Source organism: Vibrio paucivorans, assembly GCF_054053395.1.
The window spans coordinates 1324936-1440278 of record NZ_CM133231.1 but is presented as its reverse complement, the minus strand read 5'-3'; the positions used below and the strand labels follow the sequence as shown (position 1 = coordinate 1440278).

104 protein-coding genes and 1 pseudogene (2 of these 105 only partly in view) are annotated in these 115343 nt (G+C 45.1%); 49 read left to right on the top strand and 56 right to left on the bottom strand.

Features of this window, described 5'->3' with window-relative positions; translation table 11 throughout:
* From ACXABW_RS21920 to sstT, 6 genes are all read left to right on the top strand, one after another.
* Positions 1 to 13, top strand: the 3' portion of a protein-coding gene (locus ACXABW_RS21920; RefSeq protein WP_457525539.1) for a DUF368 domain-containing protein. The gene continues 908 nt to the left of window position 1, outside the view; 13 of the gene's 921 nt are visible here — the last part of the coding sequence; the start codon falls outside the window, past its left edge; it ends in the stop codon at positions 11 to 13.
* Between the two features lie 139 nt (positions 14 to 152).
* Entirely contained in the window at positions 153 to 581 is a 429-nt protein-coding gene (locus ACXABW_RS21915; RefSeq protein WP_457525538.1) for a hypothetical protein, read from the top strand.
* Positions 578 to 1192 carry an SCO family protein gene (locus tag ACXABW_RS21910; protein ID WP_252033028.1) on the top strand — a complete coding sequence of 205 codons (615 nt, stop codon included), beginning with the start codon at positions 578 to 580 and terminating at the stop codon, positions 1190 to 1192. Before ACXABW_RS21915 ends, ACXABW_RS21910 begins: the two co-directional genes overlap by 4 nt.
* Before the next feature lies 1 nt (position 1193).
* Positions 1194 to 1643 (top strand): copper chaperone PCu(A)C, encoded by a 450-nt coding sequence (locus tag ACXABW_RS21905; RefSeq protein WP_265687399.1) that lies wholly within the window; start codon positions 1194 to 1196, stop codon positions 1641 to 1643.
* A gap of 254 nt (positions 1644 to 1897) precedes the next feature.
* Entirely contained in the window at positions 1898 to 2953 is a 1056-nt protein-coding gene (rsgA, locus tag ACXABW_RS21900; protein ID WP_457525537.1) for a ribosome small subunit-dependent GTPase A, read from the top strand.
* Between the two features lie 269 nt (positions 2954 to 3222).
* The gene (gene sstT, locus ACXABW_RS21895; RefSeq protein ID WP_252033023.1) at positions 3223 to 4443 is read left to right on the top strand and encodes a serine/threonine transporter SstT; all 1221 of its coding nucleotides are present in this window, start codon (positions 3223 to 3225) and stop codon (positions 4441 to 4443) included.
* A gap of 48 nt (positions 4444 to 4491) precedes the next feature.
* On the opposite strand, the gene ACXABW_RS21890 is transcribed toward sstT, so the two are convergent.
* From ACXABW_RS21890 to ACXABW_RS21880, 3 genes are all read right to left on the bottom strand, one after another.
* Positions 4492 to 5634 (bottom strand): tetratricopeptide repeat protein, encoded by a 1143-nt coding sequence (locus tag ACXABW_RS21890; RefSeq protein WP_457525536.1) that lies wholly within the window; start codon positions 5632 to 5634, stop codon positions 4492 to 4494.
* A 199-nt stretch (positions 5635 to 5833) separates the two neighbouring features.
* Positions 5834 to 6235 carry a bactofilin family protein gene (locus tag ACXABW_RS21885; RefSeq protein WP_252033019.1) on the bottom strand — a complete coding sequence of 134 codons (402 nt, stop codon included), beginning with the start codon at positions 6233 to 6235 and terminating at the stop codon, positions 5834 to 5836.
* Positions 6139 to 7086, bottom strand: a complete 948-nt coding sequence (locus tag ACXABW_RS21880) for a peptidoglycan DD-metalloendopeptidase family protein (protein ID WP_252033016.1) — start codon at positions 7084 to 7086, stop codon at positions 6139 to 6141. Before ACXABW_RS21880 ends, ACXABW_RS21885 begins: the two co-directional genes overlap by 97 nt.
* Before the next feature lie 233 nt (positions 7087 to 7319).
* On the opposite strand from ACXABW_RS21880, the gene ACXABW_RS21875 reads away from it, so the two are divergent.
* Positions 7320 to 8024: a DUF445 domain-containing protein gene (locus ACXABW_RS21875; protein ID WP_457525535.1), complete on the top strand. Its 705-nt coding sequence runs from the start codon at positions 7320 to 7322 to the stop codon at positions 8022 to 8024.
* A gap of 70 nt (positions 8025 to 8094) precedes the next feature.
* Here ACXABW_RS21875 and ACXABW_RS21870 read toward each other — a convergent pair whose 3' ends face one another.
* The 5 genes from ACXABW_RS21870 to ACXABW_RS21850 form a co-directional block, all read right to left on the bottom strand.
* A complete protein-coding gene (locus ACXABW_RS21870; RefSeq protein WP_457525534.1) occupies positions 8095 to 8571 on the bottom strand; it encodes an Lrp/AsnC family transcriptional regulator in 477 nt (158 codons plus the stop codon).
* A 559-nt stretch (positions 8572 to 9130) separates the two neighbouring features.
* Positions 9131 to 10621, bottom strand: coding sequence for a sodium/proline symporter PutP (putP, locus tag ACXABW_RS21865; RefSeq protein WP_457525533.1), 1491 nt, complete (start codon positions 10619 to 10621; stop codon positions 9131 to 9133).
* Positions 10622 to 10690: 69 nt separating this feature from the next.
* Entirely contained in the window at positions 10691 to 11389 is a 699-nt protein-coding gene (locus tag ACXABW_RS21860) for a 1-pyrroline-5-carboxylate dehydrogenase (protein ID WP_265689160.1), read from the bottom strand.
* Positions 11390 to 11408: 19 nt separating this feature from the next.
* Positions 11409 to 14537: a bifunctional proline dehydrogenase/L-glutamate gamma-semialdehyde dehydrogenase PutA gene (gene putA, locus ACXABW_RS21855; RefSeq protein ID WP_457525532.1), complete on the bottom strand. Its 3129-nt coding sequence runs from the start codon at positions 14535 to 14537 to the stop codon at positions 11409 to 11411.
* A 577-nt stretch (positions 14538 to 15114) separates the two neighbouring features.
* Positions 15115 to 15954: a helix-turn-helix domain-containing protein gene (locus ACXABW_RS21850; protein WP_457525531.1), complete on the bottom strand. Its 840-nt coding sequence runs from the start codon at positions 15952 to 15954 to the stop codon at positions 15115 to 15117.
* Positions 15955 to 16387: 433 nt separating this feature from the next.
* Between ACXABW_RS21850 and ACXABW_RS21845 the strand changes: the two genes are divergently transcribed.
* The 3 genes from ACXABW_RS21845 to ACXABW_RS21835 all read left to right on the top strand — a co-directional run bounded on the left by ACXABW_RS21845 (position 16388) and on the right by ACXABW_RS21835 (position 20537).
* Positions 16388 to 17491 (top strand): PEGA domain-containing protein, encoded by a 1104-nt coding sequence (locus tag ACXABW_RS21845; RefSeq protein ID WP_457525530.1) that lies wholly within the window; start codon positions 16388 to 16390, stop codon positions 17489 to 17491.
* A 169-nt stretch (positions 17492 to 17660) separates the two neighbouring features.
* Positions 17661 to 19484, top strand: coding sequence for an SUMF1/EgtB/PvdO family nonheme iron enzyme (locus ACXABW_RS21840; protein ID WP_457525529.1), 1824 nt, complete (start codon positions 17661 to 17663; stop codon positions 19482 to 19484).
* A gap of 321 nt (positions 19485 to 19805) precedes the next feature.
* Positions 19806 to 20537, top strand: a complete 732-nt coding sequence (locus ACXABW_RS21835) for a helix-turn-helix transcriptional regulator (RefSeq protein ID WP_252033004.1) — start codon at positions 19806 to 19808, stop codon at positions 20535 to 20537.
* Between the two features lie 22 nt (positions 20538 to 20559).
* Here ACXABW_RS21835 and pdxH read toward each other — a convergent pair whose 3' ends face one another.
* Positions 20560 to 21195 carry a pyridoxamine 5'-phosphate oxidase gene (pdxH, locus tag ACXABW_RS21830; RefSeq protein ID WP_457525528.1) on the bottom strand — a complete coding sequence of 212 codons (636 nt, stop codon included), beginning with the start codon at positions 21193 to 21195 and terminating at the stop codon, positions 20560 to 20562.
* Positions 21196 to 21426: 231 nt separating this feature from the next.
* Between pdxH and ACXABW_RS21825 the strand changes: the two genes are divergently transcribed.
* Genes ACXABW_RS21825 through ACXABW_RS21810 form a run of 4 tightly spaced genes read left to right on the top strand, consistent with a single transcriptional unit; the run spans position 21427 to position 27596 of the window.
* Positions 21427 to 22818, top strand: coding sequence for an HlyD family type I secretion periplasmic adaptor subunit (locus ACXABW_RS21825; RefSeq protein WP_252033000.1), 1392 nt, complete (start codon positions 21427 to 21429; stop codon positions 22816 to 22818).
* 60 nt (positions 22819 to 22878) lie between these two features.
* The gene (locus ACXABW_RS21820; RefSeq protein ID WP_457525527.1) at positions 22879 to 23544 is read left to right on the top strand and encodes a transglutaminase-like cysteine peptidase; all 666 of its coding nucleotides are present in this window, start codon (positions 22879 to 22881) and stop codon (positions 23542 to 23544) included.
* Between the two features lie 5 nt (positions 23545 to 23549).
* Positions 23550 to 25460, top strand: coding sequence for a bifunctional diguanylate cyclase/phosphodiesterase (locus ACXABW_RS21815; protein ID WP_457525526.1), 1911 nt, complete (start codon positions 23550 to 23552; stop codon positions 25458 to 25460).
* A gap of 21 nt (positions 25461 to 25481) precedes the next feature.
* Positions 25482 to 27596, top strand: coding sequence for a type I secretion system permease/ATPase (locus ACXABW_RS21810; protein ID WP_252032995.1), 2115 nt, complete (start codon positions 25482 to 25484; stop codon positions 27594 to 27596).
* 87 nt (positions 27597 to 27683) lie between these two features.
* Here the strand turns inward: ACXABW_RS21810 and ACXABW_RS21805 are convergent, their stop codons facing one another.
* The 4 genes from ACXABW_RS21805 to ACXABW_RS21790 all read right to left on the bottom strand — a co-directional run bounded on the left by ACXABW_RS21805 (position 27684) and on the right by ACXABW_RS21790 (position 32435).
* Entirely contained in the window at positions 27684 to 28514 is an 831-nt protein-coding gene (locus ACXABW_RS21805; protein WP_265688921.1) for a hypothetical protein, read from the bottom strand.
* Positions 28514 to 29383, bottom strand: a complete 870-nt coding sequence (locus ACXABW_RS21800; RefSeq protein WP_457525525.1) for an ABC transporter ATP-binding protein — start codon at positions 29381 to 29383, stop codon at positions 28514 to 28516. The genes ACXABW_RS21805 and ACXABW_RS21800 overlap by 1 nt, the downstream gene beginning before the upstream one ends.
* Entirely contained in the window at positions 29380 to 29751 is a 372-nt protein-coding gene (locus tag ACXABW_RS21795) for a GntR family transcriptional regulator (RefSeq protein ID WP_457525524.1), read from the bottom strand. Before ACXABW_RS21795 ends, ACXABW_RS21800 begins: the two co-directional genes overlap by 4 nt.
* A gap of 140 nt (positions 29752 to 29891) precedes the next feature.
* Positions 29892 to 32435, bottom strand: coding sequence for a glycosyl hydrolase family 18 protein (locus ACXABW_RS21790; protein ID WP_457525523.1), 2544 nt, complete (start codon positions 32433 to 32435; stop codon positions 29892 to 29894).
* 430 nt (positions 32436 to 32865) lie between these two features.
* On the opposite strand from ACXABW_RS21790, the gene ACXABW_RS21785 reads away from it, so the two are divergent.
* The 3 genes from ACXABW_RS21785 to ACXABW_RS21775 all read left to right on the top strand — a co-directional run bounded on the left by ACXABW_RS21785 (position 32866) and on the right by ACXABW_RS21775 (position 35985).
* Positions 32866 to 34413 carry a methyl-accepting chemotaxis protein gene (locus tag ACXABW_RS21785; RefSeq protein WP_457525522.1) on the top strand — a complete coding sequence of 516 codons (1548 nt, stop codon included), beginning with the start codon at positions 32866 to 32868 and terminating at the stop codon, positions 34411 to 34413.
* Positions 34414 to 34434: 21 nt separating this feature from the next.
* Complete coding sequence (locus tag ACXABW_RS21780; RefSeq protein ID WP_252032984.1) at positions 34435 to 35163, top strand: transporter substrate-binding domain-containing protein; 729 nt, start codon at positions 34435 to 34437, stop codon at positions 35161 to 35163.
* A 165-nt stretch (positions 35164 to 35328) separates the two neighbouring features.
* Positions 35329 to 35985 (top strand): DUF2057 family protein, encoded by a 657-nt coding sequence (locus ACXABW_RS21775; RefSeq protein ID WP_252032983.1) that lies wholly within the window; start codon positions 35329 to 35331, stop codon positions 35983 to 35985.
* 47 nt (positions 35986 to 36032) lie between these two features.
* Here the strand turns inward: ACXABW_RS21775 and ACXABW_RS21770 are convergent, their stop codons facing one another.
* On the bottom strand, positions 36033 to 37322 hold the full coding sequence (locus tag ACXABW_RS21770) for an HD domain-containing phosphohydrolase (RefSeq protein ID WP_457525521.1): 1290 nt from the start codon (positions 37320 to 37322) through the stop codon (positions 36033 to 36035).
* Between the two features lie 237 nt (positions 37323 to 37559).
* Between ACXABW_RS21770 and ACXABW_RS21765 the strand changes: the two genes are divergently transcribed.
* The gene (locus ACXABW_RS21765; protein ID WP_457525520.1) at positions 37560 to 38090 is read left to right on the top strand and encodes a GNAT family N-acetyltransferase; all 531 of its coding nucleotides are present in this window, start codon (positions 37560 to 37562) and stop codon (positions 38088 to 38090) included.
* A gap of 55 nt (positions 38091 to 38145) precedes the next feature.
* Here the strand turns inward: ACXABW_RS21765 and ACXABW_RS21760 are convergent, their stop codons facing one another.
* The 3 genes from ACXABW_RS21760 to ACXABW_RS21750 all read right to left on the bottom strand — a co-directional run bounded on the left by ACXABW_RS21760 (position 38146) and on the right by ACXABW_RS21750 (position 41297).
* Positions 38146 to 39534 carry an SLC13 family permease gene (locus ACXABW_RS21760; protein ID WP_265687610.1) on the bottom strand — a complete coding sequence of 463 codons (1389 nt, stop codon included), beginning with the start codon at positions 39532 to 39534 and terminating at the stop codon, positions 38146 to 38148.
* A gap of 196 nt (positions 39535 to 39730) precedes the next feature.
* Positions 39731 to 40579, bottom strand: a complete 849-nt coding sequence (locus tag ACXABW_RS21755) for an alpha/beta hydrolase (protein WP_457525519.1) — start codon at positions 40577 to 40579, stop codon at positions 39731 to 39733.
* A 121-nt stretch (positions 40580 to 40700) separates the two neighbouring features.
* The gene (locus ACXABW_RS21750) at positions 40701 to 41297 is read right to left on the bottom strand and encodes a TetR/AcrR family transcriptional regulator (RefSeq protein ID WP_252032978.1); all 597 of its coding nucleotides are present in this window, start codon (positions 41295 to 41297) and stop codon (positions 40701 to 40703) included.
* 134 nt (positions 41298 to 41431) lie between these two features.
* On the opposite strand from ACXABW_RS21750, the gene ACXABW_RS21745 reads away from it, so the two are divergent.
* The 3 genes from ACXABW_RS21745 (at position 41432) to ACXABW_RS21735 (ending at position 44334) form a co-directional block, all read left to right on the top strand.
* Positions 41432 to 42388 (top strand): AEC family transporter, encoded by a 957-nt coding sequence (locus ACXABW_RS21745; protein ID WP_457525518.1) that lies wholly within the window; start codon positions 41432 to 41434, stop codon positions 42386 to 42388.
* 188 nt (positions 42389 to 42576) lie between these two features.
* The gene (locus tag ACXABW_RS21740) at positions 42577 to 43602 is read left to right on the top strand and encodes an acyltransferase (RefSeq protein WP_457525517.1); all 1026 of its coding nucleotides are present in this window, start codon (positions 42577 to 42579) and stop codon (positions 43600 to 43602) included.
* Positions 43603 to 43731: 129 nt separating this feature from the next.
* Entirely contained in the window at positions 43732 to 44334 is a 603-nt protein-coding gene (locus tag ACXABW_RS21735) for a hypothetical protein (protein ID WP_457525516.1), read from the top strand.
* Between the two features lie 20 nt (positions 44335 to 44354).
* On the opposite strand, the gene ACXABW_RS21730 is transcribed toward ACXABW_RS21735, so the two are convergent.
* From ACXABW_RS21730 to ACXABW_RS21705, 6 genes are all read right to left on the bottom strand, one after another.
* The gene (locus ACXABW_RS21730) at positions 44355 to 44876 is read right to left on the bottom strand and encodes a DNA mismatch repair protein (RefSeq protein WP_457525515.1); all 522 of its coding nucleotides are present in this window, start codon (positions 44874 to 44876) and stop codon (positions 44355 to 44357) included.
* Between the two features lie 6 nt (positions 44877 to 44882).
* On the bottom strand, positions 44883 to 45269 hold the full coding sequence (locus tag ACXABW_RS21725; RefSeq protein WP_457525514.1) for an MAPEG family protein: 387 nt from the start codon (positions 45267 to 45269) through the stop codon (positions 44883 to 44885).
* Between the two features lie 91 nt (positions 45270 to 45360).
* A complete protein-coding gene (locus ACXABW_RS21720; RefSeq protein WP_457525513.1) occupies positions 45361 to 46458 on the bottom strand; it encodes a hypothetical protein in 1098 nt (365 codons plus the stop codon).
* An 18-nt stretch (positions 46459 to 46476) separates the two neighbouring features.
* Positions 46477 to 49737, bottom strand: a complete 3261-nt coding sequence (locus ACXABW_RS21715; protein ID WP_457525512.1) for a toxin VasX — start codon at positions 49735 to 49737, stop codon at positions 46477 to 46479.
* Positions 49734 to 50621, bottom strand: a complete 888-nt coding sequence (locus ACXABW_RS21710; protein ID WP_457525511.1) for a DUF4123 domain-containing protein — start codon at positions 50619 to 50621, stop codon at positions 49734 to 49736. The genes ACXABW_RS21715 and ACXABW_RS21710 overlap by 4 nt, the downstream gene beginning before the upstream one ends.
* Positions 50614 to 52701, bottom strand: coding sequence for a type VI secretion system Vgr family protein (locus ACXABW_RS21705; protein ID WP_457525510.1), 2088 nt, complete (start codon positions 52699 to 52701; stop codon positions 50614 to 50616). The genes ACXABW_RS21710 and ACXABW_RS21705 overlap by 8 nt, the downstream gene beginning before the upstream one ends.
* Before the next feature lie 413 nt (positions 52702 to 53114).
* Here ACXABW_RS21705 and ACXABW_RS21700 point away from each other — a divergent pair, with 413 nt between their 5' ends.
* The 14 genes and pseudogenes from ACXABW_RS21700 (at position 53115) to ACXABW_RS21635 (ending at position 65097) form a co-directional block, all read left to right on the top strand.
* Positions 53115 to 53708, top strand: a complete 594-nt coding sequence (locus tag ACXABW_RS21700; protein ID WP_457525509.1) for an LON peptidase substrate-binding domain-containing protein — start codon at positions 53115 to 53117, stop codon at positions 53706 to 53708.
* 86 nt (positions 53709 to 53794) lie between these two features.
* Complete coding sequence (locus ACXABW_RS21695) at positions 53795 to 54430, top strand: sigma-70 family RNA polymerase sigma factor (protein ID WP_457527172.1); 636 nt, start codon at positions 53795 to 53797, stop codon at positions 54428 to 54430.
* Positions 54423 to 55097 (top strand): ChrR family anti-sigma-E factor, encoded by a 675-nt coding sequence (locus ACXABW_RS21690; RefSeq protein WP_252032958.1) that lies wholly within the window; start codon positions 54423 to 54425, stop codon positions 55095 to 55097. Before ACXABW_RS21695 ends, ACXABW_RS21690 begins: the two co-directional genes overlap by 8 nt.
* Before the next feature lie 43 nt (positions 55098 to 55140).
* Positions 55141 to 56088: a YbgA family protein gene (locus tag ACXABW_RS21685; protein ID WP_457525508.1), complete on the top strand. Its 948-nt coding sequence runs from the start codon at positions 55141 to 55143 to the stop codon at positions 56086 to 56088.
* Positions 56085 to 57542 carry a deoxyribodipyrimidine photo-lyase gene (gene phrB, locus ACXABW_RS21680; RefSeq protein WP_457525507.1) on the top strand — a complete coding sequence of 486 codons (1458 nt, stop codon included), beginning with the start codon at positions 56085 to 56087 and terminating at the stop codon, positions 57540 to 57542. Before ACXABW_RS21685 ends, phrB begins: the two co-directional genes overlap by 4 nt.
* Before the next feature lie 72 nt (positions 57543 to 57614).
* Positions 57615 to 58049 carry a nuclear transport factor 2 family protein gene (locus tag ACXABW_RS21675; protein ID WP_265687592.1) on the top strand — a complete coding sequence of 145 codons (435 nt, stop codon included), beginning with the start codon at positions 57615 to 57617 and terminating at the stop codon, positions 58047 to 58049.
* Positions 58046 to 58753 carry an SDR family NAD(P)-dependent oxidoreductase gene (locus tag ACXABW_RS21670; protein ID WP_252032950.1) on the top strand — a complete coding sequence of 236 codons (708 nt, stop codon included), beginning with the start codon at positions 58046 to 58048 and terminating at the stop codon, positions 58751 to 58753. The genes ACXABW_RS21675 and ACXABW_RS21670 overlap by 4 nt, the downstream gene beginning before the upstream one ends.
* 2 nt (positions 58754 to 58755) lie before the next feature.
* On the top strand, positions 58756 to 60009 hold the full coding sequence (locus tag ACXABW_RS21665) for an NAD(P)/FAD-dependent oxidoreductase (protein ID WP_457525506.1): 1254 nt from the start codon (positions 58756 to 58758) through the stop codon (positions 60007 to 60009).
* Positions 60006 to 60755, top strand: a pseudogene (locus tag ACXABW_RS21660) (DUF1365 domain-containing protein); the annotation flags it as partial. The gene ACXABW_RS21665 and the pseudogene ACXABW_RS21660, both read left to right, overlap by 4 nt.
* Before the next feature lie 151 nt (positions 60756 to 60906).
* On the top strand, positions 60907 to 62205 hold the full coding sequence (locus tag ACXABW_RS21655) for a class I SAM-dependent methyltransferase (RefSeq protein WP_457525505.1): 1299 nt from the start codon (positions 60907 to 60909) through the stop codon (positions 62203 to 62205).
* The gene (locus ACXABW_RS21650) at positions 62183 to 62707 is read left to right on the top strand and encodes a DUF2878 domain-containing protein (protein WP_457525504.1); all 525 of its coding nucleotides are present in this window, start codon (positions 62183 to 62185) and stop codon (positions 62705 to 62707) included. The genes ACXABW_RS21655 and ACXABW_RS21650 overlap by 23 nt, the downstream gene beginning before the upstream one ends.
* A gap of 24 nt (positions 62708 to 62731) precedes the next feature.
* On the top strand, positions 62732 to 63232 hold the full coding sequence (locus tag ACXABW_RS21645; RefSeq protein WP_252032944.1) for a chalcone isomerase family protein: 501 nt from the start codon (positions 62732 to 62734) through the stop codon (positions 63230 to 63232).
* Complete coding sequence (locus ACXABW_RS21640; RefSeq protein ID WP_457525503.1) at positions 63229 to 63759, top strand: DUF3833 domain-containing protein; 531 nt, start codon at positions 63229 to 63231, stop codon at positions 63757 to 63759. The genes ACXABW_RS21645 and ACXABW_RS21640 overlap by 4 nt, the downstream gene beginning before the upstream one ends.
* A 285-nt stretch (positions 63760 to 64044) precedes the next feature.
* Positions 64045 to 65097: a TRAP transporter substrate-binding protein gene (locus ACXABW_RS21635; RefSeq protein WP_390903587.1), complete on the top strand. Its 1053-nt coding sequence runs from the start codon at positions 64045 to 64047 to the stop codon at positions 65095 to 65097.
* A gap of 90 nt (positions 65098 to 65187) precedes the next feature.
* On the opposite strand, the gene ACXABW_RS21630 is transcribed toward ACXABW_RS21635, so the two are convergent.
* The 3 genes from ACXABW_RS21630 to ACXABW_RS21620 all read right to left on the bottom strand — a co-directional run bounded on the left by ACXABW_RS21630 (position 65188) and on the right by ACXABW_RS21620 (position 68664).
* On the bottom strand, positions 65188 to 65985 hold the full coding sequence (locus tag ACXABW_RS21630; RefSeq protein ID WP_457525502.1) for a hypothetical protein: 798 nt from the start codon (positions 65983 to 65985) through the stop codon (positions 65188 to 65190).
* Positions 65986 to 66252: 267 nt separating this feature from the next.
* Positions 66253 to 66405, bottom strand: a complete 153-nt coding sequence (locus tag ACXABW_RS21625; RefSeq protein WP_252032939.1) for a hypothetical protein — start codon at positions 66403 to 66405, stop codon at positions 66253 to 66255.
* 381 nt (positions 66406 to 66786) lie between these two features.
* On the bottom strand, positions 66787 to 68664 hold the full coding sequence (locus ACXABW_RS21620; RefSeq protein WP_457525501.1) for a PhoX family protein: 1878 nt from the start codon (positions 68662 to 68664) through the stop codon (positions 66787 to 66789).
* A 365-nt stretch (positions 68665 to 69029) separates the two neighbouring features.
* On the opposite strand from ACXABW_RS21620, the gene ACXABW_RS21615 reads away from it, so the two are divergent.
* On the top strand, positions 69030 to 69590 hold the full coding sequence (locus tag ACXABW_RS21615; protein WP_457527169.1) for a toxin-antitoxin system YwqK family antitoxin: 561 nt from the start codon (positions 69030 to 69032) through the stop codon (positions 69588 to 69590).
* A gap of 87 nt (positions 69591 to 69677) precedes the next feature.
* Here ACXABW_RS21615 and ACXABW_RS21610 read toward each other — a convergent pair whose 3' ends face one another.
* The gene (locus tag ACXABW_RS21610; protein WP_457525500.1) at positions 69678 to 70802 is read right to left on the bottom strand and encodes a DUF481 domain-containing protein; all 1125 of its coding nucleotides are present in this window, start codon (positions 70800 to 70802) and stop codon (positions 69678 to 69680) included.
* A gap of 377 nt (positions 70803 to 71179) precedes the next feature.
* Here ACXABW_RS21610 and ACXABW_RS21605 point away from each other — a divergent pair, with 377 nt between their 5' ends.
* Positions 71180 to 71740, top strand: coding sequence for a hypothetical protein (locus ACXABW_RS21605; protein WP_457525499.1), 561 nt, complete (start codon positions 71180 to 71182; stop codon positions 71738 to 71740).
* A gap of 3 nt (positions 71741 to 71743) precedes the next feature.
* On the opposite strand, the gene ACXABW_RS21600 is transcribed toward ACXABW_RS21605, so the two are convergent.
* Positions 71744 to 72214: an N-acetyltransferase family protein gene (locus ACXABW_RS21600; protein WP_457525498.1), complete on the bottom strand. Its 471-nt coding sequence runs from the start codon at positions 72212 to 72214 to the stop codon at positions 71744 to 71746.
* Between the two features lie 5 nt (positions 72215 to 72219).
* A complete protein-coding gene (locus ACXABW_RS21595; protein WP_457525497.1) occupies positions 72220 to 72792 on the bottom strand; it encodes a nucleotidyltransferase family protein in 573 nt (190 codons plus the stop codon).
* Between the two features lie 102 nt (positions 72793 to 72894).
* Between ACXABW_RS21595 and ACXABW_RS21590 the strand changes: the two genes are divergently transcribed.
* Together ACXABW_RS21590 and ACXABW_RS21585 are read left to right on the top strand one after the other, a co-directional pair.
* Positions 72895 to 75159: a multiheme c-type cytochrome gene (locus ACXABW_RS21590; protein ID WP_457525496.1), complete on the top strand. Its 2265-nt coding sequence runs from the start codon at positions 72895 to 72897 to the stop codon at positions 75157 to 75159.
* 71 nt (positions 75160 to 75230) lie between these two features.
* Entirely contained in the window at positions 75231 to 75800 is a 570-nt protein-coding gene (locus ACXABW_RS21585) for a TetR/AcrR family transcriptional regulator (RefSeq protein WP_457525495.1), read from the top strand.
* Between the two features lie 57 nt (positions 75801 to 75857).
* On the opposite strand, the gene ACXABW_RS21580 is transcribed toward ACXABW_RS21585, so the two are convergent.
* The 8 genes from ACXABW_RS21580 to ACXABW_RS21545 all read right to left on the bottom strand — a co-directional run bounded on the left by ACXABW_RS21580 (position 75858) and on the right by ACXABW_RS21545 (position 84756).
* Entirely contained in the window at positions 75858 to 77360 is a 1503-nt protein-coding gene (locus ACXABW_RS21580) for an arylsulfatase (protein WP_457525494.1), read from the bottom strand.
* Between the two features lie 9 nt (positions 77361 to 77369).
* Positions 77370 to 77759, bottom strand: coding sequence for a DUF4345 domain-containing protein (locus tag ACXABW_RS21575; RefSeq protein WP_457525493.1), 390 nt, complete (start codon positions 77757 to 77759; stop codon positions 77370 to 77372).
* Between the two features lie 78 nt (positions 77760 to 77837).
* Positions 77838 to 79067 carry an anaerobic sulfatase maturase gene (locus ACXABW_RS21570; protein ID WP_457525492.1) on the bottom strand — a complete coding sequence of 410 codons (1230 nt, stop codon included), beginning with the start codon at positions 79065 to 79067 and terminating at the stop codon, positions 77838 to 77840.
* An 86-nt stretch (positions 79068 to 79153) separates the two neighbouring features.
* Complete coding sequence (locus ACXABW_RS21565; protein WP_457525491.1) at positions 79154 to 80899, bottom strand: arylsulfatase; 1746 nt, start codon at positions 80897 to 80899, stop codon at positions 79154 to 79156.
* A 39-nt stretch (positions 80900 to 80938) separates the two neighbouring features.
* On the bottom strand, positions 80939 to 81358 hold the full coding sequence (locus ACXABW_RS21560; RefSeq protein WP_457525490.1) for a tetratricopeptide repeat protein: 420 nt from the start codon (positions 81356 to 81358) through the stop codon (positions 80939 to 80941).
* Positions 81359 to 81509: 151 nt separating this feature from the next.
* The gene (locus tag ACXABW_RS21555; protein ID WP_457525489.1) at positions 81510 to 82691 is read right to left on the bottom strand and encodes an iron-containing alcohol dehydrogenase; all 1182 of its coding nucleotides are present in this window, start codon (positions 82689 to 82691) and stop codon (positions 81510 to 81512) included.
* A gap of 171 nt (positions 82692 to 82862) precedes the next feature.
* Entirely contained in the window at positions 82863 to 83306 is a 444-nt protein-coding gene (locus ACXABW_RS21550) for a hypothetical protein (RefSeq protein ID WP_103197247.1), read from the bottom strand.
* 34 nt (positions 83307 to 83340) lie between these two features.
* Complete coding sequence (locus tag ACXABW_RS21545; RefSeq protein ID WP_457525488.1) at positions 83341 to 84756, bottom strand: coniferyl aldehyde dehydrogenase; 1416 nt, start codon at positions 84754 to 84756, stop codon at positions 83341 to 83343.
* 178 nt (positions 84757 to 84934) lie between these two features.
* Here ACXABW_RS21545 and ACXABW_RS21540 point away from each other — a divergent pair, with 178 nt between their 5' ends.
* Positions 84935 to 85705 (top strand): hypothetical protein, encoded by a 771-nt coding sequence (locus ACXABW_RS21540; RefSeq protein ID WP_457525487.1) that lies wholly within the window; start codon positions 84935 to 84937, stop codon positions 85703 to 85705.
* A gap of 33 nt (positions 85706 to 85738) precedes the next feature.
* Here ACXABW_RS21540 and ACXABW_RS21535 read toward each other — a convergent pair whose 3' ends face one another.
* Entirely contained in the window at positions 85739 to 86716 is a 978-nt protein-coding gene (locus ACXABW_RS21535) for an arginine deiminase-related protein (protein WP_457525486.1), read from the bottom strand.
* Between the two features lie 310 nt (positions 86717 to 87026).
* Here ACXABW_RS21535 and ACXABW_RS21530 point away from each other — a divergent pair, with 310 nt between their 5' ends.
* The gene (locus ACXABW_RS21530; RefSeq protein WP_457525485.1) at positions 87027 to 88877 is read left to right on the top strand and encodes an ABC transporter ATP-binding protein; all 1851 of its coding nucleotides are present in this window, start codon (positions 87027 to 87029) and stop codon (positions 88875 to 88877) included.
* 64 nt (positions 88878 to 88941) lie between these two features.
* Here the strand turns inward: ACXABW_RS21530 and ACXABW_RS21525 are convergent, their stop codons facing one another.
* Entirely contained in the window at positions 88942 to 89574 is a 633-nt protein-coding gene (locus tag ACXABW_RS21525; RefSeq protein WP_457525484.1) for an SDR family NAD(P)-dependent oxidoreductase, read from the bottom strand.
* A 295-nt stretch (positions 89575 to 89869) separates the two neighbouring features.
* Between ACXABW_RS21525 and ACXABW_RS21520 the strand changes: the two genes are divergently transcribed.
* The 4 genes from ACXABW_RS21520 to ACXABW_RS21505 all read left to right on the top strand — a co-directional run bounded on the left by ACXABW_RS21520 (position 89870) and on the right by ACXABW_RS21505 (position 91748).
* A complete protein-coding gene (locus tag ACXABW_RS21520; RefSeq protein ID WP_457525483.1) occupies positions 89870 to 90256 on the top strand; it encodes a hypothetical protein in 387 nt (128 codons plus the stop codon).
* Positions 90257 to 90492: 236 nt separating this feature from the next.
* A complete protein-coding gene (locus ACXABW_RS21515) occupies positions 90493 to 91026 on the top strand; it encodes a cytochrome b (protein ID WP_457525482.1) in 534 nt (177 codons plus the stop codon).
* A gap of 90 nt (positions 91027 to 91116) precedes the next feature.
* Positions 91117 to 91461 (top strand): VOC family protein, encoded by a 345-nt coding sequence (locus ACXABW_RS21510; RefSeq protein WP_457527168.1) that lies wholly within the window; start codon positions 91117 to 91119, stop codon positions 91459 to 91461.
* Positions 91462 to 91589: 128 nt separating this feature from the next.
* Positions 91590 to 91748 carry a hypothetical protein gene (locus ACXABW_RS21505; protein WP_252032903.1) on the top strand — a complete coding sequence of 53 codons (159 nt, stop codon included), beginning with the start codon at positions 91590 to 91592 and terminating at the stop codon, positions 91746 to 91748.
* A 448-nt stretch (positions 91749 to 92196) separates the two neighbouring features.
* On the opposite strand, the gene ACXABW_RS21500 is transcribed toward ACXABW_RS21505, so the two are convergent.
* The 6 genes from ACXABW_RS21500 to murQ form a co-directional block, all read right to left on the bottom strand.
* Positions 92197 to 93033, bottom strand: a complete 837-nt coding sequence (locus tag ACXABW_RS21500; RefSeq protein WP_457525481.1) for an arginase — start codon at positions 93031 to 93033, stop codon at positions 92197 to 92199.
* 5 nt (positions 93034 to 93038) lie between these two features.
* The gene (locus tag ACXABW_RS21495) at positions 93039 to 93773 is read right to left on the bottom strand and encodes an IclR family transcriptional regulator (protein ID WP_252032899.1); all 735 of its coding nucleotides are present in this window, start codon (positions 93771 to 93773) and stop codon (positions 93039 to 93041) included.
* 165 nt (positions 93774 to 93938) lie between these two features.
* Positions 93939 to 94931: an OmpG family monomeric porin gene (locus ACXABW_RS21490; protein WP_457525480.1), complete on the bottom strand. Its 993-nt coding sequence runs from the start codon at positions 94929 to 94931 to the stop codon at positions 93939 to 93941.
* 20 nt (positions 94932 to 94951) lie between these two features.
* Positions 94952 to 96847, bottom strand: a complete 1896-nt coding sequence (locus tag ACXABW_RS21485) for a glycoside hydrolase family 3 protein (RefSeq protein WP_457525479.1) — start codon at positions 96845 to 96847, stop codon at positions 94952 to 94954.
* Positions 96848 to 96858: 11 nt separating this feature from the next.
* Positions 96859 to 98310, bottom strand: coding sequence for a PTS N-acetylmuramic acid transporter subunit IIBC (murP, locus tag ACXABW_RS21480; protein ID WP_457525478.1), 1452 nt, complete (start codon positions 98308 to 98310; stop codon positions 96859 to 96861).
* A 25-nt stretch (positions 98311 to 98335) separates the two neighbouring features.
* Positions 98336 to 99238, bottom strand: coding sequence for an N-acetylmuramic acid 6-phosphate etherase (gene murQ, locus ACXABW_RS21475; RefSeq protein WP_457525477.1), 903 nt, complete (start codon positions 99236 to 99238; stop codon positions 98336 to 98338).
* Positions 99239 to 99478: 240 nt separating this feature from the next.
* Between murQ and ACXABW_RS21470 the strand changes: the two genes are divergently transcribed.
* A complete protein-coding gene (locus tag ACXABW_RS21470) occupies positions 99479 to 100330 on the top strand; it encodes an SIS domain-containing protein (protein ID WP_457525476.1) in 852 nt (283 codons plus the stop codon).
* A gap of 32 nt (positions 100331 to 100362) precedes the next feature.
* On the opposite strand, the gene ACXABW_RS21465 is transcribed toward ACXABW_RS21470, so the two are convergent.
* The 6 genes from ACXABW_RS21465 to ACXABW_RS21440 form a co-directional block, all read right to left on the bottom strand.
* Positions 100363 to 101754: a glycoside hydrolase family 1 protein gene (locus tag ACXABW_RS21465; protein WP_457525475.1), complete on the bottom strand. Its 1392-nt coding sequence runs from the start codon at positions 101752 to 101754 to the stop codon at positions 100363 to 100365.
* A gap of 139 nt (positions 101755 to 101893) precedes the next feature.
* The gene (locus ACXABW_RS21460) at positions 101894 to 103288 is read right to left on the bottom strand and encodes an O-antigen ligase family protein (protein ID WP_457525474.1); all 1395 of its coding nucleotides are present in this window, start codon (positions 103286 to 103288) and stop codon (positions 101894 to 101896) included.
* A gap of 141 nt (positions 103289 to 103429) precedes the next feature.
* Positions 103430 to 103900 carry a DsrE family protein gene (locus tag ACXABW_RS21455; protein WP_252032882.1) on the bottom strand — a complete coding sequence of 157 codons (471 nt, stop codon included), beginning with the start codon at positions 103898 to 103900 and terminating at the stop codon, positions 103430 to 103432.
* Between the two features lie 39 nt (positions 103901 to 103939).
* Complete coding sequence (locus ACXABW_RS21450; protein ID WP_457525473.1) at positions 103940 to 104656, bottom strand: DsbA family protein; 717 nt, start codon at positions 104654 to 104656, stop codon at positions 103940 to 103942.
* Between the two features lie 274 nt (positions 104657 to 104930).
* Complete coding sequence (locus tag ACXABW_RS21445; protein ID WP_457525472.1) at positions 104931 to 106334, bottom strand: sensor histidine kinase; 1404 nt, start codon at positions 106332 to 106334, stop codon at positions 104931 to 104933.
* Positions 106312 to 106992, bottom strand: coding sequence for a response regulator (locus ACXABW_RS21440; RefSeq protein WP_252032877.1), 681 nt, complete (start codon positions 106990 to 106992; stop codon positions 106312 to 106314). The genes ACXABW_RS21445 and ACXABW_RS21440 overlap by 23 nt, the downstream gene beginning before the upstream one ends.
* 158 nt (positions 106993 to 107150) lie before the next feature.
* On the opposite strand from ACXABW_RS21440, the gene ACXABW_RS21435 reads away from it, so the two are divergent.
* Entirely contained in the window at positions 107151 to 107651 is a 501-nt protein-coding gene (locus tag ACXABW_RS21435; protein ID WP_252032874.1) for a GlcG/HbpS family heme-binding protein, read from the top strand.
* A 90-nt stretch (positions 107652 to 107741) separates the two neighbouring features.
* Here the strand turns inward: ACXABW_RS21435 and ACXABW_RS21430 are convergent, their stop codons facing one another.
* Positions 107742 to 109418, bottom strand: coding sequence for a DUF342 domain-containing protein (locus ACXABW_RS21430; RefSeq protein WP_457525471.1), 1677 nt, complete (start codon positions 109416 to 109418; stop codon positions 107742 to 107744).
* Positions 109419 to 109729: 311 nt separating this feature from the next.
* Here ACXABW_RS21430 and ACXABW_RS21425 point away from each other — a divergent pair, with 311 nt between their 5' ends.
* Positions 109730 to 110167, top strand: a complete 438-nt coding sequence (locus ACXABW_RS21425) for a hypothetical protein (RefSeq protein ID WP_457525470.1) — start codon at positions 109730 to 109732, stop codon at positions 110165 to 110167.
* Positions 110167 to 111153 (top strand): efflux RND transporter periplasmic adaptor subunit, encoded by a 987-nt coding sequence (locus ACXABW_RS21420; RefSeq protein ID WP_457525469.1) that lies wholly within the window; start codon positions 110167 to 110169, stop codon positions 111151 to 111153. Before ACXABW_RS21425 ends, ACXABW_RS21420 begins: the two co-directional genes overlap by 1 nt.
* Before the next feature lie 167 nt (positions 111154 to 111320).
* On the opposite strand, the gene ACXABW_RS21415 is transcribed toward ACXABW_RS21420, so the two are convergent.
* The 4 genes in view from ACXABW_RS21415 to ACXABW_RS21400 are tightly spaced (at most 60 nt apart) and all read right to left on the bottom strand, a layout consistent with a single transcriptional unit that may run on beyond the window.
* Positions 111321 to 113486, bottom strand: coding sequence for a TonB-dependent receptor (locus tag ACXABW_RS21415; protein ID WP_457525468.1), 2166 nt, complete (start codon positions 113484 to 113486; stop codon positions 111321 to 111323).
* A gap of 60 nt (positions 113487 to 113546) precedes the next feature.
* Entirely contained in the window at positions 113547 to 114311 is a 765-nt protein-coding gene (gene fecE, locus ACXABW_RS21410) for a Fe(3+) dicitrate ABC transporter ATP-binding protein FecE (RefSeq protein WP_457525467.1), read from the bottom strand.
* Positions 114311 to 115282 (bottom strand): FecCD family ABC transporter permease, encoded by a 972-nt coding sequence (locus tag ACXABW_RS21405; RefSeq protein WP_457525466.1) that lies wholly within the window; start codon positions 115280 to 115282, stop codon positions 114311 to 114313. The genes fecE and ACXABW_RS21405 overlap by 1 nt, the downstream gene beginning before the upstream one ends.
* A protein-coding gene (locus tag ACXABW_RS21400) for a FecCD family ABC transporter permease (protein WP_457525465.1) crosses the window boundary here: on the bottom strand, positions 115279 to 115343 show its end. Its footprint extends 952 nt past the window's final position; 65 of the gene's 1017 nt are visible here — the last part of the coding sequence; its start codon lies off the right edge, out of view — the gene reads right to left on this strand; its stop codon occupies positions 115279 to 115281. Before ACXABW_RS21400 ends, ACXABW_RS21405 begins: the two co-directional genes overlap by 4 nt.

The window sequence follows — 115343 nt, the reverse complement described above, 5'->3', positions numbered from 1 at the left end:
GCGGAATCTGTAACACCTATTGACGAGATTAATACAACGGAGCCTTATGGCTCCGTTTTTGATTGCTGCCACAATTTTATCTTTACCCTCAAACACCTACCCAACCCTGTGCTAACATCGCCGCAATACTCACTTACGAGCAAATCTCTACCATGCACCTAGCCTTAAAAGCCTCTGCTGTTTGTGCTGCATTAGCCGTTGGTTTCTTTGCGTCTGATATTCTCAGCGTTTTCAATCAGCAGTCTGGCTCAAAACCTATCGACGACTACTGTGTTTTATCGACTGAAGGTTGTACTCAACAGAATGTCACCATGTCTCTTGATTCTGATGTCGCAAAGCCATTAGTCCCTATACAAGTCACTATCGAATGGCCGAATGCCCAGTCAGACGTATTGTCGTTGGATATGCAAGGGCATGAGATGGACATGGGTACAGCAAAGTATCGACTAACCCGTACTCAAGGCGATCAGTTCCAAGGTGAGATCATTTTACCCGTGTGTACTCAGGAACAAATGACATGGTTAGGTACTCTATCTGATGGCAACCAAGATGTTTTCCCAGCAATAAGGATGGAACAATGAGCAAAAACTGGTCTCTTATTTTAGTCGTCGCATTTGCACTTGGTTTTGGTGTCAAAGCGTATCTTGACTCCCAGTCTTCGTCTCCACAATCCAACTCAGAGGCTTCGGCTGAGTCGTCAAACCCAATATTGTTTGGCAAAGATAACCAAGCTGTAGATATATTTGACAGCAAAGACGAGCGTATTCGAATTGTTTATTTTGGCTTCACGCGCTGCCCTGATGTATGCCCAACATCCCTAGCTATGTTAGCAGGTGCGCTAAACGCGGTAGACGACAACCAAAAGTCTCATTTCAGGCCAATGTTTATCTCTCTAGACCCAGAAAGAGATGAAGCGAATGCATCTTATCAATATGCTCAATACTTCCACCCGATGATTGAGGGGCTGTCCGCTCCATTAGATGTGACGACACCACTGGCACATCGCTATGGCGTTATCTTTCGTAAAACCGAGCTTGAGGACTCAGAGCTCAAGTACACACTCGATCACAGCTCCTATTTTTACTTCTTAAAACCAGATGGCACATTGATCACCAAAGTGCCACATACGCTTTCACCCGCTCCTATCGTGGAAGCAATGAACACCATTACAAGCTCAATTAAAGGAAACTAACATGAAGTTCAAAGCGCTTTTAATGGCAAGCCTTGTGCTTAGCCCACTCGCTCACGCCAAAACTGATATCATGTTGCATGACCCATATGCACGCGCTACCCCGCCAAATGCAGCGACTAGCGCAGTGTTTGTGGAAATAATGAATCATACAGACGAAGCGAAGACCATTGTCTCAGCGTCCACTGATGCTGCTGGAAAAGTAGAACTTCATGATGTCATCAAAGATGGCGATGTTATGCAAATGCGCCAAGTTGATGGTATTGAGCTACCAGCAAACGGTACCGTAGAGTTAAAGCCTGGCAGCCTACATATCATGTTATTCGACCTGAAGAAACCACTGGTTGAAGGTGAGAAAATCGATATGCAAATCACGTTTAAAAACGGTGATGAAGTGACGTTTTCAGCACCCATCAAAAAAGTCATGAGTGGTATGCAGAAGCATCACCACTAATTGGCGAAGAAACAGGTGGCATTTTGCCACCTGTTTGCTAAGATCCGTACGTTTATCACACAAACCTTTGGAGGTACTGATGATTGTATTACACACCCACCCGGCAAACTTGGCGAAGACCGCTTAACTAAAACGCCTCTTCCCTCCTTTTGCCCGGTGCTCAATTTTACCGGGGTCCGCTACACATTTGTCCTGACCCTAGCTCTCTATTAATGACATAGACAGAGCCGACTCTGTATGTCTGGGGAAACAAGATGAATACACAAACACATTCAACCATTTCACTACATAACCTTGGTTGGAACATACATTTTCAGCAACAACTAACATTAGAAGAACTTGAGCAGTTTCAACCTGCTCGAATCATTGCTCACCATCGTAATGGCTATACACTCTTGTCTGAGCAAGGTGAAAGCACATTAGCAATGCATCATAACCTGCCCTCGATGACGGTAGGTGACTGGCTATTGGTAGATAACGACCAACAGTATGTCAGATTGCTCGACAGGCACTCTCTATTTAGCCGTAAAGCTGCTGGTAGCAAAGTGGCTGAACAATTGATCACCGCCAATATTGATACGGCGTTCATTGTCTGCTCACTCAACGACGACTTTAACTTAAGCCGAATTGAACGCTATTTGGCATTAGTGAACCAAGCTGGCGTTGAACCGGTCATCGTGCTGTCAAAGCAAGACTTATGTGCCAATGCTCAAGATAAAAGGCAGCAGGTTCAAGCGCTTGATCCAATGCTAATGATTGAAAGTGTCAACGGGTTAGATAGCGACAGCTGCCAAGGCATACTAAGCTGGTGTGGTAAGGGGAAAACCGTCGCTTTCATTGGCTCATCTGGCGTGGGTAAATCAACGTTAGTGAACACGCTCATGGGCGTTCAGGCTCAAGTCACGGGTTCGATTCGTGAAGATGACAGTAAAGGAAGACATACTACCACGTCTCGTTCGTTACACTTTATGCCTGCGGGAGCGATCTTAATTGATACACCCGGAATGAGAGAACTTCAGCTAGCCGATTGCGCTGACGGGGTCGCTGAAACCTTTTCAGACATCGAATCTTTAGCTGAGCAATGTCGATTCAGTGACTGCCAACACCAGCAGGAACCTGGCTGCGCGATTCAACTAGCCATTGAAAATGGCGACATTGAACAACGCAGGCTCACTAGTTACTTCAAGCTTCTCCGAGAGCAAGAACGTAATGGTGCCACACTGGCTCTGCAACGGTCCAAGTTCAAGCAACAAACCAAGATGTACCGTTCTGTACAATCACAAAGCCGACATAACAAAAAAGGCTATTAGTCGGTAAAGTCGCCTATCACGGCAAGAGTTTTCATCGTGATAGGCGACACCATTTGTGCTAATTCCTGAAAACTGAAGGCACTTCCAAGTCAATACATTTCAATAACATTAATCAATATATAATTTTACATTTCATTCTTATTGGCAATTTTTCATGTAAAAATTCAATTAATCCTAGACACATCCTCTGCAATGACTAGTATTGTCGTGATCAGTTCAATAACTGAAATCACTATAATTCTATAAAACTATTCATTGCAGGGATAACTATGCAACACAACAATGTATTTGCCCGATTTGCACGCGGAAACCTCGTTCTGCAGATCCTCGCCGGTATCGTTCTCGGCGTGGTACTTGCGACGATCTCTCCAGAGAGCGCACAAAGTGCAGGGTTACTTGGAAGCCTTTTTGTCGGGGCACTAAAAGCCGTCGCACCTATTCTAGTCTTTATTCTTGTCGCGGCATCTATCGCGAATCAGAAGAAAAACCAACACACGCACATGCGTCCAATTATTAGTTTATATTTAATTGGCACACTAGCCGCCGCGCTAACTGCTGTCGTGCTGAGCTTTCTATTCCCAACCACTTTGACTCTGGTTGCGGGCGCAGAAGGTACAACACCACCTCAAGGGATCGGTGAAGTTCTGCACACGTTACTATTTAAGCTGGTTGATAACCCAGTTAGCGCACTAATGAACGCTAATTACATTGGTATTCTGGCTTGGGCAATCGCACTGGGTTTAGCTCTTCACCACGCATCCGCAACGACCAAAGCAGTTTTTGAAGATCTGAGCCACGGCGTATCACAGATCGTACGATTTATTATTCGCCTTGCACCTTTCGGTATCTTTGGCCTAGTTTCAGCAACATTTGCGACTACTGGTTTCGAAGCATTAGCGGGATACGCTCAGCTTCTATTCGTTCTGTTGAGCGCTATGCTGTTCATCGCACTTGTTGTGAACCCAATTATTGTTTTCATCAAAACCGGTGAAAACCCGTACCCGCTGGTATTCCAATGTCTACGTGAAAGTGGTGTAACGGCTTTCTTCACTCGCTCAAGTGCAGCCAACATTCCTGTAAATATGGCTCTGTGTGAAAAGCTTAAGCTAGATGAAGATACTTACTCAGTCTCGATCCCACTTGGCGCAACGATCAACATGGCAGGTGCTGCGATTACCATTACAGTTCTTACCCTTGCAGCCGTGCACACGGTAGGTATCGAAGTGGATCTTCTTACCGCACTGTTACTGAGCGTTGTTGCGGCGGTATCAGCATGTGGCGCATCAGGCGTTGCAGGTGGCTCACTACTGCTTATCCCATTAGCGTGTGGTCTGTTCGGTATTCCAAATGAAGTTGCGATGCAGGTTGTTGCAGTTGGCTTCATTATTGGTGTGATTCAGGACTCAGCAGAAACTGCGCTGAACAGTTCTACCGACGTAGTATTCACTGCCGCAGTGTGTAAAGCAGAGCAAAAGAAAGCAAGCTACTAAGCTAAGCTTCCCCAAAAACAAAAAATCCCCAGCATGCTGGGGATTTTTTTATCCTTGAGGCTTATCCATCGTTGTCGATGAAAAGTCCATCCTCATTGAGTTCGGCGCTTTCTCGTTGTCTTTTCTGGCATCCTCATTACTGTCGGAATCCATAATAAAGTCATCAACTTGGGCTTCTTTTCGCTTCTTTGGCAACTCAATATTGCGCTTATACAGTTTGTTCAAAGCTCGAATGATGGAGTGCTTACTCACAGTACCGCTTGATATCTTTTTCAGTAACGGCTTAGCCAGAGACTGCAAACCAACAACTGAATCCACACCGATATCGCCACCTACCTTATCGCGCAAAGCTTTAGCTGGCTCGTAGCCAAAGTGAGCGGATAAAAACAGCCAGATATATGCAATAGCATTTCCACTTGGTTTTCTGTCTACCCAAGCTTCACCTGCATGGTACATCGCCTGTGCATGGCCTTTCTCAGCCGCGCACTCTAACCAATAGCAACCCTTATTGTGGCTTTTCTCAACACCAATACCTTTGAGATAATTCAAGCCAAGCTTCATCTTTCCTTCGGGGCTATTTAAGTCAGCTGCTTTTTTGTACCAAAATACCGAATCACCCGGTGTTGGGGATGGATTCTCGGGCGAAAAACACCAGTCGCCTAAGAACAAGATAGATGGGATATGGAGATCCGCCGCAGCTTGTTCCAGCACCTTCATCGCTTTCTCGTGGTTAACATCAGTACCTAGCCCTTTGAGCAGTGCCATCGCCAGCTCAAACTTAGACGCCGATTTTCCTTCATGAGCGGCAATGGATATTTGCCAGAATCGAGCTCGCTCTTTAAGCACCATGTCCTCTCTAGAACGCTCACTGATTCTAACTACGCCATACATACCATTGATACTGTCTAGTTGAGCTGCTTTCTCATACCAATACAGGGCTTCCTTGATGTTTTTTCGTTCGGCTTCTTTTGCTAAAAATAGAATGGTAGGAACGTGCCCTTCTTCCGCTTGGCGCAGACGTTCTTGATGTTCTTGCAGACGAGATTTTTCTAACGCTTTTCGGTAAGCAATTTCTGCCTCGCGCTTTTCCTGCTCTAATCTTTTCTTGCGAAGCGACAGTGACAACATCCACAGGAACACCAAAATCAGTGATAACCCCGTAGCCCCTATCGCTATACCTACTATACTCATGCGCTAAATTCTTATTGTAAGATGCTAACTTATCGGCCAAAGGCCACAAATATTGAGCTAAAATTCCGGTCAAAGATCGATAAACAACCCTATTTATAGTCTATCGAAGATTTGCCTAAAAGGTTATAAAAAAAGCCTTGCAACGTTGCAAGGCTCTATATCTAGATCATAGATTATGGATTTGCTATCGAAAGCTGGCTTACCCTTCCGCTTTCTTTTTCGCATCGCTAAGATCAACCACTTGCTGCTCTGGCTTTGAGTGAGTCACACCATTGAACTTGCCACCTGGCTCTATACTCAAGTTGTCACTGTAAATAGTGCCCGTCACACTACCACGATTCAAAATTTCAATCGCCGTTGCATGACAAGTGCCTTCAAACTGGCCATTAACAATCACTCGATCAGCAAAGATTTCACCACTTACAAACCCAGTTTCGCTAATCACAAGGGTTTTATCGACATGAACTTGACCTTCAACATTACCGTCGACTTGAATGTCACTCTCTAGCCTGAGTTGTCCGTTAATAGAACAGCCTTTTGCGATGAGAGTTGTAGCTGATTGCTGACTCTTAGCTCGACTTTGTTTACTAAAGATTCCCATCGAATACCTCTTACTTTACTGAAAATGGTTTCAAAATCATTTACGCCCCAATCAACAAAGGGCCTTGGGTCTAGTGGGCGACCAACAAAACGAATCTCGTAGTGAAGGTGCGGGCCGGATGACAACCCACTGTTACCAGAATAAGCAATCAAGTCGCCTTTCTGGACAAAATCTCCACTCTTCACTTTGAATTTCTGTAAGTGCGAGTAGGAGCTAGAAAATCCGTAACTGTGCTGCAAGCGTAAGAAGTTTCCTGAGCCTTTACTGCTTGGCCTTGTTACCTCTACCACCCCATCCGCAGGGGCGTAAACAGGCGTTCCCGTATTCACCGCAAAATCTTGTCCACGATGAAACTTTATCGCTCCGGTAACTGGGTGCTTGCGCTTACCGTATCCTGAAGAAGTTCGTGCGTTATGAACAGGAGGGCCGCTTGGTATTTGGGTTAACATCACCATTCTCACTGATGATGTAATTGCCGCAGTATCAAGACGTGACTCAAGCTCACCTTCGATTTCCTGCATCCCCAACACTTTTTCTAAGTCACCTAAACGATCTGAAACCAAATTCATCCGTTCTTCGCGGTCAATCAGATCACTTTCTAAGGTCACTTTCAGGGCTTGCAGAGACTCAACCTCTTCGGTCAAAGACATTGATTTTGTCTCAAGCTCTTGCTGCTTCAACTTGGCAAAATCTACTTCATCAAGTAGGTAATAGATCACGCCTGCCGTGGCGATAAGCCCGACAGCAAAGAAATAGCTAAAGCCTTTGAGAAAGTGGCGAAACCATTTGTTAAGGTGAAAATGTCGGGTGCCGTGTATAGACGACACCGAGACTACGACTCTTTCTTTCATAGATCCAAGTAACGAAATCAAAATTGCCGAGAGTCTAGCAAATAACTGAGCATGACAAAATGATCTACCGTATAGCTTCCCACTCAGTTCACATCCACCGAGTAGTATTTGTGATGTAGCCAGTTGCTAACATTCACCCACCAGTGGGTTCAAGAGCCCGAAACCAAGCAAACACTTTTCTATCTGAAGAGAATCTCTTAGAATTTGTGTAATTTTTTTCAGTTACGACCATCATGAATAAGAGTTTACTTACCAACACCGCCGCAATGCTGTTACTCGCAGTGGGCTATCACTTCGATAACCAAATCGCCTTTTACGCTGGCCTGTTTGCTTTCTCTGGCGCAATTACCAACTGGCTTGCCATTCATATGCTATTTGAGAAAGTACCCGGACTGTATGGCTCAGGGGTGATTCCAGCACGTTTTGAAGAATTCAAAGCTGCAATCAAAACCTTGATGATGGAGCAGTTCTTTACGTCAGAAAACATCGATCGCTTCCTCAATAAAGAGATGTCTGGTGGGAAATCACTTAACCTAGAACCCATTTTAGAAAAGGTAGACTTCAACCCAACTTTCGATTCGCTTGTCGATGTCATTGCCAACTCTTCATTTGGTGGAATGTTAGCGATGTTTGGCGGCACAGAAGCGCTTCAACCTCTAAAGCAGCCATTTGTTGAAAAGATGCAGCAATCTGTGGTGGAAATTAGCCAAAGCGACACCATCAAACAAGCCATTAAGGACCAGTTTGAGTCCCCTGCAATGATGGATGAAATTAAAGAGAACATCGAAAACATCATCGACCAACGCCTCAATGAACTCACTCCAAAGTTGGTGAAAGAAATGGTACAGAAGATGATTAAAGAGCATTTAGGCTGGTTAGTTGTATGGGGCGGTGTGTTCGGCGGTGCAATCGGTATTGTGTCGTCGTTTATTGCCTAATACCGACTTGAAAATCTCAAGCTAAAAAGGGAAGCACTTGCTTCCCTTTTTTAAATATATAAACAACAACCTACAACGTAGACAGTAGTTCTGGATTCAACCCGAAACTGGTTTTGTGTTCCTCAATGACCACTTCGCTGCGCGTTTGTATCACACCAGGTAATGTCCCCAACTTACTCGACATGAAGCTCTGATAAGCTTTCATGTCTTTCACTCGAACCTTAATCATGGTATCGAAGTCACCCGACAGTGAATAACATTCTTCAATTTCTGGCATTAGAGCCACCGCTTCTGCAAACTTTTCGAAAATAGAGAAACTGGTTTGGTCTAAACGAATGTGAATGAACACTTGAACATCTAAACCTAATTTTTCAGGATTAAGTTCAGCATGATAGCCCTTTATGTAGCCATCTTTTTCCAGCCGCTTCACTCGATCTGAGCAAGGAGAGGTGGTGAGGTTAACCATCTTAGCTAACTCGACCATTGAGAGCCGCCCTTTCAGGTGCAAGGTACGCAGGATCTCTCTATCAATTCTGTCTAAATCCATGTGAGCCACTTTATTATCTTATTTGGGAGAAATAATATCGTGAAAAATCAGAAAGCGGCAGCTCTCCGAATCAAATCAGTGACTAAGGTAGAATTGTATGGAAGGTAGACTAAATAACGCGGACGTTTGAAAAGTCAGTTTGTGTGAGTTCTGAACGGTGATTGCATACTCGACAGAAACCCTGCTTTTCCATTTTAACGTAATGCCCACCTTGGAACAGACTGCTAAGCAAACTCTGTAACACCGTTTTATCCTTTTCGGTCTGACACCTTTGCATCACGACTTTATGGTGGGTGTCTTTGCGACAGCAGCTGCAGTAGGCCTTAGGCATTTTGATTTCTCCCAAATAAAACGGTTGTGTTATTGATAATCGACACATTGTGCGAGCATTGGTTCCGATCGCTCAAACTTTAGTCGCAAAAGCGTGATGCACGTTCAATAAACAATCGGTTTCACTTCAAAAACTGTGCTACTACCACTTTAGTGTGAAGCTAAAACACAAAAAGGCCTGCATATCTGCAGGCCTTATTCTTAACAAAATTCACATCAATTAGCGTGATTACTCAAGCTCAGCTAATTGCTTTTCAAATTTAGCGTGTTGAGCTTTCACAGACTCTTCCGGCTCACCAGTCATGATGCTCACAACATAGATTGACAACGCAGATAGGATGATTCCCGGTACGATTTCATACACGTCGAACCAACCTCCCGATAGTTGCTTCCAAACTACGATGGTAACACCACCAACAATGATACCCGCAAGTGCACCGTTACGGTTCATACGAGACCAGTACAAGCTCATAACAACAGCTGGGCCAAATGCCGCGCCGAATCCAGCCCAAGCGTAAGATACTAAGCCAAGAACAGAGCTGTCTGGTGTCATAGCTAGAACAAGAGCAACAATCGAAATTGCCACTACCGCAAAACGACCAACGCGAACAATTTCATCAGAGCTTGCATCTTTCTTGAATACTTGTTTGTAGAAGTCTTCAGCAAGTGCAGACGACGAAACAAGAAGCTGTGAGTCAGCCGTACTCATGATCGCAGCAAGAATCGCTGCCAATAGAATACCGGCAATCACAGGGTGGAACATTGCATTTACCAGCAGCATGAAGACTTTTTCACCATCTTCAAGTACTTCACCACCAGACTGAGTAACGTAAACCAAACCCACTAGACCAACTAACATCGCACCGATCATAGAAAGTGCCGTCCACGTTACCGCGATACGACGAGCTGTACCTAAATCTTTGTTAGTACGTGTTGCTTTAAAACGCGCAAGGATATGTGGCTGACCAAAGTAACCTAGGCCCCAAGCAGCCAGCGAAATAATAGCAATCGCCGACAACGGCTCACCTTTCGCATCATTCCATAGCGTGAGCAGCTCAGGGTTGATAGCAGAAAGATCGCTGGTTAGCTGACCAAGGCCACCATTCATCGCCGCGATTGGCACAATCAACAGCGCTGCCGACATCAATAGACCTTGAACTAAGTCAGTCCAAGATACCGCTAGGAAGCCACCAAATAGCGTGTACGAAACCACACACACCGTGCCGATAATTACGGCAGTTGTGTAATCTAAGCCGAATACCGTTTCAAACAACTTACCACCTGCTACTAAGCCCGAGCTTGTGTAGAAAAGGAAGAATAGAAGAATGAAGAACGCAGCAATTGTCTGAATAAGCTTCGAGTTATCATTAAATCGACGTGATAAGAACTCTGGTAGAGTTAATGCGTCTGTTGTGATGCTGTAGGTACGTAGGCGTTTTGCACAGATCAACCAGTTCAACCATGTCCCTACTAATAAGCCACCAGCTAGCCAAAATGCTTCAATACCAGCAGCGTATGCATACCCTGGTAAACCAAGCAGTAACCAACCACTCATGTCAGATGCACCAGCAGAAAGCGCTGCAGGCCAAGGCCCTAACGAACGGCCACCTAAGAAGTAGTCGGTAGAGTTTTTCGTTCGTTGATATGCAATAACACCAATCGCGAGCATCATGATCAGATACGCGATAAATGTGGTTGTAATAGCAAAGCTATTTTCCATGTGATCGTCCTCTTTTAAAAGATCGCACTTTATGTCGTTGCCCCTTGTTAGGGGCAACAGAATAAAGCGTTAGTGGGCTTCGCTTCCAAGCTCTAGCAAGGTCGCATTACCACCCACCGCTGTTATATTTATTGTTCTTGTTCTTTCCGTGATAAAACGAAGAGACAAATGTGGATCGTGTGCGACAACTAAACACTCAAGATCCGTTTCAGATACTAGACTTACAATTGCGCCTTCACGCTTTGCTAGTGCACGGTTGATGCTTTGTTCAACCGATGGATTCCCAACATAGCCAACACTTCTTACATCCGACTCCAGCAGCTGATGGTATGCATCAAATGAAGCGAATTGGACTAGGTTGGTCGAAATTGAAGATTGCGTATACGCAGTCTCCAAAGCGTTAGTCAGCTCAGTATCATCACTACAAACAATGACGCTGTTACCAGCGATGAGTGCTGCAGTTAATTGAGCCACTAACGATAATTTTGCCTGCTCACTCGTATCGTCTTGAATCAGCAATGCCACCCCACGCCCCGCGGTATACAACTCGTTGGTTTCTCCGGTAGGGCCAACTAATTGATGCGGCTCAGCTAGCAAGGTTGATGCCTGCTGAACATGGTATGAGATAACTTGCGCCAACTTTGGCGATTCAGACTCTAGCTGAGATTTAAGTGAAAGTAGGCACTCACATTTGACATCAAAGTCTGTGAGATTCCAGTTTTCCCACGCCGCAAAGGCATCAGAAAAACGAGTTACTTGATGAACCATGGTTATTCTCCTATTGCGGCTACTGCGAAATTTGAACTTGAGTAAAGCGGAACAAGTAATGTGGACCACCCGCTTTCGGGCCTGTACCAGATAGGCCTTGACCACCAAATGGCTGAACACCTACGACGGCACCAACTTGATCACGGTTGATGTAGCAGTTACCTACTCGAGCGTGTTTTTCAATCCAGCGGTAAGTCGTTTCATTACGACTGTGAATGCCCATGGTCAAGCCAAAACCGGTTTGGTTAATTTGCTCAACAACATTGGTTAACTCGCTCGCTTTAAAACGGACGATATGCAGAATTGGTCCAAACTGTTCTTCTTTCAGACATGAAATGTCGTCAATCTCAAATGCCGCAGGCGCTACGAAGTCGCCATGAGTACACTCATCGTTAAGCTCTAGTTGAGCCACTTTCTTTTGAGACTGAGTCATAGATTCGATGTGAGCCAAAAGCTTTTGTTTAGCGTTGGTGTCAATCACCGGCCCAACATCCGTTTTATGTAGATACGGAGTGCCAACATTCAGCTCGTTCATCGCACCTTGAATAAGCGCAACAATGCGATCTGCGATGTCCTCTTGAACAAACAAAACACGAAGTGCTGAACAGCGTTGACCTGCAGACGCAAAAGCAGAACGAATCACATCACGCACCACTTGTTCTGGCAGTGCCGTACTATCAACAATCATAGCGTTTTGGCCACCTGTTTCCGCTATAAACGGAACTGGCGCTGCATCGCGAGACGCTAACGTCTGGTTAATGCGCTGAGCCGTCGCTGTCGATCCAGTAAAAGCAACACCTGCAATCGCTGGGTGAGACGTTAGTGCGCTGCCAATGTCAGCACCACGACCTGGAAGCAATTGGATGGTTCCAGCTGGGAAGCCCGCTTCTGCCATCAAATTCACAGCACGTGCGGCAATCAAGCTGGTTTGCTCTGCTGGTTTCGCAACAACAGTATTACCTGCAACCAACGCAGCCGTTACCTGGCCGAGGAAAATCGCTAATGGGAAATTCCATGGGCTGATACATACAAATACACCACGGCCTTGACGTGAAGTTCGGCGAGTAACACCATCAAACCCTTGCAGTTCGAGTTCACCTAAAGCATCAACTTGCTTTGCATAGTAGCGACAGAAATCAACCGCTTCACGTACTTCATCAATACTGTCGTGAATCGTTTTGCCCGCTTCCTGATGACACAGCGCGACTAGCTCTGGCAAATTCGCTTCTAGTAAGTCGGCTAACTTATCTAACGCAGCGCTACGGGTTGTTTTGTCGGTTTTAGACCAAGACTGAAATGCTTGCTCGGCACCTTCAATTGCAGCGGAAACATGATCAAGGTTAGCAAAAGCCACTCGACCCACTTCGATTCGTCGATCGTAAGGCGCTTGAACAGGCTCTGTCTCACACCCAGCCTTGATCATGCTTTCGAAATGAGATTCGCCATTGATCATTGGACCCGCATTCCAAACCGTGTTTAGGTGCGCATCAACTTGAGCTTCAAACGGCTTCGCTTCGCTTTCAATATCAACGTTAACACCCGCTGAGTTACGGCGTTCTGGAAATACTTGAGGTGGCAAAGGAATTTTAGCGTTGTTCAACGTATCGAACTTAAGCAGCATATCAACAGGGTGTTGAGTCAACGTTGCTACAGGGCAACGAGCATCCACCAATCGATGAACAAACGAGCTGTTAGCACCGTTCTCTAATAGACGGCGAACAAGGTATGGCAGCAAGTCTTTGTGGCTACCTACTGGCGCGTAAATACGCACAGACTGTTGATACGCTTCCATCGCATGGTTGTATAGTGAGTCACCCATGCCGTGTAAACGTTGGAATTCAAAATCTTTATGCTCAGCCATAACCGCAATTGCGGTGACTGTATGGGCATTGTGGCTAGCAAATTGTGGGAAAATGTTGCCACGCACATTGTCACTCAAAAGGAATCGAGCACACGCGAGGTATGCCACATCAGTTGCTTCCTTACGCGTGTAGACAGGGTAATTAGCGTAGCCCGACGTTTGAGACCATTTGATTTCACTGTCCCAATATGCGCCTTTAACAAGACGCAGCGGGATTAAATCACCCTGCTCTTTTGCTAAGCCGTTAATCCATAGCAGAACAGGTAGAGCACGCTTAGAGTATGCTTGAATTACTAGACCAAACTTACCCCAGCCTTTAACTAATTCGCTGCGATAAACTTTTTCAAACAGTTTTAGAGAAAGCTCTAGTCTGTCGGCTTCTTCTGCATCAATTGTGATAGCGACATCTAGTTCGACTGCACGGCGCAACAGTTGCTGCAGCGTGTCGTATAATTCGCTCATAACGCGCGCTTCATTGGCGACTTCATAGCGCGGGTGAAGAGCTGAGAGCTTGATCGATACTGAAGGTGCAGGGCTATTGGCATTGGCTTGCGCAGTATTTTCTCTACCTACCGCTTCAATTGCCATTAAGTAGTCTTTGAAGTACTTGTTAGCATCCGCCGTGGTCAGTGCCGCTTCACCTAACATATCGTATGAGTAAGTGAAGCCACGCTCGCGTAGTGGGCGACCATTTTTCTGAGCTTCAGCGATGCTGCGACCCAACACAAATTGGTGACCCATTACCTTCATGGCTTGGTGCATCGCTTGACGGATAACGGGTTCAGAAAGCTTGTTAACTAAGCGATTCATCGCTTGAGTTGGGCTCTTAGATTCTTTTTCAGATAAGCCAACTACTTTACCTGTGAGCATTAAGCCCCAAGTTGAAGCGTTAACAAATACAGAGTCTGAGTTCTTTAAGTGAGATTTCCAATCTGCAACACTGAGTTTGTCTTTTATCAGTGCATCAGCGGTTGCGGCATCAGGGATCCGCATAAGCGCTTCAGCTAGACACATCAACAAGATACCTTCTTGAGTATCTAGGCTGTACTCAAGCAGCAGAGCATCGATCATTTGAATCGACTTTTTATCAGCTCTAATAGCCTCAATAAGCTGAGTCGTTTTGGTTTCTATCGTTTGCTTCTCTGACTCAGAAGGCGTTGCTAACGGTAAAAGCTGATTTAGCCATTGGGATTCGTCCACCATATAAAGTGGCGAGATCAGCGACCACAATTTGTCGAGCGGCTGCCCTACAAATTCTGCTTTCAACACATCAGTGGCTGTAAACATGGTTTTTCCTCAATCTCACACTCGAATAAAGTTCGAGTTTCCTACAATGGCTGCAGTGTATTTTGAGCTTGAGTTGAATACTTGTCAAAAACTCCGAGTTTTTTGCTAAAAACTCTGGCTATTAACAAAATAAATACAGAATCACACCAATATGGGCAATATATTATGTTGTAAATGTTAGCTTCATTAACATCTAATATTCATCATTTATATACACAGTAGCTTCCTCACTCTCAAATGGTGAATATGAGTGAAGCCTATATACCCAAGTAACCTCAAGATGCGTGGTTCAGCGAGAATTGCCTAGTTTGCAAACGCGGCAACGATTCGACAATCTAGTGGTTTTAAATTGAGAATCGTAAACAACGTGTGCGAGCTAGGCAAACTCGCCCTTTGGGAGCGTATCACTGGCTCAATTTCTACGTTAAATGCCTTGGGAAGAACCCGTTATTCCGCTGCGCCATTTGCCTTGAACTTGAACCAGTGATAACGCTCTGAATCCTTCATCTTGAAGTCACTTGGGTATAAGACAAGGTCATAGTAAAAAAGATAGGGAATATAGGTAATAGCCAGTCAGCTAGCGCTTTGTCGGTGTTTGACAGTGCAGTTTTTTGTATTGGGAAGGAGAAACGCCCTGTAGACGTGTAAAGGAATGGGTAAACGTACTTTGACCAGAAAAACCTGCAAGTTCAGCCACTTGGCCTAAAGATAAGTGGCCTTGCTCAATTAAAACTTTGGCCATATCAATACGCTTACCGAGCACGTACTGATGAGGTGTTATCTTCATCTGCTCTTTGAACAGCATATGGAACTGGCTTTCACCGAGGAAAACACTCCCCGCTAACTGAGCAACCGTAATCTTGCGTCCTAGGTGCTGCTCGATATATCGGTCGATCGCTTCCAGATCAAATCGTGAGTCCTTTTTAGCGGTTTCAAAAGCCGAAATATGACGTTGTAATAAGGCAACCACTGTATCATTACAAGCACGGCTAAGTAACAAGTCGTTCGGATTTGCTTGCATTTCACTGACCAACATCTGGATGAGTTTTTGAATTTGGTTATCCAGCTGAAAATAAGTATCAGAACGAGATAAATCGTTGATGCGTTGCAACATTAGTGGGTCGTCACCGCTTGGCAAAGGCATATTCAGAACCAAGATATCCGATTGGCTCATTAAACTACCAAACGCATGGTCTGAACCAGAAGTCACCACGCAACCTTGGCCTGGGCCGACCAAATTGCCCATACCACCGACTTCAAACTCCGCCTGGCCTTTTAGCCCAATCACTACTTGCGTGTATTGGTGATCATGGCAATCCATATGCGAAGGCAAAGTGACAATTTCGGCCGGGGCAGGCGACAAAACTTTGGCTTTTTCGCAATTTTCAGCAATGGATAACGGCGCTTTTGGTTTCATTGAGTCAATTCAGTGGAGTGATTCCATCTAATGGTATAACAAAATTATCAGCAACGACACTGCCTTTAATAGCGCTCTATTGATACAAAACTACGCTCATAGTCGCTCGAATTTCGAGATGAAATTTTGTACAGGTCACACTCTGGAACAATGATCAAGTGCACATTAATTACGGTTAATGTCTGTTCAATCTAGAGAGATGCTGGCTCAATCAAATTCTAGGCTTGCATATTTTATTATTACGACCAAAATGGAACGTGCACATAAAGTAAATAGGATAACTCCGCCGTCTATCGGATTGTTATTGAAATGTTTTTTGTGCCAACAGGAATAGAAATTGCATTATGAGACAGCTTATTAATAAAGCCGTCAAAAGTTTGTCTTTTCCACATCTTGAAATGTGGAACACTACGTTAATTTGTTGCAGGGACCTATGATAACACGTCGCATCCCAGCGCTATTGCTCGCGCTAAGCCCTTTTTGGGTATCTGCATCGGTATATGCGGAAGAAGCTAACCAGGTAGACCCGGTTACCGCCATCGATGAAAAGCTAAGTACAAAACAGGCCGAACTGGACTCTATTTCTTCAGATTTTGATGCCGAAAGCAGTAAGCTTCAACAACTCAAGAATGAGAACGCTCGTATTACAAGAGATGGGCAAGACCTCAATGCTAAACGCAACCGTGCTAAATCCGCTTTAGATAAACAGTATGCACGCCTGCTAGACGACCCAGATACCGATTTGGTTTCATTTCAAAAGAAATACCAAGAGTCATGGGCAGCTGTTAAAGACAATCAAGCTCAAAAGCTAGAAAACGAGCAAGCCATTACTGAAAATGAAATGCGCTTATCTCAAATCAAGCAAAAACAAGCGCGTCTGAATACAGAATACTCAAACCTAGAAGAGCGCCGCGTTGAAGCACGAGTAAAACGCTTGGAATCAGAACTGCGCGAAAGCAATGTTCTAGAAACAAGCTACAAAACAACGTGTTCGACTACTATGACCCTAGGTGAATGTGCAAGCCAAGGTGCTCACCTTACCAAGCAGAAAGCTGTGAAAACGTTCCGCTCTAACTTACTAGATAGCTTAACTGAATCAGTAGTCGCTAAGCGTAACTTAAAAGGTGTTGAGCTGAATATTCATATCCAAGATAGCCAAATGATTCGCAGCGGCTTCGAGGGCAACAGTGAGTACTTCACTCAAATGCAAGCTCAGCTTCAGGCTAAACCAGAAGCCATTGCGGCATGTAAGCTGTTAAACGTGTCTTCTCGCTACTGTCTTAAAGCAGAATCAGCTTCTTCATCGAAAAAGAATGATAAGAAGTGGGCTAACGTGACGGTACGTTCAGATCAATACAACGATTCTGTTACCATCAATGGCATTACTTACGGTGCAACTCCTGTAGAAGTGGTTCTGCCAAATGGCCGCCATCAAGTTACGGTATCGAAATCGGGCTTCGAAACATATAATCGAGTTATTACTGTAAATGGTAACGACACTGTTTGGGTCAAACTAAGACCAAACAAAGACAGCTAGTTCAGATTAGAATCTGTACAGAAATCGACGAAAATTTTGTCAGGTTTCACAAAGATTCAGTAAAAACGCCATTTTGTCATCAAGTTATCGCAAGATAGTTTCTGACAAAATGGCGTTTTCGTTTAGAATGGCCTAATTAACTAAATTTATTTATTGAAGTAGAAAGACAATGCGACAAGGTTTACCCGCTCTCTTACTTGCTCTATCACCTTGCTTGGTAGCAACGTCCGCAATGGCTGAAGGAACGCCTTCTTCAGTGATGGCCATCGACGACGCTTTGTTCACTAAGCACTCGGAGCTTTCCCAAGCTCAAAAAGATAGAGACAGTCAAAAGCAGCTTGTTGAAGGTCAGCAAAGCCAGCTTACTCAGCTCGATAAGCAAGCCGAAAAGCTGACTGCCCAATTAAACAAAGCCAAAGCAAACCTTGAGCGCGATTATCAGCGTATGATCGACGACCCTGAGCTCGATCTCACTTCAACCCAAAACACCTATCAACAAGCTTGGGCAGACGTAAAGCAAAACCAAGTTGCTCGACTTGAAGCTGAACAAACGCTACAAGAATTAAACGCAGAGCTAGACCAAAAACAATTGGCCGTTGATGCCATCGAAGAACATATCGCGAAGCTCGATACTGATAAACTGCGTGCACGTGCAGAGCGCTTAAAGGGCGAACTACGTGAGAGTGGCACTCAAAAAGTCAGTTTCACTAACGTATGTAGTAGCAGCATGACACTTGCTCAGTGTGCTAAACAGACTGAAGATCTGGCGTTGCAAAAAGCCGTTAATCAATTCCAAGCTCTGCTTATCGATGACACTAGTGAATCAAAACTGGTTAAACAGAATCTAAACAAAGTTTCTCTCAACATTCATGTACTGCGCCATAAAAACATTGAATCTGGTTTCTACGACGGTAAGCGCTTTAAATCAGTCATGGATGTTGAACTGGATGCACGCCCAGCAGAAGTTACAGCTTGTACCTTGCTTGACCTCAACTCCAAATACTGTTTTGCGCCAGGCGAATATAATGCAGACCAAACTCCGCAAAAAGAGACCGCATGGGTTAACTTAACCGTTCGTTCTAACCAGTATAACGACAAAGTCTTGGTAGATGGCGTCAACTACGGCAGCTCACCAGTTGAGATAATGCTACCAGTTGGCCCACACATGATTACCGTTAAGAAAGAAGGCTACAGCTCTTTCCACCAAGAACTTAAGATCAGTTCTGACCATACCTTACGTGCAGTATTACGAGAAAATGAAAATAAACTCGTTGCTGGTTACAAGTTCGCAGATACCATGCCTAGCGGTGGCAAAGCGCCAGGGTTAGTGACCTTAATCGCTGGAGAGTATTTGATTGGGGAGAACGCCTCGCACCAAGTCGACCTTGATCATGCTTTCGCAATCGGTGTCACTCCAGTAACAGTTCAGCAATTTGAGCATTTTGTGAATGTGACCAATTACCAGACCGATGCCGAACTTAAACATATCTGTACAGCGGTAAACAATTCAGAAGTAACGCCTGTTCCAGACAGTTACTGGAGAGATCCTGGCTTTAAACAATCCGCTAATTCACCGGCTGTTTGCATCAGCAGAAGCGATGCTAACGCCTACACGCGTTGGTTGAGTAAGCAAACTGGATTTAGCTACCGACTTCCGACAGAAGATGAGTGGGAAATCGCAGCTCGCTCAGGAAGCCAAGACAAGTACTGGTGGGGTGATAAATTTATCCCAGGTGAAGCCAATACGGGTTGGGGTGGTACACCATGGTCTAACAACAGCACATCTCCGGTAACAGCCTTTGCTCCTAACCGCATGGGCATCTACGATATGGTCGGTAACGTTTGGGAATGGACGAATGACTCACGAGGTGTGACTAAAGGTGGTGCATGGAGCTTCTCTCCAGCAATGGCAGCCGCGCATCAGCGCTTATTCATGGCTCCTTCTGCAGCTTCCAACTATGTCGGTTTCCGTGTCGTAAGAGACCTAGACTAACATCTTGAAAAAGGGGGGAAATCCCCCCTTTCTTATCTTTAATAATCTCATTAAATTAGTCTATGAACCCTAGTCACTAACTACGGGTTGGCACCATGGTGCCTCTCTGATTTAGCAACTGACTGCTAAATACGTAGAACCTCTTCTACACGTCAACAAGAATAGTCTTGTTTCGCCAGCCTTATTCCGGCTGGCATTTTTTTAGCTATAAGGAAATACCCGACAATAGCATCGGGAAGACACATAAACTTATTCATAATCAATGCTATATGGCCACATTTAGCAGTATAATTTGTGTGTTCTATTCAGGAGCAACATTTCGTGTCTACAACTGTCACCCCCGACCAACTGTCACTTTTCCAACAATTACCAGGTTATTGGGGTTGTAAGGATCTTAACTCCGTTTTTGTTTACGCCAACCAAGCTTACGCCGACCTCATTGGTGTAGAGAAACCATCTGATTGTATTGGAAGAACGGACTTTGAAATGCCAAGCGCAACTCGGCACTGTGCGGCCGATTTCCAAGCTCAAGACAAGTATGTGATGGAAACAAGGCAATCAATCAAAGTATTAGATATTCACCCATACCCTGACGGTAGCTGGCATGCCCACATTTTTACTAAGTCGCCTTGGCTAGACGAACACGGAGAGATAAAAGGCACCATCTTTTACGGCCAAGAGCTCACCAATACCGCCGTATTAGAAATAGGCCATTGGATTTGCCGCGCGACAGGGTTAGAAGGGGATCACAGTGAGCCAATGACCCACAATAGTCCAAAAGAGTCCTTAATAGAGCCACTAACGGCTCGAGAAGCCGAAGTGTTGTTCCTATTACTATATGGAAAAAAACCGAAGCACATTGCTCGAGTCATGAACATCTCGATAAAAACCTTTGAGAGCTATGTTGTCAGGCTGCGAGGAAAGTTTTCTGCTCACAGTAAAGAGCAGCTTATCGATCGAGCATTGGATTTGGGCTACGGCTCAGCGATCCCTAAAACCATGCTTAAAACACAGCTTTCAGTTGTGCTAACCAATGAATACGCCGCTGATTAGCGGCGTAATAGTTTGATTCTTTTTACGGGGCAAGCCTATCGATGTCCCACTGACCATCATGATTTGAAAACAAGAACCTATCATGCAGTCGGTGTTCACCACCTTGCCAGAATTCTATACTTTCAGGTCGAATTCTAAAGCCCCCCCAGAACGTCGGGACAGGTACCTCCCCCTGTTCAAACTGCTTCTTCAACTCAAGAAACTTGCCTTCGAGGATACCACGAGCAGAAATGCGACTACTCTGACGGCTCGCTATAGCAGCAATTTGGCTCTCTTTTGGCCTAGATGCAAAGTACTTAACGTTCTCGACAGTCGACAACTTCTCCGCCACTCCCGTGATATGTACCTGACGCTCTAATGGATGCCATGGAAAGTGTAAGCTCACCTTGCTATTCACCGCGATTTGCCGTGCTTTGCGGCTACCAAGGTTGGTGTAAAACACAAACCCTTTGTCATCAACATTTTTTAGCAACACAATTCGCTGAAAAGGTTGGCCTGTTTCGTCTACCGTTGCCACCGTCATCGCGGTTGGATCAGTAAGCCCAGCATCAATGGCTTGTTGCAGCCACAAATTGAATTGATCGACTGGATTCGCTTTAAGATCTTTTCGTCTTAACCCATCGCGCTCATACTCTCGGCGAATTTCTGAAAGCTCCATTTCTACTCCTCGTGGATTTTTTCACGATTGTGCGCCCTTCCCCTTTCAAACTCAAGTCACAAAGCAAAAAATGGTTCTGTGTAACAAGTCTAAACTTAATGCTGGGGAGGTATTAGTAACTCAGCTATCATCTATAGTAGATATACAACATACCCCACGGTTATCAACTCCTTAACATTTGCTGTAAGTAGTTATAAAATCAAGAGAATACCCAGACGGAAAGGATCATCTATGAGCAAAAGTGGATACGATAAACTCTCGCCAAATGAGCTTGACTATGTCGACGACAAAACCGCTGCCTTACTGCTCAATACACCAAGTAGCGCTCGCATCATGCTGTGGGTCATGGTGCTGTTTTTTGCTATTGCCATCGCTTGGGCGTCTTGGGCTGAAATAGACAAAGTCACCGTCGGCCAAGGTAAGGTTGTCCCTTCCTCGCAAATCCAAGTCGTTCAGAACCTTGAAGGTGGGTTAGTCAAACAGATCTTGGTTCGTGAAGGCGAAACCGTCCAGAAAGGCCAACAACTGCTTCTAATCGATGATACGCGCTTTCGTTCCGACTTTCGTGAACGAGAACAACAAGTGGCAAACTTGACTGCGAGTGTGCTTCAGTTGTCGGCGTCTATGACCAGTGTGGTTGTTAACGAAGACTTCACTGAGAAAGATTGGAAGAAAAGCGTCATGCTCGACTATGGCAAGCTTGCCTTCCCACCCGCTTTTGAAGAAAAACAGCCGAAGCTCGCTGCAAGACAAAAAGCTGAATATCGCCAAGATTTAAATAATTTACGTAACCAGATTTCCGTTATCGATCAGCAGGTGAACCAAAAGCAACAAGATTTGGTTGAAATCCAAGCTAGGGTGAAAAACTTACGTCAAAGCTACAATTTCGCCAAGAAAGAGCTAGAAATCACTAAACCACTTGCCGATGAAGGGGTTGTACCAAGAATTGAATTGCTAAAGCTCCAACGTCAGGTTAACGATACTCGACGCGAAATGACGTCAAGTGAACTAAAAATCCCAGTTCTCCGTTCTGCTATTAAAGAAGCGATGTTAAGCCGAATAGATGCCGCTCAGAAGTTTCGCTCTGAGCAGCAAGAAAAGCTCAACCAAGCTCAAGATAAACTGTCTGCGATTACAGAATCCGCAGTCGGCTTAGAAGATAGAGTAAATCGGACTGTAGTCGTATCTCCAGTAACAGGAACCGTCAAAACACTGTATGTAAATACCGTGGGCGGTGTTATTCAACCTGGTATGGATATCGTGGAAATCGTGCCGACAGAAGATACATTATTGGTGGAAGCGCAGATTGCGCCTCAGGACATCGCCTTCTTGCGCCCTGACCTCCCTGCAATCGTTAAGTTCAGCGCCTATGACTTCACAAAATACGGTGGACTAGAAGGCGAGTTGGAACATATCAGCGCCGATACAACTAAAGATGAAGAAGGCAATAGCTACTACTTAGTGAGAGTTCGTACCGAACAAACCAGTTTAGGCCAAGGAGAAACTTTACCTATTATTCCTGGTATGACGGCTTCAGTCGACATCATTACGGGTAAACGAACCGTAATGAATTATCTGCTCAAGCCAATTTTAAGTGCTCAACAAAATGCTCTGAAAGAGTAATTCTAAGCTCATGGAACGAGATGTATTGATGAACAGAACACTGGCAAACTGCAATAGCCTATGAAGAAATACTGGCTAGCGGTATTTTTAATACTGTTTACATCACCCACTTCCGTCGCTCTTAATACTAAGGAGCAGCAATGGGTCGATGCGGTGACTCGTACCTATGGAGCCCGTGCCGGAAAGCGCGTCGAAACATGGCGAAAAGAGATTTCACGTTATCACGGTTTATCGGAGCAAGAACAGCTGACCGAAGTAAATCGTTTCTTCAATCAGCTCTATTTCGTCAACGATATCGACCTTTGGGGTAAGAAAGACTACTGGGCAACCCCACTCGAGTTTCTTGGCAGTAATGCCGGCGATTGTGAAGACTTTACTATCGCCAAATATTTTTCTTTGATTGAGCTGGGTGTATCCGACAAAAAGCTACGCCTTGTGTACGTCAAAGCAATCGAACTGAATCAATTTCACATGGTGCTCGCTTACTACTCTACACCAAGCGCAGAACCGGTAATCTTAGACAATATCAACCCTCAAATTAAGCCCGCTTCAACGCGTCGCGATCTACTACCGATATACAGTTTCAACGGTAAAAACCTTTGGCTAATGAAATCCAATAACGGACAACTTGCGGGCAAGTCGTCTCGTTTAAGCCTTTGGAATGATCTTCGCGCAAGAGAGCGCTCCCTTAATTTGAACAAACCAATTGTAAGTTACGATGAGTAGGCCATATGACATTATATAAACAGCTTGTCGCGGGAATGATTGCGGTATTTTTGATGCTGATGATCTCAGTATCCATTATCGAATTTAACACCACCCGGACGAACCTAGAGCGACAGCAGCGCTCCGAGGTCAACAATACCATCAATACTGTGGGCCTCGCCCTAGCACCGTATTTGGAGAACAAAGACAGTGTTGCGGTAGAATCCGTCATCAATGCATTGTTTGATGGTAGTAGCTATTCCATCGTACGCCTGATCTTTCTCGATACCGGAGAAGAGATTCTACGTTCCTACCCAATTCAGCCTAACGGCGTACCAAAATGGTTTACCGACCTGAACCTATTTGAACGTATACACGACCGCAGAGTTGTCACCAGTGGCTGGATGCAGTTAGCAGAAGTTGAAATCGTTAGCCACCCTGGGGACGCCTACGCCCAGCTGTGGAAAGCGTTCGAGCGTTTAGTGCTAGCTTTCTGCTTAATTTTCACTATTGGTTTGATTTCCATTGCATTCATCCTCAAGCGCGCACTGCGTCCACTTCAGCTTATCGTCACTAAAATGGAGCAAGTTGCGAAAAACCAGTTTGGTGAGCCACTGCCTCGCCCAGCGACCAAAGACTTAATTTACGTAGTAGATGGCATCAACAGTATGTCTGAACAAGTAGAGAAAGCCTTTAAAGCGCAAGCAAAAGAAGCGCAGCAACTGCGTGAGCGTGCCTACATCGACCCAGTTTCTCAGTTGGGCAACCGCGCATACTACATGAGCCAACTTAACGCTTGGCTGTCTGAGAATTCATTCGGTGGTGTGGCAATTTTGGAAGCTGGTTTCATCAAAGAGCTATACGACGATAAAGGCTACGAAGCAGGTGATGGCATGGTTCGTGAGCTTGCCGATCACCTTAAAGTATCGATTAATTCTCCAGACGTCACTATTGCGCGTATCTCTACCGAAGAGTTCGGTTTCATCTTCCCGAATATGGATGACAGTGAACTGAAAATCACGGCTGACAGTATCGTCAACTACGTGCAAGACATAAACGCCGACCCAACAGGAACGGCTGCATCTGACCTTTCTTTAGGTGTCGTTCACAACCGTGAGTCTAAATCGTCGACTGAAGTATTAACCATGCTAGATAACGCGCTGGCCAATGCTAAATCTAACCTAGATATCAATTACGGTTACGTTTCGAGCGAAACCAGCCAAAACATCATGGGTAAACAGCAGTGGAAAGCCTTGGTTGAAGAAGCAATTCACAATGACTGGTTCAGCTTCCGTTTCCAATCTGCGAACAACAGTTGGGGGCAAACTTATCACCAAGAAGTGTTCTCAGCGATCGAGAAAGACGGCGAACGCTTCAGCGCAAACCAATACTTATTTGCGCTGGAACAGCTCAATGCCAGCCACATCTTCGACGAATATGTAATTAAAGCCATTGTAGAGAAACTAGAGAGAAACGAATTCACGGCACCTATCGCCATTAATGTTTCTCAGAGCAGCATTGCCCAACCGAGCTTCATACGCTGGGTAGCGCAGATTCTGACGAAGCATTCAGCCATTGCTGATATGCTTCACTTTGAGATCCCAGAAAACTGCTTTATCAACTCACCGCACCATACTGCGCTGTTCTGTAGTGCAATACGCAATGCTGGTGCTGATTTCGGCGTCGACAATTACGGACGAAACTTCCAGTCATTGGACTACATTAATGAATTTAGACCTGCGTATGTGAAATTGGATTACTTATTCACACACCATTTGGACGACGAAAAGCAGAAGTTCACGCTGACTTCGATTTCCCGTACTGCGCATAACTTGGGAATCAAGACGATTGCCTCAAGGGTGGAAACTCAGACTCAGTTAGATTTCTTGTCTGAACACTTTATTGAAGCCTTCCAAGGCTTTATCGTAGATAAATAAAAAAAGAATAGGTCTAACTGAATGCAAGATCCGCTATTAAATTCGCTGATATACGTGAGTCGCTATTACGGCTTAGCGAATTCACCCGAAGCGCTGATTAATGGGTTGCCGCTGTCAGATGGCAAGCTCACGCCTTTCTTGTTTCCCAGAGCCGCAGAACGCGCAGGGTTAGTCGCCAAAGAAAACCGCTCGAAGCTGACTGAAATCCCAGATCTCATTCTCCCAGTCGTGTTGGTTTTAAAAGGTGGGGAAGCGTGCGTTCTCAATAGTTTTAACAAAGACAAACAAGAAGTCGAAATTGTTACCGGCGAATCTGGGCTAGTTCCGGTTTCCATGCCATTAGATGAATTGGAAGAGCGCTATATAGGCCGTTACTTCCTAGTAAAAAAACAGTTTCGCTATGATGAACGTTCTCCTGAAGTCCTAAAAACACGCGACGGTCACTGGTTCTGGAGCACCATCTGGCAATCGAAAAAGATCTATCGAGATGTGTTTATTGCCTCGATTTTGATTAACCTATTCGCTATCGCCGCTCCGATGTTCACGCGCTTGGTGTACGACAAAGTGGTACCAAACCTAGCGTTTGAAACCCTTTGGGTTCTCGCCAGTGGTATCTTTGTTATTTTCCTATTCGATCTGGGACTAAAGCTACTACGAAGCTTTTTCATCGACGTGGCGGGGAAGAAATCCGACATCCTTATCTCTTCTAAATTATTTAGTAAAGTGATGGGAATTCGAATGGAATCCAAGCCACCTTCAGTTGGTGCGTTTGCACGCCACCTTCAGGAGTTCGAATCGATTCGTGAGTTCTTCACTTCCGCGACAATTTCTTCGTTGATCGATTTACCTTTCGCTTTGCTGTTCCTGCTACTGATTTGGTTAATGGCAGGTAATTTGGTGCTGGTCCCAATTGTCGGTGTACTCATTCTGATCATTTACTCTGCATTGATTCAAGGACCGCTAAGGCGAACCATAGAAGAAGGCTCCCGATTGGCGTCTCAAAAATATGCCAACCTAATTGAAAGCTTAGCTGGGCTTGAAACCGTGAAGCTGTTCGGTGCGCAAAGTCAGTTCCAGTACCGCTGGGAAGAAGCGGTCGCTCACATGGCTAACTGGAATATTAAGAGTCGACGCATTACTGATGGAATCCAAAACACGGCAGGGTTTGTCCAACAAGCCTGTAACGTCGGTATGATTATCCTAGGGGTTTATTTAATCGCCGAGGGTGAGCTTACTATGGGTGGGTTAATCGCAGCCACCATGTTAAGCGGCCGTGCGATTGGGCCTATGGTTCAACTGTCTTTACTATCCACCCGTTACAATCAGGCCAAATCTTCTCTGACCATCATTGAGCAAGTGATGAGCATGCCCGATGAGCAAGAAGAAGGAAAACGCTACATTCACCGCCCAATTGTCCAAGGTAAGATTGAACTGGATAAAGTCACTTTCCACTACCCAGACTCTCCTATCGCCTCGGTACGCGATCTCAGCTTAACCATTAACCCAGGTGAGAAAGTCGCAGTCATAGGTCGAATAGGTTCCGGTAAAACGACTCTCGAGCGCCTGATTATGGGGCTATACAAGCCAACTGAAGGGCATGTTCGTATCGATGACACCGATATTGATCAGTTGCACCACATCGACATTAGGCGCAACATCGGTTGTGTCCCACAAGACAGTAACCTGTTCTATGGTTCGATACGCGATAACATTACTTTGGGCCGTCCACTCGCAGACGACCGCGATGTCATGGATGCAGCCAACCGAGCCGGTGTTACGGTATTCACCCAGCAAGACCCAGCTGGTTTGGAGCGGCAAGTCGGTGAAGGCGGGCTACTCCTCTCAGGGGGACAACGCCAAGCGGTTGCAATCGCTCGTGCATTACTAGGTCGCCCGCCTGTATTACTAATGGATGAGCCAACCAGTGCAATGGATAATCGTTCAGAGATGCACATCAAACATCAGCTAGGGCAGCTTGCTCCAAGTGAAACGTTAATTCTGATCACTCACAAAACGTCGATGCTTGATATCGTTGATAGGATCATCGTTATGGAGAAGGGCTGCATCATTGCCGATGGCCCGAAAGCCCAAGTTCTCACGGACCTAAAACAGGGTAAAGTGAGGGCGGTGAACTAACTCGATGGTTTGCCTTCTTACCAATCAAAAATGGCCAGCTAAGCTGGCCATTTTTATATAGGAACAACGGGTGAACCGATATTGCAGTTACTCAACTGTTCGGCTAAACCTCAAACTCACGAACAAGCCTGCTCCTCCAATAAGCATATAGACCAGCAAAGGAGCAACTCCCATATCACTAAATGCACTCAACGGGTTTGGACTCGCAAGAACTTTAAACGGTAGCGACACAATCAGCTGCATGAAGTCGCTCACCACATAAATACCCAATACGCCGACAGACATCCATTTGATCGCATACCACCCTAGCACCATCACTAAAATCGGTGATTTCACTTTCTGAGAAACCGCCATTGCAATAGTCGCGAAAGGAAACAGCGCTACGCCCACCAACAACATACGAACGATAAACTCCATCCAATGGAGCAGTACATAGCTCAGAGACTGTTGCTTAAATAGCAGAGCCAGTTGATTTTCAGAAGCGATATTGAGTAGCCACAAAAAGAAGTCTGCGGATACAACCAATACCGAAGTGATTAGTGGAATCATCGCTAAACCAAAGGCTAACTTAACTCCATGAGTCGCGAGATCCGATACGGGCATACTACGCCAAAACATCGAACTGCCTTCCATTCGCTCTTTTCGCAGAGTTTTCGGAAAGTATAGGCTCGACAGCAGTATCGAAATAAATCCAGTACCACCCAAAATTAAAGCGTTAAGGTCATCTCCGAACTCAAGGTGTACATCACTAACATCACCGCTAAACTCCATTTGAAAAAATAAATTATGCTGTAAGTTACTGTTCATTAGCAGGCTAACAAATAGCACCACGCCACATAGCAAAATAAACAGCGGTACTCGAGTGACCAGTTTATGCTCCAACCACTCTTTCTCTAACATATGGATACTTGGATGCATTAAGCGCCCTCCTTCTGTAAAGCCAGAAAGAGATCCGCTAGCTTTACACTGTAAATAGATTGAACGTCTTCCAATGCTGTGGCTTTATCAGCTCTAAGTAGCCACCTAGTTGTCCCTAGCCCTCTTTCAGACGACAGGGGTTCCAACGCAGCCATCGTTTCTGACTCACTCTCGCTGGTCTCTACGATCACGTAGTCCTCGGCAATACGTTCCATCGAGGTTTGCATAACGGCTCGACCATTTTTGAGAATCAGTACATCGGTTAATAGGTGCTCTATTTCTGATACTTCATGGCTCGCGATGATAAGCGCACGCTCTCCGTCGTGAAACCATTCAAGCAAGTGTCGATAAAACGTATCGCGATATACGAGATCAAGACCAAGAGTTGGCTCATCAAGAATCAGCACCTTAGTATCGGTTGAAATGACAATCGCTAAATGCAGCTGCACTTTCATCCCTTTAGACAGTGCGCCGATCTTGCTATGCAGTTGGATATTAGTGTTGGCCAGCACTGCTTCGGCTTTATTACGGTCAAAGCTTGGGTGCACTCCATTGGTATACTTCAATATTTGCTTAACCGTCATCCACTCTGGCAATACGTTGACGTCTGAAATATACGAAAGATGGGCCATAACTTGTGCTCGATGAGCAATAGGCTCCAAACCGACAACCTCAATGCTTCCTTGATACGAGTGTGCACCTAATAAGCTCTTAATTAGAGTAGATTTCCCCGCTCCATTGTGGCCAAGTAATCCGAGTACTTGCCCGGCTTTCAACTCAAAACTAATGTCCTGTATTGCTTCACCTTGTTCTGCTCGGCGGCCAGAGTACTGCTTTGACACTTGGTTCGCGGCTATTAGTACACTCATTTCTCACCCTTCATCTGTGTCGTCAGTTGTTCTAGAAACTCTTCTAGAGATATATCCAGCTGCTGCATTGAATTTGCAATCTTGGGGATCTGCTGATCCATGAAAGCCTTACGTCGACTGGCTTTCAAAGTAGCCAATGCACCTTTTGCTACAAACATGCCCTGCCCCCGCTTCTTTTCGATAACCCCTTCATCAACCAATAGCTGATACCCCTTCATCACGGTTAAGTGATTAATCTTTAAGTCTGCAGCGACGGCTCGTACCGATGGGAGTGCTTGCTCTTCAAGCCAAACACCTCGCAAAATTTGCTCCGTCAGCCTCTCGGCTAACTGGCGAAAAATCGGTACGCTATCATTCCAATCTGTCATACCACCATACCTGTTTCCGACAACTGGTGTTATACATAGGTATAACACTATACATAATTTTCTATTTTGCAAGATCAAAAAAGCTCTGCCGTATGGCAGAGCTTTCTATCATGTTGCGTATAAGTTAGTTAAGTGGTGTATTAGTTGGTCGCGCAATCCGCAACACCTACTTCTTTCCATACACCCCATTGGCCTGTTGTCGTTGGATCTTCACCAGTAGTCCACCATTTAGCTTCCCAAACCTTACCAGCCCAAGAAACTTGTTGACCACCTGTGTACACAGCACCTGCATCCCATAAATTGTCACACGTACCACCGCCTGTTGAGGTTTTCGCTACAACTACAGCTGCTGAAGCTGAAGCTGTCGCTTGGCCATCACTCACAGTCACCGTAAAGTTAAGCGTGGTATCTTGAGTGTATTCAGCAGCAACGAAGCTAACTGAAGAACCTTGTACTGTTGCTTCCAGCCCTGCAGGAATAGCCCAAGAATAAGTTAAGGCATCGCCATCAGCATCTGCCGAAGCTGACGCATCGACTACCACAACATCACCGGCACTTACGTTAGCCGGAGCTGATACTGATGCTACTGGCGGAGTGTTCACCGGTGGAAGATCTTTTGGATTGACTGTCACTACCACAGTGTCAGTAGCTGACGCACCATCATTGTCCGTAACCGTTAATGAGAAAGTCAGCGTTTCTACTTGAGCGACCTCAGCAACATCAAAGCTCGCTTGAGCTGAGTTAGCCCCAGATAATGTCACTGCAGTGCCTGCGGTTTGCGCCCAAACATAGCTAGCAATTGTACCGTCAGTATCTTTAGACGCGCTGCCATCAAGCGCAACAGATGCAGGACCTGTTACCGTTTGGTCTGAGCCAGCCACCGCGACAGGCTTCTGGTTAACTGGATCAATTGGACCACCAGATAAACTTTCATGCATCGCGTTAAGGATATCGCCGTTATCTGCATCAATTTCCCATGAGAATAAGCCAGCTAAGCCTAATGAACGTACATATTCACCTTTAGCTTGTACCGAGTGCTTATCATCAAATGTGATCAATTGGCCCGTGGTACGGTTCCAGACCCAAGGGGCTTTCGCTTGATCATCATAACCATATTCGAATCCGTTGATACCAGTATGAGCGTCTCCTAACATGTAAGACTTAATGCCTTTGTAGTCGATAACACCGTCTTCCCATACACCCTGTGCCGTACTACCTTTCAGTTTTCCGGTACCTGTACCCGTCATTGGGTCATTTGGATCTGTCAGTGTATCTGGTGTTACACCTTCCCAGCCTCGGCCATACATAGCGGTACCCACAACAAGCTTGTTAGCTGGAACACCTTGAGCAAGCAGCAATTGAATACCGTTGTCAGTCGTGTACGCAGGCCCTTTATATTGCTCGCCATTTTCATCCAAGCCAGAACCATCACACTGACCAGGGCGCATAAAGGTGCCACAGTAGAGTGCAGTTTGGTGTCCTGGAACATTATTCCAGCCACCGTAAAAGTCATACGTCATTGCAAAGATGTAATCCATATACTGAACCGCATCGGCATAATCAACGTCTTCAATCTTATCGTAACCCACACCAATCGCTGAGGTTAGCTCATAAGTGCGTCCTGTTTCCGCCTGCAGGTCATCAAGCATCGCACGCAACTCTGCCATCAAGGCAATGTATGCCGGACCATCATTAACCGGGTCACCAAGGTCTGCCGCAGCGCCACCACCACCAGGGAATTCCCAGTCAATATCTACACCATCATAGAATTTCCAAGTTTTTAGGAATTTCTTCACCGATGCGACAAACGTGTCTCGGTTTGCTTTAGTCGTGAAATCAAAAAATGGGTCAGAAAGCGTCCAGCCACCAATAGATGGGATGATTTTCAGGTCTGGATTGCGCTGCTTAAGTGCCATTAGCATCGCGTAGTTACCCTTAATCGGTGTGCTGTATTCATGTCCTGCTTGAGGGAAGCTCTTCTGGAAAGCCGCCCAAGGGTCGTGGATTACTACTTCGTAGTCATTAACACCCTGACACGCTGTTTGCAGAGCATTAAAACTGTTACCACCAACAGATTTCACTGATTCATTCGGACCACAAATTGGGATGAAGCCATAAAGGATATGAGTCAAATTATCAGCTGGAATATTGTCGACGGTATACTCACGACCATAGATGCCCCACTCGACAAAATATGTACCCACTACCGTGTTTGGATCGGTATTGTAGGTTTTGTTGTTCGGGTCAATGTTCATCGCCAATGGCGCTAAGTGTGAACCATCGGTATCAGCAATCGTTACTTCTACAGGTGCGCTTTTGCTACACCCTGTTGCATCACACGCTTCGATTTCCATTTGGTACAAGCCACCTTGGCCGTACTGGAAAGTTGCGCTCGTTTGACCACCTGAAATAGGGCCAGTTGCGACTTCAACACCATCAAAATAGATTTTGTAGGTATCGCCAGTTGTGCCACTCCACTGATTAAACTTGATTGTGATGTCGGCTAAGTCGTTATATTTAACCATCTGGTTGTAACCAGATGTTGTTTCCATGGCTAACTCAATTTTGGAAAACTGAAGGTTGTTAGACCCATATACATCAACGCTTGGAGCCGTTGGTGCGGCCTTCGCAACGCCAGTTAATGCCATTGCAATACTAGCGGCGCACAAAGTAATACGATTCATATTAAATTCTCTCATTCCTTGAACGTGTCACTCGCTTCAACCATTACCATCACAACATACAGCGGAAATACAACGCGGTTGTCCGAGTGTCTGCTCTCCGATCCAATACCGAAGAACATCACCATCAGTATTTGAGAAACTTTTTTTTTAATAAAAAAAAATAAAACCGTTTTCGAGTGATGACTAAAAAAACATCACTTGTTATCAATTTGTTTCATAACAAAAGTTACACTGAGTCAAGATTTTATAAATCTTAAAGATGAGAGTGGAAAAAGCTAGTTATGTGCATTAGCGGCAATTATTACACCTCTCACCTATTTACAACTCCATAACACGACAGCTGTGCCACCAGCCCAAAATAAAGATGTAGATCACACTTATATGAATCATTGCCTATTATTTAGTCAATAAGACTTTTGATTGATGCCAAATGGATTGCTACGGAGAGCATATTTTGAAAAGTGTAAAATTGATCTTCCTTATCCAAGTCATCGCTGCAGTGACAGTGGTGTTACTCATATCCGCGTTTTTGAAATACGACAACTTTAAACACAACCTCTATACCGAGCTTGACGTTAATGTGCATAACACCAGTCAAAGGCTAAGTGTCAGCCTACCTCGCGCTATTTGGGACTTTGACCTAGCAACCGCACAACTAGCGATTTCTGCCGAACTTAAATCACCAGAAATTTCTGCCGTTCAAGTGCTCGACAACCAAGGTGCGAATCTTCTGTTTTTGGCTGAAAAAGAGGGAGAAATAGTAGAGGTCAACAGCAACGAGGCTTACCCAAGCGAAGACATGGTAAGTGAATCTTTAGTGTTTATTGAGTATGAAGAAGAAAATGCCGTCGGCTCAGTCAACGTATATTTCGATACCCATGCACTCGATACCAAACTGGCTGACTCACTCACCCATAACATCTTAGAGCTCATCATCCTCGATGTAATCATTTCCGTTACCATAGTGGCCGCACTGAGTATTACCGTGCTTCGCCCCATTCAAGAGCTCACCGAACGCATTCAAAGCCTGTCTTCCGGTGACGGCGATCTATCCAACAAAATCAAACCCGCCAAGCATGCAGAATTTGATGCCATTACTAAGGGAGTCAATGACTTTACAGAATCACTGCGAGTCATTGTTCAAGATGTCAGCCAAGCCTCTGTTCAATTAGAAGATAAAGCCAACGCAAACGGTGCAACCGCGCAAAGTAATGCTCAAAAGCTTGAAACTCAAAAACACCAACTGACCACGGTGGCAGCCGCTGCTACTCAATTGAATCACTCAGTCGCTACCGTTGCCGATACCGCTTCCGATACAGCAGGTCAGGCTAACCATGCGACTGATCTCGCCAATAGCGTCAACACAACCATAGAAAACTCCGCGCAGGAGATCATTAACATGCGCGAAGAAATGAATCATGTGAACGCTGAGATGCACATCTTGATCGAAGAAGGTGAAAAAATCACCACTGTATTGAATGTCATTAACGATATTTCAGAACAAACCAACCTACTTGCACTCAATGCTGCCATTGAGGCAGCTCGGGCAGGAGAGCAGGGCCGAGGCTTCGCCGTAGTTGCAGACGAAGTTCGTAACCTTGCGGTAAAAACCAGCGAATCAACCGAGCAGATCCAAAAGAATATTACTGCATTAGATAATGCTACCAAATCCGTAGAAGACGAATTAACACGCATTGCTACCATGCTTGAAAGCACCGCTTCTAGGGTTGGCGAATCACAGCATTCTGTAACCGAAGTACAGCAATTAATCACCCATATTTCAGAACGCAGTGGACAAATATCTCAAGCAACCGAAGAACAACGAATGGCCGTGGAAGAGATCAGCCAAGCCATTGTGGAAGCCTCTGAGGCCACCACCGACGTTTCTGCCGGCGCAAGCCAAAACTCTCAACGCACACAGGAAGTGCTGGAACTCAGCCAGAGCATCGCGAAACACATGACTAAATTCCGCACATAAACACCACAAAGGGGACACACTATGAGACTGCTCATAACACTGTTTATCGCGGCCCTATTATCTTTCACAAGTCAGGCCGCCACCATAACCGCAGCGCAAGACCCATGGCCGCCTTTTGTCCAAAAGGACAAAAGTAATCCGGGTATTTCCGTGGAAATAGTCACCGCCGCTTTTGCCTCACAAGGACATGACGTGAATTTTAAAATCATGCCTTGGACGCGAGCACTTAACGAAGTAAAAGAAGGTAGGATCGATGTGTTAGTGGCCACTTGGTTTACCCAAGAACGTACTTCTTATCTAAATTACAGCGACAGTTATCTCGAAAACTCACTGAAGTTCATCAAAAAAGCAGGCGATGGGTTTGAGTATTCTGGGTTAGATAGCCTATCGGGCAAATCTGTCGGTATCATTCGAAACTACGGTTATGGCGATGAGTTTTTGGGTGCGACTAACTTCAACAAACCCGAAGCAAATGACTTGATCTCCAATGTAAAAAAATTGAAAGCAGGCCGTATCGACCTCACACTTGAAGACGAAGTGGTAGCGAAAGCGACCATTTCTGGAGCTGGCATGAACGTGTCCGATTTTTCATTTACCAGCAGCGCACTCTCGGTCAATCCAATCCATGTCACTTCTGGCCTTGCTAACAGCAAAAACGCTGAGATCATCGATGCATTCAATAAAGGATTAGCCGCTATTAAAGCAGACGGCACCTTCGACAAGATACTCATGAAGTACGGCATCAAATAAGCCCCGGCTCAAACTACAGCCCTTGAGACATGTCTTAAGGGCTTTTTCATGCAATTGTGACAGCTAGGTGAACTTTCAAACTTCTCACATTCAAACATTGCAATTCAACGCATAGCGAGGCAATCTCTGAGAGCAAATTGAATCGAAGCATTTGGAATAATACCAATGAATATAATCAAGCCTTTATCATTAGCGCTTGCTATTACTGCAAGTGGTTTTGCTGCCGCTGACGTTACTATCCAAGTCCCTAACAACGTTGACCTACTGGTTGTTAATGGCGAGAAGCCAGAGATTTCGGGAGGCTTTTTCTCATCAGAGAAGACCGTTACGCTGCCTGACGGCGAAAACCAAATTGTATTCCGCTACACCCCGTACTTCGACAGAAGTGACGAGCGAGTTACAGTAGAAAGTGATGCAATCATCACCAAGTTCAACACCGCAGACAAAGAGTTGTCGTTCAGCTTGCCGAAATATCGCAATGAACGTGAAGCGAAGAAAGACATTGACCAATTCCAGTGGAATCTAGTTGATGCCAATGGTCAATCGATTGAAACCGCGGATGACAAACTGCTTAAAGAAGGCATGCAAATTGGCCGAGATTTCCGTCGTGAAACTGAAGACTACAACAAAACACAAGGCGTAGCAGCCGTTGGTGTTGCGGCAGTCGCTGTACAGCCAGTAACACTTCCAGCGAAGATCGACCAAAATGCTCAAACAGCGGTGAAAGGCGACAGCACAGCTGAAGAAATGCTGCATTTTTGGTACAGCAAAGCGGATGCAGATACCAAAGCGCGCTTCAAGCAATACGTAAACGCACAGTAATTTGTGGAAAGAAGGTGCCATTACGCACCTTTTTGTAGAGTCAAAGCCTAGCGAACTTCGCTAGGCTTTTCTTTTGGCACGCTCTCTTTACCTACCGACAGCTCGTAGCAGGTGTGCGCATTATCTTTCACGCACTGGAACACTACGGCATCCAGCTCATTATCTATAACTTGCTGAGCAAGAATATTGAGCGCTATATCCAATGGTATTCCCTCTCGATAAGGCCTCGACTGCGTGAGTGCTTGAAATACATCCGCTACCGCAACAATACGGCTAGGTTGATCCAACTCTTTTGCAGTCTTACCTTTTGGGTACCCTGAACCATCTAAACGCTCATGATGATTAGAAGCCCACTCAATCACATCCTGCGATTTCAGCATCGACTGCAACGCAAAACGCGTATCGGTCGCATGACGCTTGATACAGTTATATTCCTGTTCCGTCAAATCGCCTGGCTTATGTAACACGTGATCAGGTGTTTTAAGCTTGCCAAAATCATGCACTAAGCCTGCAAGGTAGAGCTTTTTCTGCGTGCGGTTTGAATAGCCAAGCTGTTTGCCAATATACCGTGTAAGAATGGCCACTTTTGATGAGTGCTGAAAGGTAAAAGTGCTTTTCGCATCAACGATCTTGGCAATAAACTCCGCCAATTCAATGGTTTCGTCTAGCCCTAGGTTTGTACCATAGAAAGGCACAGGTTCAAGTTGGCGAGACAGTGCCTCGATGTACTCACAGTTCATCGAAAACCAAAAGTCATCGTTATCGACTAACTCGCACATGTGTTGAACCATATTGGTTTCAAACAACTCACCCGCATTAGATGTAAGTTGATCGATAATGCTCTGCTTGCCTGCTCGACATAGGTTGCCATACTGATCCGGCTGAGACACGGAGTACAAGTAGTCGACCCGATCTGAAATGAAAATCAGCGCGGCAAGCAACTTATCGCTGTCGCTAATAGTCGAATTCAACTCCAGCGTAGCCCATGGAGTATGGTGATACAGCGTCGGCAGTGAGAGCGCAGCAAGAGGTTCGCACTCCGACAACAGTTGAAAACCTCGCTCGCAATGCGCATGAAAGCATTCTGAATGCATTTCCGTAAGCAGCATTGAGAGTTCACCGGCTTGTGATACGCCGCAGTCATGAACTAACCCAAGCGCAAACCCAAGTTGTGCTTGTTCTTCACTCCAGCCCATTTTTTTCGCACAGCAGTAGGCGATATAGCCCACCCTATGCCCATGATGTAGCTCATCGACACCGACGGCATCTAATGCCTTGGAGATGCCCAAAAGCACGCAACGTAAGTCAACGCTTACTTCGTCACGATTACTAACCATCCCAACCAACCTAAATAATTATTTTTGTATTTTATTTTGAGCTTAAAAGACTAATACAAGGGGTTAGCCTAATCCCACAGTTTTTGTAAGATTAAAGTCAGGATCGTGATTGGAATAACGTACCGCAGTAATTTCGTGCCACAAATAAAACATTTAACGGAACAATTAGTTATAGCGAGTGCTTACAACCTTTGGTAGCGTAGAGATATCTGAGTGGTTTCATAATTAGGGGAGACAATGTTTACTCAAATCATCGATGAAGAATTAACACTTGCCTTAGTGCAAGAATCTTTCGCGGCCACTTATGTCGATATAGTCGCCCCTCAACTTGACTACTTATCAGAATGGTTAGCTTGGCCCCCTTACTGTCAGTCGGAGCAAGATTTTCGTTTATTTATCCAAAAATCGCTGCATGATTATGCCGAAGGGAAATCAATGACTTGCGCTATTATTTATCAGGGCAGCATTGTGGGGAACTGCAGTTTCAATAACATTGACCACTCCCTAAAGAGAGCTGAGATTGGTTATTGGCTTTCTCAACAATACCAAGGGTTTGGCATCATGACCCGTGTAGTAACCAAATTGATCGATATCGCTTTCAATGAACTGGATATTGAAAAGGTCCAATTATCGGCAGCTAAAGACAACATCGCCAGCCGAGCCGTCGCAGAACGCGCAGGAATGCAGTTAGAAGGCATCATCACCAATAGCGAGAAAATTGGTGACCGCATACTCAGTCATGCGATTTATGGCCTTCATCGAAGCTAAGCCTAATACAAAAAAGCGGGACGACAGTCCCGCTTTGCGCATTAGCTTATCAGCCTTAAGCCCAGAACATCATAGCAAATGTTGTTAGCGCGCCAATACAAGCGATATTCAGCAAGATCCCGACACGCATCATCTCTTGCTGCTTAATATGACCTGAGCCAAACACAATCGCGTTAGGCGGCGTGGCTACTGGCAACATAAACGCACAAGATGCAGCAACAGCAATCAAGACAGACAACACCACTGGCGACATCCCAAAGGCTTCTGCAACAGAGGCAAATACCGGAATCAGCAAAGCCGCGCTTGCGGTATTACTTGCAAACTCAGTAAGGAACACTACAAACGCTGCAATCACCAAAATGATAAAGAAAATACCAAAGTGTGAAATCAACGCACTCAGTTCATTTGCAAGGAAAACACTCGTCCCCGTCGCTTTAAGCACATTACTCAAGCAGATACCACCACCGAATAGAAGTAGTACTCCCCAATCCGCGGTCTTCTCTACATCTTTCCAGTGCACAACTCGAGCAAAGTTCACTAACACTATCGCGCCTAGAGCAACAATAGTATCGAACTTCGCATAACCACCAAGCATGGCATTAATCGGCTTACTAAAGATCCAACAAAAAACCGTAAGCGCAAAAATGGCCAACGTGACTACCTTACCTTTATCCCATTCAATTGGGTCTTGGTTTAACTCGAACTTACCTCGTAAGTCCGGCTTAAGCGCAAGGTAGAGAACCAAAATAGAAATAGGCAGTAATACTGCAGCCGTTGGCAAGCCATAAGCCATCCACTCAGTGAAAGTTAAGCCGACTTCAGCCGCTGCAATCGCGTTTGGCGGGCTTCCTACTACCGTCGCAATGCCTCCGATACTGGCACTGTAAGCGATTCCCAGCAGCACAAATACATACGTTTTATGGCCACTTTCAGAGTTCACTTTACTTAGAACCCCTAAAACTAGCGGTAACATCATGGCAGCTGTTGCAGTATTACTGATCCACATCGACAGCGCTGCGGTAACACCAAATAGCATGAACACCGCAACACTCATACGCCCTTGAGCGATGATCAGCACTTTATCGGCAATCACTTTATCTAGACCTTGTCTGTGCATAGCTGCAGCAAGCGCAAAGCCACCCAAAAACAAAAAGATGATGGAGTTAGCGAAGTTATTGAGCGCAGTTTGGGTATCAAACACGCCAAATAATACTGCGATAATTGGCACTAATACGGCTGTGACGGTAACGTGCAGCGCTTCCGTTAACCACAAAATAGCAATAAACGTCAGCATGCTAATCCCGAGTACTACATCGGGATCGAACGGGAGGGTGTTGTACAGAACGTAAAACAGCACCGCATCCAACAGGATGATGATGCTGTTTTTGTTAAAGAACCATTCTCGGGTATTGGACGGTAAAGGGACACTATCATTTCTATTCATTATTATTCTTCCTTATGGAGGCCATAGTGGCTTAGTGATGATCACATATACTCAACAAGGTTGATAATAATCTTTATGAAACTGTTAACCTTATCAAAAGAAAGGTTAATGACGTTAACACAATGATAGCTATGGGAATAATAGGGTGAATAAATGAATGGCATTGTTATTCACCCTACCTATATTTACTCCGTATTCAGCCAATTAGCTTATCGAAACTCTCCATCACTTGCGAACACGTCATCACTCGTCCGTGCCCTTGGTTTTGAGTCGCAACTAAAGTGACATTTTCCATCTCAGAGGCCGCTCTTTGAGAAACCGAAAACTTAGTGAACTTATCTTTCTCATCATGAACGATAATCGTTGATGATGACCTTACACTAAGCTTCTGGTATGGGTTTACGGTATGAATCGGATAACGGTACTGCTCTTCAACCTCAGATACGACTGCTTCAAAAAGACGAATCGAATAACCGGAACGAGCCACGCTACCAAATAAGTTATCTACATAGTCTAGAACCGGTGCGATCAGAAGCATCGGTACATCTTCTAACTTGCGATGACGACACTCTAACGCCGATGCCGTTCCCATACTATGACCAATAAGGCCCGCAACGTCATCGGCCGAGTCAAGGATTGCTTCCAGCCCGTGTACAAACGCAGGAATATGGCCGTAAACACCTTCACTTTCGCCATGAGCTGGATGATCATATGCCAATGCGGTATAACCTTGCTTAGCGATGTGTTCCATCAGAGGGTAAAACTGACTCGCTGTACCAGACCAACCATGAGTTAATACCCATGTAGGCCCAGTTCCTAGCTGATACGTTTTCAATACGCCATCACGACTCGTTACTTCCCCTTTAATAAGCCCTTTCGGCTCACTATTCTTTGGCGTACTTCTAACCGGAGTGAGCAGTAACTTACGCGCTACTTTAGTTGCATGCTTAGGGGCAACGATGTGATGAAGCCGAGTCGTCAGGTTGACTAAGCTTCTCTTAAAACTGAATTTTGTTGATGTGTTGAAATAGATCTTCTCACTCATTGTTTTACCCTCGCACCGGCACAAAAACGAACGACCGTGCTATTTTGTTATTTTTAATAGGGAATGATGCTTCATTCCCTCTAATAGTTGCTTAGTTTACCTAACTCGGTTTTTAACTGACCTAGCTTTGTAGTTTCCAACCTTCGATAAGCCGATTAACGCCTAACCAAAAGTGTTCATAACTCGCTTGTTCACCATGAATTGAGTAGAACAAGTTGGCACTCAGGTACAAGCCATACAACTCAAAGATCGCTTGGCTAGGCGAGAGCGTTGAACTGAACTCGCCAGTATCAATCCCTTTCTCAATTTGGATCTGTAAATAATTAATCCAAACAGCGATGGTTTTTTTCAGCGCTTGTTGAGTCGCATCTTGCTCTGAATTGGCATCTTTCCAGGCATCAAGAAACATACAACTCCCTTGAAAGGAGTGATTCCAGCCTAACCAATTATCCAGCAAGGTTTTCAGTTTTTGCTCAATACTGTTACTTTCCTGCTCTCTCGCAGGGCGAATGACACGCTCTACGAAAACATTGTTAGCGTGTTCCAGTACTGATACCTGCAAATTATCTTTCGAGTTGAAATGTGCAAACAATCCGCTTTTGGACATACCACAATGCTTAGCAAGCATGCCTATGGTCAGGCTCTCTAACCCATTCTCACTAGCAAGCTCAAATGCTTTCGTTAATATGTGTTCGCGGGTAACTTTACCTTTGCGCATAATCTTTCCAACTCCAACTGTATTTTATTTTTAGCACGTTCGTACTTTTTTGCAAATTGTTTTCTCACATCGGTTTAATTGTGGAAAAATAAACCACCTGTCTTGAAGTTGATACGCGAAGTACATGGATCGTTATGACGAGCTTATTTGAACAGCTGATTTTTTCTGCCAGCATCACTGGCCCTATTTGTTTGATGCTGTTTCTTGGCGTATTTCTAAAACGAGTCGGGCTCATCAACGATAACTTTATCGATGTAGCTTCTAAGCTCGTGTTCCAAGTCACGCTGCCAATTATGCTCTTTCTTAGCATCGTTACCTCCGAACACGATTTTACTTCGAGCAGTAGCTTAATTGCATACGGCGTTGCAGCAAACCTAGCCTTCTTTATCGCCACCAGCCTGTTTGTAAGGCGCATAGTCGCGAATAAATCCGATCATGGAGTCGTGATTCAGGGTGGTTTTCGAGCCAATACCGCCATCATAGCGCTAGCATATGTTGCCAATGCCTATGGTGAGAGTGGTGTCGCTCTAGCCGCTATTTATGTCGCCGCGATTACTATTCTCTACAACGTTCAGGCCGTCATTGCACTCACACCCGTCGGGGAAAGCTCAGCCACGCAAGCTATTACCATGATGAGTAAATCTCTGACTCGAAACCCATTAATCATTGCAATTTTACTCGGGGTCGCCTGCTATTTTCTGTCCATTCCAATTCCAACCATCGCGCTCGATGCAGGACAATACTTCGCCAACATGACTTTACCATTGGCGCTGCTGTGTACTGGTGGTTCGCTGAACGTCACCTCACTAAAAAATGATCAAGCACCAGCCTGGCTCGCAACGAGTGCCAAGCTAGTAATCGCCCCACTTCTTATCACGCTAGGAGGTATTTGGTTTGGATTTAGGGGGATGGACTTAGGGATATTATTTTTAATGAGTGCCGCACCAACTGCTGCAGCTAGTTATGTCATGGCACGTTCAATGGGAGGTAACTCTGTATTGGCTGCCAATATCATTGCGATGACAACGGTGCTTTCTCTACTAACTTGCACCCTAGGGATCTTTATTCTATCGGGGCTAAGCCTTATCTAACAGCAAGAAATACCTTCGAGTGCAACAGCAAAACTTCCTAATAATGTAACTTCGTGAAGTGACTCTTATTCTGAAGACCAGCGCGCAAATTATCTTCATCAATCTTGATTTACCACGTTATTTTGCACGACCGTATCTTGGTATCTTCGCCAACTCTATTGCGAGTCATCACTTTCAGGAAGGACGAAATGTTCCCCAAAGACAAAATAGCCAGCATTGAGCTAGGCCGAGTCATCGCCATGGTTGCAATCATTGCATTGCACTGCCAGATGTTCTTAACCTACTTCCAATATGATGGCACGCCTTGGTTTGGTTATATCTTCAACCAACTCACTCGGTTTGCAGTCCCACTGTTTTTCATCATCTCGGGGTTTCTAATCCAGCCTAAACTGACTCAAGACCCAATCGGTACATTAAAGAGCTACAGTAAGCCTTTAATTCGTATTTGGTTAATTTGGAGCGTGATCAGTTTAGTTATGCCATTTAATCTTGGCGTTGTGGCAGAGCATGGCTATCTTGCTGAGCGCACTGGCTACTGGAATTACCTTGCACAAGCGCCGCTCAATTCACTCCTAGAAGGTGGCTTGGTGCATTTGTGGTTCATCCCCGCATTGGTTATCGCCGTTGCTGTGCTAGCTTACCTTGTGAAGTGGGATAAAACGTTTCTGATCTTCCCTATTTCCATTGCTTTGTACTACTACGGTGTATTTGCAGGGAGTTACCAAATCATTACGGACTTAGATGCCCCCTTCTTCACGCGCAATGGGCCCTTCTTCGCAACACTGATGGTTGCAATAGGGTTTACGATTCGTGAAGTAGAGCTGCGTTGGAGAGCAACAACCGCTTTAGCAGTTACCTTTCTAGGTATGGCCATTCACTTTATTGAGGCCTATTACCTACATAGCTTTGGTCAAATCTTTAACATGAATGACTTTCTCATGGGCACTGCATTATGGGCAACTGGCTGTTTCATGTGGTTGCTGGCTAAGCCGAATTTAGGAAACCACCCACTGGTCTTTACCCTAGCCAAACGTATCTTACCCGTTTACGTAAGCCACCTACTCATCGTAATCGTGATGATGAATGTATCGGGAATTCTTGGTGTGGCAGGAGGCCTCAAGGACTTAATCGTATTTACGGGAACACTACTCCTTACATACGCAATTGTGGTTGGGCTAGAAAAAACACCTCTTAAGCATCTTCTCTTTCGATAACGTTCTACTTTACATACCAATCTTTGTTCATAGAGCGCTACATCGGGTAGCGCTCTTTTTATTTCCAAGTTTGATGAAACAGTAAAAAACCATTAGCATTTTGGATGGATATTCAACAAGGAATGTACGATGTCTACCGAAACTAAAAATGACACTGCCGAACAAGAAGCAACAACTGGTGAACTGATACTTGGCTCTATTATTCTGCTAGCTGGACCTATCTTAATGGCGGCAGCTTTCTCTTCAGGGCACTGGCTATATGACACTGTGCCCGGGTGGGTGAACAAAACGGTGCTAGTGATTGGTGGAATCATCAGTTTAATCACCATCAATTGGAAATGGACGGCAGCAACTTTTGGTGCACTAGCGCTGGCCTTTAATTATATGCCTGGAGGCGAAGACCCTCTCGACACGTGGGTCCCACGTATTCACGCACCTCAAGCAGGTGATCTTTATGTCATTAACACATTTAAGATCAGAGACGTTGAAAAAACCGATGACAATGAGTTTGTCTTCTATCGAGTAACAAGTTTTACAAACGAAGAGATCAGCTTCGAACGGTCTACGAAGCGCTATTCATTCGACACCGTTAATAAGATGCTCAAAGATCGCAGTGCGTATGACCTTAAATACCACGAAGGCACAAATACGTTTACAAAAGTCGAGTTAGAGGAAAAGCTGAGGGAGTTCACCATTGGTGGAGTCTTTAGGCTCCCATCCGAGAAAGACTAGGGTCTGAACACTATTTCGATTTACTCCTTTCGCGCCAAGTCACGCGCGAGAATCAATGCAAGCCCAAACACCTGTAAAAAAAGCCCGATGTTTTTGTACCACGCAATTCGATCGTTGAGGGCTTGCATCACTTCGGTAATCGACAAGTTATCTAGATAGAACTCGTCAATAGCATCCCGATGGGTTTGCTGAGCCTTGTTTATCAACATCATGAGCTCAGGCAAGTTCGCTAGAGTAAACGCTGGGATATCTTTTCCCACCCAGTATTGAAGTTGGCCTTGCAAAGCTTGCTGTAGCTGTTCGTCACCACCTTCAGGGCTGAGCTGAACGTGCTGCAACAATGCCTCACGTTTTCGCTCTAGCGTTTCAACGCTCTTCCAAGCGAGTTGAATCGAGTATTGGTTCTGCATTTTACTTTCATTGAGCTGTGCGATTTCGTCGCCTAACTCATCCAGTACAATGCTCGACATCAGAATCGCCAACACATTGAGAATCAATCCAATTAATACCAGAACCCAAGCTGGCGGCACACGAAGTGACATAGGCAATTACCAAAGCTTTTCAAACGGTAAATACCATAAGTTTAGTACGATCAACACCGCCATAGCGGCGAAGGTAAGTTTCATCCCACTTATCCGGCCTTTGAGCTTATCGTTCAAAATCGCTTTAGCATGCATGATTCGCCCAGCAACAAAGCTCACACCAATGACATGTATCAACAAAGCACTCGCCCCGTTGTACTCCACCAACGCCATTAATATCAATGTGATAGGAATGTACTCTGCCGCGTTACCCTGAGCACTACGCGCGATCTGCAAGCCATCTACACCACCATCAGCGTATTTCACCTGATTCGCACGGCGCTGTTTAATCACTTGAATCGCCAACCAAATCATTAATCCAGCAAGAATTGAAGCATAAAGAGCGGTAATCATTTGTGTTTCTCTATTTTATTTGGGAATGATGAGTGTAGATGAGCTTGAGGTAAAAGTGAAAAAGCCACTCAGAAGAGTGGCTTTAGCGAAGTTACGCAATGAGCTTTTGTAAGTCTTTAAGGTTTCCACCTGATTTATAGAGCTTTTCTGCTATCGCTTTCTGCTTGCGCAATTCGTCACTAGGCTTAGCCCATTCTTCTTCTGATAGTGGTTTAGACCATTCATCGATCTCTGGCGGAAACTTAGCCATTGAAATCTTACTATCCCACTCAGCAACAAGATACGGCAGCTTCCACCATGACAAAATATTAAATACATAGTAGCCAAACAAATTGAAATACGACGCCGTTGGGTTTGACATGCTCATCGCAAATAAAGGTTTAGGGCTACTTTTGAAGTCATCTATAATTTGCGCACGGCGTTCATCAAACGTTGCTCGATTTTCATTTCCAGCCGGTTTGGCCCAGTATTCCGGTCCTTCTTCCATATAACAGCGGATCACTTCCCAATGGAGCTGCCCTTCCTCCATTAGTCCGACAGGTTTCCTAAACATCCAATAGTCTTGCCCTGTTGCATCGGGTAGCGCGATACCAAACGTAACATTCGATACCACCGCACTCCCAGTAAACCCTTTGTAAACAGACACCCATGACACCACTTCCTCCCAAGGAACAATGATGGGTGTGTCACTCCCAGTTTTAAAATAACACACCTCCCTCCGTTGACGATGGAAGCGAATCGGTTTTTCACGCGCTTTCTTGAGGGAAGTGCTGATGATGGCGTACCAACCAGCTGATAAAGGAAATAAAAGAGCACCTAAAGCCACTAACCCACCCTCTTTCAGGTCAAATAACAACGCTTTTAGGAAGCCTCCATGTACAGCTTGATTGGATAATGCCACCGATAAAAAAACTGCAATGGCCACACATAGCATAAACATATTTCCGGTCATAACAGACTGAACTTGAAAGGCCTTACCATGATTAGACTGACCAAGATCCATATAGGTGTCATTGATTTCTAGAATTTGCTCCGACTCCCCTAGGCCGCCGGCGGTAACTCTTGCTGACGGCAGAGGTTTAGGTGAAAAGAACCATGCCTCCCCCAAAGGAAACGTTCGTACTTCCCCTGCCAAGGGCCTGTCTTCACTTAGATCGAAATCCTGCTCTACACTTTGTTCTTTTGCCACGTTATGCGCCTAGTCATTTTAGTTGGTTGTTAATAGCCTCAAGTTGTCGTCTGAGGTATTTTTGGCTTTCAGCAAACTGACTTGATTCAGTAACCCTGTCCGGTTCAAGCTATTGGTCTGGTAACGCACTATACTGTGTTCCTCCGAGTCCGGTGTTGGGAAATAGCGTAGCTCGATACCGATCCCATGCTCTGCATTCGCTTCACGGGGGAAGATCGGTAAACCAACCTCCAGCGGATCACTTGGCTCACTTAAACATACCCATTGTTGTGCGGCGGGCTCCGTCCAAGGCTGCCAGTCATTGGTTTGATGATCGACTAACCAATACACTGCTATCTCAATTTTTGCATCATCTAATTCGTTGATTGTGATCCCTGGCATAACTATTGACAGCGCGTTGCCCGATGCCAGTTTTTTTATTGAAATCGAAGGCTTAGAGGTAATATGGGCTAACTGCTGGTTGCTCTTTTGTAAGGAGTGGTGTTGAGGCTCGTTTCCCCAAAGGCTTTCCTTAAACCACTGTAAATAATCCGACAAGCTAAAATAGTTATAGGTCGCAGTGACACCAAGCTGAACTGCAGAAACTACGAGGCCAATGAAGTTTACCCTAATGCCAATAGCCATTAATCGACTACTGTTACTTGCCCAAATAGCAGCTCTTGTTGCTCCACTGGCACTCATTGCTGCGAGACCAACTTGAGCGCTTCTATATGCACCATAACTATTGACGAATGTCATGCCAGTTTCCGCAAGTACATCTGTACCAAGTTTAGCAATATAAGCTGTATCTCCTTTAGAAACAGAACCCCAAAACTGGTTGGCTGATTGGTAAAATTTTACCCCGGAAGATATCGCTCCTGCAATATACGCAGCCCCCCCAAGAACAGTTGTCCAGCGCCCTAACGTTGCCGCATGGTTCCGCTTAGAAGCAGCAGAGCTCACCTTATTATATGCTGCAGTATCGTAGCTAGATCTAAGCCCTTGCGCTAAACCAAAAACCGCACTTACTGCCGCCGAGGTATCTCGCAGTGCTGCAACTGATGATATTTTCTGTTTAGAATATGTATCCACTGCATTGTATACAGCCATTACTGTAATCAGCGCAGACAACCCATCCCAAGCATTGAGGCTACTCCATGCTTTTACATTTTTAATAGCCTTATAATCGGATGCTAACTGTTTTACATCGGCTTTCTGAGCTTCTGTCAGTCCTTTGATATAAAAGCCCGACTTTTCAGCCCCGTCACTGATAGGCAATATCGCACTGTGGATCTTATTCTCAACACTGGCCAACATCGCCTGATTACTTTTATGCTGCTCAACTAATTCACTGACATCAGCATTGCCAGAGCGCCCTTTTTTTCTATGTTCAGCCCAAACCTGACGCATTCTATTCTTCAAAGATGTATTTTCTTCCCGAAGCGCCACGGCATCCATTCGAAGTTTGTCAAAAGCACTCATTTCTTTTTGGCTGGCAAAACCTAGGGTGATGTCTGTATTTCTATAGGCTTGCAATAAGCCTAGCCACGCAGCCCCACTGTAATTACGCAACACTTCGCTCGGGCTAAAACTTTGATAGTTGGCCGCTTTTTTAAAGAAAGCGTCAATCGCATTCGTTAAACCTATGGTATTCGCTGGGGTGTATGTAGAATCAATAAGGCGTGAAAAACTGTTTAAGGATTCGTTGGATTGAATCGTTTCATTATGATGCAATTGATTATTGATGACCGAATTAAGCTCCGCTCCCAAAGCATTTAACTTAGCAAGATCTTCTTGGTATGTTGCTATTAACTTGGCTTCAGAGATTTTCTTTGCGATAGCTTCTGTTAACTTATCATATTCATCTACAGAGAGAGTAGACATCGCTCGATAAGTAGCGACCCAAGGCATTTCTTCTAGCTTTTCTTCCACCAGCAAGCTTGCTTCATCATTCCAGCACAGATCTTGGATACAACTGTATTCCGCAGCCAAAAATTCTTCTAATTGAACACTCGTTGATGCATCGAAGTACCACGCAGCTGCGTAGAAGCGATCAAAGAAGTTTACACGGTCTAGAGATATGGTATTAAGCCTCTCACTCCAATAGGCTAGCTTTGCCCTCTCTTGCTCTAAAAACAGCTCCATCTCATCTTGGTTAATAAGACTCTTAATACCCTGTGTTCCGTGCGAACCATTCCAAAACTGCCAAAAAGGAACACCGTGTAAGTCATTAGAAAACTGCTCTTGAATATCGTGAATAAGGTCGCGATATTCCTCCATTTTCTCTGCGCCTAACGTTTGCTCCATTATGCGATATTTTTCGCCTACTGTTGGGCGACTAAGTTCACCAAACTTGTCGTCGTATTCTTGTATCCAGTCAACAACACTCTCTTTCTGCTCAGAGCTAAGATCGTTAATAAAGTGTTCATTTCCTAGCACAGTAGCCAGTGCATCCACTTTTTCGGGAGACACTCGAAGCTGGGTTTCTATATAACTACCTTCTATATATTTTTGATATCGTTGCTCGTCCGCTTGCCACTCTTCCAGAGATTCAGCAACCAACCCTTGATAACTCGCCAAATCACGAAGAACACCGATATCATCATTAAATACTAGATAAAGGTGATCTTGTTGGAATTCTGCAAGCACAGTACTGCTAACACTAGAAAAGTCTGTGGAAGAAAAAAGAGGCTTGTGCTCCCATTCGTAAGGGGTGAAGTCAAAGTCATTAATTGGTTGAGCGGGTCCTTCACCGCATTCAGCAATAAAGAACGATGCTTGCTTTGGCGTCAGGAGATCTTTTCCTCCGTTAACAGCATCAAAGTTTGATAGGCTAACTTTTTGCATAAAGCGGGCTCTATCTTTTTCAAAACCAATAACTTGAGAGCATTTCTTGGCTGTCCATTGAATTTCGGAGTATGCGCAATAAAGCACACTCACCTTTTCAAAAACCAAACTAGAGTCACCTACTGCGCTTACCCTTTGGTCGCTACTTACCTCTTTATCTTGCCAAACTAGTTGCGACACTTGCCCATCTTCAACACGATATTCATGAATGACCCACGCATCATCGTCGTTCACCAATATGTAGATCCATCCATCTCGTAGTAATCGCACTCCCATCGGTTTGGACTTAGTATCAAATGGAAGATCTATCGCTTCTTCTGCGGGTGACGATTCAACCAAGCCATATCGTAACGGAATTAGCTGAATTGTATTTTTCTTTAGAGGGCAGGTACCAGCAGGATCTTGAGCATCCTTTGTTTGACCCATTTTTGCATCGTCATTAGGATTACTCATGCTTGTTCCTCTTGGTTCTTGTTTTGCGTAAAGTGTTGGTAAGCTAATTCAGCAGCGACCTCGACCCTTTGTGATGGAGTCTGCATTGACGTTTCTTCCAATAAAGAGTGGATCTTCGGGTGAAGAGCTCTATCGAGAAACTCTTCTTCACCTAAATAGCCGATAATATTGAAATACAATAAAAGATCTCGCTCAGTCGTAAATCCTTTGCTATATGCAGATTGAGCATGTTGCTCGATCCACTGACTAGGGCTGTCAAGGCTATGCATAACCTGGTGAAACCACTTAAACTTAAACATATGTACTTCGGCTCGCTCCAGTGTCGTTTTCCACGCGATGTTTCCTAGTAAAGACCACTGCACATCCGAAATGCGCAAGATACGTTTACTATCACTTTTGATATGGTCAGGGGCTTCCTTGTACATCCATCCGCTCCGAGTCAGAACCCAAATCGCCGAAACTTGCTCCCAAAACATGGGGCAGTCTGTACTGAAAAATACCCAGGCACATTCTGAGTGAGCGAGTTTCACTAAAACCTGACTTCCATATGGTGAAAGCGCTAGAGCTACCTGACGAAAACCATCACACACTTCGCTTAACGGCTTAGCAGAAGAAATAAAGTACCCTGACATTGGGTTGTTAAGGTTGAAAAACCAATCTTTAACTTGAGCTGTCACTTCGATGACATAGGGAGAGACACTAATCAGTTGATCATAAGGGGGGCTCATATAAATAGGCTCTAAGTTTATTTGCCCCTCTATGTTGTATAGTGCTTTCGCGAGATGCTCGATTTGAGCCCCATCTACAATGAGATACAGCTTTTGTCCTTTATTAGCCGCTATTTGATGCCAAAAGTCTCTTTGTCCGCTTACATTGCTATTCATTGTTTTTTGCTTCTTCACACACTTCGCAAATAGGCTCCGCCCCCTGTAAAGCCTCTATCTGGCGAGTTCTAAGTAGTGGGCTCATAGATTCTTCAAGTGCCACTTTCGGCACCAAAATGACATCTTCAGGCGCCGCAATCTCTTCCAATCCCATCGGCAATTCTGCGGCTAAGCCTGAATAACCACTGCCAGAGCCTGCGCTTCCACCTGAGTTCATATTGATTGCGGGGCCAACTACGTGAACGCCGCCCGCATCAACTTTGACAAAGCTTCCACCTGCAGCGATGGTGATCGCGCTTCCGGCGTCCACCACAACCTTATTTCCTGCTTTAAGGTGCACTTCATCACCTACATCTAAAATGGTTTGCAACGTGGCTTTTTGCTGTAATCCGCCGACTTCCATCGCAAAGTCACTACCCACTTTTACCCTTTGTTCACCTTGTACAGTGAGGTGCGAAGAGCCTTTCACTTGAGTAAAGCTATCGTTATCGATGGTAGTGTGCTGATCGTGTTTAACTACCGTAGTCGAATCATTTTTGATTTCGGCATCGAAGTTCTTCTGTGCTCGAAGGTAAACATTTTCGGCACCGGATTGGTCTTCAAAACTGAGCTCGTTATACCCTTCACCAAGATGCGTTTTAGTGCGGATCACGGTTTTCGTTTTGTCATCGGGAAGAGGATATGGCGGTGTATTTATCGCGTTGTAGGTGCGGCCTGTAACAATAGGCTGATCGGGATCGCCATTTAGAAAAGAAACGATGACTTCTTGGCCAATTCGAGGCACTGCAACCATGCCATATTCTGGGCCAGCCCAGCCTTGAGATACCCTCACCCAACACGAGCTGTGCTCATCGGTATTCGAATATCTGTCCCACGGGAAATGCAACTTAACGCGGCCAAGCTCATCGCAGAATATTTCTTCTCCTTTAGGGCCAACCACGATGGCAATCATGGGGCCGTCCACCTGTGGTTTAGTGTGAGGCGTTGCTTGCCAAGTTTTGTTGGTTGGAATAACTGTAAATTCATTACGGTAGCTGGTTTCCCCAGTGCCCGCTTCCTCTTCTAACGCTTGTGGTTGGGTGCCCGTATGCGTCACAGAAACCACTAACCACTCGCGGTTGCGTGTCGGGTCGAGATGCTCAGAAAGATCGAATTTTGTCCCTGCTTGTAAGCGGGGGTTATCACTTTTGCCATTGGCAAGATGAGACTCTCGGCGCAGGTAGTCGAGCCTGACTTCATTAAACACCACACCCGATACATCCGATTTATAACGCCCAGGATAATCGTAATGTTCATAGGTATTATTTTGATAGCCTATGTCACTGGCTTGTTGCTGCTGTAAGAAGCCATACTCCGGCTTCTTGAAGCTATAGTCTTTGAGTGTAGAGTGACTGACTTCAGCTTGAATCTTTTCAATAAAGCACGACACATAAGGCTGATAGCTATTACCACCGGAAAGGTTGTTGTATGGAACAATGCCTGCGTAGTTGGGGTAGCACTTGCTGTCGTCGCAGAACAACACCGTGTGTTTATCTTCGTTATGGATAAAACTATACACCATGCCTTCTTCAGCCGCTAAACGGTGCATAAACTCGATGTCCGTTTCACGATATTGGGTGCAAAACTCACGAACTTGACTGTCACGTGTTAGGGAGAACGCGTAGTCATTAATGCCCATCTCTTGCAGCAGAATAGAGATGATTTCTGGAACCGTTTTTTGTTGGAAAATTCGGCTATTGTTCCTTAACGACAAACGTTCGATCGCTGGCACAAGAGTCAAGGAATAAAAGGTGTGATGATAGCCGGTATCTGCTTTTGAAAATTCTCGGACAATACCATGAACTCGCTTTTCTACCGTGCCATTGCGTAACAACTCAAGCAGCACATTTTTATCGATAATGTCATCGGCACCGATGTTCGACTGACGACTAGCAAGTTGGATTTGATACTGAAACCCGTAGCAAATTGGCTCATTTGAGGCAAAGCCATCTGAAAGAGTTTCATGCCCTCGATACTCTCGAACTACAAACGTTTCTTCGTCCATACCCTCTACGGTTAAACGAAACTTCAATGTCACCATTTTGCCTTATCCCCAACTCACGAATACTTTCCGCACCTTGGAGCAGCGGCATAGTAAAAGTTCCATTTCCCAGCTGCATGCTTATCAAACAAAAGCCCCTCAAATCGGCACATGTCAGATCAACTGATGATATGAAAAGGCATATTTGAAAGCGTTTGATAGAAGTAGATGCAAATGAGTCAATACAATCCGATACCGATAGAGCAAGGTCAGTGCCAAACATTATGGCCAAATTATCAAAGGGTTATCTCTCTTCGACACATCCTCAAGCAACTATCCGCCTAAAGGCGGGCAAGTTATTGCTTAACAAGCAATTCTTTTCGATTTTCACATGAAGGGGGAGTTTTCAGAGTCACTGATCTTTTTCGGGTTAGAACCGTATAAATAGGTAAGTTCAACACTAAGGAAGCGAAGTGCCAAATAGTAACTCAACACCTTTCATCCCTGTCTTTCCGTTACCGCTGTTTTTGCTGCCGGAGGGTAAGCAGCGGCTGAGAATCTTTGAAACAAAGTATTTGTCTATGATGAGCCTAATTCACCACGACAACCAGTTCGTGTTGGCTCGATATGACAAAACCCTGCCATTTGATATTCCGGATTGGGGAACGCTAGTTAGGGTGACTGATTTTAACATTGGTGAAGATCAGGTGCTTCTAATCGATGTAGAGGCAATATCGTTACTGCACTTAGAGAACATGAAATATCAGGAGGATGGCTTACTCCTTGCTCAAACGGCGAGCAAACAGCATTGGGACATATCTGCGTACCCACCTAAGAATTCCAATTTGCTTAGCAAGGCCCTGAAAAACTTATTTGATGAGCATCCTCACTTTGGCGAATTGTACTTAGAACATGATTTATCTCGAATGGACTGGGTGTCTGCTCGCTTGCTAGAAGTATTGCCGATCCCACTTAAAGAGAAAGAACGTTTCATTAAGCCAGACAGCCTGCCAACCTTGGTGACTATGCTCAACAATATTTTTGCATATTCGTCGAAACAAAATTGATCCAACTTATCAAATCCAACGTATTGACTCTAAAATGGATTGTAAGGTTAGTGACCATGCAAGAAATCACAAGCAGGCAGAAAAGCATGAACAGGCAAGTGAGCATGAATAGAGAGACATCTCAAAAGGAGCGCGCCATCAGCCCTGATCCTCAAATAACTCAACAACTGGAAGAATGGATGGAGCTCGTTGCGACACGTCGTGACAAGCACGCCTTCACCTCTTTGTTTCAGTTTTTTGCTCCGAAAATCAAGCGTTTCGGATTCAATAAGCTCGGTAGTGAGTTCGCCGCAAATGAATTAATTCAAGAAACAATGACTTCAGTCTGGAAAAAAGCGCATTTATTCGATAGTAGCAAAGGCGCAGCTACGACTTGGGTTTACACAGTAATGCGGAACGCATGTTTCGATATGCTGAGAAAAATTCAAGCAAAGCCTGAACAAAACCTAGCAGATGACCTTTGGCCTATTGATTCTGTATCCGATGAGGCAACAAACGACGACAACGCTTTCAAAGATCACCTAATGAGCAAAGAAATGCTTCGATACGTTGATGGCTTACCTCCAGCTCAAAAAACCGTCGTCAAAGGTGTTTATTATCAAGAACTTTCCCAAGAACAGCTCGCCCAGCAGCTCGGCGTCCCTCTTGGAACCGTCAAATCGAGGCTTCGCCTAGCGTTAGCCAAACTGAAACAGCAAATGGGAGAGCAGTTCCATGATTAAATACCACCCAGATAACGCTGTATTAAAACAGTTTGCCGCGGGAGAGTTACCCGTATCAGTATCCGTGATCGTATCGAGTCACGTTGAGATGTGCCCTCACTGTCAGGCAAAGGTCGCTCAGTTCAGTAAAGATCTCGCAGATTCAGCTTTTGCCCCTGAGTCAGCATCTTTCAATCAAGTTGCCGATGTTGAGGACGAACAATTTATCTCAATGATCGATTCTATTACTGACTTAGAGCCCGACCCTGCTACAGATAAGTTACCAAAAACGGTCACAGAGATTGAAATTGCAGGTAAACGCCTAGCGCTACCTCGCGCACTCAAATCACTTGGTTTGAAAGAGTGGTCAGGTCTCGGAAAGCTCTCGCGTTCACGTTTGGATCTCGACGACGGTGATATGAGAATGAGCCTGCTTCATATTGAAAAAGGCGGTAATGTTCCTACCCATACTCACAAGGGTTTCGAGATTACACTGCTACTGCAAGGTAGCTTTGAAGATGATATGGGACGCTACCAAACTGGAGACTTTATCTGGCTTGATGGTGAACATACTCACAGCCCTGTCACAGAAGAAGGGTGCGTGTGCTTAACCGTTTCCAGTGATGCCCTTCACTTTACAGAAGGTGTTAGTCAGCTTCTGAACCCACTAGGAAAATTCATCTATTAGGATCTGATGATCCTTAATCTTATGAATGAATGGATGCGTGATTATGAACAAAAAACTAAAGATTGGCGTCAGTGCTTGTGTTGTCGGGCAAAAGGTACGCTACGATAAAGGTCATAAAAAGCTCTATTTCTGTACCGATGAGCTTTCAGAATTTGCTGAGTTCAAACCGGTCTGCCCTGAAGTGGGTATCGGTCTGCCAATCCCTCGACCAACAATCAGACAGGTTTCTCATGGCGACGTGATAAAAGTATCACGACCAGATGGCAGTGGAGACGTCACAGAGCAGCTCACCAAGTTTGGTCAAGATTTTGCCGACCAGCAGTGCCATGACCTCGCTGGATTCATCGTGTGTGCTAAAAGCCCCAGCTGCGGAATGGAACGTGTGAAGGTATATCACCATCACGGAAAAGGCTCTGAATCTAACGGCGTGGGTTTGTTCACTCAGCAAATCATGAAACGTAACCCTCTTCTACCTGTCGAAGAAAATGGCCGCTTAAATGATCCTATAATTCGTGAAAACTTTGTCACTAGAGTATTCACCTACCAAAAGTGGTTAGATCTCAAATCCGAAGGCATCACCAAGCACAAACTGATCGCTTTTCACAGCGCACACAAATACTTAGTGATGAGTCATCATGTTGAAAGTTACAAAGCTTTGGGCAAGCTTTTAGCACGCTCAGACATGGACTTGGACACACAGGCCAACGAATATATTTCTGGCTTGATGGCAGCTCTTAAGCACCATGCTTCGCGCAAAACCCATACCAATACTTTGCAGCACCTTCAGGGTTATTTTAAGAAGCAGTTAGACAGTGATAAGAGACAAGAGCTTGCTCAGGAAATCACTTCCTTCAGACAAGGCGTCACTCCTTTACTCGTTCCACTAGCCTTGATTAATCACTACCTCCGAGAGCATCCAAACGAATATTTGGCGACTCAAACCTATCTCAACCCACACCCTAAAGAGCTACGTCTGAGGTATGGATATTGAACACGATTCTCTGGTTTAGAAACGATTTAAGAATTGAAGATAACCCTGCTCTTAACCAAGCAGTTAAGCGCGGCGCAAGCCGCGCTCTTTTTATCTCTACCCCCAAGCAGTGGGAAGAACACGATCTGGCACCAATACAAGCAGATCTAATCGAACGCCACTTGAACCAGCTTGCAGCTCAGCTTCAACATTACGGCATGACGCTTGTCCATCTAAAAGCACAGAATTATCGAGATCAGGTCACGCTGTTAAACGAGTATTGTCAGTCTCACGGTATCAATACGGTTTACGCCAATCAAGAATTGGAACTCAATGAACAACAGCGCGACCAACAATTAAAAGAGTACGGCTTGGAGTTAGTGCTGTTCCAATCTATAGCAATCGCACCATTGGGAACCGTCCTCAATAAACAGGGCGAGATGTTCAAGGTGTTCACGCCTTTTAAACGAGCGTGGCTTGAAGGAATTAAACGCCAAGGAATCGATGTATCTCCCCTTCCACAGGCTAAGCATTGTTATTATGAAGAAGACGTTACTTCTCAAAAAAATAGTTCGAAGGTTAGTGACGATTTTGAACTGCACACTTCCTCAGACAGAGTAGAGCTGGACTACCCGAAATCTGACTCCAGCCGCTGGCCTTTAAGTGACATCGTCAGCCAACAAGTGGTTCCTCATTTTATGGCTGAAAAGCTTCACCTTTATAGCCAACAAAGAGATTTTCCTGCCATCAAAGGGACATCTGGGTTATCTCCATATCTGGCAATCGGTGCAATTAGCGCTCGTGCCATAGCAAACCAGTTAATCACCCAATCTCCAGAGTTACTAGAAGACACCAGTCATCCTCACTTTACGTGGCTCAATGAGTTGATATGGCGCGACTTTTATAAACATTTGTTGTTCCACTACCCCAACCTCATTAAGGGCGATAACTTTCAAGAAAAATATCGCCACTATACTTGGCCAAACAACCCTGATTATTTTCGAGCATGGTGTGAGGGAAAAACGGGCTACCCAATAGTGGATGCTGCAATGCGACAGCTAGTCCGGACAGGATGGATGCACAACAGGCTGAGAATGATCGTGGCGAGTTTCCTCACCAAACATCTTCTGGTCGACTGGCGGTGGGGGGAAAGATTTTTTATGCAGCACCTAATTGATGGTGACTTCAGCGCGAACAACGGTGGCTGGCAATGGGCAGCAAGCACAAGATGTGATGCCCAACCCTACTTTCGAATTTTCAATCCAATCACCCAAAGCGAAAAGTTTGATCCAAATGGAAAGTTCATACGTAAGTACTTAAAAGAACTGGAAAGTGTACCAGACAAACATATCCACTTTCCTCATCAGTATTTAGCCAGTGCAGAACGAACTGAGACATATTGGCCACCTATTGTGGATCACAAACAAGCTCGTTTAACTGCGCTAGACTTTTACAAAACCAATGTAATTAGTTAGTTGGGTCAATAATTCAACCCATAATAGTCTTCGATAATTGATTAAATTGGCTTGAATAACAGGGAGAGTCGTATGGGAAATTCGTTGTGGTTACAACGTTTTGTTCAGGTATACAGTGAGTTAGGTACCGATAACCTTGGCTCGCTGAATGAAATCTATCATCCTGATGTTCAGTTCATCGATCCTATGCATCATGTCAGTGGGCGCGAAGACTTACTTGCCTATTTCGACCAACTCTACACTCAAATCATTAGCTGCCAGTTTGTTGTTGAACACGTGATGGAATCTGGCAATGAAGCCGCCGTTTATTGGACAATGACGTTCAGCCATTTTCAACTAAACGGCAAAGCTCCCGTGACTGTGCAGGGACACTCCCATTTGAAAGCGGTCGATGATCAAGTAATTTATCACCGAGACTACCTCGACGTGGGCGCCATGCTGTATGAACATATTCCACTGCTTGGAAAAGTGATTCGTGGCATTAAACGTAGGGCGGCTAAATCATGAACGTTCTTATTACAGGTGCCACATCCGGAATAGGCGAAAGGCTCGCAAAACAATATGCAGAGCAAGGACAGAGCGTGATTGCTTGTGGCCGTAACACTCACAAACTTTCCGCCCTATCCGAGCAGTTTTCTAATATTGAAACCCTGAGCTTTGACTTGACTCGCTATGACGACATTCCGCAAATCGATGCAGAACTCGATTTATTGGTCCTAAATGCTGGCGACTGTGAATACATTGATGATGCGCTGCACTTTGACGCCAGCAAGTTTGAGCGCGTTATCAAAATTAACCTCATTGCTATCGGCTACGCTTTGGAGAAATGGCTACACAGAATCAAACCTGGAGGCAGGTTAGTTCTAGTCAGCTCTAGTGCAGGGCTATTGCCTTTGCCGCGTGCAGAGGCATACGGCGCGTCTAAAGCTGCGCTTACTTATCTTGCAAAAACCTTATCTATTCAACTGAAAAAACATGACATTCATGTCAGCGTAGTACTGCCTGGTTTTGTGGATACTCCACTGACACAAAAAAACACCTTCGCGATGCCGATGCTCATATCAACCGACGAAGCCGCCAGTCAAATCATCAAGGGCATTGAGAAACAAAAAACGGAAATAAGCTTTCCCTCTCGCTTCATCATCGTAATGAAATTACTCAGATTACTGCCCTTTTCAGTGTGGCAGAAACTCGCAACAAGGATGACCTAATAATGAAAAAAATCGCCATCATTGGTTCGGGTATATCAGGCCTTACATGCGCCCACTTATTAGATAAAGAACATGACGTCACGGTATTTGAGAAGAATCACTATGTTGGTGGACATACTGCAACCGTCGACATTGACTTCCAAGGTAGCCAGTATGCGATTGATACTGGGTTTATCGTGTTTAACGATAGGACATACCCTAACTTCAATAAACTACTCGCAACACTTGGCATCATGGGTCAAGAAACAGAGATGAGTTTTAGTGTCCATAACACTCAATCCAAATTTGAATATAACGGCCATGGCATTAATTCGCTCTTTGCTCAAAGGCGCAACCTACTTAGACCGAAGTTCTGGCGCCTAATTACCGACATCCTCAAGTTCAATAAACTCTGCAAAGAGATGTACCACAGCGGGGATATAGATCCTTCACTTAAACTTGGCGATTTTCTCAAAGAGAACAAATTCAGCGAATTTTTCAGCCTACACTACATCTTGCCAATGGGTGCGGCGATATGGTCAACGAGCTTAAGTGAAATGGAAAAGTTTGAGCTCAAATTTTTCATTCAGTTCTTCTACAACCACGGGTTACTGAACATTGCAGACCGCCCTCAATGGTACGTGGTCCCCGGAGGCTCGAGAGAGTACGTCAAAGTGATTCTGGAACGCTTGAAAAAGCCTATTGCACTCAACACATCGATAAAATGTGTGACTCGCACCGAATCTGGCGCCACTATCGAAATGCAAGACGGAGAACTGCAACATTTTGATGATGTCATCTTTGCTTGCCACTCAGACCAAGCCCTCGCATTACTTGCAGACCCAACCAACGATGAAAAGAGAATTTTGGGCGCGATTCCATATAGCCGCAATGAAATCGTTTTACATACCGACGAATCACTACTGCCCAAACGAAAACTGGCTTGGGCAAGCTGGAACTACATGCTAGACGGTGATCAAGTGCGTCCTGCCTGTGTGACCTATTACATGAATCTTCTCCAAGGGATCGAAGCCGATACAACATTTTGCGTTACGCTGAATCAAACGGAGCAAATCGACCCAAGCAAAGTTCTTCAAAAGTTCGTTTATCACCATCCGGTACTCAACTCTTCTAGTGTCGCAGCGCAAAAGCAAAGGGACGTGATTAATGGCAAACAACACAGCTACTTTGTCGGAGCCTATTGGTACAACGGATTCCATGAAGACGGAGTGCGCAGCGCGTTAGATGTCACTGAGCAATTTGGAGCATCACTATGAGCCTCAATAGTGGCATCTATTGGGGACAGGTCCGACACCGCAGGTTTGGAGCCATTCCACATCAGTTTCGCTATCAGCTGTATATGATGGGCGTAGATGTCGACGAACTCGAGGAGCTTTTTACTAAGAGCGCCTTTTTTGGTGACAAATGGTACAACCCTATCCGTTTTAGCGAAAAAGATTATTTGAAAGGTGAACCAGGCACTCTCAAACAACGTATTGACCAAAAAGTTCAACAATTAGGTGGATGTTGGAAGTCGTCGAACCGTGTGATGTTACTCGCGCAATGCCGCTGTTTTGGGCTCTATTTTAGCCCGATAAATTGTTATTTCTGCTACGACGAAAACGAGAACTGCCAGTACATGTTAGCCGACGTAAGTAACACCCCTTGGCGCGAAAGGCACTATTATTTGATTGAGCTTAGGAATAATGTTCAGCCAGAAAGGGAGCTACGCAATAAGAAAGCGTTCCATGTCTCACCGTTCATGGATATGGATATGGAATACGTTTGGCGAATTCGCCCACCACAAGTTAATACGCTGGTTCACATTGAAAACCACGCTCAAACCAAGCTGTTTGATGCCACGCTAACGTTAAAGAAATGGGAGTTTCAAGCACCACAATTGCGTAAAACGTTCGCCTTAATCCCTGCGATGACATTGAAGATAGTCTCAGGCATTTATTGGCAAGCACTAAAGCTATTTTTAAAGAAAGTCCCCTTTGTACCGCATCCACATTCTTTATCAGAAACAAAGGGAGTAAAGGATGAAAAGAACGTATCAAGCGGTACTTACGAGCCGGAAACAGAGAGTGGCAACATAAGAGCAGCCGACAGGGCTCAAAAACCGAATCAATCATCAACATAAACCTGAGACGAACAATAATAGTGAGGTTTGTATGGAACACATCGCCAAAAACGTCCCCCAAGTTAGCTCGGTAAGTCGGGGAGATACTGTCACTGAAATGGCTATCGATGCCGAGAACGACAAGTATCGTTCACTTATTTTTGGTGTTTTAGAACAGCTCGACTCAGCCTGTTTAGAAATTGTCGAAGGCTCACATAGACGCTGCTTTGGCAATCCAGATGCCCTCTTGAAAGGGGAAATCATAGTTCATGACAGTAGCTTCTACCGACAAGCGACCCACAATGGCAGTATCGGTGCGGCGGAAGCCTATATAGAAGGAAAGTGGAGCAGCCCGCACCTAACCCACGTTATCCAAATCATGGCTCGCCACCAAACTCAGTTAGACCAACTCGATAGCAATGTACGTTGGCTAAGCACAGCTAAGAATTGGCTGCTGAGAAAACGAAATGCCAACAATGAATCAGGCTCAAAGCGCAACATTTTGGCCCACTATGACCTTGGTAATGAGCTCTACACTCGCTTTCTAGATAACTCAATGCAATATTCTTCGGCTATCTATTCTCGTGACGCTACGGATCTTACACTTGCTCAGCAGAACAAAATGCGAACCATTTGTGAGCGCCTAGAGCTGACCTCTACAGACAAAGTGATTGAAATAGGCACAGGATGGGGAGGGCTGGCAATTTTTATGGCTCAGAACTACGGTTGCCATGTCACCACAACTACCATTTCCGATGCCCAGCATGAATATGCCCAAAGTAAAGTTAAAGAACTGGGTCTCGGCGAAAACATTACACTGCTTAAAAAAGATTACCGACAGCTCACCGGTCAATACGACAAACTCGTCTCTATCGAAATGATCGAAGCCGTTGGACATGAATATCTACCAACCTTCTTTGACACCTGCTCGCGTCTACTAAAAGACGATGGAAAAATGTTGATTCAATCGATCACCATTGCTGATGGACGCTATGAGAAATACCGTAAAGGCGTCGACTTTATTCAGAAGTACATCTTCCCTGGAGGCTGCTTACCTTCTATCGCTGTGATCAGTAATAACATCGCTAACCATACCGATATGGTTGTCCATCAAATCAATGATATAGGGCTTCACTATGCCCGTACATTGCAAGACTGGCGCACTACATTTGAAAAAAACTGGGAAAGTATTCGCCCACATGGATACGATGAGCAGTTTAGACGATTATGGTTATTTTACTTCTGTTATTGCGAAGGAGCTTTTATTGAGCGAGTGATCAGCACTCATCATATCGTTGCTCGCAAACCTCGCTACCGAGGACAACAAGATGAAACGGTTCTGGATTACTAACTTCCTACTTTTTCAGGCCAGTTGGTTTGGTGCTGCGTTTTATACGCAGCATGCTATCTGGCTAATTACAGGCTTATTATTCATCCACTTTCTATTCTCTCCAACCAAACGTGCGGATTTGAAGTTACTTCCACTGGCTTTAATTGGGGTATTGCTAGACAAAATTCATTTAATCATCGGTACATTTCTACCCAGTGATTTGTTCACCTCCATCGATACATTTTTCCCTGCGTGGCTGATCCTTTTGTGGGTGATGTTCGTACTGACCTTAAACCACAGCTTAAGTTGGTTGCTGGACAAGCCACTCTTCGTCAATGTGATTTTCGGTGCAATTGGTGGCGCAATAAGTTATTGGGCAGGGATACAAGCGGGCGCATTATCATCAGATTTAACCAATTACTCTCTTCTGATTACGCTGGCCCTATCCTGGGGAGTGTTGTTTCCTACATTGGTTTCAGGCACCCGTTACATAAACCAGCAGCATCTCTTAACTGACAACTGACACTGAAACCTTGTGAGGTAAGTTATGCTCAAATGGATCCCCTTAGCACTGTTTAGCTTTAGTCTATTTAGCTCTAGCCTACTTGCCTCCCCTATCAATCACCTGCGCAAAGTCGGTGAAGGTGAAATGCAGTATCTTTTCTGGACACTTTATTCAGCAGAGTTTTATCGCTCCCAGGAAACCGGTAGCCCATCAAGCCAAGCTCTGAAAATCACTTATTTCAAATCCATCTCTCAGCAAGCATTAATCGAAGCCACCCAAGATCAATGGCAGCATTTAGGTTATTCGGTGTCTGACATCAGACAGTGGAGCCAACCTCTGCAAGCAATCTGGCCCAATGTTGAACCCGGAGATGAGCTGACTTTCATCTCAGACGATACTGGGTATGGGCAGTTCTATTTTGAGGACCAAGCGATTGGCACTGTTCAAGACCCTACTTTCTCACAAGCCTTTTTGGATATTTGGTTGTCCGAGCGCACCACTGAACCAGAGCTTCGTCAACAACTACTAGGATTGAATCGATGATCTTCAGAGCATTACTCACGTCATTACTCGCGCTAGGATTGGTAGCCTGCGGCTCCGCTAATTTAGAACATCATCAAAGCACAGAACCTAAACTCAGCTTAGAGCAGTTCTTTAATGGCAAACTCAAAGCGTATGGCATCGTCCTTGATAGACGCGGCAATTTATTAAGGCGCTTCGAAGCGGACTTAGTCGGTGAATGGGAAGGTAATCAAGGAGAATTGAAGGAGTGGTTTAGGTTCGATGACGGAGAGAAAACTACCCGAAACTGGCGACTTACTAAGACAGGGCAAAATACCTTTCAAGGTCAGGCCGAAGACGTGATCGGTATTGCTAAAGGAGAAAGTTCCGGCTCTGCGCTCTACTGGCGCTATCAGCTAGAGGTCCCTGTTGACGACACCATTTACCATATAACTCTCGATGATTGGATGTTCCTTTTCGACGATAAGCGCTTGTTTAACAAAACGGAAATGACCAAATTTGGTTTCAAGGTGGGAGAAATCATTTTGTACATTGAGAAGCTTGATTAGTACTATTTATTTCCGTGATGGGAACATCAACTCTGCAATAATGAACATTCACTAATTCCGTTACTGCTTTTAGATGATCGCTCTGCCATTTCGAACTTAAGCCAGCCAACCCTGCCTGTGACAAGCTTATAAACCACTCACTTCGCTATTGATTCACGGCGCGTATTTTTTAGTTCGATTGACGACTTCTACTTTTCACGTGAATCTACTCTGACCGCGAAGACGGACATTCAATAACCACCACTCAAGGTCAGAGTCATGAAAATAACAAACACACTTCTGCAGATGGTCAAAACCGTATCCATTACCGCAATCACCGTATTATCTTTCTCCGCTCATGCGGCAGACGATAAAGTCTATCGACTAAAGCTTGCGGAAACCTGGGGACCAAACACACCAATCTTAGGTGATGCGACAAAGAATATGGCTAAAATTGCCAACGAAATGTCGAATGGCCGATTGCAAATTCGAGTCGACTCAGCCAACAAGCACAAAGCGCCACTCGGTATCTTCGATATGGTTAAGTCAGGTCAGTACGATCTAGGCCATTCAAGCTCTTACTATTGGAAAGGAAAAGTACCGAATACACTCTATTTCTCATCGATGCCATTTGGCATGGTCACTACCGAACAATATGCGTGGTTTTACCACGGTGGTGGAATGGAGCTAATGCAGGAAGTGTACGCTCCGCATAATTTACTTTCGTTCCCAGGTGGTAACTCCGACATTCAAATGGGTGGTTGGTTTAAAAAGGAAATCAATTCGATTGAAGATCTACAAGGCTTGAAGATGCGTATCCCTGGTTTTGCGGGAGAAGTGTTAGCACGTGTAGGGGCGAAACCAACCAACATTGCACCGGGTGAGCTATATACATCACTTGAGCGCGGTACCATCGATGCGTTAGAGTGGGTTGGCCCAGCTTTCGACCTGCGTATGGGTTTCCAGAAAATTGCTCCATACTACTACACTGCATGGCATGAACCTGGTTCAGAGACTCAGTTTCTAGTTAATAAGCGCACTTGGGAAAAGCTACCAAAAGACCTACAAGTTATTCTGGAAACCTCATTCCGCGTCGCTGCTTTTGACATGTACACTCAGGCTCTAGACGCGAATGCTACCAGTTGGAGCAAAATGAAAGCCGAATACCCAGACATTAAAGTTCGCGATTTCCCACCAGCGGTATTGGCTGAAATGCGTAAAGCAACCGACGAACTGCTGCAAGAGCAAGCGAGCAAAGATCCTCAGGCTCAGAAAATCATCGAGTCGCAAGCTGAATACCTTAAAAAGTCGCGTGCATGGACGGCTATCTCGACAAAAGCTTACCTAGATACTCAGTAAATACGCGCTAACAATCCTATTTCAGAACTAGCCACCAAAAAGAAAAAAGCCTAATGGACGCACCATTAGGCTTTTTTATTCGTTTACGCTCTAAGCCGACTCAGGGATCTCGAGTTTTTGCGCTAAAGGAACCCAGCGCTCAGAATGTTGGTAGTCCTCTACCAAATATATCCCTTGGGATAAATCCACAGCAGACTTTAACTCGCCTTGCTCATAATGCTCACATGCCATCATCTGACCACGAGTCAACTGCGCAGGAGTAGGTAGAACTTGCGCGACACATTTTACTTCAAAATTGGCGCTTTTAGAGGTGGCGTGGAAGGCCGTTTCAATCGAATTATCGTTGCGAGTCATCGCTACCGTTTTTTGAATACGCACCTCTTGATACTGCGTAGACACCGACTGGAAGTACTGATTTGTGGTTGCCGTAAGAGCTAGCATAGCGCCTTGGGCGTTTGCCGCTAAATTGTCCGCTGACAAGGTGTCAAACTCGCCTTGCAGTACCGAGTCTAAGTTTTGGTTATTCGCTAATACCAGCCAGTCTTCGACCTGATGTATCGACTTGTCGAGGTGAGCACACTCATTAAGTTCAAGCTGCTGCTTCACCGCTTTGCGGAACTCGGCATTATTTGGCTCAGACATTTCCACAATTCGTTGATAAATCGCACCACCGCTGTATTGATTCTGAGTACGAGCAACCAGCTCAATGATCTCTTCATCTTCACCTAACACGTTGCCGCAAAATACCGTTGTCCCTTGCTCCGCGAACAAACTCGGGTGAATGTGGTGTTTTATGTATTCTTCCCTAACGATGGTTCCGGCTAGCACTAGAACACCGACAGCGCCAGCGCCAGCTGAAGCAATGATCGAAATAAGCGGTTTCTTCATAAATAAGCTCCAGTGGTATTGATAAAAAGGTATTGAATCACAAAGTTATTTTAGCAAATTGATGGATAAAACTTAACCCAAACGGCCTGTTTTCAGTTTTATGACAAAGGATATTTGTAAAAGAGTTTTAGCATTAAAGAATGCTGACTAAGCGCTAGGATTTACAGTGTAATTTCTTAGTTCTCTAGCGTAAAACCCGAGTTGGAAGAATTAAAAAAGGAGCCCATAGGCTCCTTTTTACGATGGCAATATTATGAACTATTGCTACTAAGCTTCTAAGACTTCTTCACCTGACATTTCTGAAATAAGCAGTAGATCTGCTTCATCAAGCTTCATACCTAGCACTGGTAAGCCGTGCTGTACTACCCAGCATGTGAAAAACACACAAATCGCAATTGCCGCTAACACGAATGGAATCATAGCCAAACCTCCTCCTTGGTTATCAACACACGTATCGATAACTTAAAGGTGCGACTTCATCTGTAGCTTGAAGCAAAAGGCCGTTGTAAATACTTTGTTCTTTTACGTTTTCTTGATTCACTCTTAGCGAAAGTCGCTAAGCCTTGTGTCTCTCATTTGCGCTCAGTTTATTCGTATTACACTGGGAGTTTACTTGTGGCTGACACCTTTAGGTTATTGGGATACTCTTTCAATATAGTGTTACCGTACGTTCCTAGCAACTACATTTAGTGCCTAACAGTCATAAGATCACAGTTTTTATGCTCACTTGCGCATAATTATCCCATAAAAAGTAAAAAAGGGGCCGAAGCCCCCTGAGTAGTGCGAGATTGAGTTAGGTCGTTATTCGCCGATCACGCCACCATCTTCACGAGTAATCGCCATGATGGTCGAGCGAGGCTTACTGCTTCCCCCATCTGGGAAGTGCGATGGCGCACCTTTTTCTCCCGGGTGCTGAACGCCAACAAACATGGTTTTGTAGTCCGCCGAGAAAGTCAGGCCTGTGATTTCACACGCTATTGGGCCCGTTAAGAAACGACGAACTTCACCTGTAACCGGGTCGCCACACAGCATTTGGTTATTTCCTTGGCCAGCAAAATCACCTTCGTTGGAGTAATTACCGTCCGTTTGGATCCACAAACGTCCTGCTTTATCAAAGCCAATGCCATCAGGGCTGTTAAACATGTTGTCTGCCGTAATGTTTTCACTGCCCGCGTACAGGTTGTCTTTGTGTACCGTTGGGTTACCCGCAATCAGATAGAGATCCCACTCAAACGTATCGCCAATGTGGCTTCCTTTGCTCGGCACCCAGCGTACTATCTGACCATAATGGTTTTCTTTACGTGGGTTTGGGCCACCTACAGGCTGGTTATCTTTCACACCACGGTTTTTATTGTTGGTTAACGTACAGAAAACGTGCTGATTGTCTGGGTGAACAGCAACCCACTCAGGTCGATCCATGGTAGTAGCGCCGACTTGGGTAGCTGCGCGACGAGCAAAAATCATCACTTCTGCTTGGTCATTAAAGCCGTTTTCTTTAGTCAGACCATTCTTGCCATGTGTCAGTTCAACCCACTGGCCACTCCCTTTTAGCTCTTCATCGTCCATATCGAACTTCGCAACATACAAGGTGCCTTCTTCAAGTAGATTGCGATTCGCTGCATCGTTACCCGGTTGGTATTTGTTCTTGGAAACGAATTTATATAAGTGTTCACCGCGTTCATCATCACCGAGGTAAACAACGATATGACCGCTATCGTCAATCAGTAAGGCTGCATTTTCATGTTTGAAACGGCCAAGTGCAGTACGCTTTAGCGGCGTCGAAGTTGGGTCATTTGGATCAATTTCCACAACCCAGCCAAATCGGTGTGGCTCGTTAGGGTGTTTAGCCACGTCAAAACGCTCATCAGTATCGTGCCACTGGTAGCTGCTTTTCGACGCTACAATGCCATAACGCTTATGGTCGTCAGAAACTGTCGCACTACCACTAGTGCCAAAATAGCCGTTAAAGTTCTCTTCACACGTCAGGTAAGTGCCCCATGGCGTCTGGCCGTTGGCACAGTTGTTAAACGTGCCGAGTGGCTTCATGCCTTGTGGGTCGAGTTTGGTTTTCATCAAGTCATGACCCGCCGCTGGCCCTGTCAACATCATTTCGGTGCTGGCAGTAATGCGTCGGTTGCGTTTCCCCGCTTTGTCTAGCTTCCACTGCGAGCCGGACCTCACGATCTCAAACACCGTTACACCATGAGCGGCTTGAGCTTTTAATACATCGTCTTTGGTCATCGCGTTGCCACCATGATCAAATAGGTATTCATAGTTGGTGTATTCGTTATTCACCGCAATAACAGCGCGATTGTCGCTGATCGGGAAAAGGCTCATACCATCGGTATTGTCACCAAACTGGCTCAATTGAGCTTGTGAGTCTTGCTTACCACTTTGGTCAAACTCTGGTGCGTTCGGGAAAATAGGGTCACCCCAAGATAACAGTGGTGTTGCTTTGTATCCTTTCGGGACGATCAATGCGTCTGCGGTTGAAGCCGGTACGGCTTCAAAGTTAAGCAGTTTACTAGGTTGTTGCGCTGCAAACGCTTTAGTAATTGGGTTAAGCGAAAGAAATGCACCGGCGCTGACGGCGGCAGTTCCGGCTAGAAAGCGACGACGAGAGAGTCTCGCCTCGATCATTTGGCTGAACTCTGAATCTTTATCATCACGATTCCACATTGCTGACTCCTTGCTCGAGTAGTTTTTATAATTTCGCCGCAATGGTAGGAGAGAAAAATGACACTCTTGTTAACTATTTGTTTCCATTAGATAACAATTTTCATCATTTAAAGAATTTAGGAATGAATCTCTCATCTCGAATAAATAGGTACATAATTTCATTGAGTTAGAGCGTTACAAAGCCGAACTATGAGCGTTTCTAGCACGAAAAGTTCCTTCTATTTCTGCAAGCTTTGACTACCGAATTGACTAAAGACAGCCTCCGCTCACGGTGCGATGCTGATTAGCACAGTCCCATTGTGAGTCGTCCAATAACAGAGGTGTCATTCGTTCCACTGCTGATCGCACTCAGTGCTGTATCTGGAATGACCTATGCGTCGCCACAGGAAGAAGCGGTCGATTACCTACAACTACGTAAAGGCGTCGCCTACCAAGTTAACCACCAGCAACCCTATACGGGGCAATTTGAACGCAAGTATGACAACGGTCAGATTGCAACAAAAGCCCAGTTTTCAGACGGGCTAGAACTTGGCGTTGAAACCAATTGGTACCCTAACGGCCAAATCGCATCTAAGGTCAACTACGCCAAAGGCAAGCTTAATGGTAAATCAGAAGCTTGGTATCCAAATGGGGAGAAAAAAGCCTCCCTCAGCTACGAAAACGACAAGTTAGACGGCCCAGTAGAACGTTGGTATCCGAACGGCGAGAAACTACTTTCTGGCAACTATGATAATGGCTTAGAAGATGGCGTTTTCACCCGCTACTACAACAACGGTGAAAAGGCGTCTCAAGCTACTTTTGACGACGGAAAGATGAGCGATGGGAAACTCACCCACTGGAATCGCCAAGGCGAAAAGGTAGAGCAACTAACATTTAAGGGGAATGAAGTCGTCTCGCAACAAGTATGGGCACCAAAGCAAGGTTAAGCACCCTACTCATAACAACATCAAATCATAAAAAACGCTCAGCGATAGCTGAGCGTTTTTCTTTATCAAGGAGCGTTTAGCATCGCGCTAAATCTCGTAGGTCACACCAAAGTTAAGTTTGTAATCGTCCTTTTCTGGCGCAATACCCGCTTCATCAGCTTTCGGCTCAGAAACATGATCCCATACAAATTTCACGCTGAAATCGAGGTCTTCAATAACTTCCAGGTCAAGGCCAAGATTGTTGATATGCCTAACACCACCAGCCGCATTACTCGCCCAGCTCATATCATAAGTATGAGTGAAATCGAGATCAGAGGTGATTTCATATTCTAAATTCGAAGAGAACAGCACAGTCGGGCTGCTTTCACTTTGTGAGTCTTCTTCTTGAACCGTATCGAATCGCGTGTACTGGTAACCCGGACCGAGTGATACATCCCACTCTAAATCAAATTGTGTCACTACAAAATAACCGATCTGCATAGATGCATTGACTTGGTAATCAATGTTCTGGAATTCATCACTGGATACTGTCAGCTTAATTGGCCTAAAAAAGAGCTGATTCTTTAGATAAATATCGTACGAACCATCCGCCATATGGCTGTTTGCGGTTTTCTCGCCAGATGACTCAGTAAGGTTACCACTGTATTTCAACAAGGTTCGCGAATACACAGTGGTGCGCTCGGCATTGAACTCTGCAGCCACTGAAAGTTCATCCGTATTACCTTTACTGAAATTTGCCCCTAGGAAAATATCGCTACTCCAGCGCTCCAGTTCATTGGTCGTGAGGTTATGTATTGTGACCACTTGACCCGTTGGCACAATCTTAGTCTGCTCGCCGTCAATAATCGTCAACTTGTCATCTTCGATTCTTAGGTAACCCTCGTAAGTTTCACCATTGGCTAAGCGAATTCGAAACTTACTTGCGGTTTGTAAGATTGCAATATCTTCCAAATCGATTTCTTGGTCACCGAGGTCATCACTATCAAACTCGATAGTTTGATCGTACGAGTTATGATCTTCCTTAACCGATCCGGTAAAACTGCCAATCAAGACTTCTCCCGATTTAAGTTGTAACCATCCTTCATCATGATCAATGTTCACCGTTTTAGAGATTGGCTCTAACTCTAACTTTTCTTGGTCAACAACATCTGCGCTAAACGCTGGTACTGAGATCACACTCAACACCAATGGAGACAATGTTCTAATCTTCATTTTGAGGAAAAACCCACCCTAAGGTTACAAATAAACCGTTCACTTTGTGAGCGCGAAGTGTACTCATGCTAGCGAATCGCTTTTCGAATTTTGTGCAAAAAGTAAGTCAGGATAGTATCAATTTGTAAGAATAGCCCTACACAACCATGGTACCGATAATCCACACTTACAGTACGAAACCTTTCCTAACTTGTTGTTTAGTATATAACTAGAAAGATATCGGACAACTTCCTCTTACCTTACACTGACGATTAAATTTCAGCCATAAACGTAAGAGATTTTACCAATCATTTACAATCTATGACGAGTTACTGACTCGCTGCTATTAATAGGATTTACAGTAACGGCCTATCGAATTTTGCTCGAAAGGCCTTACTATGAACAAATTATTGCCAGTACTTTCATTGTCTTTTCTTGTAGCTCTATCTGCTGCATTTGCCAATGAGCCCGAAACCAATAGCAATATGGAAATTCGCTCTGAAGCGTTAAAAGATAGTGAAGCAGCATTGGAAGCCACCACTCAAATCAATCAACGAGTGAGCGAACTTCAGATCCAACTTAGCCACATCAAAAAACAGGCGTTTGAACAAAACCCTCAACTAGTGCAAGAAACCGATGAAGCCAACAAAAAGCTAGATATTGTGGCAAAAGAAATAGGTTATGACCCTCAAGGCTTCGAACAAGAGCTATCCAACGCTCGCAATGAGTTAGCGGATGAGAACATCACTGAAGAGAAACGTCAGGAAATATACCGCGATTTGCAACAAGAGCAGATCGAACAAACCGAAAAGCGCGCCGAGTTCTTACAAACACCAGAAGTACTGCAGACCCAACAAGACCTGCAGTTCAAAGTGTTTGAAGAAATGAAAAAAATCGAGCCAAAAACCGAAGAACTGATTCAAGAGCTGCAAATGCTACTCAATTCTATGGACTCGTAAGGCTTAAACTAAGCAGCGCATGATATGTTGTGGCCCTACGGGGCCACCTAAATACAACTCTTTTGTATCAACAAAACCACTTTTCAGATAGCACGAATAAGCCGCAACATTACGACAGTTCACTGTGAGCATTAGCTGCTCCACACCTTGGTAATGACGTTTAACAAACTGCGGTAACTGCTGTAGTGCTTTTTTAGCAATACCTTGTCCTTGAAACCTCTGATCAACCAATAATGAACGGATACCCCACCCTGTGTTCGGACAAAACGAATAACTGCGGTGGTAAGCCGCATCCAGCAAAAAGAAGCCTACGACTTGCTCCTCGTGTAAAACAACGTGCGGCAGCTCATTGGGTTTGATTTCCTGTAGAGCCAGCGCAATATCACTTACAGTAAACGCCTGTTGCTCGGCCCGCACCTTTAACTGTTTAACTTGCTCTTCCCATTGGCTTGCGTACGCAGCTATTTCAACCATTACCGTTATCCTTGCTTGGATTGCTCATTTTGCGCCACCACTTTCAACTTCGGCCAGTGAGTCAGCCAACCTTTACTCGTCACGCGCTCAATGAAAAGGCTCTCAGACCTTTTAGGGTTGTGAGTCAGCTCTAATGCCCACAGGCTCTCCCAGCCAAAGGCAGCCAGACATTCATATTCACCGTCATCTCTCTTGCGTATGGCCACTGCCGTTTCTTTCTCAACCCAATGACTCATGGCATCTAGGCTTGATGAATAGGGTTTGTCGTTATTTCTCACGTGCATCCATGCCTGATTTCGCACCTGCCAGTTCAACTCTGGCATCATCTGAGTCAACCTATGCTCATACTCTCGGAGCAACTGCTGATCCGTTTCTTGGCCGTCAAAGTAGATGACATCAACATCATTTAGCGCGGTAGACTTTTCATAACCATGTAAGTGATCCCACACTAAATTACGCACAAAACCAGCTGCAATATAGCATTGAGGGAGCAGGAGAGAATAGACACACTCGAGCGCTTTCACCCTCATGTCATCACGTTCGACAAGTTGAACAACCATAATCGGATTCGACGCCATACAGATCCAAATTTAAGATAAAAAAACCATATAAAACAATATGGTGTCTATAATCATAGTCATACGAAGCAGAGACTTCGAATCAAATGAATAAGGACATTCATGAACACGTCACTGGCTAAGACTTTATCCATTATAACGCTGTATATAATTGCAGCTATCTTTTCCTCTGCCCATGCAAGCCAATTTGTTGGAAGTAATGCCTGTGCCGACTGTCACCAAGATGCCTTCCAAGCCTGGCAAGGTTCTCACCATCAACAGGCAATGCAGCACGCTACTGCCAAAACAGTATTGGGTGACTTCAACGATGCTAAGTTCGAGTTTGAAGGTAGCGTCAACCGCTTCTTCACACTCAATGATCAGTTCTTGGTCAACATACAAGGGCCCGATGGCCAATGGCATGACTATCAAATCAAATACACTTTTGGCGTCACCCCACTTCAGCAATATATGGTTGAGTTCGAGGATGGTAGAGTCCAACTGATTCCTTTTGCGTGGGACTCAAGGCCAGAAAACCAAGGTGGACAGCGATGGTTCCACCTCTACCCGAACATGACCCCCAAAGATGAATTTTATTGGACTAACACAGGTCAGAATTGGAATTTCATGTGTGCAGATTGCCACTCAACCAACCTTGAAAAAAACTATAGTGCTGACACAAACACTTATAAAACAACGTGGTCTGAAATCAGTGTCGGCTGCGAGGCATGCCATGGTGCTGGGCAAGCTCACCTTGACTGGGCCAACTCAAGTCAACAACCACAAGCGCACTTTGGCTTCGAACGTGATCTATCAAAAGCGGTAAAAGAATGGGTTATTAAAGAAGGCAGTTCAACCGCTCAACCTCTTGCTATTGAAGATACCGATCAATTGGCGGTGTGCGCGCAATGCCATAGCCGACGAGTTCAGCTTAGCGAAAGTAACGATCATGTCTCCGGCAATTTTCTAGACCGCTACTTGCTCAGTACTATTACCCCTGAACTGTATCATCATGATGGTCAGATATATGACGAGGACTACGTCTACGGCTCATTTCTGCAGTCAAAAATGGCAGAAAAAGGAGTCAGTTGTACCAATTGTCACGACCCGCACAATGCAAAATTGAAAATACCAGAGGAAACGGTCTGCGCTCAGTGCCACTCTCCACAAGAATACGGCTCAGATAAGCACACTTTCCACTTACCCAACAGCGAGGCATCAAAGTGCACGACGTGTCACATGCCGGAAACGACTTATATGCAAGTTGACCCCCGACGTGACCATAGTTGGCAAATCCCAAGGCCCGATCTTTCTATGAACATCGGTACACCGAACGTTTGTACGAGCTGTCACGAGGATAAAACCGATCAATGGGCCAATAGTGCTTTGGAGAAATGGTTTCCAAACTCAGAGCATCGAAACCCACGACACTTTTCGATCGCCTTTTATGCCTCGGCCATCAATCATAATAGTGCCGGAAATGCATTGTCATATGTTGCCCAGAACTCAGGGGAAAGTGCCATTATTCGAGCCTCAGCATTACAACGCATAGCCAATCATCCAGGACAAAATAGCCTAGTGGCATTAGCGCGAGCAACGAAACACCAGAACGAGCTCATTAGGTTAGGCGCGGTTCAAGGAGCAATCAACTATCCTTTCGATCAGAAATGGCAGCTATTGGCGCCTTTACTGGAGGATTCTGTTTATGCTGTTCGGACAGAAGCGGCAGGTGCTTTAGCCAAACATTGGCAATCCATGACAATAGCTCAGAAACAGCGTATTGAGCCGGCACTTGAAGAGTATTTAAGTATTCAGATTTATAACAGCGATAGAGGCTTTGGAAGAACCAATCTTGGCAACGTCTATCGCGCACAAGGAAAGCTTGATAAAGCCATTACGTCTTACACCTCTGCTATAGAAATTGAACCCTACTACCCTAACAGCTATATCAACTTAGCCGATTTATACAAGTCAGCGGGAAAAGAGGAATTGGCGTTAAACGTACTCAAGCAAGGACTCAATGCTCAACCTTCATCTGGAGTATTCATGTACTCCATCGGACTATCTTTGATACGGCAGAAGAACAAGAGTGAGGCCATCAGCTACTTTAAGCAAGCCACAGTCGCTGAGCCTGAGAACGCACAATACTGGCTGGTTTATGGGCTTTCACTAGAGCAATCGAGCCTGACGCAAGCTGATTCCGCACTTGCCAAAGCTTACAACCTAAGCCAAGACCCAAATCACCTATATGCACGCTGCGATCTACAAGTTAGGCACAAGTTGAAAACCGCACAAGCCTGTATTAATAAGCTTGCACCTTTCGCCCCCGACGATGTAATTTCTCAGCTGAAGGCTAAGTTACATTCACCTTCAAATATGGTTAAGTGAAATTACTTGTCGTCACTAGACCAAGCGGTTGGTATACTATCTAGACTATGTTATGTAGAGAGTAATAACCAATGAAAGATATGCGTCAAGCCATGTTGGATGCTGGCTTCAAGCTGATTAATGAACATGGGTTTGCCGGTGTTGGGCTTATGAAGATCATCAACGAGGCAGAAGGCACAAAAGGTTCTTTTTACCACTACTTCAAATCGAAAGAGCATTTTGGCGAAATCCTACTTGGGGATTACTTCGATAATCACTTATCGATATTAGATGGCTACTTAAGTGATGAGACAATGACTCGCCAACAAAGAGTGATTGAGTACTTTACGTTTTGGAGCAACTCCAAGCTAACGGACGACTTTCAAATTCAGTGCTTGGTCGTCAAACTGGCAGGTGAGATTTCAGGCACTTCCAACCAAATGCAGTACACAATGTCGGAGGGTGCCGAGAAAATCATCCAGCGAATGGCGGATCTGTTTATTGAAGGAAATGAAGATGACGACTTTAATATCGCCGATCCTAAAGCGCTGTCTCGCACACTTTATGGACTATGGCTTGGCTCTACCCTCATGGCGGCAATGCAAAGAAATCGCGCGATTCTAGATACGGCCATGCAAGAAACGATTTCCTCAATTAGCTAGACTAGCTCCATATAGCAAAAGGCCCGCGATGCGGGCCTTTTTCGTTGGTGCTTTAGGTTAGTTACCCACACCACCATTATTTGTAGCTGGCATTTCCGGAGTGAGAGGCGGCCACTCTTTAAAGGTCGCTAAGTGTTGCTGCACTGCTGCCTGCGCAGGACCAAATGCCCACATTTTTTGCCCCATCCACTTTAGGTACATCCCAGATTCTTCCGCTGCCCTTTCGTAAGGGTCTCGGCGAAGGTTAAAGAGCAAAGGGGCATTTAACTCTTCTTTTGGTCCACTCCATCCATGATTCTGAACCACAAAGTGAGCTTTCCAATCACCAACTCGAACCGCCTGAAGTTTGTCACGCTCATAATAGAAAATTTCATTTCGATTCGATTGGCTATCTTTCGTGAGCATATCTAATTGGTTGTAACCATCAAGGTGGGCTTTGAAGCCATCGTGGCCTTTCAGTAGTTTTTCTTTGAGGTCGGTAGGGCCACCCGCTGCAGCGACTAGCGTTGGTAACCAATCCATGCCATCAAATATGCCGTTGTTCACAGAGCCTGCTGGGATTTTGTCTGGCCAGCTGACTAAAGCAGGTGCTCTAACGCCCCCTTCCCAAGTGGTCCCTTTCTCACCATGGAAAGGTGTCATACCGCCATCAGGCCACGTCATGATCTCAGGGCCGTTATCCGCGGTGAAAATCACGATAGTATTGTCTGCTACCCCGAGCTCTTCTAGTTTTGCAAACATCTCCCCTACATGGTCATCGAGATCTTTCATGACCACTTCTTGCAGCCCCCAACCATTTTTTCCAAGCATGGCTTCATACTCTGGCGACAGATGCGTCCACACATGGCCTCTCGAAGGGCAATACCACGTAAAGAAAGGTTTATCGGCCTTGACCGCTCTTTCAATGAAGTCGATAGCATGCTTATTCACTTCGTCATCAAGAGTTCTCATCCGTTCGATCGTCAGTGGCCCATCATCTTTAATGGTTTGCTTCCCTTTGCCATCAGATTTTGCATGAATCACGTTACGAGGCGCAAACTTCTGAAACGCAGGATCGGTTGGCCAATCAGGGTCTTCGGTGTATTCCATGGCGTTTAGGTGATATAGCCAACCCCAATACTCATCAAAACCGTGCATCGTAGGTAGAAACTCGTCTCTGTCACCAAGATGGTTCTTACCAAACTGGCCAGTCACATAGCCCATCGTTTTCAATATCTCAGGTAACGTTGGAGTATCCGCATGCAGACCTACCGGCCCTCCAGGCAAGCCAACGGTGTGCATACCGGTTCGCACAGGAAACTGCCCGGTTAGAAAAGCAGAACGCCCAGCGGTACAAGACGGCTGAGCGTAATAATCCGTTAGCATCATTCCATTTTCTGCAATGCTATCTATATTTGGAGTTTGGCTGCTCATCACCCCATTGTGATAAGCACTGACGTTAGAAATACCAATATCATCAGTAAAGATGACAAAAATATTCGGCTGTTCTTGTGCGGCCACCCCTAGCGAAGACCAGCTTGCCAATATACTCAAGATAATGAGATGGAATATCCTTTTCATATGACGTCCCTATTCTGTTTCAATCTCTTCTTTTCGAATCATCTTGATGCCAATGATTCCAAAACCTAGTTCCAGTAATAAATATACGGATAACAACCAATGAGGCATTCCATCCACAACTAGACTCACCATTCGGCCAATAGCCAAGCCGAACATAAAAATGACCAAACTATAGAGGGCATGTAGCCTCATATTGCTGCGGAATGCTCCCATAACCCAAAATGTGGCTAAGGCGAGATATAGCCCCATCACCGCTCGGAAAATATGAGAGACATTCACTGGAGTTGCATCTATGTTGAACAAAATGCCCAAAGATGCGGCAGGTGAAAAACCATACGACAGAGCAATCGGGGTCAGGCCACATGCGGCAACGATCAAGAAAACACTCTGAATTTTCATGTAATTACTCCCACTCTCCCTGTCTCGTTCAAAGCTTAGTAGACAAGAAGAAATAAACAAGTTGCATATTACTATTTATCAAGAGTTTGTTTGCTCAATGCCATTGGCCTTAAGCAGTGCATGAATGGTCGGATCCACATGCTTAAAGAACTTAAGCCAGCCAGTGCATAAGTAGTTCAAACCGTCTTCACCATCACGAGACTTAATAATACGATTCTTAGGACACTCACCATGGCAGGCAAACTTAAACTCACATTGTACGCATTGTTTTGGCAGTGATTTTTGTTTACCAAACCCAAAAGCCTGTTGGCGTGAGGAAAAGGCCATACTTGCTAGATTCGTTTTAAGGATATTGCCGATTCGGAACTCTGGATACACATAATGATCACACGAGTACACATCACCATTAGGCTCCACAGCTAACCCTTTTCCACAGATATCACTCAAAGTACACATCGTACTTGGCTTACCCATCCACATACCGATGACGTTTTCAAAGTAAGGAATGAACACCTTGCCAAAGTCGTGCTCGAACCATTGGTCAAAAATAGTAGAGAGGAACACTCCCCACTGGTGAGAATCTACGCTCCATGATTCCACCGGCCCAGATACAGGAATGATCGCTTTGCTCGCATGCAACCATTTATTGTTCGTGGAGCTAGAGCGTTTATCTACTACAGGGATGAATTGAATCTGTTTCGAACCAACCTCATCACGTAAAAACTGATAAACCTCAAGCGGGTATCGCCCTGTCACGTCATTAACACATGTGAGTGTGGCAAACGAAACGTCATGAGATTTCAAAAGCTCAATGCCGTTCATGGTTTTCGCAAACGTCCCTTTACCCGCTCGTTTTTTTCGGTAGTGGTTATGCAAATGCTCAGGGCCATCGATGCTCACGCCAACAATAAAATCATGACGCTTAAAAAACTGACACCATTCGTCATTCAATAGCGTTCCATTTGTCTGCAGGTCGTTACTGATCTTGCTATGTTCCGGACAATATTTTTGCTGAAACTCGACGACTTTTTGGAAATATGATAATCCCAACATAGTGGGTTCACCACCATGCCAAGAGAAGACAATTTCAGGTGTGTTTTGGCCCTCAATGTATTGTTTGATATACGCTTCAAGCATCTCTTCGTCCATAATATATGGCTCCCCTTTTGGGTATGCTAGAAGCTGTTGTTTGTCGAGGTAGTAGCAGTAAGTACAATTTATATTGCACACCGCACCAATGGGTTTCGCGAGAGCCTGAAGCTTACTGTGTGCTTTGCCATTAAACTGAGGAACAGAGAGAGTTGTCATAGATAACGCCTTAACTTTTCAGTCACAAGAACGTCCTTTTATGATTGAGGGGAAGCGACCGATGCTTCCCCTATATGGGCTAACGCTTATTTCACATTCTCAAATGGATTCCAGCGTTCATCAACAGGGATAATGTTCTGCTCCCGCTCGTAACTTTGATAATCCGCCAGCATCTCTCTAAATAAGATAGGCTTCTTATCTCTTAAATCATGTTGCTCTGCAGGGTCTGTTTTGGTGTTATACATGTGCCATTCACTGTCACCGCCCATACCCGTTGAGATACGAATGATCTTGTAATCACCTTTAAGCAGAATGCCACTACCAAACAACTCGAATGGAATCGGGTTATCGTTGGTATGAACCGTTTCCGTTTTCCCTTCAAAATACGGCAGTAAACTTACCCCACTCATTGGTGCAACTTTTCTTCCTTTGTAGGTCGTGCCAGGGTGCTCAACCTCTGCAATTTCTAAGATGGTTGCCGCCACATCTTTCACCTGAGAAAGATCGTTGGTTTGTGTACCCGGTTTTAATGCACCATCACCTTCAAGTAGCTCTTTGGCTGGTTTCACGATGAACGGGACTCGGATGCCGCCTTCTGCTGTATACGCTTTGTACCACGACAGCCCACCTGTAGAGGCACTCGCCCACTCGGGACCAAGAGAAACACTTGAGTTTGCTTTACCAAGGTTTTCGACTGAATTATCAAAGTGATGTGCCGTCCATGTACGAATTAGATCACTGATGTTTTCTCCAGTAATGTCTGCCGCTTCTGGGCCATTGTCGGCAAGGTACATGATGTAAGTATTGTCGTATTCGCCAATGCTCTTTAGATAATCTACGATCTGACCAATTTGTTGGTCTTGAAGCTCCATCATACCCATTGCAACAGCCATCTTTTTACCGTACCACTGCTGCTCTTTCTCTGTTAATGAATCCCATGGGCGGCTTAGAGAGTTCCGATCGGACAGCGAAGCGTCTTTTGGAATTACTCCCATCTCTTTCATTCGATTAAATCGATCTTCTCGAACAGAATCCCAACCGTGTTCAGCGTAGTATTCGACTTTATCAGCGTATGCCGCTTCAGGTGCTTGCAGCGGTAGATGTATCGCGGTGAATGGAACGTACGCGAAGAACGGCTTACCATCTTTTCGATTGCTCTCAATCATCTTGATGATTTCATCGGTGTACACCTGATCTGAATATTGGCCTTTGTATTCGTCTGCGACTACTTCACCATTTCGATATGTCGGTTCCACCTCCACTCCAGGCACCTCACCTTTTTGAAGCGCTTGCGCTGTCGCAGCATTTTTTGCCGGGAACATCATGTCTCGGTTAAAGTGATTTGAGCCACCAGCTAGAATCCCATAGCTTTCTTCAAAACCACGATCATCGGGTAAAAAGCCGTCCTCGTGGCCTAAATGCCATTTACCCGCCATGTATGTGTGGTATCCGCTCTCTTTAAGTAATGTTGCAACCGTCACGCCTTTTTTCGTGAGGAAACCTTCATAACCTGGTTTACCAACAGCATCAGGATAAACCGCGTAATCAAACGTACCCAAGCCAACTTCATGGCTATTCGCACCTGTCAGCATCATTGAACGAGTCACCGAAGAAGTAGGTGACGCGTGAAAGTTAGTAAATTTAACGCCCTCTTCAGCAAGCTCCATCAAATTGGGTGTAGCGACCTCAGAACCATAAGGCTGCGTATCGGCAAATCCTACATCGTCGCCAACAATTACGACAATATTGGGTTGTTCATTTTCCGCTGCCACAACTGCACCGCTTGCTGCAGCCATCGCGGTAAAAACTAAAGACTTCTTGAATGTCTTCATAGGACGTTCTCCAATTACTGTGAAAAATGTGTATTAGAATCAGTGCGCGGCTTGGGACATCCAATGTAATAAGTCGAGCGCAGGGTCGTAATCTTGTTCCGCAGCTTTCCCCAACCAGACCACCGCTTGCGATTGATCGGCTTGGACGCCGCTGCCAGAAAAGTACATGAGGCCGAGCTGAGTTTGAGCTTCTGGGTTACCCGCCGTTGCCGCCGTTTTGAACCATTGAGCTGCCTTTTCTTCACTTTGCTCCACATGTGTACCATCTAAATAATGGTGAGCAATTTCCATCTGGGCGTGAGGGTCTCCGGCATAAGCTTTCTCTAACATCGCCACGACTTGCCTCTGAGATGAATTCGACAATTCAGAATACGCCTGATTGGCAGAGCTCAACGGACTCCAAAACAGCGCGCAAGCAGACAAAGACAACAATGCTAAAGTTGAACGTTTATAAGGCATGGTTCGCCTCCTCAGATACGAAAAACAAAACGTCCTTGTTATCAAAAACTAAATAAACAGCACTAATGGTGCAAAAACGATCAACGCCGATAGCAGTACATTTTCTATTTTCATCGTCAGCCTCCTAAATGGATGTATCGATAACGCATAGCTAAACAGCGCCTTCAATGATGTTGGCAATAGCTTGAGAGGTCATTGGATAAAACTGGAAACTGATGTCCTTTTCTATCGCTTGAGCTATCTCCTGCTTAATCGAATCATCGAAACTCCACTGGCTAAAACGTTGCATCGCTCCAATACGAACCTGGAACTCACGCAAAAAACCAAGAACTCGCTGATAAGCCATTTCATTGCTGCCAGAGGTTTCCAATGAGAAAGCGGCGGCTAATTTGGGTGCATTCGGTACATAGAATTCAGGTAAAGCTTCCACCACAATCGGCATTAAGACCGTATTGGCGTCCCCATGTGGAATATGGCTGATCGCCCCAAATGCATGAGCACAGTTATGAATTGGAATGCCGCCCAGCGAAGCATAGAACGCAGAAATAGCCATAGTGCTCGCCTGCAATAGGTTGGCTCTCGCAACTAAGTTGTCTGGTTGCTCTAGTGCCAAAGGTAAATTATTAACAATCAACTTAGCTGCATGAATGCCATAAGCATCCGTGAAACTATTACTCATTGGGGACACAATCGCTTCAACCGCATGGGTCAGCGCGTCCATCGCTGTAGAACGAGTTAAGTGAGCTGGAAGCTTGGTGGTTAGGGTTGGGTCAAGTACAGCAATGTCCGCTTCCAAGCCAGAAGCCACTAAGCTGGCCTTAATGTTTTCGTGTTCGTTGAAAAAGACTGCGATAGGCGATGCTTCAGCACCGGTACCCGCCGTAGTAGGAACAGCAATATGAGGGATATTGATGTCTTGATTATTTGGCCATACCTCCATGTGCCCACCACCTGCGATCATAGAGCGAATGTCATTAATGTTTTTGTGAAATGCGTACTTCACCCCTTTTGACGCATCAATAACACTGCCACCGCCAACCGAGAGGATCGCATCAGCTTGCACGCTATGAGCGTAAGAGATCGCAGCGTTAATGTTGTCACATGTTGCATCAGGCTCAATGTCGGTATAGGTCCCAACCAATTCTACTTGGTGCTGGCCTTCAAATAGAGCGGAGAACTTTTCAATGTAACCAAGTTGCTTCAATCCTTGATCTGAAAAAAGCACAACGCGTTTAGCGCCAAGCCGAGCGAATAACATTGGGATATTCGCAATGCCGTTTTCTTGCGCGTGTATCGTGGTTTTTAGCTGATAGTTAAAGTTTTGGTTTGTCATGAGTATTGCCTCTTGTCATTTGATGATTAAACAATATACCAATACAAACCGGTCGGTCTAGAGTGGTAATGTCAATTATGTGTCAAGAAAGATCTTTTTGATCTCACTGTTTTTGATTCGGATTAGAACGAAAAAAGCCCGCTGTATGCGGGCTTAACTTTAGCGAGAAGATTAACGAAGGTGAGCTGGGGTTTTCGTTTTATCTCTATTCAAGTAGTAATACAGGTAGACCAACGAATAAACCGTCACAAACGCATCGAGCGCGAATACACCACTCCAACCGTAAAACCATTGGTAATCATTGATACAAACGTTGTACAAGAAAATGCCAACAAACATGGATTTCTCGAACGCGCTGTAAATCATTGTCGAGGTTCTAAGCTGTTTGTATTTTGCCGAGAACATGAGCAGAACACCGATACAACCCACCATCACTCCCCAATGCTGATAGGTTCCTTGCAGATACTCTTTATTCATCATCATGACATCGTTATAGGAAAACAGAGTCCTCATGCTCCAGTCTGGTGCCAAAAACGTAGAGAATGCAGTGGCTGTCAGTAGACCCGTGATGATCAAATAGGACTTGATCGTTTTTTCAAAAAATCGCTCTAACATATTAATAACCTTAAAGTTTAATTAAAATCACATACTACTTTCCAAGCATACTCATGACTGCTGCTTTCAATTCGTTATCTTCCGCTGAGAACAAGTGTTTTACTCTATGGTCCAAACCCGTTTCCATTACGGTTTTAGCATGTGAGAAAGTGAGGAACCCTTCTTTACCGTGATAGTGCCCCAGCCCAGACTCTCCAACGCCACCAAACGGTGCGTCATCCACAGCCAAGTGGAACACACAATCGTTGATGCACATTCCCCCGGAATGAACTTTGGTTTTCACTTCCTGTTGCAAGTCTCGATCGAAAGTCATTAGGTATAACGCGAGAGGTCGAGGTTTACTATTGACGATGGAAAACGCCTCTTCGATGTTTTGATACCCGATAATTGGCAGTAAAGGGCCAAAGATCTCTTCTGTCATAACAGTGGAGGTCAAGCTTGGCTCGACTAGTAAGTGAGTGACTAACCTATCGATATCAGGATCAAGTGCATCGCTATGGCAGGCTTCAATTCGAGTTCCTGCTTGCTGTTCTTCATCCATCAGCGCCATGATGCGTTCATACTGCCTTTGGTTGGCCATTGAGGTCAGGTTGTTCGAATACACCCCTTCTACAAATAAGCTTTGGTACTGAGATTTGTACTCATCAATAAACTGTTCAATTTTGCTCTCTGGCAACAATATGTAATCTGGGGCTACGCAGACCTGCCCATTGTTCAGACTTTTGCCATAAATAATGCGTTCTACCGCAATATCGATTGGCATGTCTTCTGCCACTATCACCGGCGATTTTCCGCCTAATTCAAGAGTTACAGGTGTTAAATTGGCCGCAGCGGCTTTCATTACGTGGCGACCAACTTGCGTTGACCCCGTAAACAACATGTGATCAAAACTTAACGCCGTAAACGATGCAGCGATATCGGCTTCACCCTCCACAATTTGAACTTCACTGTTATCAAATACCGTTGCGAGCATTTCACCCAGCACCTGGTTGGTGTATGGGGTAAATTCACTCATCTTTATCATCGCTCGATTACCCGCTGCCAACGCTGATATTAGTGGCCCCACAGACAGCATGATTGGAAAGTTCCATGGTGTAACAATCCCAACTACACCCTTAGGTTGGTAAACCACTTCAACTCGAGACGTAGAAAGCAAAGCACCGGAGTGGCGAATTGACGACGTCATCCAATGTGGCAGGCAGTCAATCGTATGGTCAATATTACCGATACAAGGCACGATGTCTGCCATCAATGTATCCAGTTGGCTTCGGTGCCCATAATCTAGGCTGACAGCTGTGCAAAGTTTGTCTGTATATTCGATTAGCGCGGACTTAAGCCCCATTAGTTTTTTGATTCTGCTCGCCTGACTTGGCATCGGGTTAGCTGTAAATGCTTCCTTCATAGAGCTAAGAGCATTTTCCATTTGCACTGGTGTTAGATCATATTTCATACATCACCTCGTGGTTAATTTGCATACACAATAAACAAAACAAACCGGTCGGTCTAGATGGGTATTGTCAATTGTATGTCAGAGGTTTTTACTGAAAAAGAGGATTTTCTGAGCAGTTCCACAAATATGAACTACCTTAAACATATGAATTAATACTCATATAAGAGGAAGATAAGAGATGGAAAAAAGGAATATTTTTTGTCTCGGTATGCTTTGGGCTGCTTGTTCTGCTGATGCTAGCGATATATCAGAAACAGAAGCGCATTCACAATGGCGACACAGCATGGAGATCTATGCATTGGCATTGAACATTCGGGGAGACAGTCGAATTGGAGACCTCTCCACTGATGTAGATATTGATCCTGCTTTCATCATGGATCATATCGATATGGGAGCAATGCTTCGCCTTGAAGGTATTTACGCCAATCAATGGGGTTACTACGTTGATTACAGCTTTATGAAGCTCAGTGGTCACTCCGATGCCGTGTTGGACACTAACTTGGAATTATTGAAAGGGAATGTAGACATCCGGCAAGGTGTACTTGAAGCCAAAGGATTCAAACGCGTTGAGTACGAGGTTGGCGCCATAGACTATATGGCTGGAATCCGTTGGTGGGACAACGACATCGACGCCAAACTGTATACACAGGGAGGTGCTCTAGATAAAGCGAAATCGCTCGATGAAGACTGGATAGATTATCTGGTAGGAATTCGGTGGACGAACTCGCTTAGTGAAGATTGGCATTTTCACGCGAGCGTAGATGTCGGACTTGGAAGCGACACAGATTTTACAAGTTCAGTGCTAACAGGTGTGCGCTACCAAATAAACAGTTGGTCTGATCTCAACCTGGCCTATAAATCCACTTGGGTGGATTACGATAACGGTGATGTTTTTGCCTACAATACCGCTTCCCAAGGCTTTCTAGTTGGTTGGGCTATTCAATTCTAATAACAAGGGAGAGCATTTGCTCTCCCTTATACATCACAACGCGTTAACTCGCTTAGGTAAGAAAACTTCGCCAAGCATGCAGCGCACACTACCACCACCGATATCTTCAATCGTACGAACATCGAAAGGAAGCAGTTTACCGTGACTCGACAGCTGAGCTCTCTGAGCCGGTGAAAAGGCATCGAACGCCGATTGCGACATGGCGATAACTTTGTCTCCGTTGACCGTCTCCAATTGCAGAATATTACCGCAGAAGCGGTTCATCTGCTCAATAGAGATAGAGATGACTTGCTTATCTTTCGCCAAGGATTTAAGGACAAAACGACGTTCAAACTCAGGTATCACTTCATCACAAATCACGCAGAAACCTTCGCCAATCGCCATCATCACGTTAGTGTGATAAATCGGATGACCGGAAGGCAATGCGGTTTGAAATGACACCACACGGCCGTAGCCAGTGCGCTTTGCATAATCTTCTAATACTTCACGATCGCAACGCTGAGAGAGCGCCGCGTAAATGGTCTTATTTAAGTGATCGATTACCATCACACCAGTACTTTCTAGGTGTGCGTTGTCAGACAAATAATCTTCTAACGAATCTTGGTGTGTCACATGAAGCCCTGAAGCCGTCAGCGCTTCAATAAGCGCGTCTGGGCGAACTTCATGCTGACGGTTTTCACACGCCATCGGGAAAGTGTATAGCGAGCCATCAATGGTGGTGCTGAACCAATTATTAGGGAATACCGCATCCGGGGTTTCAACGTCTGATAACGGATAGTCAAACTCGACGACTTGAACACCTTCACGACGCAGCGATGCCACCATAGCTTTAAACTCGACCATGGTCTTTTCTCTGATTTGCTGCGTGGTTAAATCTACTTGGTGCTGAAATTCATTGTCTTCAGCGGTCTCAGCATTGAACTTAAATTCTTTTGGTGGAACCATCACGACACAGTTAGCGTTTTGCACGTTGTGCGGTTTGGCAAAAGTAAGCGTTTGTTCCTTTAGCATCTGAGAAACTCTTTTTAATCACTGAATAACTGCGATTGTAAACATATTGTTAACGTCGATTTTACTGAAATACTAGGTAACATTGTAAAATAACACCTACTTCTAACTGGATATTGTGAATATGGCAGTAATTTTTATTGTCGCCAATTCTATATATGTGAATTTTTCGCATAATATGCACAAAGTTACTTATTTGATACTAGTTACATTTCATACTAATCGGTATACCATTATTCAGCCTGTCTATTTCTCTCACTACGCCTATTAACTGCAGATGGATGCACTGTGAGACGAGCTCAAAGGAATATTTATGTTTAAGAAGTTCGAAGGGTTTACTAAGCCTTTCCCCGAAGAAGAACCAGGGCAACCCCCTAAGGGGATCTTCGCGTTTTGTCGTTATTACACTCGTGGCTTTGAAGTACCACTGATCATTATGTCGATCATGTCGACCATTGTGGCGATCGTAGAAGTGTCATTATTCGGTGCAATGGGTCAGTTGGTTGATTGGCTGTCAAACAGCAATCCAGAGACTTTCTGGCAAGAAAATAGCTCAATGCTGATCGGTTATGGTGCCTTGCTGCTTATCGTGATGCCGATATTGGTCATTGGTTACTCTCTGCTCATTCACCAAACGCTATTAGGTAACTATCCAATGTCGATACGTTGGTTAGCTCACCGCTACTTGCTCAAGCAGAGCCTAAACTTCTACCAAGATGATTTCGCAGGTCGCGTCGCCACTAAAGTCATGCAGACTTCACTCGCTGTTAGGGAAACGGTGATGAAGACGATGGACGTGTTTGTCTATGTATCGGTGTATTTCACCTCAATCATTGTGCTTCTAGCGCAGGCAGATTGGCGCTTGATGATCCCGATGCTCATTTGGCTTTGTTGCTACATTGGCATACAAATTTACTTTGTACCGAAATTAAAGAATGTCGCTTCAGAGCAAGCCGATGCTCGCTCCATGATGACCGGACGTATCGTCGACAGTTACACCAACATCGCAACGGTTAAACTGTTCTCTCACAGTAAACGAGAAACCGACTACGCCGAAAAAGGCATGAAGGGCTTCTTAGATACCGTTTATCGCCAGATGCGCTTAGTCACTGGTTTTGACGTCGCTGTAGAAATCACTAACTACATCTTGGTGTTCTCGATTGCCGCATTGTCTATATTCCTATGGATGGACAACTCAATCAGTATCGGTGCTATTGCCATTGCGATCAGTTTGGCTCTGCGTATTAACGGTATGTCGATGTGGATCATGTGGGAAGTTGGCGCGTTATTCGAGAACATGGGCACGGTTGTGGATGGGATGAAAACTCTGTCTAAACCTATCGATATTCAAGACAAGAAAGACGCAAAACCTCTAGAAGTGCCACAAGGCGGTATCTCGTTTGAAGACGTTAGTTTCCACTACGGTGAAAACAAAGGGGTGATCAGCAACCTAAACCTCGATATTAAACCGGGTGAGAAAGTCGGCTTAGTCGGGCGTTCTGGTGCGGGTAAATCCACACTAGTGAACTTGCTGCTGCGTTTCCATGATGTAGAAAGCGGGAAGATTAAGATCGACGGACAAGTTATTTCCGACGTCACACAAGACTCTTTGCGCAGCAACATCGGTATGGTGACACAAGATACCTCACTGCTTCACCGCTCAATTAAGGACAACATCCTTTACGGTAATCCAGATGCGAGTGAAGCAGATATGGTCAAAGCGACCAAACAGGCCCATGCTCATGAGTTCATTGAAACGCTTACCGACCCATTTGGTAACCTAGGCTACGATGCTCAGGTCGGTGAACGAGGTGTGAAACTATCCGGGGGGCAACGCCAGCGTATCGCTATTTCACGCGTGCTGCTAAAAGATGCGCCATTACTGGTACTCGATGAAGCAACATCGGCACTCGACTCAGAAGTTGAAGCGGCGATTCAAGAAAGCCTCAACGAGCTAATGGAAGGTAAAACCGTCATAGCGATTGCCCACCGCTTATCCACTATCGCAGCAATGGATCGCCTAATCGTACTAGATAAAGGCAACATCGTTGAACAAGGCACACATAAAGAGTTAGTGGCACAAAATGGCATTTATGCTCAACTTTGGGCCCACCAAACGGGCGGTTTTATTGGTGAAGAAGTCGAACAACCTAAAACCGCTTAATCAGCATACCTCCACAATGAAGAAGAGCCGTATACAACGGCTCTTCTTTTTTCTAAGTTTATCTTCAATACGACAAACTAGGGTCAACGCACTGATACACTTGGCCAATGCTGGTTTTGTTGTTTAGTAACTCATGGCTAAGCCTTGCGACTTCTGTTCGAGTAATCAGGCCATGTACTTCTGTCCCCTGAGACAACTCCCCCAGCCCCGTTGCGTCACCATCTTTTAAGCCGCCCGGACGCAAAATGGTAAAATCCAAACCACTGGTTTGTAACCAAGATTCTGCCAGCGACTTTTCTCTTACAGCAGCACCAAACCCTCGTTTTGAACGTTCCGATAAATACTGCCACGAGTCACCACAGCCTAACGATGTTATCAGCAAGAAGCGCGCGTTCTTGGACTGCTCAAGAGCATCAATCACATAACGGTGCCCTATATAGTCAACAGGCACTTCTGCGTTAAAACTGCCCATTGAAGAAATATTGATCGTGCCCTTTGGCAGTGCTTGTACTGTATTTATCACTTGCTGCTGATCGGTTGCATCACAACTAATGGTAGCGATTCCCCATTTTGCTAGGTTGGAGTTGTTGGTCGGTTCTCTAGCAATTGCAATCACCTCAAAGCCTTGCTTGTAGTAATACTCCGCCATAGCAGCACCGAGGCCGCTGGCAGCTCCCCAAATCGCGATTTTTTCCATTTTTCCACCTCACACCTTGATAATGAGAATAGTTTGCATTTTTATCGACGATTTGACTAGTGTTTGGTACCCATTTCCTGCTCAGCTAATTATTTTTAAGGCAAGTTTTACAATGTAAATTTAAGCACAAGTAACTACGGAATTTTCACCCTAAAAGCATTCGCAATATCAATACATGAGAACACATAAACCACCACTACAATAAGAAATTAGTGGAATTAATCACCCTATAACGATAACCTCCATCAATATATAAAATTCAAACACTTATACTTAATCATGCTAGGAGCTGTTCATGACTAAACTTAGTGGTTTCTCGATCGATAACGCGAACATTCGGTTTAAAAAAGACCAATACTCACTTTCCAAAATTAATGCCGCTCGAGTGAAGAGTAATACGTTCAAAGATCATGCGCTCAAGGTGGTGACTGTTGGGCTGATCGCCTCTAGTGTCGTATGGATGATTTGCCCTGATGGGTTTGGCATCTTAACCGGCCCTTTCTCTATTGTTATCGGGGCACTGGCTGCCCTAACCACGATTCGAAAGTATGAGCTTCAGGTGGAATTTCGTCATGCCGATGAAACCGGATTGCAGTGGATAACGATCGCCAAAACGAACAAACCCGCAATCAAAAAGCAGTTTGAACATCATGTCAACGAGATTCGAGAAAAGCTCGCCTAGAGGTCTGTTGCAAGACCAGTAAACGACTCAATCAACTCTCCGCGAGCGCACTTACAACCTACGAAGTGGTGCTAGAGATCAGAGACCAATGGCTATCATTCTAGAACTCACTAACATTCGCTTAATATCGGGTGGTTTGATAATTATATTTACCTAACTTTACGCTATTCTGTGTAGTTCAATTCACAACATTGATGGATAATTGCTCTATACCCATAAAATATAAGAGGTTAATTATGCTCAATAAAAAGCCATTAACATGGCAAACTATCGTGTTACATTGGATAGTCGGTTTATCCTTCATTGGTGTATTTGGCATTGGACTGTACATGGTTGATTTACCGCGTGGCCCAGAAAAGTTTGAGTGGATAAGCCTGCACAAATCTATCGGTGCACTCATATTAGCCGCAGCACTGATTCGCTTTGGTTGGCGATTAAAAGAAGGGGCGTTACCACCAGCTTCTAAAATGCCAGCATGGCAAGACAAAGCCGCGAAAGCTGTGCACGGTATTCTTTTGTTAGCCACACTTGCGATGCCAATCTCCGGCGTGGCAATGAGCGTAGGCGGAGGTCGTGCCATCGAAATCTTTGGCTGGCAAGTTATCGCTGAGAGCGCCAAAACACCTTGGCTTCAAGAGCTTGGCTCAACTATCCACACTTCAGCGGTAGAAATTCTTATCTTTGTATTTGTTTTACATGTTGGTGGAGCTATCAAACATCAAGTCATCGATAAAGATGGCACTATCTCCAGAATGCTTGGTCGCTCGTAATCTTACCAACAGTGAAAAAACGCACTCCAATAACGGAGTGCGTTTTTGATCTACACTCAGGAAGTTCCATCCCCCAATTTAGGTAATGCCATGACGCCCTCAGCCATCCTTATTCACGTCCCAGATATAGAACAAGGGCTTGCTTGGTACCAACAAGCCTTTCCCAACGCCAAGACAAGGTACTTGCCCGAGTTCGACTTTACAGTACTCGACCTAGAAGGGCTGGCGATTGAAATCGTCCAAGCGGATGAAAAAGTGGGAAACGGTAAGAGTGGAACCGTGGTCTATTGGCAGGTGAGCGACTTAACAAGCGCGCTTGCACACTTTGAGTCTATTGGGGCGAAGTTATACCGTGGCCCAATGGATATCGAGCACGGACAGGCGATGTGTCAGGTTGAAGACCCGTTTGGAAATCTTATTGGCCTAAGAGGGTAATATTTTCTCTCACTCAGTTTGTATCCGATAGTTTCAATTATTGTGAACGATGGTTCAAAACGTTTGGATTTTTCTCCCTCCGCTCTCGCCATACAATTCTTTTGTACTGGTTAGATAAGGGCAACAATATGAATGAATTAGACGAATATTGCGACGATATTGAGATCAACTTTTCACAACCGGAACTTCAGAGGTTAGGCTGGGATGACAAAGAATGGATGGTCGAACTGGCTGTTTTTGTCTGGTTGGTGTTACTTATCGTTGGGTTATCTTTGATTAAAAACTAAGCTAATGAATTGTAGGGATTATTGTGTTTGTTCGCGTAGCGATATTGCTAATGAAAACTGACTTTTCACTTTCAAGCACTTGCAAGGATCCCTCAAAAGGGTTACAAAGATCACATAACTGTACAGATGGTACAGTTTACTTAGCTACAAATGTGAACTTGATCGTGGCGAAGTTTGGCTTACCTAGCTAAATTCGATTTGTACACAAAAGGAAAAACGTTTGTTTAAAAGCTCAGTGAAGAGCCCCTATCATCAAAGTGAGGGACATTATGAAAAAAATGAGAAAAGCTCAGTTACATCGCGTGCGCATCCAATACTGGAAAGACTCAAGTAAAGTCGCGACAAAGAAATAGTAACAAGCACTCAACCGAAACTAAGCTGGCTTTATGCCAGCTTTAACATTTTTAGCGCCCTAGAAAATTCCTTCCTAGACCACACCGCTCAACGACTAAGCAGCTCGGTTTCGACTCGGTAGCATTTGTACAATATCCGCCAACAGCTTTTGAGTATGTTTGTGGTACACCACTTTCTCGTGTTGCCCTACCATTTGTATCAACTTCACTTTACCCGCCATCATGCATTGTCGAATCATACGCATAGCCATCTGTAACTCGAGATGAGCAGACAGGTTTACCATTGCTTGCGGCATCAACGATACAAGATCAATATCAAGAACAACTTCATCACAATGGGCAAGATAACTGCTCAGCTGGCTTTTTAGCTGAAAGCGATTACGAAAAGTGCATTCTGTCGCTGTCATCCAATCACAGCCTAAATCTTCCGCGTATTCGATGGTTTTCGCATCGATGCTGTTTTCGTCAATACCTAAGTAAAACGCTCGGCAATCGTTATATCGTGATAAAGCAAAGTGGTAAGCCGACCCGACACAGAGCTCCAACGAGGGCTTCAGTTGAAACTGAGCTCCAATATGAATGATCCCGACCTCTTTTCCGCCAAGGCTGACAAACGGCAAACTATGCAGTAAGGCTTCGTGTGTGTTGGCAAGCACAACGGGCAGCACTCGCTGGCCTAGAAAGTGAGTCAGGCGAACTTGAAACCCATTAGCGTTGTGATCGTGCAAACTAAAGTGGCCCGCGTTAGCAAATGCACACGTACTAGGGGAAGGAAACAGCCAGTCGTAGGCGGTTTCCATCGTCTGTTCCGCGTATTCAAACTCAAGCTCGGTCATGGGTTTTAGCTGCTCACTCACGGTGAATAGCGCTGCCATATGAGCGCTGCTGGCAACCTCGCGACCAAAAGAAATGTGTTTGAATAGCCTTAGCATGTGAATTACCTTTCTGGTGGCAACGCCCTCGCCGCTTGTAGGACGTGCAATATAATCCGCTGTTTCGCAATCTCGACTCGATGCGCCGGAGCCATCACGCTAATCGCACCGATCAACTTGCTACCTTTCATCACCGGAGCACTGATCCCAGACACCCCGGTGTCGATCTCAGATGTGCTCACGGCATACCCTTGCTGGCGAATGTTTTCCAGTTCTCGCTGCCACTCTTCCATTCGATGGCTTTCACCAAAATGGCGTAAGATTTTTTCGCAGCGCGCAGTGGGCATATACGCCAACATCACTTTTGATGAGGCACCACGTAGCAGGGGTTGACTTTGACCCTGGACGTAACTGCAACGCAGTGCCTGCATGCTTTCTTTTCGGCTAACACACAATGCCCTGTAACCAACAGGGACCATATATGCCGCCATTTCGCCCGTCTGTTTTTGCAGCCGGCTCAATACCGCATCCACCGAATCGAGATTGTGGCTGCTGGTCTCGTAGCTACGCATCAACAACAGTGCCGCAGGACCGATGATCAAGGTTTTGTCATATGGACTTTCCTCAATCAAGTTCCACTCTTTCAGCAACTTTAGATGCCGATATAAACTGCTCAGTGGCACACTTAATTGCTCACTGAGTACTTTCGCGGTCACTGGTTCATCGTTTACTGCCACTTGCATCAAAAGCTGCAGGATCTTCTCGTTGACCTGATTCGCATTCGGTTTTGTTTCATTCATAGGTCGGTTGTATCTCGAATAAAAATCGCACTCAAATTAGATTCTTATATAGTGAGAAATGGAAGTTTTTTAAAGGTAGGTTTTCTTATTTAGCGAGAATTAACAAACAAAAAAGCCGCAGCTTAGCTGCGGCTTTTAGTGCTTCACAATTGGGCCATTAGCCTCTTACCATTTGTATTTCCAGCCTACCTGAGCGAGATAGAACTTTTGGCTATTGTCGTCACCACTGGTGAGGCCTGCTGATTTGGCATCTGCCCATTTCGTTTCTTCATAAGCCATACCCACCCAAAGTGTCGATTTCGGACTAATGCGGTAATCTACATTCATACCCAAACGCAAGCCATCATCGGTTTCATTAACCACTCGATAGTTGTTTGCACTGTCGTAGAGTTTTTCGTTAATGAAATAACGAAAGTAAGGCATCACACTCCAGTCATCATTGATCTTAGTTGGGAAATAACCACGGATCTGGTTTTGTTCCCAGTTTTTGTTTTTATCTGAGTCCCAAGTCCAATCCGTATAGAGGTAAACTTTTGCAGTGAAGTTGTCACTGTGCTTATAGGCAAAGCCATGTTCAGCTTCCCATTCATAATCATTTGAACCAACAAATCGATCGTAATAATAGAATGCGTCCCAGTAAGAAAATGAAAGCTTGTCGGTGATTCTGAACTCACCACTTGGCATTACCCAATATAGGTTGTGACTACCTCGGGCGTCCGTTCCTGGTGCTGAGTCGTTCGATTCCTTACGGTAAGTTGCATTAAGATTAAACGTCACATCTTCGTTACGAACCATATTACGAGTAACGCCAATCTGAGTACGATTTCGCTGGAACGAATTGACCGTATTGTTTAAGTCCTCGGTAATCGCCCTTCGGGCTACTTTATGCTCGAGGAAGTAGCTCCATTTCGAGTGTGGGCTATTAATGAACACCTGAGCGACAGGAGTAAGCTTATCTATGATTGCATTTCCATCAGCATCTCGATGCCCTTCAAACTTCTCCAGCTCCATGTAAACATTAGATGCGACATTCCAAGATGAAGTGTAGTTTTCCTTTAGATCTTTCGTTTCACGCGTCACATTATTATCTTCTTGAGCAATAGCTAGACCCGGAAGCAATGTTGCTAATAAAGCCAGTTTATATTTACTATTCAACATGTTGTTATCCTTCGCTAACATTACTTGTATTCAATTGAATGGCCAAACGGGTATAAGATCTCGCCTTCACTATTTCGGATATCAACCGGGAGTGACGCATGCGGTGAATTGAGCGGTTTGCCCGTGCGAGGATCTTCAAACAATGTGCGAATACCAGAACGAATATTGGCCTCTAATGAGTTACGGTCATTGTTCGTTACATCAAATCCAGTAATACCGTAAATAGCGATGTTTGCCTTAACGTTGTTAACATGAGCAATGTCGTAAGGGTTACGAGTAGAAACCATCACTAGCTTCGTCCCTTCTTCGTTAGCAATGTCGACAATTTTCTGGGCATCAATAGCGCTGCCGGTAAGGTTGTAAGTTGCGAGAATAATCAGGTCTGATTTGGCTATCGTGTTTCGCAGCTCATTTGCATCCAAATTGTCTTCTAGCAACGGCGTTTTAATGTCGCTAATGAACATTGGGTGATTACCAGTTTCACTCTGTACTTGCTTTAAGTACTTGGTAACAAGAGTATTTCGGCTATCTTCATCAGAAATCACCAGAATATTGCTGATTTCACTTGGATCAACAGGCAGAACATTGTTTTGATTTTCAATCACCGTAATCGCTGCATCTGCCACGGCTTGCTCTTCAAGCTTATGTTGCTCTGAACCTACAGTATCAACAGCAAACTGTTTATCCGATGGACTGTAAACTAACCCCATTTTTAGCTTCTTCGTAATCACACGAAGTGCCGCCTCTTTGATTCGCTCATAGAATTCAGGATTCGCTTTCATTTCATCTTCAAGAGATGCATACAAACTCTCTAACTGTTGAATTTCCGCTTTGCTTGTGATTTGAAGTGGCATCAATGCAATGTCAGCGCCGGCTTCTAGCGAAGCTTGTACTGCGTAGTTACGATCAAAGTTATCGGCAATCGCCCCCATGTCCAACGCGTCGGTAACAACCAGTCCTTCAAAGCCTAATTCGTCACGCAAAATACCCGTTAGGATTGGCTTAGAGAAAGTTGCAGGTATTAACATTTCTTTATCGCTGAGCGTCGCCTTGATCACCGTATCGTCTACGCTAGGCAACGTAACGTGGGCGGACATAATTGAATCAGCGCCATGCTCAATTGCATACTTAAATGGAGCGAGGTCAACGTCTTCCCACTCCTGACGCGAATAGCTCACCTCAGGCAAATCATAATGAGAATCGACACTTACATTACCGTGCCCAGGAAAATGCTTGAGTGCATTGATGACGTTCGCATCATGAATACCATCCATGTAGGCGGTAGACATCTCGTTAATCAGGTCGATATTGCTGCTGTACGAACGCACACCAATAATTGGATTATCTTGGCTGACGTTTACATCAACAACAGGGCCGAAGTTATAGTTGATCCCTAATGCAGCGAGCTCGGTACCATGAATCTTACCCGCCAAATATGCGTTGCTTGCATCGCCCGATGCCGCTAACGCCATGTTTCCAGGCATTTCAGTACCATTTTGTAAACGAGTGACGTAACCGCCTTCTTGGTCGGTCGCAATCAGCAGCGGTAAGTTACTGCTTGATGCTTGTAGAGCGTCGGTCAATTCCACGATCTGGTTTGAATTCACGAGGTTTTGACGGAATAAAATGACTCCGCCGATGTGATAATCGGAGATCATGTTACTGATCTCGTCGTTTAGTCTGGTGACAGGAATCTCTTCATCGGTATAAGGATCCTTACCCCATGAACGAAAATCCATCATCAAAGTTTGGCCAATTAGCTCACGATCATTCATGTTATCGACAATGTAATCCGCATACTTTTGTGGCTGTTGCTGATACTGTGCGAGGTCTTGGTTGCTGATTTTATTCATGCTATTCGAACAACCGACGACGGATAGAACTGCCGTACTCAAAATAAGCTTGTTTATATTCATCACTGCTTTACCTAAGTTAAATCAACGTTTTTGGAACCGAACATGTATGTCGCAAGAAAGCCCACGACATAAGAAATTAGAAGACCTACAACAAACACCGCCATACCGGCGAAAATGCCGCTGTCAGAAGTCATGAGAGGCACAGCAACAATGCCCGACGGGCCGAATACTGTATTTAGGCCCACTGGCAAGCCAAGATAAGAAACTAAACCAATGAAAAAGCCACCTGCCGCACCACCGATACATGCAGTGACGAATGGCTTCACTCTTGGTAGTGTCACTCCGTAAATAAGTGGCTCGCCAATACCAAGTAAGCCCGGAACAATAGCGCCTTTGACCTGAGTACGAAGTAACGAATCTTTTTTAGCCTTGAAGTACAACGCCAGTGAAGCACCTACCTGACCACCACCTGCCATCGCTAAGATTGGAAATAGTGAGTTAAAACCTTGAGCTTCCATCAATGCAAAGTACACAGGTACAAAGCCCTGATGGATACCGAACACAACTGATATAAGGAACAACCCCGCAAGAATCGCTGCTCCGAATGGGTTATCGTTTAAGTTGAGGAATAGCCATGACATGCCTTTAAATAGCTCACCTCCAATTGGCATAATCAGTAGATAAGTCACGGCTCCCATGATGAGCAGCGTCACAACGGACGTTAGGATCATATCCAGATCATCTGGCATAAACTTACGGACCTGTCGCTCAACATGCGCCCCTAAAATTGCCGCAAGTAACACGCCAATAATGTTGCCTCGCGGATCGATAGAGAATCCGAAGAACTCATTCATGCCAGAGTAGATGCCAGACGTTGCGTTTGGGTCATAACCCAAAACAAACAGCGAAGCCAAAATTGCGCCGTTTACACCAGAACCACCAAAAGCTTGTTGAGCGTTGTAACCAATCAAGATACTTAAGAAAGCAAAAAGCCCCGTCCCAAACACCTTCATATAAGCGACCAAGTCCAACATCATTTGGCTAGGCTCTTGGTCGAGGATGTACACCTGCTCCAGAAGTGTGGCAAAACCTAACAGTAGACCTGCCGCAATGAAGCCGGGGATTAATGGAGTGAAGATGGTGGCGAACTTACTTAAAAAGCGCTGAACTCCACTGGTTTGTTTACTCTTCATCTGCTTTTTCTGCTCAGCAGCAACAGAAGAAAGGTCTGAGTTTGGAGTGGCCTCTGTAACACTGTTTAGTGGTTGTTCAGCCATCATACTATTCATCATCTCCGAGGCTTGTTGCGCCTTCCCCGGACCTAGAATAATCTGCAGTTGCTCGTCACCTTCAACCACACCCAATACACCAGGCGTGGTTTTTATTTTGTTGTGATCGGCCAAGTGAGTTTCAATAAGCGCTAATCGCAAGCGAGTCATACAGTTACCACACTTACGAATATTGCCACTACCACCTACCGCTGACAGCAAGGCTTCGATCATTGACGATGTTATTTTTGCCATGAGGTTTCTCTTCAGGATATTGGTTTTAAGCGTTAATCAGCGCAGTGCGAATAAACCCTTTGCTTTGCGCTAAACGTTGTTTTGCTTGTTCTGCATCGATGTTTGCAAGAATCATTAGAATTGCGGTTTTACAATGGCGATCACACGCATCCAAGGCTCGCTGTGCTTGCTCGCTGCCTACACCAGTTGCCTCAACCACAATATTGACTTGGCGTTGTACCAATTTGGCATTGGTGGCTTCTACATCGACCATTAGGTTTCCTAGCACCTTACCGCTTCGAATCATTGCTCCGCTGGTAAGCATATTCAGCACCAGTTTTTGCGCAGTACCTGCTTTCATTCGAGAAGAGCCAGTGACAACTTCAGGGCCAACTACTGGCGTTATGGCAATATCCGCAGTGCTGGCCATTGGAGAATTGGGATTGCATGAGACTGCAGCAGTTGTTGCACCAACGAATCGCGCATAAGACAACCCACCAAGCACATAAGGAGTACGACCACTTGCCGCAATTCCCACCACCACATCAGAATCCGTTAGATTGAGAGACTTTAGGTCAGCTTGAGCAAGTGCGGCGTCATCTTCGGCGTTTTCTACCGCTTTAAGAATTGCCTGATGTCCACCAGCAATAAGACCGATAACCAAGTCAGGATGAGTACCATAAGTTGGTGGACACTCACTAGCATCCAAAATACCCAAACGCCCTGAAGTACCAGCGCCGATATAAATCAGTCGACCACCATTCGCAAACGCGTGAGTAATCGCATCAACGGCTTTTGCCACTTGCGGAAGCTCTTCTTTGACAGCTAGCGCCACTTTTTGATCTTCTAGGTTGATCACCTCTAGCATCTCAATTGTCGATAACGTATCGATCTCTTCGCTGGCGGAATTACGGCTCTCTGTGACCAAACGGGTCAAATCAATTTTCATTTTTCTATCTCTTACCAAATACAAACTGAGGGCGATTCTATGGAATAAAATATTCCAAATTAGTGATAACAATCACAATTAGGGTTATTCAGAGAGCGTCTAAAAAATGGAATAATATGAGAACAAATTGCTTAACCTAACTTAATAAGCGTAGATTAGTATTGATAAAGCAGTGAGTTAGGCTAAATAGCGATTATTTTCGTCTTGGAATAATTTATTTCAAATAATTGGAATTTTGTTATGTCAGTAGTAAATAAAATTGTCACTAGAAGAACTCAATTGTCTGCGAGCGCACGAAAAATTGCTGATTGGGTGATTGCCAACACAGAAACAGCGGCGTCATTGACCAGCCAAGAGTTAGCCCATGCCACTGATGCTAGCCAATCCAGTATTGTGAAATTTACTCAAAAGATAGGTTTCAAGGGATACAGCGAATTCAAATTTGCATTAACTGAGGAACTTGGTCGTAAACAGGCTATCCAAACCACGCCGCTCCACAGCGATATCCTTGCCGATGATCCTTTCGCAGTAATTTCTCAAAAATTAGTGAAGGCCAAAACTGATGCAATGTTTCAAACAACGAATGCTTTGTCTTTAGATACCTGTGCAGAGGCGATCCGTCTACTTGACGGAGCAAATAGGGTCCAAGTCGTTGGAATTGGTGGCTCAGCTCTGACCGCTAAAGAATTCAGCTTTAAACTTCTGAAACTGGGTATTACCGCTCTCACCGAACAAGATAGCCATGTTCAAATTGCCATCGCTAGGACCTTAACTCCTCTGGATGTACAAATCGTGATTTCTTTTTCGGGTGAGCGTAAAGAGATCTTGGCGGCCGCAGAAACAGCCAAAGAGCAAGGTGCAAAAATCATCGCACTCACCTCACCTCGCAAAAGCAGATTACGTAATATTGCAGATTTATCATTCGCTACCATTGCTGATGAAAGCCAGCATCGGAGCTCGTCTATAGCATCGCGCACTGCACAAAATGTGATTACCGATTTGCTGTTTATTGCTTTGGTTCAACAACGAGACGAATCCGCGCGAAAACTTATCGACGATATCAGTTCCGATATTCGCCAGATTTCAAGCTAAAAAAGCGGAGCCATTGACTCCGCTTTCAGTCGCTATTCTTTGAGACTAGCACCGTTGGTGCGAATTACCTCTTGGTACCAAAAGAAGCTCTTTTTGCGCTTTCTTTCCAGCGTCCCTGAACCGTCATCATGGCGATCGACATAGATATAACCATAGCGTTTGCTCATCTCGGCAGTTGAGTTGGCCACCAAATCGATCGGACCCCAGCTGGTGAAACCCATGAGTTCAACGCCATCCAATACCGCTTCACGAGCCTGCACTAAATGGTCATTGAGATACGCAATTCGGTAGTCATCGAGAATTTCACCTTTCTCATTGACTTCGTCGCGTGCACCCAAACCATTTTCAACGATAAATAACGGCTTTTGGTAGCGATCGTACAAGAAGTTGAGCAGAACTCTCAGACCTTTCGGATCAATCAACCATCCCCACTGGCTTTTCTCTAAGTATGGGTTTGGCACACTATCGACGATATTACCGACTTCTTTTTGTTTCGGGTCGGCACTGGCACATCCGCTGGCGTAATAACTGAATGATACAAAATCAACACTGGCAGAGGCGATGATTTCTAGATCACCCTCTTCCATTTCAATCTTAATACCGTTTTCACGGAAATAGCGCAGCATGTAGCCAGGGTACTTTCCTCGTGCCTGTACATCCCCGAAAAACAACCACTTGTTGTTTTCGTGCATCGCTGCAATCACATCATCCGGGTTACAGGTATACGGGTAATTCAGAGCACCGAGCAGCATATTGCCTATTTGGGCATCCGGAATGATGCTGTGACACAAATTCACAGCCTTGGCATTAGCAATAAGCTGATGATGAATCGCTTGATATATCGCTTGCTCGGAGGCTTCTTCAGGCAAACCCACTCCTGTAAATGGCGCATGTAGCGACATATTGATTTCATTAAAGGTCAACCACAGCTTTACTTTGTCTTTATAACGCTCAAACACCGTACGCGCGTAACGTTCGAAGTAATCAATCAGTTTTCTATCTGCCCAGCCACCATAGTTTTCAGCCAGCGAAAATGGCATTTCATAGTGAGATAGGGTCACAAATGGCGTGATGTCGTATTTGGCTAGCTCATCAAAAATCTTGTCGTAATACGCTAAGCCAGCTTCATTGGGCTCTTGTTCATCACCATTGGGGAAAATGCGGGTCCAAGCGATTGATAGGCGCAAACAGTTGAAGCCCATCTCATTAAACAAAGCGATGTCTTCTGGGTAGCGACGATAAAAGTCGATCGCTACGTCTTTGATACCATCAGTACGTTCATTCAAGACTTGATGAGGGCTTAATATCCCGTTAGGCAACATATCAGATGTAGACAGTCCTTTACCGTCTTGATTAAACGCGCCTTCAACTTGATTGGCTGCAATTGCGCCGCCCCACAAAAATGAGTTTGGAAAAGTCGCCATAATGACTCCAATAATAAGAACAGATCAGTAAATGTATCCGAATCCAAAAATAAAAGATTGGATGAATATCAAGTTTAGTCAACTCTGACAGGCTTATGACTGTGTCAAAATAAACCCAACACAGCCCCATACGGAGCGATCAATGCTCTTTCGATAGCGAGCTGGCGTGTTGCTTGACGAATACGCTGTTCGCCGTCGTCAAAGCAACAAGAATATAGACAGGCCAAGTAAAGCCTTGAGTGAGGAAAGATCCCGAGACACAAAAAGCGACGATCCCTGCAAATATGCCTTCACTCATCGCTGAGGAAATAGCAGGAAATTGTTCGCGCCGTTCGGCCACGGTATATAGAGTCGTTGCGGCTGTTTTTAACATCACAACTATCATGATGATAAACAAAATTACACCCAAAAAGCCGGTTTCCGCCAGCACACCAAACCATGTACTGTGCACCGCGTGATTCATGCCATCCCAGTGCGCACTGTAGAAAAAGTAGTTATACAAAAAATTATCTAACCCTACGCCCGTAAACGGGTTGTCCAAGGCCATTCTATATGCTGCGCCCCAAGCATAAATCCGCCCCATCGCCGATTCGTCTATACCATCTTCGGCCGCCCCACCTGATTGTCGGCCGTCGACCCCTGCAACCACATACAAAATGGCAAGGACCAGCATGCCACCAACCATCAACAAGGCTTTCGATTTCACTCGTCGATAGGCAAAAATCCCCAATACACTCGCAATCCCCAATATTCCCCCACGGCTCTGGGTCGCGATAATGGCCCAAACAATCAGCAAGACAGCAACCATGCCAAAGAGCCGTTCAAACGTTGCGATTTTTGGAGTGAGGAACAGCGCTAAGGCAAACGAGAGTGGAAACAGCAATACCAAAGATAAGTCGTTGGGATCGCCCAACACCGATTGGAAGCTACGGCCAATTGTGACGCGTGTGCCTTCTACAAGGCCAATTCCCGCCAGTTTGTTACTGATCGCCACCAATGCCACCATGACACCCGCTAAGCAGAACATCCTTATCGCCAACTTGAAATGGCGAGGCTCGGTCAGGATCGATGCCAGTACCGGTGTCATGATCGCGATTTTCACATAGGTGCTAGTGAAATAACTGAGCGATGCCGGGCGATTAGTGGCGAACATCACTCCCAAAGTCACCGCGACAAAAAACAAATAGAAGCAGGTCAGCTCTTTACTGCCTTTCAGTTGGATATTCCTTGAAATAAAGATATGCCACGAGAAGGTAAACAACGTCGCTAACGACAGTAGTAAAGGAATGCGGAACGGCATTAACACTGGAAACGCTTCGTGAATTCGAAAGTAAGAAAACACGATGAACAACAAAGCGAATAAGACAGGGAAACGAAGAGTAAACAGCACGGCAATTGGCACAAATGCTAGCCCGACAGATACAACAGGGTGAGGCACTAAATACCAAGCTAAACCGACAAACAATAAGACACTAGCAATCACCAGAAAGTGATGATTACTTGCACTCTTATCATTACTTCTAGACGGCCCCATAATGCACTCCCATGCGATGTTTAGTTCAACATTGCAATGGAAGTGCCATAGGTATCTATATGATATTTAGTCGTTATTCTATTGCGCTTGCGGTAATTCCTATTTTAAGAATCATATCGACAATCAAGTTTTGACTATAGATTACATACGAATAAGCACGTAACCCTTTTCTTGATATGCTCGTATAGCCATTGGCGCTCGCTCAACTACTTCTACGTGATCAGCAAAGTCACTGGCGTCTTTTCCATACCAAGAAGCGTGAGTTGCACACACTTCAACGCTAATCCCATTACTCACTAACGACTGGGTTAGATCGTGAACACCACTTTGAGAGCCCTGATTCTCTTTCAGTAACGCAAACTGTTCCGAGCCATGACTTACCACCGCTACTTCAATGTTTGGGTGCTTAGCTTTGAGCGTATCGGAAAAGTGAGAAATCTGGTTAAGGATTCCGGTAAACGTCCCCTCTTCCCATTCCATCACTTCAAACACCACCCCAACCGGAGGAGAATCACTGCTGATGATCTCCGCCACCTGTTGCTCGCTCTGTGCAAACGCGAACGAAGACACCAGCATCAGCCATAAAACGGCCAGTTTTTGTAAACATTTCATCACCAACTCCTTTGTTGTAAGTTGCACTAAATCGACGGATTATTTGGCCTGTTCAAGTTTCTCTGCCACTAAAGGTTCAAGCTTGTTGTATGGAAGATAACCTTCAACAATTTGACCGCCTACAATCATGCCTGGCGTCCCTCTTAGTCCTAAGTCAACAAACAGCTGGTAGTTCTGCTCTAGCAACTCGGTGGTCTTAGGGTCAGTTGTAAGCTGGTCTGAGACATCTAAACGTTTAGCGATTTGGTTCAGTGAAGTCATATCGTGAACGCCCGATTTTTTGATAAGCATCTCATGAGCTTGCTGGTAGACATCGCGCTCGTTTTTCCACAAGTTCGCCGCCAATACCGACGAGTTCGTGACATTTCCGCGCTCACGCAACGGCACATAAATGTTGATGACTTTAACATCCTCAGGGTATGCCTCGGTCAGCTGATTCAGCACAGGATCCAAACGTTTACAGAAAGGACAGCTGTAGTCGGTGAAGTTAATGATGGTTACCGCTGCATTTTCAGCGCCAAACCAAGAGTGGCTTGGGTTGTTATGCATATAATCGTGATATTTCTCCATCACATTACCCGTCATGGCTGCTTGGTTAACGTATTGATTTAGGCTGTCATACAAGCCGTCAATGACGGTTGGGTTTTGCTCAAGCATGACGGTGATCTGTTTGATTTTTTCTTCTTGTGTCATCGCTAGCGCTAAAGGGGAGAGTAAAGAGGCGGCTGCCAGCGAGGCAATCAATTTAAGTTTCATAGGTATCCCTAGATGGTTGACTTAAGTAAGCAACTGCTAATTTAGCAATCTAACTGATACTCTCACTTAGCCTTTTAGCTATCTAGCGAATAAATGTGTCTAATCATTAGAATTATCCTATTTATGAAACATGAAAACTGAATGAAAACCACCAATCAATCCCTTTATTTATAAGGTTTGAGCGATATTTTTCACTTATTGAAAATTTACGTTTCTTAACAACCAGAAGGGAAAACCTTGGCGCTAAAGGCACAACGCCAAGACAGAACAGTGACTAACGAGGCAAAGTTAACATAAACACACTGCCTTGATTTCTCTGTGACTCCACCGATATCGTGCCCCCCAAACTACTAACCATTGCAGCTGCTAAAGATAGCCCTAGCCCATATCCACTGATGTTACTTCGGCTTGTATCGACTCGATAAAGGCGTTCGAATACCAAGTCTTGGTACTCAGGAGCAATGCCGATTCCATTATCAATCACACGAATCTCTAACTGGTTATTCCCTCCTATAACGCTTTCAAGCACCACCCGACCACCTGCTTCAGTGTACTTAATTGCGTTATCAACTAAGTTAACCAACACTTGCGTGAGTTTGTCTGGATCAGATTGAATCAGGCGGTCAGTTGTATTACCAACGGCTAAGCTCACCCCTTTCTCATCCGCAACATCTTCATACCAACTGACCACGGTGTTCATTATGTCTCGCACGTCGGTGTCGATTGATTGCGCAGCCCGCTTTCCGATCAGCTCATCATTCAATTTCATTAAAGCCGTTAACATATTGCTGGCCTGAGCGGCATGCTCTGAGCAATCGGCTAGTGCACTTTCTAGAACCTTAGGCTTGTTTGGGGAAGGCTCATGCATTAAGGCCTGTTGTGAGGCCAATGTAATACGAGATAACGGGGTGCGAATATCGTGAGCAATTGCATCCACAGTCGTATTGAGAGTAGTTGTGACGTGTTGCAACCGACCGATGGCTTGATGAACACTATCACGAATAAGACCTAGCCCTTGCGTTGAAAGGGGAGCGGCGCTAGGTGTGTCTAAATCCAATTCACCGGCACGTAATCGCTCCAGCAAGGAACCCAAAGTGATTAACGGTGAAATCGTCCGGCCAATAATGATATAGGTACAGATGCCTGTCACCACCACTAGCATTAACAGAGCATAGAGGGTTAGGAGCCACTGTTTTAACGCAATGTTGTAACGTGCCTGATTATCAAGAACCAGCCAGAAATCTTGCTGTTCACCCGTCAACTTAATCGCCATATACGGGCTGATAATAAACGCTTGAAACCAAGATTTATTGTTGGCTACGTACGTTGCTAAGTCATTCTGAGCAGGAATATTGTCATCTCCAGAGACGAAAATGACGTCACCAGAGCCCGCTTTATCGACAGAAAATGCAGCCACATTGTTTTCAGTCAAACGGAGAGGATTTGCAACCAGAACATGCTCTAAACGCTGAGCAGAGTCGTAGGTCAAAATTCGCTGATACTCCGTAGCCATTGAGTTCATTAGCTTCTTTTCTGTCTGGTACAAATCGTAAAAGAAGAAGCCACCGACCACAGCTTCTATGACCAACAGGCATACTAATAGCACTGCCATAAATCGGCACAGCAAGGCCCGCTGAGTCTTTTTAAGAGCCGCATCAATGGCCAGATTTGAGGACATAGCCGACTCCTCTTAAGGTATGAATCAGAGCGGAAGAAAAGGATTTGTCTACCTTGCTTCTCAGCCGGCACACCAAGACATCCACCACGTTTGTTTGTGGATCAAACTGATGCCCCCAGACCTGCTCCAAAATAGCGGTTTTAGAAATGACTGTTTCTGGGTTTTCCAAAAACTGCTTCATCAACATAAACTCACGTTGATTGAGTGGAATAGTTTGCCCGCTGCGGCTTAAAGAATGTTTAAGCAAGTCTAAACATAATTCATCGTACTCTAAGACATGAGATTGCTGAGCAATGTGTTTTCCTCTGCGGCTAAGAGACTGACACCTAGCCAGAAGCTCAGGAAAAGCAAAAGGTTTGATCAAGTAGTCATCAGCCCCAGACTGCAGGCCTTGAACCCTCTCTTCTACAGAGTGTTTGGCACTAAGAATAAGAACCGGAGTACTGTGCCCTTCCCCTCGTAATTGAGACAGCACTTCGAAACCATCTTTGCCAGGCAACATAATGTCGAGAACAATCACATCGTAAGATTCTGTTATTGCATGATGTAAACCGTCAATCCCATTCTCTGCGTGGCAAATCGAACAGCCTTCCTGCTGAAATCCATTAATTAGAAAACGGGCGATATGCGCATCATCTTCAATTAGTAAAACCTTCATCACTTTTCCATGTCATCGCTAACCTTTTATCTACTCTACCAATATCTATTCTCAAATTTAATAAACATTACAGCTTTGTAATGATTGGGAAAGTTGGAGGCAATACTGCCCTTGCTAGGATGCACTTACTGAAACAACAACGTCGAACAGGAGTTCACATGAAACGTCTAACACTAGCAGCCTTCACTTCTTCACTGATTTTCTCTACTACTTCCTTTGGCGCTTTCGCCAATGAAGCGCCAGCAACATCATCATTTAGTCAAATATCTTCCAGCACCGCATTCTCACTGGCTCATGAAGCAGTTAAGCAATGTGAAGCGAAAGGCTACAATGTGACAGCAACAGTGGTCGGTGTGTCTGGCAATGTCATCGCGCAACTACGTTCAGATAACGCAGGTACACACACGTTAGACAGCTCTCGTCAAAAAGCATTTACCGCGATGAGCATGAAACAGCCTACGGCTAATTTAATGAAACTTATCGCCGAAAAACCGATTATGCAGCCGCTACAAACTATGGATGACAACCTACTATTTCTCGCTGGAGGAGTGCCTATCACGATCAACAACGCTGTTGTTGGAGCGATCGGTGTCGGAGGTGCCCCTGGCGGTCACTTAGACGTGGAATGTGCGGATGCTGCCATAAAAGCAGTACTGTAAACGCCACACTGCCTTTTGTTTTTAGCGCCTAGTTAGCGCTAAAAACAAAAAAAGAGGCCATTTAGGCCTCTTTTTATCGTTTCTACCGCTCTACAAATCATGCTCTAACGCTTCTTCCCCCATCATAGAGGTGCATTCAATTTTGTACTGGTTGTACTTAAATACACTAGGGCCGTGAGAACGCTTGGTTGTGACTTTATCTTCCCCAAATTGAACCGTCACGTGGCTATACACTTTATTTTTCGCTTCAATGGTATTGGTCACGAGCAACGCATCAAATTCTTCCATCAAGGAGTCGAGCGCCTGCTTGGCTTTCTCTAGGTTGTCGTTTGACTCTTGTTTGAATTGCTCTATCTCTTGTTCTGCCGTTTCTGAACGTTCCGCTTTTGGCGTTTTTCTTAACTCAAGCTCTTTGCGAACCACTTCCATAGTCGCTTCTTGCGAGACTTTATAGTGGGCTTTGAGTTTGCTTAGGCGTTCTTTATACATGGCATATTTGGCGAAACCTTCAACGTGAGTCGGCGTGTCCCCTTCAACGCCTAAGTTTACACACGTGACCTTGCCACCAATGCGCGCATGTCCACCACTCAGAGTACCTTGACGGCCGCCCGCATCACTGACGGTAATATCCCCCCCACTACGAATGGCATTGTTCAAGCAGTGCACCGATAGTTCGATATTTTCTGCGGCTTGAAGTTCTGAATACTGTGCGTAGTTAGCCTTAATTGACCCACCAGACTTCACCACACAGCTTTTCGATTCCCCTTCGGAAACAGTGTGGCCGATAATGCCCTTAGCCACTTCAATGTTACCTTGAGCTTGTACATCCGCCGATTCAATGAACCCAGCAACCGTAATTGAGCCCGTGGCACGCACCACCATATCGGATTCAATGTTCCCAGTGACGATTATCGATCCTTTAAACTTAACGTGCCCAGTTGCCACACCGATCTCTTTGAGGCAAAGAGCGTTATCCACTTCTACGGATTTTTCTTTCAAGATCGGCATACCCGATAGGCTTGCAATAAGAAGATTAGGATCGGTTGGCGACACCTCCGAGCCCTTACTGGCCGAAAGGGCTTTGTCGTTGCCTGGTTTAGGTGGGATGAGTTTACCTTGAACTGTGATACCCGGTTGCCCTTTGGTGGCGGGCACTCGTTTCATCAGATGATCACCAACATCGACAGTCACCGTTTCGCCTAAATCGAGCATGTCGACCTTGTCTTCTCCCTCGGCTTTTGGTGCGAGTACACGTTTGGTGGCATCTTCGACTAACGGAATAAACTTGGCATCTTGCCCTTGCACAGGTTCTTTGCCCTTTGCCACCGGCTGAGTAAACACTTCGCCTGCTTTAAGTTGATTACTCATCACGAGCACTTTCTTCAGCGCCAGTTTATTAATCCCTTTGGTGACATGAGCCTCAGCCAAAGCATGAACAATTTCATTGCCACGTAAACCGCGCCCGCCATACGCCCCAGTGACTTTCATCGAGGCCAGCATATCGTGGGAAGACAGTTCTACTTCGACCTGCGCGTTGCGTTGCTGGGCAATCACGATACCGTCGTACGCGTCTTTTTTTAGGTCCTTAGCGTAGTTCACAAATCGATTCACATCATCTTCTAGCAACAATAAATGGGTCGCTTCTAGTTCCTCAATGGCTTCGCTAAGCCCTCGAGTATCAAAGCTCTGATCGACTGTTATCTCTGGCGATAGCCTTGCAATCACTTGCTTACCATCGTCCGACAATGAGACGAATTTTTTCCACATACCATGAACCTACTGCTTACAAACATCCATTTTCTTTCAGTCTATACAATTCAGTTTAGGCGCAAAATAAATCAGTCTCGAAATTAAGGCATATGTCACCCAAAGGTCGATGTACGAGAAGCAGTGTTCGAGTCCCGTCAAACTCTGCGAAAAAAGTGCGGCGCCATCCACTATCAAAACCATTGCATTATTAGTGCCACCTTCAAATTCAGCGCCATAAAAGCATTTTCCCATCATGGCACAAAATGGTAATAACCACCTTTCCTTAGTGGTTAAATGGCAGCAGTTGATATAAATATTTAAGAGGTCACATGGCACAAGATATCTGCATCGAAGCCAAACCATCTTTCCTAAGCCGGCACAAAGTAAAGTTTGCGGTCGTGGCCGCTTTGCTTTTGATTGGTTTGGGGTCTGTCGGATTGAGCTCCGCGTTCGTGATTCATCATACCGACATTCCAGACTCGTACTGGACTACTACCTCCGTTCTCAAGCCCAAACTGCTCGATACTCCGGTTTTCATTGGTGCCCTGACCATGATAACCATCACAACATTGGCGCTGGTGGTTTGGGGTTATTGGAAACTGCACTCTCTGCCGAAAAAACACTCCGCGCATACCGGCCAGCCTAAGTTGGTCTTTTGGTTATGCATGTTGGGCTTTTTCTACGGTTGGTTATGGATTGCCGCCATTATCATCGTTGTGATCGATTGGGAGAAACTGTCGAACGCAATTCGGAGGCTAACTCGCTAATGAAAGAACTTCTCTATCCCTATATTTTTATCTGCTGGTTGTTGTTAAAAACTGGCTTAGTAAAGAAAACCCCCACCAGCCTCACAACCATGGTCGTGGTTGGTATTCTGATGAACGTAGCAGTCTTTTTCGCGCACCGATTCTACTCCCCCGTCGATCTCACCGATTCATCCGTTGTACGTGCTCAGTCAGCCATTTTGAGCCCAGTAACAGAATCTATCGATCGCTACTATGTCGACCACAATGAGCGGGTTAAAAAAGGCCAGTTGCTTTACACCCTTGTCGATGATGAACAAGAAAATACTATTACCCAGTTAGAAGCCGATATCGCAGGTAAACAGACTCAGCTTGAACAAAACCAAGATGATCTGGCTCGTTTGAAAAAACTCGAGCACTCTGTCGCGCAGCGAGATATTGATGCGGCCGAAAGCCAAATTGCGGGTTTAGAGTTCGAAATCGAGTCACTACAGGCACAGCTAAAGCAAGCGCAGTATGAATTGAGCTTATTGGAAATCCGAGCCCCATTCGACGGTGCGATAACAAGGCTTGATACCGCAGCAGGCTCGCGAGTGGGTAACCTGCAGATTTGGAACACCGAAAATAAGATGCTGGAAATGCGCATTCCCGATCAATTATGGAACCGCGTCAAAGCTGGGCAATTTGCTGAGTTTTATGTTGATGCCTACCCTGGGCACATTTTTCGCGGCCGAGTCCATTCGATAACGCTAGCGACCGGTGAAGCGCGAGGCACTCATTTGAGCCAAGAACCGGGGGTGGCTCAGCAGCTAATGAACAACTCTCGTAATATTGGCCGTACCGTTCTGATCGAATTTAGCGAACCTGAAGGCATTGAAATACCCATTGGCGCCCGTGGCTCAGCGTGGATAGCAACAGAAAAACCGTTCGCGTTGCTTGGCCCTATCGACATGTTAGGTGCGGCAACCCTAAGACTTAAAGCAATGAAAAGTTTCTTAGGTGCGTTCTAAAAACAGCGACGACTCTTGGTAGGTTAAAAGCCCAGCATGAATGCTGGGCTTTTCAGTTTTCCTTCATCTCTATTTTTACAGTGTAAATAACGGCTTAATAAGCTGATCAAAAATGGCCACACATCGTGGCCATTAAGATTGAAGATTTATCTAGCAACTCAACTGAGCTAGAAATCCAATTCGTAGCTTAGGCTGAAGGTACGGCCACGGCCAGAGAAGTAGTAAGAGCTGTGGTTACGGATTTGGCTGAAGTAATTTACATACTGCTCATCGAATACGTTTTCGATACCAAATGCGATTCGACCTTTACTTGCCATGTCATAATGCGTGCTGAAGTCAACTAGACCGTAGCCTTCAAAGTTTTGTTCAGCACCCACATTGTTTTCAGCCTTACTGCTGTCAAATAGATGGTTGTATTGTACTCGGCTCATCAGAGATTCGGTGAAGCTGTGGTTAACCGCGAGCAATAGGCGATCTGGAGTTAGGTTCTTTAGATCCATATCTGAATCAACGCTACCGTCACCTGTGGTATCAACTTCACCTTCTACGTGAGAGTACATCGCTTGAAGCTGCGTCGAATCAAGCACTTGGTAAGTGGTGCTTAGCTCGTAACCGAAAATATCCGTACGCTGACGTTCAACATCGTAAGTACCGCCACTGTTTAGTTGCAGGTTAGCACCGTCCTTAGCGATCGACATGTAAGTGCTTGCACTCACAAAAACATCGGCACTGCGATAAGTAATACCTAACTCGTAGTTGTCGGTAACCACCGGCTCAACCGCAGGCATTTCATTGAAGTCGATTGGAGAACCTTTACTTGGATAAGGATTGCCATTCGGGTCCGTCGCATCAGGGCCACCAATCCAGTTACCACGAAGGATACGACCGATATCTGGTAGGCCAAAACCTTGGTTAAAGCTTGCGAACGTGCTCAGTTCATCCGTAAGCGTGTAAATCGCACCAACGTTAAATACTGCTTTCGATGAATCTTGAGTACCACCAATGATATCTGAGTTATGACCGTCCGTGCCGTAACCATAGATAGTTTGACCATCTTCCACTTTCACACGAATTGTTTCGTAGCGAACACCCGATGAAAGGCGTAGGTTGTCAGTGACAAGGAAGTCACCCTGAATGAACGGAGCTAGGCTGTAGTACTCCATCAATGGCGTAACATTTAAGCCAGATTGGGAAAGAGTTTGCTCAGTCTGATCGTGAAGTCCATCTAGGCCAAATACCCAAGTGTCGTCCATGTCGAGCAAATCGTACGTCTCGTAGCTCACTTTGAAGCCCATTTTCTGCGACGAGATAACACCCTGATCTTGTTCTTTAGTTTCCGTTGGGTACCAAGAAGCTTGGCCAAATACCGCATCATAGTTTTGGTAGAAAATCTGTGACGTTAGAATGCCGTCACCCAACGCATAGTGGTTGTATTTTAGGTTAAACAGCTGAGCTTCATTGCTCACGGCATCACCCTCAGGTGCACCAGGCTCGACAGTACCCGGAATGCCCGCTTCAAAGTCACCACTAACCGCTTTATAATTACCATTGGCTTCAATGGTGTAGGTGTTAGCCATAAACTCAACACGCTGCTCACCACCGGCAAAGTTCAGTCCACCTTTGAAAAAAATATCTGTCGCTGTACTGTCTTGTGTTTCACCTTGGATATCGTTCATGCCGATTGGGTTGCCATTACCATCGTAGTATAGGCCTTGTTGATCCCACGAGCCGCCAAGGAACATATCGAATTGCTCGTTGTACTCACTAACGTTGTAATAAACTTTACCGCCCGTTCCATCGTTGTGGAAGTTAGACGTCATGCGTGTACCGACTGTCTGCTTCCAGTTATCACCTTGTTTCGCCCCTTTGGTGATGTAGTTAATGATGCCGCCCGTAGCACCCATGCCCTGTACTGCGCTCGCACCGTTCACCACTTCGATACGCTCAATCATTGATGGGTCGATAGTGTAGCCATAGCGGTTACCGTTACGCAGTGGGTTAATCTGTGGCACGCCATCAATCATGATAAGTGCCTGACGACCACGTAAGTTTTCACCTTGATTAGACATTTTCTGGCGGCTCGGCGTCATGCTTGGCACTAGCGTTGCGATAGCGCTTGTAAGGTCGTCAGAGATAATTGCCTGCTGTTCAAGTTGCTCCGAATCAATCACCGTTACGGCACCAGCGACTTTGTCTGGCGTTTGAGAGTAACGTGTCGCCGTTACCACTACGGTTTCTTCTGTTGTTGGCTGCTCTTGGGTTGCAGCATTTGCATTTGCGATAGACAGCGCTAAAAAAGATAGCGCAAAAGATTGGCGAATTTGGGCCTTCATTATTTTTCCTTAGAAGAATGTATCTAATAGATGGTTATTTGTTGTTATCAGTGCGTGTCGTTATAGGTTTATGCACATAGGTTTGCTTGATACAGGATCAGGCATAACTACCGCTTCAAGATCGAATACATCTCGAAGCAGAGATTGGGTAAATACGGTTTCAGGAGTGCCGGTTGTGGCGATTTTTCCCGATTTCAGTACCACAAGGTGGTCGCAGTAACGGCAGGCCTGATTTAAATCATGCAGCACCACAATGATGGTTTTTCCTTTAGCATTAAGCTTTTGAATCAGCTTCATGAGCTCAACTTGGTGGGATAAATCAAGGTAAGTGGTTGGCTCATCCAGCATGACGATCGGCGTATCCTGAGCCAGTACCATGGCAATCCACACCCGCTGACGCTGTCCTCCAGATAACGCATCGACTTTTTTGTCCACCAGCGACTGAATTTGAGTTTCCTCAATCGCTTGATCTACTTTGAGATGATCCTCTTTCGACAACTTTCCCCAGTAAGACAAATAAGGAGAACGACCATACTCAACTAACCGACGTACCGTGATGTCTTCAGGTGTAGTGAGCACTTGAGGCAACAATGAAATCTGTGTAGCGAGTTCTTTGTCGGCGTAGCTTTTGATCGATTTGTCGAATACCGTCAACTCACCACCAAAATTCTTATTAATGCGGCACAGTGTTTTCAACAGTGTCGATTTACCACTGCCATTAGGGCCGATTAGCGCGGTAATTTTTCCTTCTGGGATCTCAAGGTCTAAATTCTGAATGATGGTGTCTTTGCCATAAGCCACAGACAACTGATGAGTTTTAATCATTATTTCCAACCTTGGTAACGCTGAAGCAAGAAGATAAAGTAAGGTGCCCCGATAAGAGACGTGAGAACGCCTGCTGGCAATTCCAGCGGAGGATCGATACCACGAGCGAGCGTGTCAGCGACCACGACTAATAACGCACCAATCACGCCGGACATTGGCAAAAGAAGCTTGTGGTTATGACCAAACAGCAGTCGGGCTAAATGCGGTGAAAGCAAGCCAACAAAACTAATGGTTCCGCACACCGCAACACTGACACTGGCGAGTAAGACAGACAAAATAAGGGCAATTAGGCGCGTACGTTCCGGCTGAGCACCGACTGTTGTTGCGGCTTCTTCTCCTAACCCCATCAGGTCAAGACGCCAAGCTAGATACATTGCCCACGGAATGAGAACCAGCAAACTGATCCAAATCAGAGGAATTTGCGACCAGTTTCTTCCCCACAAACTACCCGTTAACCAAACCATAGCCGTGTTGATTTCAACCGGATTGACGATCAGTAAGAAGTCGATACCGCTGGAAATAAACGCGCTGATCGCAATACCAATCAGCGCTAAACGAGCTGGTGTTGGGTTGTATTTGTAGGCAATGGCAATAATAGCGATGGCTGCCGCAATACCGCCAGATATCGCTACTGCAGCAAGCAAGGGTAAAGAGGCATCTGGAACATACACCAGCAGAAGAGTAGCAGCAAAGCCAGTACCAGCGCTGATGCCCATTAGATCTGGCGATGCTAGTGGGTTACGCAAAACACCTTGGATAAGGGCGCCAGAAATACCTAAACCCGCCCCAACACCGATAGCTAATAGAAAGCGCGGCAAACGGTATTGATTGACAATGAAGTCGAGCTCACCGCCACTCCAAAACGTATGGATAACATCACTCGCATCGAGTGGCGTACCACCTATAAACAAGCTGCCGATTGCACAGACCAATAAGGTGCCGAGCAGTAGAGAAACTTTTACTTGATTCATGACATTTTGCTCCTTACCGCTAAAGCGATAAAGAAAGGAGAGCCAATCAGCGCGGTGATCA

Bases quoted from the DNA above. Each gene is read 5' to 3' on its own strand.
- ACXABW_RS21915 (WP_457525538.1), top strand. From the start codon at position 153: ATGCACCTAGCCTTAAAAGCCTCTGCTGTTTGTGCTGCATTAGCCGTT.
- ACXABW_RS21910 (WP_252033028.1), top strand. From the start codon at position 578: ATGAGCAAAAACTGGTCTCTTATTTTAGTCGTCGCATTTGCACTTGGT.
- ACXABW_RS21905 (WP_265687399.1), top strand. From the start codon at position 1,194: ATGAAGTTCAAAGCGCTTTTAATGGCAAGCCTTGTGCTTAGCCCACTC.
- rsgA (WP_457525537.1), top strand. From the start codon at position 1,898: ATGAATACACAAACACATTCAACCATTTCACTACATAACCTTGGTTGG.
- sstT (WP_252033023.1), top strand. From the start codon at position 3,223: ATGCAACACAACAATGTATTTGCCCGATTTGCACGCGGAAACCTCGTT.
- ACXABW_RS21890 (WP_457525536.1), bottom strand. From the start codon at position 5,634: ATGAGTATAGTAGGTATAGCGATAGGGGCTACGGGGTTATCACTGATT.
- ACXABW_RS21885 (WP_252033019.1), bottom strand. From the start codon at position 6,235: ATGGGAATCTTTAGTAAACAAAGTCGAGCTAAGAGTCAGCAATCAGCT.
- ACXABW_RS21880 (WP_252033016.1), bottom strand. From the start codon at position 7,086: ATGAAAGAAAGAGTCGTAGTCTCGGTGTCGTCTATACACGGCACCCGA.
- ACXABW_RS21875 (WP_457525535.1), top strand. From the start codon at position 7,320: ATGAATAAGAGTTTACTTACCAACACCGCCGCAATGCTGTTACTCGCA.
- ACXABW_RS21870 (WP_457525534.1), bottom strand. From the start codon at position 8,571: ATGGATTTAGACAGAATTGATAGAGAGATCCTGCGTACCTTGCACCTG.
- putP (WP_457525533.1), bottom strand. From the start codon at position 10,621: ATGGAAAATAGCTTTGCTATTACAACCACATTTATCGCGTATCTGATC.
- ACXABW_RS21860 (WP_265689160.1), bottom strand. From the start codon at position 11,389: ATGGTTCATCAAGTAACTCGTTTTTCTGATGCCTTTGCGGCGTGGGAA.
- putA (WP_457525532.1), bottom strand. From the start codon at position 14,537: ATGTTTACAGCCACTGATGTGTTGAAAGCAGAATTTGTAGGGCAGCCG.
- ACXABW_RS21850 (WP_457525531.1), bottom strand. From the start codon at position 15,954: ATGAAACCAAAAGCGCCGTTATCCATTGCTGAAAATTGCGAAAAAGCC.
- ACXABW_RS21845 (WP_457525530.1), top strand. From the start codon at position 16,388: ATGATAACACGTCGCATCCCAGCGCTATTGCTCGCGCTAAGCCCTTTT.
- ACXABW_RS21840 (WP_457525529.1), top strand. From the start codon at position 17,661: ATGCGACAAGGTTTACCCGCTCTCTTACTTGCTCTATCACCTTGCTTG.
- pdxH (WP_457525528.1), bottom strand. From the start codon at position 21,195: ATGGAGCTTTCAGAAATTCGCCGAGAGTATGAGCGCGATGGGTTAAGA.
- ACXABW_RS21825 (WP_252033000.1), top strand. From the start codon at position 21,427: ATGAGCAAAAGTGGATACGATAAACTCTCGCCAAATGAGCTTGACTAT.
- ACXABW_RS21820 (WP_457525527.1), top strand. From the start codon at position 22,879: ATGAAGAAATACTGGCTAGCGGTATTTTTAATACTGTTTACATCACCC.
- ACXABW_RS21815 (WP_457525526.1), top strand. From the start codon at position 23,550: ATGACATTATATAAACAGCTTGTCGCGGGAATGATTGCGGTATTTTTG.
- ACXABW_RS21810 (WP_252032995.1), top strand. From the start codon at position 25,482: ATGCAAGATCCGCTATTAAATTCGCTGATATACGTGAGTCGCTATTAC.
- ACXABW_RS21805 (WP_265688921.1), bottom strand. From the start codon at position 28,514: ATGCATCCAAGTATCCATATGTTAGAGAAAGAGTGGTTGGAGCATAAA.
- ACXABW_RS21800 (WP_457525525.1), bottom strand. From the start codon at position 29,383: ATGAGTGTACTAATAGCCGCGAACCAAGTGTCAAAGCAGTACTCTGGC.
- ACXABW_RS21795 (WP_457525524.1), bottom strand. From the start codon at position 29,751: ATGACAGATTGGAATGATAGCGTACCGATTTTTCGCCAGTTAGCCGAG.
- ACXABW_RS21790 (WP_457525523.1), bottom strand. From the start codon at position 32,435: ATGAATCGTATTACTTTGTGCGCCGCTAGTATTGCAATGGCATTAACT.
- ACXABW_RS21785 (WP_457525522.1), top strand. From the start codon at position 32,866: ATGGATTGCTACGGAGAGCATATTTTGAAAAGTGTAAAATTGATCTTC.
- ACXABW_RS21780 (WP_252032984.1), top strand. From the start codon at position 34,435: ATGAGACTGCTCATAACACTGTTTATCGCGGCCCTATTATCTTTCACA.
- ACXABW_RS21775 (WP_252032983.1), top strand. From the start codon at position 35,329: ATGAATATAATCAAGCCTTTATCATTAGCGCTTGCTATTACTGCAAGT.
- ACXABW_RS21770 (WP_457525521.1), bottom strand. From the start codon at position 37,322: ATGGTTAGTAATCGTGACGAAGTAAGCGTTGACTTACGTTGCGTGCTT.
- ACXABW_RS21765 (WP_457525520.1), top strand. From the start codon at position 37,560: ATGTTTACTCAAATCATCGATGAAGAATTAACACTTGCCTTAGTGCAA.
- ACXABW_RS21760 (WP_265687610.1), bottom strand. From the start codon at position 39,534: ATGAATAGAAATGATAGTGTCCCTTTACCGTCCAATACCCGAGAATGG.
- ACXABW_RS21755 (WP_457525519.1), bottom strand. From the start codon at position 40,579: ATGAGTGAGAAGATCTATTTCAACACATCAACAAAATTCAGTTTTAAG.
- ACXABW_RS21750 (WP_252032978.1), bottom strand. From the start codon at position 41,297: ATGCGCAAAGGTAAAGTTACCCGCGAACACATATTAACGAAAGCATTT.
- ACXABW_RS21745 (WP_457525518.1), top strand. From the start codon at position 41,432: ATGACGAGCTTATTTGAACAGCTGATTTTTTCTGCCAGCATCACTGGC.
- ACXABW_RS21740 (WP_457525517.1), top strand. From the start codon at position 42,577: ATGTTCCCCAAAGACAAAATAGCCAGCATTGAGCTAGGCCGAGTCATC.
- ACXABW_RS21735 (WP_457525516.1), top strand. From the start codon at position 43,732: ATGTCTACCGAAACTAAAAATGACACTGCCGAACAAGAAGCAACAACT.
- ACXABW_RS21730 (WP_457525515.1), bottom strand. From the start codon at position 44,876: ATGTCACTTCGTGTGCCGCCAGCTTGGGTTCTGGTATTAATTGGATTG.
- ACXABW_RS21725 (WP_457525514.1), bottom strand. From the start codon at position 45,269: ATGATTACCGCTCTTTATGCTTCAATTCTTGCTGGATTAATGATTTGG.
- ACXABW_RS21715 (WP_457525512.1), bottom strand. From the start codon at position 49,737: ATGAGTAATCCTAATGACGATGCAAAAATGGGTCAAACAAAGGATGCT.
- ACXABW_RS21710 (WP_457525511.1), bottom strand. From the start codon at position 50,621: ATGAATAGCAATGTAAGCGGACAAAGAGACTTTTGGCATCAAATAGCG.
- ACXABW_RS21705 (WP_457525510.1), bottom strand. From the start codon at position 52,701: ATGGTGACATTGAAGTTTCGTTTAACCGTAGAGGGTATGGACGAAGAA.
- ACXABW_RS21695 (WP_457527172.1), top strand. From the start codon at position 53,795: ATGAACAGGCAAGTGAGCATGAATAGAGAGACATCTCAAAAGGAGCGC.
- ACXABW_RS21690 (WP_252032958.1), top strand. From the start codon at position 54,423: ATGATTAAATACCACCCAGATAACGCTGTATTAAAACAGTTTGCCGCG.
- ACXABW_RS21685 (WP_457525508.1), top strand. From the start codon at position 55,141: ATGAACAAAAAACTAAAGATTGGCGTCAGTGCTTGTGTTGTCGGGCAA.
- ACXABW_RS21675 (WP_265687592.1), top strand. From the start codon at position 57,615: ATGGGAAATTCGTTGTGGTTACAACGTTTTGTTCAGGTATACAGTGAG.
- ACXABW_RS21670 (WP_252032950.1), top strand. From the start codon at position 58,046: ATGAACGTTCTTATTACAGGTGCCACATCCGGAATAGGCGAAAGGCTC.
- ACXABW_RS21665 (WP_457525506.1), top strand. From the start codon at position 58,756: ATGAAAAAAATCGCCATCATTGGTTCGGGTATATCAGGCCTTACATGC.
- ACXABW_RS21655 (WP_457525505.1), top strand. From the start codon at position 60,907: ATGGAACACATCGCCAAAAACGTCCCCCAAGTTAGCTCGGTAAGTCGG.
- ACXABW_RS21650 (WP_457525504.1), top strand. From the start codon at position 62,183: ATGAAACGGTTCTGGATTACTAACTTCCTACTTTTTCAGGCCAGTTGG.
- ACXABW_RS21645 (WP_252032944.1), top strand. From the start codon at position 62,732: ATGCTCAAATGGATCCCCTTAGCACTGTTTAGCTTTAGTCTATTTAGC.
- ACXABW_RS21640 (WP_457525503.1), top strand. From the start codon at position 63,229: ATGATCTTCAGAGCATTACTCACGTCATTACTCGCGCTAGGATTGGTA.
- ACXABW_RS21635 (WP_390903587.1), top strand. From the start codon at position 64,045: ATGGTCAAAACCGTATCCATTACCGCAATCACCGTATTATCTTTCTCC.
- ACXABW_RS21630 (WP_457525502.1), bottom strand. From the start codon at position 65,985: ATGAAGAAACCGCTTATTTCGATCATTGCTTCAGCTGGCGCTGGCGCT.
- ACXABW_RS21625 (WP_252032939.1), bottom strand. From the start codon at position 66,405: ATGATTCCATTCGTGTTAGCGGCAATTGCGATTTGTGTGTTTTTCACA.
- ACXABW_RS21620 (WP_457525501.1), bottom strand. From the start codon at position 68,664: ATGTGGAATCGTGATGATAAAGATTCAGAGTTCAGCCAAATGATCGAG.
- ACXABW_RS21615 (WP_457527169.1), top strand. From the start codon at position 69,030: ATGACCTATGCGTCGCCACAGGAAGAAGCGGTCGATTACCTACAACTA.
- ACXABW_RS21610 (WP_457525500.1), bottom strand. From the start codon at position 70,802: ATGAAGATTAGAACATTGTCTCCATTGGTGTTGAGTGTGATCTCAGTA.
- ACXABW_RS21605 (WP_457525499.1), top strand. From the start codon at position 71,180: ATGAACAAATTATTGCCAGTACTTTCATTGTCTTTTCTTGTAGCTCTA.
- ACXABW_RS21600 (WP_457525498.1), bottom strand. From the start codon at position 72,214: ATGGTTGAAATAGCTGCGTACGCAAGCCAATGGGAAGAGCAAGTTAAA.
- ACXABW_RS21595 (WP_457525497.1), bottom strand. From the start codon at position 72,792: ATGGCGTCGAATCCGATTATGGTTGTTCAACTTGTCGAACGTGATGAC.
- ACXABW_RS21590 (WP_457525496.1), top strand. From the start codon at position 72,895: ATGAACACGTCACTGGCTAAGACTTTATCCATTATAACGCTGTATATA.
- ACXABW_RS21585 (WP_457525495.1), top strand. From the start codon at position 75,231: ATGAAAGATATGCGTCAAGCCATGTTGGATGCTGGCTTCAAGCTGATT.
- ACXABW_RS21580 (WP_457525494.1), bottom strand. From the start codon at position 77,360: ATGAAAAGGATATTCCATCTCATTATCTTGAGTATATTGGCAAGCTGG.
- ACXABW_RS21575 (WP_457525493.1), bottom strand. From the start codon at position 77,759: ATGAAAATTCAGAGTGTTTTCTTGATCGTTGCCGCATGTGGCCTGACC.
- ACXABW_RS21570 (WP_457525492.1), bottom strand. From the start codon at position 79,067: ATGACAACTCTCTCTGTTCCTCAGTTTAATGGCAAAGCACACAGTAAG.
- ACXABW_RS21565 (WP_457525491.1), bottom strand. From the start codon at position 80,899: ATGAAGACATTCAAGAAGTCTTTAGTTTTTACCGCGATGGCTGCAGCA.
- ACXABW_RS21560 (WP_457525490.1), bottom strand. From the start codon at position 81,358: ATGCCTTATAAACGTTCAACTTTAGCATTGTTGTCTTTGTCTGCTTGC.
- ACXABW_RS21555 (WP_457525489.1), bottom strand. From the start codon at position 82,691: ATGACAAACCAAAACTTTAACTATCAGCTAAAAACCACGATACACGCG.
- ACXABW_RS21550 (WP_103197247.1), bottom strand. From the start codon at position 83,306: ATGTTAGAGCGATTTTTTGAAAAAACGATCAAGTCCTATTTGATCATC.
- ACXABW_RS21545 (WP_457525488.1), bottom strand. From the start codon at position 84,756: ATGAAATATGATCTAACACCAGTGCAAATGGAAAATGCTCTTAGCTCT.
- ACXABW_RS21540 (WP_457525487.1), top strand. From the start codon at position 84,935: ATGGAAAAAAGGAATATTTTTTGTCTCGGTATGCTTTGGGCTGCTTGT.
- ACXABW_RS21535 (WP_457525486.1), bottom strand. From the start codon at position 86,716: ATGCTAAAGGAACAAACGCTTACTTTTGCCAAACCGCACAACGTGCAA.
- ACXABW_RS21530 (WP_457525485.1), top strand. From the start codon at position 87,027: ATGTTTAAGAAGTTCGAAGGGTTTACTAAGCCTTTCCCCGAAGAAGAA.
- ACXABW_RS21525 (WP_457525484.1), bottom strand. From the start codon at position 89,574: ATGGAAAAAATCGCGATTTGGGGAGCTGCCAGCGGCCTCGGTGCTGCT.
- ACXABW_RS21520 (WP_457525483.1), top strand. From the start codon at position 89,870: ATGACTAAACTTAGTGGTTTCTCGATCGATAACGCGAACATTCGGTTT.
- ACXABW_RS21515 (WP_457525482.1), top strand. From the start codon at position 90,493: ATGCTCAATAAAAAGCCATTAACATGGCAAACTATCGTGTTACATTGG.
- ACXABW_RS21510 (WP_457527168.1), top strand. From the start codon at position 91,117: ATGACGCCCTCAGCCATCCTTATTCACGTCCCAGATATAGAACAAGGG.
- ACXABW_RS21505 (WP_252032903.1), top strand. From the start codon at position 91,590: ATGAATGAATTAGACGAATATTGCGACGATATTGAGATCAACTTTTCA.
- ACXABW_RS21500 (WP_457525481.1), bottom strand. From the start codon at position 93,033: ATGCTAAGGCTATTCAAACACATTTCTTTTGGTCGCGAGGTTGCCAGC.
- ACXABW_RS21495 (WP_252032899.1), bottom strand. From the start codon at position 93,773: ATGAATGAAACAAAACCGAATGCGAATCAGGTCAACGAGAAGATCCTG.
- ACXABW_RS21490 (WP_457525480.1), bottom strand. From the start codon at position 94,931: ATGTTGAATAGTAAATATAAACTGGCTTTATTAGCAACATTGCTTCCG.
- ACXABW_RS21485 (WP_457525479.1), bottom strand. From the start codon at position 96,847: ATGAATATAAACAAGCTTATTTTGAGTACGGCAGTTCTATCCGTCGTC.
- murP (WP_457525478.1), bottom strand. From the start codon at position 98,310: ATGGCAAAAATAACATCGTCAATGATCGAAGCCTTGCTGTCAGCGGTA.
- murQ (WP_457525477.1), bottom strand. From the start codon at position 99,238: ATGAAAATTGATTTGACCCGTTTGGTCACAGAGAGCCGTAATTCCGCC.
- ACXABW_RS21470 (WP_457525476.1), top strand. From the start codon at position 99,479: ATGTCAGTAGTAAATAAAATTGTCACTAGAAGAACTCAATTGTCTGCG.
- ACXABW_RS21465 (WP_457525475.1), bottom strand. From the start codon at position 101,754: ATGGCGACTTTTCCAAACTCATTTTTGTGGGGCGGCGCAATTGCAGCC.
- ACXABW_RS21460 (WP_457525474.1), bottom strand. From the start codon at position 103,288: ATGGGGCCGTCTAGAAGTAATGATAAGAGTGCAAGTAATCATCACTTT.
- ACXABW_RS21455 (WP_252032882.1), bottom strand. From the start codon at position 103,900: ATGAAATGTTTACAAAAACTGGCCGTTTTATGGCTGATGCTGGTGTCT.
- ACXABW_RS21450 (WP_457525473.1), bottom strand. From the start codon at position 104,656: ATGAAACTTAAATTGATTGCCTCGCTGGCAGCCGCCTCTTTACTCTCC.
- ACXABW_RS21445 (WP_457525472.1), bottom strand. From the start codon at position 106,334: ATGTCCTCAAATCTGGCCATTGATGCGGCTCTTAAAAAGACTCAGCGG.
- ACXABW_RS21440 (WP_252032877.1), bottom strand. From the start codon at position 106,992: ATGAAGGTTTTACTAATTGAAGATGATGCGCATATCGCCCGTTTTCTA.
- ACXABW_RS21435 (WP_252032874.1), top strand. From the start codon at position 107,151: ATGAAACGTCTAACACTAGCAGCCTTCACTTCTTCACTGATTTTCTCT.
- ACXABW_RS21430 (WP_457525471.1), bottom strand. From the start codon at position 109,418: ATGTGGAAAAAATTCGTCTCATTGTCGGACGATGGTAAGCAAGTGATT.
- ACXABW_RS21425 (WP_457525470.1), top strand. From the start codon at position 109,730: ATGGCACAAGATATCTGCATCGAAGCCAAACCATCTTTCCTAAGCCGG.
- ACXABW_RS21420 (WP_457525469.1), top strand. From the start codon at position 110,167: ATGAAAGAACTTCTCTATCCCTATATTTTTATCTGCTGGTTGTTGTTA.
- ACXABW_RS21415 (WP_457525468.1), bottom strand. From the start codon at position 113,486: ATGAAGGCCCAAATTCGCCAATCTTTTGCGCTATCTTTTTTAGCGCTG.
- fecE (WP_457525467.1), bottom strand. From the start codon at position 114,311: ATGATTAAAACTCATCAGTTGTCTGTGGCTTATGGCAAAGACACCATC.
- ACXABW_RS21405 (WP_457525466.1), bottom strand. From the start codon at position 115,282: ATGAATCAAGTAAAAGTTTCTCTACTGCTCGGCACCTTATTGGTCTGT.